This window comes from Glaciecola siphonariae (assembly GCF_042652645.1).
Classification (GTDB): domain Bacteria; phylum Pseudomonadota; class Gammaproteobacteria; order Enterobacterales; family Alteromonadaceae; genus Glaciecola; species Glaciecola siphonariae.
Genome location: NZ_JBHSGU010000002.1, coordinates 115,343 through 229,853 on the forward strand (window position 1 = coordinate 115,343; position 114,511 = coordinate 229,853).

The following is a 114,511-nucleotide window of genomic DNA, read 5'->3' on the forward strand; positions in this document are numbered from 1 at the left end:
AGCAAGCTCAAAGGTATCAAAATGACGATCATCTTCATCTACCAAAGGTGCCATTAGGCGGCCTTCTGTTCTGCCATTATTCCACACTAGAATGTCGCGGACCATCGGGCTACCGTATTCTTCAATGATTTGCTTATCGACTTCTAATACCACGCGCTCAACTGTTTTCAGCGCTTCAATCGTCACCTCGTCGGCAACGGTTTCGCTCATCTCAATATTTATACTTGGGAAGTCATGCGGCACTTTAGGCTCGGGTATCATGCGCACATAGTTCGCTTGAATAAGGCCAAAGCTGATAATTAAAAGCGCAATAAAGGTACCCAGCACTATCCAGCGCTGACCGGTGCACGCGGTAATAAAACGTTTATATGGACCTTGAATAAAGCCAAAGTAGGCGGAATTAAATCTCTCACGCCAGCCGTTTTCTTTTAAAGGCTTAAATGTCGAGTGGGCGATGTGGGCCGGTAAAATGAGCTTTGACTCAATCAACGAGAAAATCAAACATAAAATGGCAACGCCAGCAATGTTGATAAAAAAGTCGCCCATGGGACCCGACGTAAATACAAACGGAGCGAACACGGCTATGGTTGTTAGCACCCCAAAGGTTGCGGGTGTCGCTACGCGTTTAGCGCCTATAATCACATTGCGCACGCCGCCGCCTTTTGCCTCAATTTCAGTGTAGGCGCTCTCGCCAATTACGATGGCATCGTCTACCACAATCCCTAGCACCATAATGAAAGCAAAAAGCGATAGAATATTAATGGTAATGCCCAAAAACGGCATCATCATCATTGCGCCTAAAAAGCAAACCGGCAAACCAATCATGACCCAAAATGCGAGCTTAATGCGCAAAAATACGGCAAGCATCAAAAACACTAAAATAGCGCCCTGGGTCATGTTGCCCAGCATCATATCGAGTCGACCGTTAAGGTAGTAGGTCATATCAACTAGCAGTTCGAGGGTCACGCCATCGGGCATCGACTTATTTTTTTCTTCAATATAGGCTTTGACTGAATCGGCCACAGGCAGCATGTTTTGTTCGCTCGTAGCGCTTACGCTTACGTAGATTGCGTTATTGCCATTGTATTTGAAGTAACGCTCACCCTCGGTAAATTCATCTTGTATAAGCGCAACGTCTTTTAACAGAACCTGTGCACCGCCAGCACCAATCTTGACCGGAATGTCGCGAAACTCCTCGCCTTTGTAAAACTGATTTTCAACTCGCACAGCAATCATGCCGCTATCGGAGCGGATTTGCCCAGCCGAAAAGTTAGCCGAATAGCGACGAATCGCTTGCGTGATATCGTTAATGGTTAGATTGTACTTGCGCAGCATCTCAGGTTTTATTTCGATGCTTATCTCTGCATCTGGAGCACCGGCGTTGGCAATTTGCACGTTAGCTAACTGCAGAAGCTCGTCTTCTACCTGCATTGCAATGGGTTTTAGCTCGGTAAGTGGAAGGTCGCCAACTACCGACATTTCTATCACTTCTTGGCGCCATTCTATTTGCGAAATATTAATGGGCTCCATTGCTGCCGGGAAGGTGGCTATGCCGTCAACTTTGGCTTTGATTTTGTCTAATACGTCTGGCAGGTGTTCACTGGTGTGAATTTCCATAGTGACTCGACCGCCGCCGCGCCAAGAGCGTCCTACCGACTTTTTAATTTCTGTTACATCCGAAATCGCTTCTTCAATCTTTATAACAATGTTTTCTTCAATTTCCTTGGGAGACGCGCCAGGGTAGGAGACGTTTGCAGTAATGTAATTAATTTCGATGTTCGGGAACATCTGCTTTTGAATAGTAAAATAACTAATGAGTCCCATGATGATGATAAATGCCATCAACAGGTTGGCGGCCACTGGGTTTTGCGCAAAGTAGGCAATAAGCCCGCTTGGCATCGCTTGCGATTCAGAAGAAGATTTTGAAGGCTGTTGAGTGTCCATGTATCTTCTCCCTAGTTTCTGTAGTAGGAAATAAGTGCTTGGTCAGGCGTTTTCACCTTCACTTGCATACCGTTTTGAGGGTATTCGGGCAACTCTTTTACTAAACGTGAGTCTGCTTGTATGCCGCTCGAAATGTAAAAGTAGCTGCCTTCTTCACGAATCACTTCTACGCTGTGCGATTGCAGTCTGTCTTCGTCGTCTAAAAGCCATATTTTTCGGTTGTTAACTAGAGACTGGGGCACTTTATAAACGTTTCGTAGCTGCTTGCCCTTTAGGTTTACCTGTACGTAAGAACCAAATTTCAAGGACGGGGCGTCGGAGTCGAGGCTGTAGGGGTCATTTACCTGAATAACAAGGTGGAGCATACGCGTGGCCTCATCTAACACGCCTAAGTCGCGTGCAATAAAGCCCGACCGTTGAATTGATGCTTGGTCTTTTGTTGTGATTACCGTTTCGTTGCCCTGCATATTGTCGAGTAAAAAAGGTCGGTCAAAGCCCGCAATTGGCACAATGATTTCGGCGCTCTCTATGTTGCTTAATGACGCAACTCGCATGCCGGCACTAACGTATTGTCCTGAGCCTATTTCTCTAGACATAACAAGGGCATCGTAGGGGGCGCGTACTTGCGTTTTAGCAAGGTTTCGTTCAGCGATACGCAAAGATGCTTCGGCAGATTTAAGCTGGGCCTGAGCGCTTAATACTTGAGGTTTGCGCAAATATAAATCAGACACTTGGCTGTCGGCAAGATTACGCGCTTCGCGCTGAGCTACTTTTTGTCTTGCGAGCTCTTCGGTAAGTGTTGCTTGTGCCAGTGACACTTGCGCCTCGGCCTGCAGTACGGCAGCCTCATAAGCATCTGCTTCTATACTCATTAGCACTTCACCGCGCTTTACAACGCCGCCTGCAACAAACTGAGGATTCCAGCTAAGCACTTCGCCGCTAACTTGCGCCGCCAATACAGTCGTTTCGAGAGGCTTGACCTCACCAAAACTGTTAATTTCGATATCATGATTAACCGGCACTAGGGTTTCAACACTCACCGTCGGCCGGACATCTTTAGGCGCTTTTTCCGCCTCGTCTTCTGCCGTTGCCTGTATGCCCATACTCACGCCAACCGCGAGCGCAAGAATGCCTAAAAATGCTATTGTTTTGAGTACCGTGCTTTTCATTTCTCTTTGTCCTTAAAAGGGTATGCTGACACTATAATCGACAAGTGTGTACAAGGTATGTGCCAAATGTAACGAAATATAAAAATTCCTTTGCAAGCCATATTATTCGCGGTTTTCAGTTTAGTAAATCGGGTGCAAATAAAAAGACCACTCGTATTGAGTGGTCTTTTTAACTATCAAGTTAGGAAATTTGACTACATCTTAGTAGTTTGCGTTACCCGGTGTTCGAGGGAAAGGAATAACATCCCGTACGTTTTGTACACCGGTGACATAGGCAACCAAACGCTCAAACCCGAGTCCGAAGCCTGCGTGTGGAACGGTGCCGTATTTTCGCAGGTCGCGATACCATGCGTAATCCTCGGCGCTTAGCTTCATTTCGGCCAATCTGCGGTCAAATACATCGAGGCGTTCTTCGCGCTGTGAACCACCAATAATCTCGCCAATACCCGGAGCTAAGACGTCCATGGCAGCAACGGTTTTTTCGTCGTCATTAATGCGCATATAGAAGGCTTTAATGTCTTTAGGATAGTTTTGCATAATAACCGGCGCGCCGACGTGTTCTTCGGCGATATAGCGTTCGTGTTCAGATGATAAATCAACGCCCCATTCAACAGGAAACTCAAAGCGTTTGCCGCTTTTTTGCAATATTTCAATCGCTTCGCTGTAGTCCATGCGCACAAAGTCTGAATCAACGACCGACTGCATACGTGATATTACGTCTTTGTTGACGCGCTGCTGAAAGAAGGCCATGTCGTCGGCACGTTCAGTAAGCACTGCCTTAAATACGTATTTTAAAAGGTCTTCTGCGAGCTGTGCGATAGTAGACAGGTCAGCAAATGCCACCTCAGGTTCGATCATCCAAAATTCAGCAAGGTGGCGACTGGTGTTAGAGTTTTCAGCCCTAAACGTAGGACCAAAGGTATAGACTTTCGACATTGCAGTGCAGTAAGTTTCTACATTCAACTGACCCGAAACGGTTAAGAATGTTTCTTTACCAAAAAAGTCTTGGCTGTAATCAACCTTACCTTCGTCTGTGGTAGGGATGTTCATCATATCAAGCGTAGATACACGAAACATTTCGCCCGCGCCTTCGGTGTCAGACGCCGTTAGTATTGGTGTGCTTATCCAGCAATACCCTTGCTCATGAAAGAAACGGTGGATAGCTTGCGATAAACAGTTTCTAACTCGGGTAACTGCGCCAATGATGTTGGTGCGCGGACGCAAGTGTGCGTGCTCACGAAGATATTCGATGCTATGACGCTTTGCGGCCATCGGATAGGTATCAGGATTTTCGACCCAGCCAACAACCTCAAGGTTTGTTGCTTCAATTTCAAGGGCTTGGCCAGCGCCTTCAGACTGTTTTACAACGCCGGTAGCGCGCACGGAGCACCCTGTTGTAAGGCGCAAGATATCCTCGTAGTTCGCTAAGGAATTGAGTGCCACCACCTGCACGGGATCAAAGCAACTGCCGTCATGCAGCGCAATAAAAGACAAACCGGCTTTGGAATCCCGCTTCGTTCTAACCCATCCTTGAACCTGAACGGTACTTGCTACGGGGTGTTTACCAGCCAAAACGTCGGCGACTGGGGCGTTGGTCATAAAAGTCTCCATATGGTGTGCTTTTGCATTGCAAGGCTTGTGAGATGAAACGTTTGCACAACGCATCTTGCTAACAAAAGCTGAATATCCGCAAAAATGTGCCTTTGCACTCGCATTAAAAGTTAATGCGCCCTAGTATACTTATCCAATATGAGGATGCCACTAGTCAACGCTCAATATGCAAAATAAAAATCAAAAGTCGCAGGTAGGCCATGAAGTTGACTTGGTTTTTCCTAAAACCACGCAAACTAAACGTAAGCATGAGCGTCGTAAAATAGCGCGCTCTGAGGACTTATTTTTTCAATTTGTGGTGGGCTTAAACATCACCGCATGGATGCTGTTGGTGGTTTCTTTAGTCGTTTTTCATTATGCACGCCCAGAGTTTATTAGTGGTGTGCAAACGTATTGGGGCATAGAAGGGCGCGATTTCTGGTCGCAAGCCTACTTACAAAGGCTCTTGGCCCTACTGCAAGCATGTTTAGGCTTAAGCTTAATCGCCTTTTTATTGCGCGCCCGCAGAAATAGAAGACACTCTGACCCACTAGCAGTTAATTTGTTGGTACTCGCAGGGATATCGCTTGTGAGCCTCTTCACGCTATACATTGTTTTATAAACGGATGTTTTGTAAATGAATGCCTTGTAAATGAATGCTTGAGAAATGCATGCCTTGTAGTTGGATACCTTGTTGTTAAACGCGTAATGTTAGCCTGCGTTATACTCATTTGAGCTGTCGAGATTGTGAAAAAGCATCAGCGCCGTGAATCAGCACCATAAATCAACGCCGTAATAAAGGCATCTCGTCGTGCCCTATACCCTCCCCATAATGCGCAGTAACAATTTGCAAAAGAAACATATAAAAGAGCACATGTTTCGATTGTGCAACAAGCCTGTATTGCACGCCATATAAAGACTTCAGCGTAGAATAATTACAAATCGCTCACCCTTTCGCCTAGCGCCGTTGCCATTGTGCAACACATCCAGCTAAGCTGTTTGCCCGCAGTGCGCTAAATTATCCGTAAGGTTATGATTTTATTTGATAAAATATTACTGGCACGCATATTGATAAACCTGAGTAAGTAAGCGCATTTAAGAAAACTCACCAGCGTTTCAATCGCACGGCGAAGCGCAAATGATATGGCAACATGACGGCAACAGTACAAACGGTAATTCATAAGCAAAGTAACTCACATAACAAACGCTTTTGAACACCAGATGTTGCGATAATCAGAGGAAGGGCGATGAGAACCTACAAAAAAATAATGATTATGGGAATGAGTGTCATCGTGGCGCAGGCGGTTATTGCGACGTCTCAGGCCGAGGCGCAAGAGGGGCTCTTTAATAGCTTAGATAAAAACCAAGACGGGTTGATTTCGCAAAGAGAAGCTGCTGGCAACACAAAAATTTTAGAAAATTTTACGCGGGTAGACATCAATGAGGATGGCTTCCTAAGCATGGATGAGCTCACGTCCAGCCCATTTTTAACAGACTAAGTTATCGGTTTTGTGGGGCGCTTTGCTTTGCGAGTGGCGGGCGTCCCCTTTTTAACAAAACGATATTAAGTTGATGGAACTACTTTGCTGTGCAATGCTAGCCATAGGGAAATACGAGTCGGTAAATAAAGTGCAAATACGTTCACTACGTCAGTTGGTGCTTGGTAGCTACATGGTCGCGCTTGTTCCGTTAATTGCGCTGTTGTGGCAAAGCCAGCAGGATTTTGACGATGTAAGCTATATCACCACCGTCAACACACAGTTTTTCGTTTCAGTAGCCAGCGAGTTACGTGACCTTGAATTGGTTGGTGAAGACGTTGAACGGCTGATAAAAGGTTACCAAGTTCTACCCAATCCACAGCTAGACGAACTGGCTGATTTTGCGATCGTGCGATTTGAAGACAAACTCGCCTTTTTGTGTGATGCACTAAGAGGGCTGCCTGAATGCACCGTAATGGAAGGGCACATCAAAAAATTACGTGATTACGCAGACTTTAACGACCAATTAGTGACTAACGCTCATCTTGCTCGATTTTCGCAATCAATTGATATTTTAAAAGAACAGGTAAACAGCGCCGTTGGGGTGAGAATATCAGAACAGCAGGCGCACTTAGATAACATCCAGAAACGTCAAGGCTGGTCAACAGGTGCCTTGGTTTTGTTGTCTTTGGCGTTAATTTTAGTGGCCGCTCAGCTTATTGTAAAACCGGTTCGTAAACTTCAACAAATCATCAAAGCAATCGCCACAAACAGTAACAAGCTGCCCGCTAGGTCTGATTCGGCACCGAGAGAATTGATGGCGGTCGAAAAAGACCTGTTTTGGCTTAATGACCGCCTACAGCAGCTTGAAAAAGTACGAACAGCTCTGTTGCGACATGCCTCACACGAATTAAAAACGCCCTTGGCGAGTATAAAAGAAGGCTGTGCCATTTTAGAAAACGAAGTGGTTGGTACCTTATCAAGCGGTCAATCTGAGGTAGTGGGTTTATTAAATGGTTCAACAGAGCGGTTGAACTTATTGGTAGTCAAACTGCTTGATTATAATGCCTTGCTCCAGCAAGCCGAGCCTACTTTTGAAGAATTAGACATTACCGAAATCATCGATGATTGTATTCAGCAATATCAGCTTTTGCTCTCTCAAAATAAGCAGAGGGTTGATGTTGAGATTGCCAAAAATCTATCGGTATTTAGCGACGCCGAACTGCTGCGGAGAATTTTAGATAATTTGGTGTCAAACGCTATAGCCTACGCAAAAACAGAAAGTACGATTTATGTGAACGTATCGCAAGATGCGAGTTTTACCATTATCGATGTACTTAACAGCGGAAAGCCGATAGGCGAAGAAGCGAGAGCAGAACTATTTGAGCCCTTTAAACGCGGCAAAGATAAGCGAAACGACAAAGTCATGGGCGCCGGTTTGGGCTTATCAATCGTAGCCGATTGCGCGAGACTGCTGCACGGTGATGTTGCCATCGAAGATGTTAGTCAAGCCGACGTATGTTTCAGAGTGCGCCTGCCAAGGAGAAGTTAACCAATGAAAATTGTTTGGATATACCTTGCTGTAATAATGCTTTCGGGTTGTGAGTTGTTAGAACAAAAAATGGGTCCACTAAAAGACGCAAGTGTAAATAAGACGACGTTTTTATGCGAAACTGATGAGGCTCTCGAAACCTTTGAGGAGTTCTGTCAGGTAAGAGCATGGGCTGAATTTTATATTGATGCAGACCAGACGCCTTGGTCGCTTAGGCATGAGTCTATTAAATCGCTTGGCGATGAACCAAAGCAACAACTGCAAAAGGTGTTACTGAGCCAGGGCATCGATACGCCTTATGCTAACCGACTTCGCGCCCAAAATTGGTTGAGTGACATTAGCAGTCTGATGGACGAGAGAATGAATCAAGTGGCTACCGTGTTTGTGCAGAAACCGTCGCAGCAAATGTTAGAATTGGAGTCGGCCATTACGATTTTGAGTCGCGTTAATGCTCGCCAAGAGAAAACCATCACAGATTTACAAGAAACTTTAAATATTCGCAGCGACGAAATGCAAAAACAGCGAGAGCAGGTTGAGCAATTATTGAAAATCGAAGCTGATATGTCTGACGAAAAAAGGAGCAATTAGTCTTGAGCGAAGAATTACAAGATGCGAAAACCCCCAAACTCTTGCTGGTTGACGACGATGAGAGCTTGTTACGATTAATGTCGATACGCCTAGAGGCCGAGGGCTTTGACGTGACTAGCGTAGACAACGGCACACAGGCTTTGCGTTTAATGTTTAACAATCAGTTTGATGTGGTGTTGAGCGATTTGCGGATGCCGGGCATGGACGGACTGTCGTTGTTCGACGAAATTCTGCAGGAACATAGAGACTTACCAGTGATTTTGATGACTGCGCACGGCACGATCCAAGATGCAGTAGCTGCAACTCAGCGCGGCGTGTTTAGTTTTTTAACCAAGCCGGTCGACCATGACGAACTGCGTAAAATTTTATTAAAGGCGATTTCGCAAACCCGTAAAAATGATTTAGGCGACTGGTGCAGCGAAATTATCACGCGCTCGCCTGACATGATTAAACTGCTCAAACAGGCTGAACAAATTGCCGACAAAAATGTTAGCGTGCTCATAAACGGTGCCAGCGGTACCGGAAAAGAGCTTCTTGCGAAGGCTATTCATAAAGCCTCGTCGCGTGCGCAAAAACCTTTTGTTGCTATTAACTGTGGTGCGCTGCCGGAGAACCTGCTCGAGTCTGAACTTTTTGGTCATGCTAGAGGCGCTTTTACTGGTGCAGTGCAGGCAAATCCAGGTCTGTTTAGAGAGGCAGATGGCGGTACTCTATTTTTAGATGAAATTGGCGATATGCCGCTTAGTTTGCAAGTGAAGCTACTACGCGCCTTGCAAGAGCGCTCTATAAGACCAGTCGGCAGCGCAGCGTCGATTGACGTAGACGTAAGAGTCATTTCAGCGACGCATAAAGACCTGCAGGAGGCGATGCAGGACAATGAGTTTAGAGAAGATTTATACTATCGTCTCAACGTAGTAAATTTAGATATTCCGAAACTCAAAGACCGTTTTGAAGATATTCCGCTGTTGGCAGATTATTTGTTAAAAGAGAGTGCGAAAAAACACGGCATTAACGTACGAAAGTTTGCAGATGATGCGGTAAACATGCTCACCAAAGCAGATTGGCCGGGTAACGTTCGCCAGTTAGTGAACGTGGTAGAGCGTTGTGTGGCGCTAACAAACAGCAAAATTATTCCTGCCTCTTTAGTGGAGCAAGCGCTGTCTCAAGAAACAGAGTATTGGCCTACCTTGACCGAAGCGAGAGATTCGTTTGAGTATCGCTATTTATGCCGTTTGCTACAGCTCACCGACGGTAATGTTACGCGTGCATCTGACATGGCGGGTCGAAACCGAACCGACATGCATAAGTTGATGAAAAAGCACGGTCTGAATGCAGCCGACTTCAGGACATCTGATGTTTAATCGCTATGCATGTTTAGTCAGCGCATAGCGAATTGCCTGACTCAAGCATTCAATTTGCTGGTTGGAGCAAATAAACGGCGGCATCACATACACGAGTTTGCCAAAGGGGCGTATCCACGCTCCTTGGCTAATAAAATCGTGCTGAATATCGGCGACATTAACAGCCTGTTTCAGCTCCACCACCCCAATTGCCCCTAAACATCTAACATCCGCAACGCTCTCTAATGCGGCGAGCGGCATCAGGCCTTGTTTTAACTTAGTCTCAATGCGCTTGATATTGGCCTGCCAGTTGCCATTTTGCCAAGTGCTGTTGAGCAGCACATCAATGCTTGCATTGGCAATGGCGCAAGCGAGGGGATTTCCCATAAACGTGGGGCCGTGCATAAATACGCCGGGCTCACCTTCACACACGCCCAATGCGACTTGCTCAGAGCAGAGCGTGGCAGCCATGGTTAAATATCCACCCGTTAGCGCTTTGCCAAGGCACAATATATCGGGACTGATGTCAGCATGATCGCACGCGAAAAGCTCGCCCGTTCGGCCAAATCCCGTCGCAATTTCATCACAAATTAGTAGCACATCAAACTCGTCACACAATAAACGACACTGCTTGAGATATTCGGGATGATACATCCGCATGCCACCGGCACCCTGTACGATAGGTTCGAGTATCAAGGCCGCAATTTGATGATGGTGCTGCTCTAAAATATCGCGCATTGGCGCAATTTCGTCTGGATGCCATGTACTATCAAAGCCTATTTGTGGGGCTGGGGCGAAATAGTGTTCTATGAGCGTTTTTCGAAATAAGCCGTGCATGCCGTTTACAGGATCGCATACCGACATTGCGGCAAAGGTATCGCCATGATAGCCGCCACGTGGGGTCAGCAGTTTTGCTTTCTCTTGTCGCCCCTGACAAGCCCAATATTGAATAGCCATTTTGATCGCAACTTCAATTGATACTGAACCTGAATCGGCCAGAAATACACGGTTGAGTCCGGCAGGGGCGATACTCAACAGATTTTTGCATAAATCAACCGCTGGCTGGTGGGTTAAACCACCAAACATCACGTGAGAAAACGCATCGATTTGCGCATGCGCTGCTGCGTTTAGACGCGGATGATTATATCCGTGAATAGAAGCCCACCACGACGACATGCCGTCTACAACATGTTGACCGCTGGCAAAAGTAAGCTCAGCGCCATTTGCTCCTATTACCTCATAGCAAGGTAGCGGAGAGATTGAAGAGGTATATGGATGCCAAATATGCTGTTTATCAAATTCAATATTGTTCAAATTATAACCTGTAGTAAAACTTTTAGGCGCGCTAAGATTGACAAAGCGTTTAGGGGGCCTAGACTAGAGCCAATCTTGTTTTGAGTAAACCTTTTTATGCCTTCACAAATTTCTAGTACACCGCGTCATGATTGGACGCTAGACCAAGTAAATGCACTGTTCGCCTTGCCTTTTAATGATCTTGTTTTTCAGGCTCAAAGCATACATCGTCAGCATTTTGACCCAAACTATGTGCAGGTAAGCACGCTGCTTTCAATTAAGACCGGCGCATGTCCAGAAGATTGTAAATATTGTCCGCAGAGTGCGCGCTATGATACCGGTTTGGAAAAAGAGCGCCTTTTGGAAATTGAAAAAGTGATTGAGCGAGCAAAAGAAGCAAAAGCTGCAGGTTCAACACGGTTTTGCATGGGCGCGGCGTGGCGCAATCCAAAAGACCGCGATATTCCTTACGTGGCAAACATGATTAAAGAAGTGAAGGAGCTTGGCCTTGAAACCTGCATGACACTGGGCATGTTAACTCGCGAGCAGGCGGTTGCGCTCAAACAAGCAGGTCTTGATTATTACAATCATAACCTTGATACCTCTCCAGAGTTCTACGGGGAGATCATTACCACGCGCACCTATCAAGACCGCTTAGATACCTTGCAAAATGTTCGTGATGCCGGCATGCACGTGTGTTCAGGTGGTATTGTAGGGATGGGAGAAAGTGCTAACGACCGCTCGAGTTTATTGATGCAGCTTGCAAACCTAGAGCAGCAGCCTGAGAGCGTGCCGATTAACATGCTGGTAAAAGTAAAGGGCACTCCGCTTGATAGCGTTGATGACCTAGAGCCCTTTGAGTTTATTCGTACCATTGCGGTGGCGCGTATTATGATGCCGAAAAGCTACGTGCGCTTGTCGGCCGGGCGAGAATCGATGAATGAGCAAATGCAGGCAATGTGCTTTATGGCTGGGGCTAATTCTATATTCTACGGTTGCAAGTTGTTAACAACATCTAACCCGGAAACCCATGAAGATGTGATGCTGTTTAAAAAACTCGGTATTAACGCTAAACAAACCAAGAGCTATTCAGATGAGGCATATGCAGCGGCATTACACGAAGAAATTGAACAAAATACCGGTTCAGAGTTATTTGTCGATGCCACTAAAACATCAATAAAGCAGGCGAAACAGACCACGAGCGCATAGGTATGAGTTTTGGCTTTGTGCATAGCGCCCTCAAAGAGCGAGAAGCGTTGTCGTTGCTGCGACAAAGAAAGGTAGTGAGCGCACGACGCGATGGTATGCTTGAGGTGGACGGAAAAGCCTGTCTTAACTTCGCCAGTAACGACTATCTTGGCCTGAGCCAACATCCCGATGTGCTGCAAAGTTACGTAGAGGGCTTGGCACAATACGGCAGCAGCAGTACAGCATCTGCTGTGTTAAGCGGCTATATGCGTCCGCACCAGATATTAGAAGAAACACTCGCATCGCTTTTAAATAAAGACGCGGTTTTGCTAATGAACAGTGGCTTCTCTGCAAATCAGGCCCTGTGTCACGGTTTATTCGGCCCAGACAATAAATCAGACTGCAATATTTTAAGCGATAAGCTCATGCATGCCTCATTTGTTGAGTCGGCTCGTCAATCAAGTGCGCACTACGTGCGCTTTAAGCACAATGATATTGCACACTTTTCATTGTGTTTAAAAAAGTGCACGGGCAACACTTTGGTTGCCACCGAGGGCGTATTTTCTATGGATGGCGATATTGGGAATATTGCTCAGATACAGCAAGCCTTAGCCAAGTCCAATCGCACAGCAAACTGTTCAGACAAAAACTCACACAATGCTGAATCCAAGACTTCAGAAAATGCAGCCAGCACTCAGCTTATGGTTGATGACGCGCACGGTTTTGGGGTAATAGGAGACACCGGCTTAGGTGTATCGTCAATAGCAGGTATCGATTCGGACAAAATCGACATATTAATGGCAACATTCGGAAAGGCCTTAGGCACATCCGGTGGCTTCATCGCAGGGTCAAAGAATCTCATTGAGTATTTGGTGAATTTTGCGAAACACTATGTTTACAGCACTGCCATGCCCCCCGCGCAAGCGGTTGCGACGCTCAAAAGCATTGAAATTATGCAGCATGGGCAAGAGCGTGCCGCACTCGCTCGCAACATCGATACCTTTAAACAGTTCGCTAACAGCCGGGGACTGAGCTTAATGCCATCGGATAGTGCGATTCAGCCTATTGTGATTGGTGATTCAGCCACCTGTGTACAGAGCGCTAGCGCCTTAATGAATTTAGGGATTTTTGTAGGGGCAATTCGAACACCTACCGTTGCAAAAGGCAGTGAGCGCCTTCGCATTACTCTAAGTGCACTGCATAGCGACAAAGACATTCAAGCATTGGTAGATGCGCTGTGCATCGTGAGGGAAAAGTTTTCATGGGGGCAATAATAAACAAAGGCCCCACTAAAGCCGATATTGCCATGCGTTTTTCGCGTGCAGCATTAGATTACGACGCCCATGCCGAAATACAGCACAAAATAGTAAGCGAACTTATTAACTGGGCAGGGGCAGACGCACAAAACCTCGGCACTGTTGTAGATATAGGCTCAGGCACGGGCGCACTTGCGAGACGGCTAGCGCTGCCGCAGCGGATACAGCAAACGCAGCAAAAAGCACATACATCGCTATGGTGCAACCTCGATATATCCATGGGCATGTTAAGGGGTGCACGCAAGAGCGCAGTTTACGGCGAACAAGTTTACATTCGCGCCGATGCCGAACAATTACCACTTGCTGACGGCTCGATAGATACCGTGGTGTCGAGCATGGCTTTGCAGTGGTGTCAGTCTCCTCACATCGCGCTTAATGAAATATATCGGGTACTGTCTGATAAGGGCAGGGCATATATTGCCCTCATGATTTCACCGTCATTCTCGCAGCTACACCGAGCTTGGTCTGATGTGGGCCTTCCCTCTAGGGTGAACACGTTTAGCGATGCAACAACTTGGTTAAATGCTGCTGGTCGGCATTCATGGCATATTGCCTATCAACAAAAAACCTTTTACAGCGCGCATGATGGGCTGGTTTCGATGCTCAAATCAATTAAAGGCGTGGGCGCAAATACTCAGTTGGCGTCTAAACCCGTAAACGCCTTACTGTCGAAAGGCGAAATTAAAGCGGTAGAAAGCGCCATGAGGCGAGGCCTACAAAGCGCCAATCCTGCGCAAGCTTATAATTTAGATTATGAAGTATTGTTTTTGTCTCTAGACAAGACAATGCGCTTATGAGGCGGAGTTGACGCAGCAAAGTGAGCTCGAGACATAAGTCGCCCTAAGAACTAAATAAGAACTAAGTAAGAACCTCAAATAATAGGCAAAAAGTTATGAAAAGCGTATTTATAAGCGGTACGGATACCGACGTTGGAAAAACCTTTGTTAGCCGTTTATTACTGCAAAAATTGAATAAACGCGGGAAACGCACCATAGGGTTTAAGCCAATATCGGCGGGATGTATTGAGACGGCTGACGGCCTGAGAAACGACGACGCCTTAATTTTGCAGTCAGCCAGTTTAATAGATGCAGAGTATCAACACGTTAATCCTATTGCCTTCAAACCTGCTATCGCTCCCCATATAGCAGCCGAAGAAATCAATCAGCCCCTCAGTTTAGGTGACTTACAGTCTCATTATGAACAGATAAAGCAGTATAATGCCGACCTTACGCTCATTGAGGGCGCGGGTGGTTGGCGTCTCCCAATTAATAATCGGGGCCAGTTTCTGTCTGACTTTGTCATTCAAAATCAAATACCGGTAATACTTGTGGTAGGCATGAGACTCGGCTGTTTAAATCATGCTTTGCTAACGCATCAGGCGATTGAGAATGATCAGTTAGATTGCGTTGGCTGGATTGCAAACCAGTTGAGTTGCGATATGCCGTACTATGAAGAAAATTTAGCCGCATTAAATAAGCTTTTGCCAGCGCCGATGCTGGCGGAGGTAAAGTTCAATTCAAAGCCCGAAAACACCGAATCTAGCATGTTAAGCACCGACGCTTTTGATATCGCTTTTGACGGTAGCTTTAGCTGAATTGATTGCACAAACCCAGCGCACAAAAACAAACAAAGCTGATGCATCATGAGGGCTTATCGCATATAATTTAGGCAAATCAACACTACTAGGATGTAATGTGGAAAGTCAGAAAAAGCCCTCAATTTTATTTGTATGTCTGGGTAATATTTGTAGGTCTCCCACCGCAGAGGGTGTATTTAGGGAAAAGGCGTTTAAAAGCGGTATGGACCTTGAAATTGATTCTGCAGGCACATCTGGATACAAAGACGGTGTTGCCCCCGACCAACGTTCACAAAAAGTAGCGGCTAGCCGTGGCTACGACTTGTCAAAGCTAAAATGCCGCAAGGTCTGTGAAGAAGATTTTGAACGCTTCGACTACATTGTCGCTATGGACAAAGACAATGTAAATAACTTAAAGCGTAAGTGCCCAGAAGAGCTACAGCACAAAATCAGCCTCTTTTTAAGTCACTGCGACAGTGAGTTTGATGAGGTCCCCGACCCGTATTATTCTGGCCTAAAAGGCTTTGAGTTGGTACTTGACTTGATAGAAGAAGCGTCCGAAGGCTTGCTGTTAAAGTTGGTTCGCTGACTTGATAGCCGATGCTCTCAAGCTAGTGCCCGCGTCACTCACAAAGCATTCTGGTAATAACCGCATGGTGCTGGCATATGTGCTGGCTTTAATTAGCTTGTGTGCGGTTTTCTTAATTCCTCCTGATTTTGCGTTTTCTGAGCTTGAAGCTCACATACTTCTGCAACTAAAGCTGCCTGTCTTGTTAACCGCCGTTATGGTTGGCTTAGCCATTGGGGCCGCGTCGGCTTGCTTACAAGTATTGCTGAATAATCCTCTAGCCGACCCAGGAATTATTGGTATTAGTAGCGGCGCCTCTTTAATGGCGGCGGCTTTTATTCTGCTAGCAGGAACACCCTTTGGTTTAGCCATTGGCTTAGATAGCCTCACTGCATATTCGATAAACGTTTTACCGCTTTTATGCTTTGTTGGCGCGTTTGGCTCAAGTCTGCTGATTTTTATCCTTGCCAGAGCGATGGGGGGAGCGGTAAGCGCTGTGATATTAGCCGGTATCGCTATTTCAACGGCGTGCAGTGCAGTGATTGCATGGATGTTCTTGGTCGCGCCGCCAAGCCAGCTGCAAAGCCTGACCTTTTGGTTGATGGGAAGTTTTAATAACACGACGTGGGGCAGTTTATCGATTGCTATTCCCGTGGTAACTATATGTTTATGTGGCGTGATGTTAAACGCCAGGCGCTTAAACTTGTTATATTTGGGCGAGCAAAATGCAGCGCTAGCCGGTTTAGATACCCGTCGGTTTCAAACATGGTCGCTTGTGGCTGTTGCACTATTGGTTGGAGTGAGTGTGTCTTTGGCCGGCTCTATTGCTTTTTTGGGCTTACTTGTTCCGCACTTTGTGCGTCGCGTTCACGGTAACAATAATGCCTTAGTACTGCCGCTGTCGGCAATACTAGGCGCCTGTGTCATGGTGCTTTGCGCGCTAGTAAATACGCATTTAACCACCATGACTTTGCCAATTTCGATGTTAACGGCAAGTATCGGCGCACCGCTTTTCATCTATGTGATGATTAAAGGCGCGCCAAAATTTCAGTCCTAGGCTTGTAGCGCTTTCTTAATGGGTAAAAGCAAGCGTGGCCTGCACGGCTTTTTCCCATTTATCAATTAAGCCTTGTCGAATGGTCTTATCTAGCTGCGGAGAAAACTGCTTCTCAACGTGCTTGTGCGAGGCTATGTCGTCTAAGCTCTCATACAGACCAAACTGAAGTCCCGCAAGATACGCAGCGCCAAGGGCAGTAGACTCCATTATGGTGGGGCGCTGCACCTGCACATCGAGAATGTCAGCCAAAAATTGACATAACCAATCGTTGCCAACCATGCCGCCGTCTACCCACACACTGTTAGATGGCATACCGTCTGCGTGCATTGCGGTGAGCAAATCATACGTTTGATAACACACCGCCTCTAAACCCGCTCGAGCAAAATGGGCGGAAGTTGTGTTTCGGGTCATGCCAAAGAGGCTGGCTCGCGCGTTCGGGTCCCAGTGCGGCGCGCCTAGGCCGGCAAACCCTGGAACCATAAATACACCATGATCGTAAGACAGTGACTCGGCAAGGCTCTGTGTTTGTTTGGCATGCTCAATGACCCGTATTCCGTCGCGCAACCATTGAATATTCGCCCCTGCCGTAAAAATAGCGCCCTCGAGGGCATATGTTGCTTTGCCGTTTAGCTGATACCCAATGGTAGTGAGCAGTTTGTGTTCAGAGCTTACCGGCACATCACCGGTATTAAGCAATGCAAAGCAACCCGTGCCATAGGTAGATTTAAGCTCGCCTGCTTTAAAGCATCCTTGACCAAACAACGCGGCTTGCTGGTCACCAGCAATGCCGGTAATCGGAATGGCTTCACCAAGTAAAGCCGGGTCGCTGTGCCCAAAGTTATCCGCGCAATTTTTGACCTCAGGGAGCATGGCTGCCGGCACGTTAAATAATGCTAGTAATTCGTTATCCCATTGCTGGCTATGAATATTGTATAAATTGGTGCGCGAGGCATTTGTGGCATCGGTAACATGCGATTTTCCATTGCTTAATCGCCACACTAAAAAGCTATCGACGGTGCCAAATGCCAGTTCACCTTTTTCGGCTCTGGCTCGGGCGCCGGGCACTTCGTCTAATATCCAACTGACTTTGGTGGCTGAAAAGTAAGGGGCGAGCAGTAGCCCGGTTTTGCTCCTTACCATGTCGAGTTTGTCAGATAACTCCTCGCAAACAGAAGCCGTGCGGCGGTCTTGCCACACAATGGCATTGTAAATGGGTTCGCCGGTGAGCTTATCCCACACTAATGTGGTTTCTCGTTGATTGGTTATGCCTATGCAAACTACATTTACGCCCTGCTTTTTTGCCGCTGCGATTGCCTGTTGACTAACATCTAGCGCGGTCGACCAAATTTCTTCTGGATCGTGTTCAACCCAGCCGTTATTTGGATAATGCTGCGTAAACTCCTGTTGAGCACTGGAAACGGTAGTTCCGTCTTTCAAAAACACAATTGCGCGACTGGAGGTCGTTCCTTGATCTATCGACAAAATGCCGACATCGTTAGTTTGCATATTTTTTTATCTTATCTGTTGATGGTGATTAAATAATGACATAGTTTGTTAGTATTGTTAACTTCGTGGCGCGTTAAGTGTTTTCCCCTCAATAAGCGGCTGATAAGGACAAGAGCGTTGCTGGCTTTACACAATATTTCATTGTTTAAACGGTTATCTGGCGTGTCGCTGCGCGTCGAGCGTGGTCAATGGTGGACCTTGCTTGGACCAAACGGTGCTGGCAAAAGCACTTTGTTGAGTCTAGCCGCGGGCTTGATGCCCTGCGAGCAAGGCTTTATAGAACTCGATGGTTTACCTTTGCAAGAAATAGGGCTGGCGAACCTTGCCAACCGTCGATGTTTAGTGACGCAATCATACAGCGTTGGCTTTCACGTTAGCGTACAAGAAATGCTGAGTTTTTATAGTCCCCATCCACACGTCCCCGAATTAGTAGAGCAACATTTGCAGATTAAGGCATTGTTATTACAAAGCTTTGATACTTTATCAGGCGGCGAAAGACAGCGCGTGCATTTGGCGCGGAACCTGATGCAGATATGGACAAGCATTGAACAAGGCGATGCGCTGTTATTGCTTGACGAACCGCTGCAGCAAATGGATGTGAAATATCAAGTGCATGCGTTAACACTGCTTTTTCACATACAACAAATGGGAAATGCGCTGCTAATGAGCCATCATGATATTAATCAGGCGTATCAATTTAGCTCGCACGCCGGTTTACTTAAAAATACTCAAATGATAGCGCAGGGAGCGGCGCGCGAAACAATTACTCTTGCGCGTATTTCTGCATTATATGACCAAGCTTTTCACGCGATTGAAGATACCGTCCTTTCTAGCCTTTACTTTACGCCCAAAGCTTAGGCTTTCATTAGAAAAATCTCACTAGTTTTACTCAATGCTCGGCCTCAAATGTGATAATATTTCCACTGTTATAAGTTGTTATTGCAAATCATCTGCAAGTGGCTACGTAGGCAGCACCTTAGTGTGTCTGAGTAGTCTTTAAACAATTTATGAGCGATAATTTTTACAATACAATTTATGAAGTATTTTGAAAGACATTTTTTAAAAACTTCTTAAAAATAAGGAAACCCCGTGAGTCAGTGGACTATAGACAGTTGGCGCAATAAACCGATATTACAACAACCCACCTACAACGATATGCAGGCGCTTGGCGATGTTGAAAAAACATTGGCAAAGTATCCGCCTCTGGTGTTTGCGGAAGAAACGCGTCAGCTTTATAAGCAGCTTGGTCAGGTATGTGAGGGTAAGGGTTTTTTGCTTCAAGGTGGTGATTGCGCTGAATCTTTTGACGAATTTAACGCGCCTAAAATCCGCGATACTTTTAAGGTTATTTTGCAAATGGCGGTTGTGCTGACGTTTGCAGGTAGGTGCCCAGTAACTAAAGTAGCCCGTATGGCGGGTCAATATGCAAAGCCTCGCTCCGGCGACTTTGAAACGATTAATGGCGTAAGCTTACCCTCATATCGTGGTGATATTATCAACAGCTTTGAATTTACCGAAGCCGCGCGCGAGCCAGACCCGACTCGCATGCTCGACGCCTACCATCGCAGTGCCGCCACCCTGAATTTGTTACGTGCTTTTGCTCAAGGTGGCTTGGCAGATTTACATCAAGTTAATCGCTGGAATATGGCATTTTTGGAAAATAATCCACTCAAAGACCGCTATCAGGATTTGGCGACGCGTATAGAAGATACACTAGGTTTTATGGATGTGATTGGCCTTAATAGCGCAAATACAGCGGCTTTACACGAAACCTCTTTATATACCTCCCACGAGGCCTTATTGCTCAACTACGAGCAGGCACTCACGCGAATAGATACCTTAACCGATAAGCCCTACAACTGTTCGGCGCATATGCTGTGGATAGGTGAGCGCACCCGTCAGCTTGACCACGCACACGTAGAGTTTTTCAGCGGCATTAATAACCCTATTGGTGTAAAAGTAGGGCCGAGCATGGGGGAAGACGAGCTCATCTCTTTAATTGATGCCCTTAACCCTAAAAATGAAGCGGGTCGTTTAACGCTCATTACGCGCATGGGAGCCGATAACCTAGCCGATAACTTGCCGCGTCTGCTACGCCGAGTAAAACAAGAGGGTCGCAAAGTGGTATGGAGTTCTGACCCCATGCACGGTAATACGTTTAAAGCCTCAAGTGGTTATAAAACGAGAAACTTTGACGCAATTTTAAAAGAAATTAAGCAGTTTTTTGATGTGCACGCAGCAGAAGGTACTCACGCTGGCGGGATCCACTTAGAAATGACGGGCCAGCATGTAACAGAGTGCACAGGCGGTGCGTATGAGATAAGTGATGATGACTTAGCACAGGCATATAAAACGCAGTGCGATCCTCGTCTTAACGCTGACCAAGTCCTTGAAATGGCATTTTTGGTAGCAGACCATTTAAAGCAAGCTAAAAGCTAAAAATAAATTGACACCAATTAGTTGAAATAACAAAGGATAGGCATTTACGTGCTTATCCTTTTTTCGTCCTTTGTGTCTTATGGTGCATCAACACGGCTAGTCACCTTGATTTGTACTAAGGGCAGGCTCCTGCTTTTTTTGCTGGGCTTGCCATAGCTTTGCGTAGTGTCCATTCATGCTTAGCAGCACATCATGGCTTCCAGATTCAACTATTTCACCTTGATCCATAACGAGTATTTGGTCTGCATCTATAATGGTAGACAGGCGATGGGCAATCATTAAGCTGGTGTGACCTTGCGCTAGGTCTTTCAGTGCACTTAATATGCTTTGTTCGCTGCTTGAATCAAGCGAGGAGGTTGCTTCATCAAACACCATAATCGGAGGACGTTTTAAAATGGCGCGAGCTATCGCAACACGCTGCTTTTCTCCACCAGATAGCTTTAAGCCACGTTCACCAACTTGCGTTTGCGTGCCATCGGGAAGCTTTGCAATAAACCCGTCTAAATGGGCAAGCTTAATGGCCTCGGCAATATCGTCGTCATTAGCGTCAGGACGGCCATAGCGAATGTTTTCATACAGGGTATCGTTAAACAGCACGGTGTCTTGCGGCACAATACCAATGGCGCTGCGCAAAGAGTCTTGGCTTACTTTTGCAATATCTTGGCCGTCAATCATGATACTGCCCGCATTGAGCTCATAAAATCGAAAGAGGAGTTTAACAAGCGTAGATTTGCCTGAGCCGCTTTCTCCCACCACTGCAATTTTGCTGCCGGGAGCCACTTTAAAGCTAACTGATTTTAAAATTTGGCGCTTAGAATGATAGGAAAACGACACTTCATTAAATTCTACTTCGCCGCGTTTCACGCGCAAGCTTTCGCTGTTTGGAGCATCTTGAATTTGCGGCTTTCGCTCGAGTAGCAAAAACAGATTTTCGATATTAGTGAGAGAGCCACGAATCTCGCGATAAACAAAGCCCAAAAAGTTTAGCGGCATAAAAATTTGCATGGTAAAGGCATTCACCAAAACAAAATCGCCAATTGTCATGTTGCCATTGGCTACTTCAATCGCCGCCAATGCTAGCATCGACGTCATCGCGCAAGCAATAATAAACGCTTGACCACCGTTGAGTGCAAAAAGCGACAGGCGATTTTTGCGCCTTGCGTCTTCCCATGCAGCCAAACCTACGTCATAGCGCTGGGCTTCAAACTTTTCGTTATTAAAATACTTTACGGTTTCAAAATTCAATAAGCTGTCAATGGCGCGAGTATTCGACTGATTGTCGGCTTGATTAAGCGCTTTGACGTATTTAGTGCGCCAATCGGTCGCGCGCATCGAAAACACCACATAAACCACTACTGAGGCTAATATGACGGTGGCGAAGGTGAATCCGTAGTTATAAAACAAAATGCCAACCACCATGGCAATTTCAAGCAGCGTTGGGCCAATATTGAACACCATAAAGCGCATTAAAAAGCTGATGCCGCTGGTGCCCCGCTCCATATCCCGAGACAGCCCTCCGGTTTGTCGCGACAAATGAAAATCCAAATCGAGGCGATGAAGATGATTGAACACCGTGAGACCGAGGCGACGCATCGCACGTTCGGTAACTCGACCAAATAAAGTATCGCGAATTTCGCCAAACAGTACATTCGCCAAACGTAGCGCACCGTAAGCAATAATAAGTGCGATAATCACGCCCATTATTTGTTCTTTGGCAGTGTCTAAATTGAGATTATCTACAATATGTTTGAGAATAAATGGCAGTGTGACGCTGGCAAGTTTTGCGGCAATCAGGCAGCTTAGTGCAAGCCAAACCCGGCCCTTAAATTCTGCAAGATAGGGCCATAGATTACCCAACACGCGCCAATTGAACTTTGCATCTTCATTGACGGGAAACTTAGGTGATCGCATAAATTAAAAAGGATTGACTGTGTAGCCCTGCTGCTGGAGCAAGGCGTGGGCAGTCATGGCCGAGAGTTCAATGCGCACTCCGTCAACCAGTTGATTTTGTTGTATTTCATAGGCATTTGCAGTTTGTCCACATAGCACTACGCTAACTTGGTTTTTCATAAGCACGTTGAGCAATTCAATATTCGCATTATTGGTGCTATTTACGCGCTGATAACTCTCGTTTTTTAGCAAATCTAGGGCTGCTCTGCCGTGCACAACAAGGGCAAGCTCTATATTTTCTTTTGCTACGCCTGCCGCTACATGCATGTTGATAAAGCGCGCTAGGCTATCAAACCGCTTATTGATTTCACCGGCTTTTGCAGCCGCGGCAACGTCAAAGGCAACTTTAAATTTACTGCTTTCATCCACGTGTGGCTTAGCAACAGGTGCGTGTTTGCCATACTTTTGAATAAGCGGGCCGTCATCAAAGTTAGACATCTGCCGTGCTTGTGACGTAAAGCTTATCAGTGCGCATGCAAAAATGGCAAAGCAATAGCGTTTCATTAAAAATCCTACAAGGGTTTTACTTTGATGTTTCTAAACCATACTGGATCGCTATGATCTTGCAAGCCAATAAACCCACTATTGGGCACTTTCGCCCAATTAGCATTTAAACCAGGAAACTTGCTGTCTTTAATCATGGCCTCCCATTGTGGTGTATCCATTTCGTACTCGACCACCACCGCACCGTTTTGTATGTGCTTGACCTTGCGGTCTTGCACATGAATTTCAACCTGATTCCACTGTCCTACAGGCGCTGCATTTTGTGGGTTTGCGGGCACTAAATCGTAAAGAGAACCGGCTTGGCGATTGCCATTTTTGCCTTTGTTGGCATCAGGGTGTCCATTATTATCGAGTATTTGCATCTCCGGCGCTGTTTTCCAGATATAGTCATACTGCGCGCTATCACTCGATTCTTGGCCTAAGTAGAAAATGCCAGAGTTGCCATTTTCTGAGATTTTCCACTCCAGTTTAAGAATAAAATCACTAAATTGTTGGTCGTAAATAATGTCGGCGCGGTTTGCTTTTTGCTCCTCGCTCATGTTGCTCTCGCCAATCATGTGCAAGGTGCCATCTTCAACAACCCAAATAGACGGTACACTGTCTTGGTTAAATCCTCTCCAACCTTCTAAGTTAAGGCCATCAAACAACAACACAAATCCGTCGGCAGCCTCTTGTGGGCTAAGCATATTTTGCGCGTTAGCGTCGATAGTATCGGCTGAGGGTGCATGAACAGCGGTATCTGGTTGAGCACTTTGGACGGTATTGTCAACTTTACTAGAACTCTCTTGAGCGGGTTGCCCACAGCCGAATAGCAAAATGCTTGCAGCGACGCTAGCGCCCAGTAAGACCGACGTTGTACGAGAAGGTTGTGTCATAAAGCCTCTTTGTAGTTAAACATACTCTTGCTCGAGCATTATTTTGCTAAAGCATTTTTAGTTGAGAAATAAATGGACGTTTGTTGCAACACCCGCGGCAACAAACGTTTTAGCCAAAAAATTTGCACAAAAGTGAGGCGTCTAAATTGACCATGCCCGGGTATTTTCGCCCACTTTTACGTTTGCATCAAAACCACCAGGGATCGGTAGGTAAGCCAGAACCGTTTCGCCAACAAGTTCCGATTGGAAATAGCCCTCTAGGGTAAGCGCTCTTACGTTGAACAAAAATGAATAGAGTGTGAATTCATCTGCTTTTCCACTAGGCGCTGAACCCGATTCAATCATATTTAATATTGCTTCGGTTTGTTCTGGCGAATGCTCATATAGACTAACAACAAAATCATGTTGCTCTTGGTTGCTTGCAACATTAAAGGCCTTACCCGCTTGCGCCAAAAACTTTGCCTGTACAAGTGCTAAGCCCGCTAAAAACTTAGTCTTTTCATCTTCACTCATCAACCGGTCGTAAAGCACATCAATAAAAGGTACTACGGGCACATCTTCTGCACCTGGCAGCTCGTCTGACTTCGGTATGATCACGCGAGCCATTCCGCGCAGCGTTTTGACTTGTTCAGCGTTTAAAAATACTGGCGTGAACTGTTCACCGGTAACCTGAGAATGGGCCAAATTCAGCACCGACAAGACGCTGGCCGACGAGAGTACAAGGCCTGAACCAAGTACAAGAGACTTTAGAGCTTGTCTGCGGGTCATACTCATAGTTTGTTCTCCTTAAATGCTTTTGCAGCATAGTTCGCTGCTCGCGCAGTGAAAGCCATGTAGGTCAACGAAGGGTTTTGACAAGCTGCAGAGGTCATAAATGCACCGTCTGTTACAAACACATTGGGTACAGCGTGTACTTGATTATACTTGTTTAGCACCGACGTTTTTTCATCTCGGCCCATACGCGCGGTGCCCATTTCGTGAATACCTAGGCCTATGCCGTAGGGATTTTCAAACACTTGAACGTTTTTATAACCGGCGCGCTCCAAAATATATTTTGACTGCTGGCGCATATCTTCTCGCATGGCAATCTCATTTTCTTTGAGTTCTGCTGAGAAGGTAATGGTGGGAATTCCCCACTTGTCACGTTTATCAAAATCAAGTCGCATATGATTATCGTGATGCGGCAAAATTTCACCAAAAGCCATCATGCCAATGCGCCATGGTCCGGGTGCTATCAATTCTTTTTTGAGAGGTTCACCAATACTTAGCTCGCGTATCCCGCGTGTCCAGTTTTCTCGACTAGCGCTGCCTTGAAATCCATAGCCACGAATGAATTTGTCAGATGCACTTTTTTCATCCATGTTCCTAAACCGAGGGATATAAAATCCCGACGGACGTCGACCTCGATAATAAGTGTTGTCAAAGCCCTCTATTTCTGCGCTTGCACCTATACCCAAATGGTGGTCCATAATATTGTGACCAAGCTCACCTGAGTCATTGCCCATGCCGTTTGGAAAACGTGCTGAACGAGAATTTAGCAATATTGAGGTAGAGGCCATGGCTGAGGCACAGCAAAATATAATGCGTGCACTAATGGTGAGCTTCTCTTTGGTTTGAGCGTCAATAATATTTACGCCCGTTGCGCGGCCGGTTTTTTCGTCGTATTCAATTGACTCAACAATTGAATCGTTGCGTATGGTGAGATTTCCCGTTTTTACTGCCGCAGGCAAGGTAGACGATAAGGAGCTGAAATAAGCGCCAAATGGACAGCCCCGTGAGCAACGGTTTCGGTACTGACATTTGTATCGTCCTTCGAAAGGAGTGTCGTCGGTAATATGCGCAGTGCGGCCATTTGTCAGCAAATAGCTGCTGTTCCAGCTCGCCATTTTTGCCTGCAAATCTTTCTCAACGACGTTTAGTTCGACAGGTGATAGAAACTCCCCGTCTGGCAACTGTTCGAGCCCTAGGTTTTGACCCGATACCCCAATAAATTTTTCGACCTTGTCATACCAAGGTTTTATGTCGGCATAGCGAACAGGCCAATCAACGCCAACACCGTCTTTTTTGTTTGCTTCAAAGTCTAAATCACCCATGCGATAACTTTGTCTGCCCCAAGTAATGGAGCGTCCGCCGGTATGGTATCCGCGCATCCAATCAAAGCGCTTTTCTTCGTTGTAGGGGTGTTCGTTGTCGTTAACAAACCAATGCGCCATATCAGGACGAGTAGTGTAGCCGGTGCGCGCCTGTTTAAATTGGTTTTCTTGCGTTTCTGGGCGCGGTCTGCCCTTTAAATCATAATCCCACGTGTCGTCATTCATGGTGACATAGTCTTTAATGTGTTCAACCTTTCGGCCGCGTTCTAACATCAGAGTTTTTAGACCGTTCTCAGTAAGCTCTTTGGCAGCCCAACCGCCCGATATGCCGCTACCAATTACTATTGCATCATATTTCATGTGCTGTATCCGTTTGTTATGTAACTATCTCTTAAGTATAAGATAGCGCCTGCGCCCTAAATTGCGAAGGCTAAATGTCATCTAAAGTTCACTAACCATTTACACTTTATATACAATTGACCGCCTAAGTTAAAAGAAATTCAGCCATCAGTAAAACATTTTCGGCGCAACAAGCTTTGCTTGAGAAGGCATGATGATAGAATGCACGACAGGTTAACACTGAGGGTTAAACGATTAAGCGAATAATACGCAATATGGAGAAAAGTGCTTACAAGCACGCTTTGTTTATATTAGTAACAATGGCCAGCGCGAAATGACTAAGAGTAACTTGCCGATACGTGAGGTATTTGAGAGCTTGGTTGCTGCTTTGAGCGCAGGCAATGCAGTTGTGCAGGCGCCTCCTGGGGCGGGTAAGTCCACCGCCTTGCCATTGTTTTTACTGGAGCAAGCTCTTTTTAGCCCGCATAAAATTATTATGCTACAGCCCAGAAAAGTCGCTGCGCGCAGTATTGCAAACTATTTAGCCAGTTTACTTAATGAAAAAGTGGTCAAAGCGTGGGTTATAAGATGCGCGGTGAGAGCCGCATTAGCGCAAACACCCGCCTTGAGATTGTTACCGAAGGTGTGCTTACTCGGATGCTGCAATCAAACCCAGAGCTCCCCGGCGTAGCGCTGGTTATTTTTGACGAGTTTCATGAGCGCAACATACATGCAGACTTTGCTCTGGCGCTTTGCATAGAGAGCCAGCAAGCGCTGAGGGAAGACTTAAAACTGCTGGTTATGTCGGCCACCTTGGATGGACTCGATTTCAATAAACTACTGCCAAACGCGCCAGTGCTGCACTCACAGGGGAAGGCCTTTGATGTTGATGTGGTTTACCGCCCGTTAAAAAGCCTACAGAATCACTCCACCGCATTGGCCGCTCAGGTCAGCGCAGTGCTTATGGAGGTGTTCGCTCAGCATACTCAAGACATTTTGATATTTTTGCCTAGCGTTTTCGATATCCACAAAACAATGGACATGATTCAAGCAAAGCTGCAAGAGAATGCTGCCGTTTACCCTTTGTATGCCAATTTATCGAAAGAACAGCAGCTTAGCGCTCTTTACCCTAACACCGAAGGCAAGCGCAAGGTAATTTTGGCAACGAATATAGCCGAAACCAGCCTAACCATAGATGGCATAGAGGTGGTAATAGATAGCGGACTAGAAAAGGTCTCGGTATTCGATTTGAGCCGCGGCGTTACACAACTTACTACGCAAAGAATCTCTCAAGCGTCCGCGACGCAAAGAGCGGGCAGAGCAGGGCGTCTTATGCCCGGCACGTGTTATAGACTTTGGGCAAAAGAACAGCACGAGCGCCTGTGGGCGCATTCGGTACCGCAAATTTTACAAAGCGATATTGCACAATTCATGCTTGAAGCTGCCGTGTGGGGAAGCGATATAAAACAGCTTGTATTGCTCGACTATCCAAGTGATGCGCAAGTCCAGCAGGCCCATGAGAAATTACAAAGGCAAGGCTTAATTGATACGCATGGCAAACCTACAAGACTAGGGCGAGAAGTGCATGGTTTGTCGGGTGATATTGATTTAGCACTCATGCTCATTCGCAGCAAAGCGCTTAGTGCGGCCCACCTAAGTATGGCCTGCGCTGCCGCCGCATTGCTTGAAACGAAAGACGTTTTAGCGACGTCCTCATCGCCAGAGCTTTCTATGCGCATGTCATTTATCCAAAATGCGCCCCAACATCCCGTTTGGCGGCAAGTTAAGCAATGGCATCAAAAGCTAGGAGTTGCTCAAAGTTCATGGCCCATACACGACCTAGGGCTTGTTTTAGCCTTCGGTTTTACCCAATGGATTGCACAAAATAAAGGGGATGGGCGTTTATTATTGGCTAACGGCAAGGGGGCTATGCTCAATCAGGAGGCAGCGCAGGCTCTGGCAAGTCACCCATGGTGCGTTGTTTGCCATATGCAGCTTACTGATGTGCAATCGGGAAGTGCGATGGTGCGTCTATGCGAGCCGCTTGGCAAGGCCGATTTAAATGAGCACTTTGCACACGTATATACGACACGAAATGAGCTGTTTTGGGATGAGGCCAAGCAGCGTTTTTCAGCGGCTCAAAATCATTATTTCGCTTCTATTAAAACGAAAAGCGTGCCTATGGGCGTACCTGAAGATGATTTACTGCTGCCGGCATGGCTTGGACTGTTGCAAGATAAGATAAACAAATTCGGCGCATCAGCACTTGCCTTAGATGAACGCAGCGAACAGCTTCTGCTGCGGCTCGTTTTGCTAAGCGGCTTTGATTCAAGCACGAAAGATAATGCCGCAAATGACTCAGATGATTTAGACGATGTGCAAGATAAAGCCCAAATGCTGTCTGAACAATGCGCTGACTGGCTTATACAGAGCATTGAACAATGGCTGATCCCAGCCCTGTCTGGCAAAACTACTTGGCAGCAGCTAACAAAATTAGGCTTTTATCAACTCATGAGTCAGCATCTTGATTATCATCAAAGCAAGCGCTTGAATGAGCAACTCCCTGAAGGCTTGTCTATTCCAACAGGGCGCAAAGCAAGTCTTAGGTATGAAAACAGTGGGAAGGTGTACCTGTCGGTAAGAATGCAAGAGCTTTATGGTATGCGCGAGCATCCAACTTTGCTTGGCGGTAAATTACCCATCACTATTGAGTTATTGTCACCTGCAAGCCGGCCCTTGCAGACTACGCAAGATATTTCTCGCTTCTGGTCAGGTAGTTATCGAGACATACAAAAAGAGATGAAAGGGCGCTATCCACGCCATTTTTGGCCGGACGATCCCGCCCATGCAAAAGCCACCGCGGCCACAAAAAAGAAAATGTAGCTTAGCGCCAAGCTAGCGTGTGTTTTAGTCGGCGTTTATCACAAGCTGAGTCAATAGCGGAAAGTGGTCAGAGTCAATCGACTTGAGTCGGCGAATATCGGCAACACGAAAGTGTTTCGAATGAAAAATATGGTCTAAAGGCCATCTCAACAGCGCATAGTCTGCATGAAAAGTATTGAAGAACCCCCGACCAATGCGAGGGTCTTGCAATTCACTTACCTGTTTAAATGCTCGCGTGGTGGGTGACCACGCGACGTCGTTCAAGTCACCGGTGACAATGGTAGGCATTGAGTTACCTTTTACCGATTTTGCTACTAGCATGAGCTCTTTATCACGAGGAGATGCATATTCATTTTCAGTGGGGCTTGGCGGCGCAGGATGCAAAAAATGGCATTGCACAGGCACGTTGGGGGCAATTAATAGCTCACAGCTAATCGACGGAATATCTTCTTCAATTAAGTACTCTATTTTTTCATTTACAATATCGAATTTGCTGTATAAATGCATGCCGTATAAATTATCTTTTGGGACCGCGACGCGATGCGGATAATCCTCGTGTAACACGCTAAGTGCATCTTGCCAGCGCTCATCACTTTCAAGCGTAACCAATACGTCGGGGCAATGTTCTTTTACACGCGCTATTAATTTATGTTCAGAGCGGTTGGTCATAAGCACGTTGGCGGTAAGAATTTTCAATGACGTACCGCTTGTATCTGATGCAGCAGACACCTCTTTGGGAAAGAGAACCGTATAGGGCAGTATCCAAATACACTGAAACGTCATGCATATTGCGCTTAACAGCACTAAAAGCCACATCGACATGCCTTGCCCTGCATATACGCAAAAAACAATATTAATGGCGAGCAGTACCACAATTTGTAAGCGCGGAAACTCCCACGAGCGGCAAAGCCAGTGGTCGCTGGGCATTAACGGCAATATGCTTATCAATGCAAGGCATAAAGTAGTGATGACACTGAACGTAAACATGAATGAATTATCCTAAGGTCAACAGACCCTAACATCGATATTGTTTGAATCGATTAATAAACGGTTAACAGGGTATGGGCAGTTTACCATAAACACGATTATAAAATGTTGTCGCCTTGTTCCGGTGAGCGAGATTGCTGCGCTTGTTTTTTTATAGCCGCTACGTCACTACTTATTTCGTTATGCTCCGCGTTTATATCACTGTCAGCAGATAAATGCTTTGCAGCTTGCTCTGTTTGATTTGTACGCTGGCTCTGCTTGTTTGTAATCGTGCCTGTTGGGATGGCTGGCCCAGCAGATGACCTTTCATTATTTAGGTTTTCTTGCAAGGAAGGTAAAGAGTTAACAGATGCATCAAAGCTGATTATGCGCTCACGAGCATCATCCGGCATACTTATATTCGCGTTCTCAAGCGCTCGCATGATCAGGCGCTGCAACATTGAAGAGACTTTGAGTACCGAATGTTCGTCGCTGTTTACCCAAAAATATACTTTTAAATTTATCGTTGAGCTCCCCAAGGTATCAACTAATACTTGCGGTGCCGGTTCGGCCAATACCGCGTCGTGGCTCTTTAGTATGTCCATGCCTATATCTTGCGCCTGCACAATAGATGAGTCATAGCCAATACCAACAATAAAATGTGAGCGCATTTTAGGATTAGCGCTAAAGTTCTTGATGGTGTTTTTGTAAATAATGGCGTTAGGGATTTGAATATGATTACCATCAAAATCAACTAGCGTAGTTGAACGAGCGGTTACGCTGTTTATTACGCCTAAATGACCGTTTACCTCTATTACATCTCCAATTTTAAATGGCTTTTGTACGCTGAGCAGCAGGCTAGATATAAAGTTTTCGGCAATATCTTTAAACGCAAAACCTATCACAAGCCCCGCAATACCTGTTCCGCTTACTAGCGCAATCGCAAATTGCGTGAGTCCAGCGAGACGCATAAAAATATAAGCGCCTAGCAGTATTACGATAAAACTCACAACACGCTGGCCAACCACGCGCACTAACTCACTTTTACTCAGCAGACCGAGCGGTTTAATCGCCAAACGTGAAATGGGTTTCGCTAACATAAACATGATGACAAAACAGATGATGCCGATGCCAATGAGAGGAAGTTGAGTGACCGCATAATGCGCCACGGTTTCAATGTCGGTCACTAGAGGTGCGATTAAGGTAGATTGTTCACTTGCTTGTTCGGACATTCTATCGTTCCTTGTAAGTCTGCATGGAGTTTTTGTAAGAATAAATTATATAAGCCTAATAAAGCATAGCGGTTCTGCACGGCGCAGCCAAGCTTCTGTGTAAATGCTGCTTTGCTGCCTTTTACAGATACTAATTCTTTGATCACTTGAATCCATTTACGATACCCCCACGTAGCATACTCGCCAGCAAAAAACCCTTTTCAGATGAATACCTGACTCTTTTACTTGGTTAAATACTTGACCATTTTAGTAGGGTATGAAACTATTGCGCATCTTTTCGATACTGGGAAAATTATGAAGCTTACATCAAAAGGACGTTACGCAGTGACGGCAATGCTCGATTTAGCGTTGCACTCTAAAAATGGACCTGTATCATTAGCCGCCATTTCTGAGCGCCAAGATATTTCGCTCTCATATTTAGAGCAACTTTTTGCCAAATTGAGGCGAACCAAATTAGTAAGAAGCGTACGCGGGCCAGGCGGTGGCTATACTTTGAACAAAGAGCCACAACTATTATCGGTGGGCGCAATTATTGAAGCTGTCAATGAAAACATTGATGCAACGAAATGCCAAGGTAAGGCGGATTGCCAAGGCGGCGAACGATGCTTAACTCATAGCCTATGGCAGAATTTAAGTGACCGTATTAGCGATTTTCTACATCAAATATCACTGCAAGAATTGATGCAAAAACGTGATGTAAAAGAGGTCATTGGTCGCCAGAACTGTTTCAAAACCGCGTTTAGAGCGAACGAGATTGATGTGCTGCAAATGCTCACAAGCAAAGAAAATGTCTAGCATGGATGCCACTTAAGGGGGCGCAGAGCGCGATGACCTTGCACAACACAGAATTAACACAGCGAATATTGGGATCAATATATGAGTGAACAAATCGAACAAGCGTTAGATAGAAAATACGAGGCTGGATTTTATTCTGAAATTGAATCAGATACCTTCGAGAGCGGTTTAGACGAATCGATTATTCGCCGTATTTCAGCCATGAAAAAAGAACCAGAGTGGATGCTAGACTGGCGCCTCAAAGCTTACGAAACGTGGTTGAAGATGGACGAACCTGAGTGGGCTCATGTGCATTATCCAAAAATCGATTTCCAAGCTATTTCTTACTATTCTGCGCCTAAAAGCATGGCTGATAAACCTAAGTCTCTTGACGAGGTTGACCCAGAGCTACTGCGCACCTACGAAAAACTCGGCATCCCTTTGCATGAGCAAGAGATGCTTGCTGGTGTCGCCATGGACGTTGTGTTCGATTCTGTATCAGTGGTAACCACATTTAGAGAAAAGCTAGAGGAAGCGGGTGTCATTTTCTGCTCTATTTCTGAGGCCGTGCATCGCTTCCCTGAATTGGTTAAAAAGTATATTGGCTCGGTAGTACCACGAGGCGACAATTATTACGCGGCATTAAACAGCGCCGTATTCACTGATGGCTCCTTTGTTTTTATTCCAAAAGGTGTGCGTTGCCCGATGGAGCTGTCGACGTATTTCCGTATCAACGAAATGAATACCGGTCAGTTTGAGCGCACCTTAATTGTTGCAGAAGAGGGTAGCCACGTTAGTTATCTTGAGGGATGTACAGCACCGCAGCGCGACGAAAATCAGCTGCATGCAGCCGTTGTAGAACTAGTGGCGCTCGACGATGCCACAATAAAATATTCAACGGTGCAAAACTGGTATCCAGGAGATGAAGACGGCAAAGGCGGCATCTATAATTTTGTTACCAAGCGCGGTATTTGCCATACCAACGCGAAAATTTCGTGGACGCAAGTTGAAACCGGCTCAGCAGTTACTTGGAAGTATCCAAGCTGCGTTTTGAAGGGCGATAACAGCGTTGGTGAGTTTTACTCCGTTGCGCTTACGCGAGGACGCCAGCAGGCCGACACTGGCACAAAAATGATTCATTTGGGCAAAAACACTCGCTCAACCATCATTTCAAAAGGTATATCGGCGGGCAAGAGTAACAACACGTATAGGGGCTTGGTTAAAATGGGACCAAAAGCCGATGGCGCGCGCAACTTCACCGAGTGTGACTCTTTGCTGATTGGCGATACCTGCGGTGCTCATACCTTCCCGTACATCGAAAGCCGCAATCCAAGCGCGATTGTTGAACACGAAGCGACCACGTCAAAAGTGAGCGACGAACAGCTATTTTTGTGTCAGCAGCGCGGTCTTAATCCTGAAAAAGCAGTCTCGATGATTGTAAATGGGTTTTGTAAAGAAGTATTCAAAGAATTGCCGATGGAGTTTGCGGTCGAGGCCGGCAAATTGCTCGAAATTAGCTTAGAAGGATCAGTGGGATAGTTATGTTAAAAATTAGCAACTTACATGCACGTGTAGAGGATAAAGCGATATTGCAGGGTTTAAACCTTGAGGTTAAGCCCGGTGAAGTTCACGCAATTATGGGTCCTAATGGCGCCGGAAAAAGCACCTTGGGCTACGTTTTATCAGGGCGAGATGGCTACGAAGTTGAGCAAGGCGACGTTAACTTCAACGGTAAAGACTTGTTTGAAATGGAAATTGAAGAGCGCGCGAGTAGCGGTTTATTTTTAGCGTTTCAGTACCCCGTTGAAATCCCCGGCGTGAGCAACATGGAGTTCATGAAAGAATCTGTAAACGCGACTCGTGAACAGCGCGGTGAAGAGGCACTCTCAGCGACGGAGTTTTTGAAACTGGCAAAAGAAGCCTGCAAGCAGGTGCAACTGCCACTGGATTTTTTGAAGCGCGGCGTTAATGAAGGCTTTTCGGGCGGGGAGAAGAAGCGCAATGAAATTATGCAGATGATTCTGCTTAAGCCTTCTCTGTGTATTTTAGATGAGTCTGATTCGGGCTTAGATGTTGATGCCTTGCAGGTTGTTGCAAACGGCGTAAACAGCCAGCGAGACCCACAGCGCAGCTTCATCATTATTACCCACTACCAGCGCTTGTTAGATTACATCAAGCCCGATTTTGTGCATATTCTTGCGAACGGCAAAATTGTAAAAAGTGGCGATGCGTCGTTGGCACTGCAGGTAGAAAAAGAAGGCTATGCCTTTTTAGGAAAAGAGTTTGAAGAGGTAAGCGCATGAGTCAATGGCTAACCAAGGTTATTGATGATGCTAAAGGTCTTGATGACTTTCTTGCGCCCATGCGTCAGCAAGCCCGTTTAAAACTGCTTAGCGACGGTTGGCCACATGCTCGAAGCGAAGAGTGGCGTTTTACGCCCTTGTCTGCATTAAAAGACCGGACCGTTGATGCGATAGATTCGGCAGTCGACTATGACGTGCCTCACATCGAGGGGCTCAACCCAATTGATTTGGTTTTTGTTGACGGCGTGTTACGCACCAATATTAGCGATTTGTCGTTACCAAAGGGTTTACATATTTATGCTTTGCAAGACGCTTCGGCTGATGTGCAAGCCGATATTACCGCGCTGTTTGGTCACGTTAAACCCACTCGTCATGTCTTTGGTTTAGTCAACGATGCCCTATGTCAGCAGGGTGTTTATATAGCGCTTGATGACAACTGCTCGGTAGAAACGCCGCTGCGAATCGTTAACTTATCTACCCAAGACTGCGACGCACACACCCGAGCGCTTGTAAAACTAGGTAAAAACAGTCAGTTAAAAGTCATTGAGCATGGCGTTGGTTCAGCGCCGAGCCTAACTACCGCGTTTGCCGAATATGTGATTGGTGAGCAAGCCAAGCTTGAGCATTATCGCTTTGCCTTTTTTACCGGCGCAGCTAAACAAGTGGGTGGAAGCCATTTCAGTCTCCAGCAAGAAGCATCTTTGAACAGTAGCTTTGTGTCTTATGGTAGTGAGTTATCGCGTATTGACGTGGATATTATTCATGCCGGTCAGCATGCAAAGGCTAAAATGAACGCGATATATTTACTGGCCGAAGGCGAGCTGTTTGATATGCATTCTACAATTGAACATGCTGTGCCAAACGGCACCACAGAAGAAAATGCCCGAGGCATAATAGGTGATAAAGCGCGTGCGGTGTTTAGCGGTCGAATTCATATTCATCGTGATGCACAAAAGACCCTCGCCGAACTGAATAACCGAAATTTGCTGTTATCGCGCAGAGCCATGGTAAATACCAAGCCAGAGCTTGAAATATATGCTGATGATGTGCAATGCGCGCACGGAGCAACGGTAGCCGAGATAGAAGAAAAGGCTCTGTACTATTTGCTAAGCCGCGGTATAAAACGTTCAAAAGCGCTCGTCATGCTGAACTTTGGCTTTATTCAAGAGTTGGTGAATGCAATTGACGATGAACCGATTAAAGAGTGGCTATTACCAATGTTGAGCGAGCGTTTTGTCAACATGGAGGTCAAATGACTTTTGACGTGAACGCTATTCGCGCGCAATTCCCAGTGCTACACCAAGAAATTGACGGTAAGCCTCTGGTTTACCTCGATAACGCGGCCACGACGCAAAAACCGCAGGCGGTTATTGATGCGCTTATAGAGTATTACACACAGTACAACTCTAATGTGCACCGAGGCGCGCATCAGCTTGCGGATAAAGCGACACAGCGATATGAAAATGCGCGATCGACGGTTGCAAACTTTATCAACGCTCAGCATCGCGAAGAAGTGATTTGGACCAGCGGCACCACTGAAGCCATAAATTTAGTAGCCAACGGGGTAGGGCAGTTGTTTAATGCCGGCGATGAGATCATTGTGACGGAGCTTGAGCATCACGCCAATCTCGTGACGTGGCAGCAGGCGTGCAAACGAAGCGGCGCTATACTAAAGATTTGCCCTATTTTTGATAGTGGTGAGCTAGACATGAACGCCTTTGACGCACTGCTAAACGAAAAAACGCGTTTAGTGGCGGTGCCGCATGTGTCGAATGCCTTAGGCACGGTCAACCCTATAAAAGACATCGCTAAAAAAGCCAAACAAAACGGCGCGTGGGTTTTAATTGATGGCGCTCAGGGCATTGCGCATGGTGACGTTGATGTACAGGCCATTGGCTGTGATTTTTATGTGTTTTCTGGACACAAGCTGTTTGCGCCCACAGGCGTAGGTGTGCTGTGGGGACGTAAATCGCTACTTGAAACATGGCCTGTTTGGCAAACCGGTGGCGAGATGATTTCGGATGTGGAATATCAAACTGCGACTTGGGGCGAATTACCGAATAGGCTTGAAGCCGGTACGCCCAATATAGCTGGCGTAATTGGCCTAGGCGCAGCGGTTGAATGGCTCTCAAATCTGGATATACCTGCATTGCAAGCTCATGAGCGCGATTTATTGGCCTATGCAAGCGAGCGTGTTAAAGAGATTAAGGGCATGAAAATTGTGGGCACAGCGCCAGAGAAAATTGGCGTGATGAGCTTTCAATTGCAAGGAGCCCACCCGGCTGATATTGGATTTATTTTAGATAAGCAGGGCGTAGCAATACGCACAGGCGATAACTGTGCTCAGCCGCTAATGAAGCGATTGGGCCTGCCTGGTACTGCGCGCGCTTCGTTTTCTATATACAATACGCGCGCTGACATTGACCGATTATTCGACGCCTTGAAAAAAGCCCAAACTATGCTGGCTTAGGAGATGTTATGACTGTTGAAACGTTTATTCCTGAAAAACAAACAATTACGCTTACCGACAGTGCCATTCGTCATTTTGAGAGTAAGCAAAAGGCTCAACCTGAAAAGCTGATTCGGTTTTCGACAAAAGTAAGTGGCTGTACCGGATATGCCTATGTATTAGACCTTGTGGATGCGCCTCAAGACACAGACGAAGTCATTCAATTTACCGACTCTTTGCGCATTGCGGTTGCAAGCCATGCACAAGAGCTACTGAAAAACACCGAAATTGATTACGTTAAAGAAGGTGTGAACGGCGTGATTAAGTACAACAACCCTAACGTAGTAAATGAGTGCGGCTGCGGTGAGAGCTTCAACGTAGGGTAGTGAATATTGAGAAATGCTTGTTAGCTCCAGCAATTACTCAACGAGATAAAGCATGTTTTGGATGATAAATTAATGCAGCAAAAAATGGTTGTAACCGAAAGTGACTGCAAGGCACGTTTGGTACCGGTTGGTACACCAAAAATCATTCCAGAGGGCGAGTTTGTTACCATTACCCAAGACTTAGGCGGTAATTACACCGTTACATGGCGCGGAAATATGTATCGTATAGACGGTACTGACGCAAAGGCTATTGGCAGAAAGTCCTTAGTACTAGCTTTTGAACCACCCAGCGACGGTAGTATTGACACCGAGCAGGTATGGGACGCGCTTAAATCGGTATACGACCCTGAAATTCCTATTGACTTGGTGTCGTTAGGCCTTATTTACTCAGTGGATATCGACCAAGAAAAAAAGCGTGTGAACATTGATATGACGCTCACGGCACCGGCCTGCGGTATGGGGCCAGTATTGGTTGGAGACGTTGAATATCGCGTTGCTATGGTGCCTCATGTTGAATCGGTGCATGTGAATTTGGTGTTCGACCCTCCATGGTCACGTGACATGATGAGTGAAGAAGCACAATTAGAAGCTGGCGTATTCTTTTAAATTTATTGAGCAAGTCGCGTCAATTAAGTAAAACAAATAAATTAGGACAGCTAGATGCAGTTACCGAGCAGTGAAGAAATTGTTGAAGACCTAGCGTTTTTTGATGATTGGGAACAGCGTTATCAGTTTATTATTGACCTAGGGAAGCAAATTCCGGGTCTTAGTGAAGATGCTCGGACCCCAGACAAGCTCGTTAAGGGCTGTCAAAGCAATGTTTGGCTCGACTATCATACCGAGGATGGAAAGTTTCAGTTTGATGTCGACAGCGATGCGCTTATTGTGAATGGCTTACTGGTAATAGTGCTTAGTGCCTACAACGATAAGTCGGCGAAGGATATTCTTAGTTTTGATATGGATGCATATTTTAAACAGATTGACTTGGAGCGCCACATTACGCCCACTAGAGGCAACGGCTTAAGGGCAATAGTAGGTAAAATTCGTCAGTTAGCGAGCGAGGCGAGATAGGCTCACCCGCGTAATTTTTTGCTGAGCTCGTCAATATGTGCCGGACCTATCTCGCAGCATCCTCCAACAATGCTCGCCCCCTCATTAAACCAATGCATGGCATGGTTCGCATACTGCGAGGGACTCAAATCTTTTCTAGCCGTTAATACTTCAACCGTGTCTCCGGGGTAAAGAGATTCTACTGAGGTAAACCCATTGGCGTAAGCACCTATTCGGAAAGTGGGGGCAGCATGGGTTTGCAGCAAGGCCCAACACGCGGTAATCGCCTCTGGTACACTACAATTCAATAAAACTGCATCAGGCTGCATAGGTAATATGGCAAGTAGCGCTGCATTGAGGCTTTCGCCGCTGCGTAGCAATGCGTCAGCATCGCTAGAGCAAGCATCCTTTACAGAAAAGGCTACCCACGTCTCTTTTCCAGATTCCTTCGCTGCAGTGCATGCTGCTTTTGCTTCGTCGATAGATGACATTGTTTCACAAATAAATATATCGCTCGCGGGCGCCTGCAGAGCCACTAGTTCTCGGTAAATATGTAAAGATTGTTCAAAGGCTAAGCAAGCGTCTGCCTTGTAACTTGCGACCAAGGGCGGTAAGCAGCCAGCGATGTGCACATCATCTCGATTGGAGCGCATTCTCGCTTGTTCTGCCATTAGTTGTGCTTGCTCATGTAGCACGGGCAATAAATCAATCTGAGCGTCGCGGGTGAGGCGGGGAGGAGTAGCGGTATAGGTGTTGAGGGTAATCACATCTGCACCCGCCTTAATAAACTCAAGGTGCAAATCGGCGACCAGCTGAGGCTCATGCAGCATGATGTCGGCCGACCACATTGGCGTTATCGGGCGGGCGCTTCTACGCAGTAGTTCTTGGCCCATGCCGCCATCAAGTATGAGAGGTATCTTCAAAAGGCGCTTTCCTAATGTGCGTGAGCAGATTAACTTAATTTCAGCGCGCGATTATATATTAAATCGTCTCCCTACACAGGTGCTTAATTACTTTGCTAAATCCGTATAGCTGTATTGCTTGGTGCTACGACAATGAGTCCAATCAGGCGGTCGATATAAATACGCGATTTTATCTTGCCACCGACTGGCTGAATCTATTTTTTGTTTTAGCCCTTTAAAGCCGACAAACTGGGCGGTAATCGGATTATTATTATAAACAGGATTGACCAAACCAGGCACAGGCTCTTGGGTGTATTTTGCGCGCGTACCAAATATACGGTCCCAAATTATCAATACTTGGCTGTAGTTTTTATCAATGTATTGTGGCTGATTAGCATGGTGTATTTTGTGATTAAGCGGTGTTGCAAAAATATCCTCTAGCCATCCCAAGTGACCTACATAGCTAGCATGATTCCAAATGCCATAGAGATTTTTGAAGACGATCATTGCTAAATACACTACAGGCGGAACCCCAATGAAGGCAGCAACTAAGGCACCTATGATTTTCAATTGGCCGTCAAAATAAAAGGCTCTTGCAGCAGTAGAGTGGTTAAATGAGTTGGATGAATGGTGCACCGAGTGAAATGCCCACATTAGGCCGACGCGATGAGCCGCTCTGTGCTCCCAATAATAAGCTAATTCATGAATTACAAAGGCAACTACCAGCGCAAGCGGCAAAAAACTGATGTCGGCAATGCGAAAGCCCTCGTACACCCATACGTACAAAGCCAGCGGAATTAACACTGATATCGTCAAACCAATCACGCTTGTAATTAAGTTAATGGCGATACTGCACAGCGCGTCGGCGTTGTCGTAATTTTTAGTGCCTTTTGCAAAGTGGTAAATGCGCTCCAATAGGGTCATACCAAAATAGCCGGTGGCTAATATCCAGAGGCCAGCAGAACCACCTGCAAATTCTACAATGTCAGCTAACATGTTTTGCTCCGAACAAAAGGTTATTAAGCAGCATTTGCGCATCAAGACAAAATGCCTTGACTGCCAAGCACCTTGTAATTTTGAACAAATACTATACGCTTTTGATTTTTGAGAGACTGTCGCCTGGGCGACAATTGGATAAGTATGTTATCAGATGGTCAAAGAGAAGTATTGCGGGCGACTTCTTGGTTCAACAGCATGCCGGAGCGATTGCAAAAGGCCTTTATAGACGTCGTAAAACTTGTGTCTGTAGATGGAGGCATGAAGCTTTATAACAAAGGCGATAAAGGTAACGGCTTCCACTGTGTTTTAAGCGGGAAAATTAAAGTTAGCAATATCAATCGAAATGGCAAACAAGTTGTTTTAGGTTTTCTATCTACAGGGACTTGGTTTGGGGAGATATCGATGTTTGACGGCTTAGGTCGTACTCATGATACTCACGCAGAAGAAAATAGCATGCTTGCATTTGTGAGCCGTTCTGATTTTCATCGCATAATGGCAAAGCATCCCGAAGCTTACGAATACTTTACCCAGTTGTTGTGTCAGCGTTTGCGTACCACCTTGAACTTTATAGATTCGACCGCCAGTTTGTCGTTAAAACAGCAGTTGGTAAAACGCCTTATTTTAATCAGCAGCAACCTTGGCCAACGTGAAAGTAATGGAAGCTTGCCCGCGGTCACTGCTTCGCAAGAAGCCTTAGCGATGATGATAAACTCCTCCCGTCAAAGCGTGAATCGCTTGCTCAAAGAGCTAGAGCGAGATGGCTTAATTCAAAACGCCTACAGGCACATAAGTTTGCTTGATGTAGAGGCGCTGAAAATATTTTGTGAGTGGGAATGATGTACACAAAATAGATGTGTGCGCTTGAAAAAGTGTCGTATACGCGACAGTTTTTATCGACATCAGCGCGTATACTTTGATGGCAAACAATTAAAAAGGAGATAAACATGAGCGTGCAAGACACAGTCAGTGAACAAGAATGGCAAATGCGAGTCGATTTAGCTGCCTGCTATCGCATCGTGGCTCACTATGGTTGGGACGATTTAATATTCACCCATATTTCTGCAAGAGTGCCCGGCCCCGAACATCACTTTTTAATTAATCCCTACGGTATGATGTTTGAAGAAGTTACGGCGTCGAGCTTGGTAAAAGTTGATTTGCATGGTAACAAAGTTATGGAAAGCGAGTACGATATTAATCCGGCAGGATTTACTATTCATAGCGCCGTACATGAGGCGCGAGACGATGCCCAATGTGTTATGCATTTGCATACCACCGCAGGAATAGCGGTGTCTGTTCAGGAGCAGGGTTTACTGCCTTACAGCCAGCAGTCATTATTTGCGCTCTCCTCTTTGTCATATCACGACTACGAAGGGGTGGCACTCAATCCAGATGAGAAAACACGACTGGTTGCAGACCTAGGTGCTACTCGTTTTATGATTTTACGAAATCATGGTTTATTAACCTGTGCTGATAGCGTTGCGGATGCATTTTTGGCCATGTTTATTCTCCAGCGTAGCTGCGAAATACAAATTCAGGCGCAGTCTACAGGTGTTGATCTAAAGCTTATTCCGGCACCAATTTTAGCGGGCATTCAGGCACAAGCCGAACAGGTGACACGTTCCGCTGGGGGCATGCTGGCGTGGCCAGGAATATTGCGGAAACTGGATAGAGAGTGTCCTGACTATAAGTCTTAATAATTAGTCCTGATTATAAGTCCTAGAGGGCTGGATAACGATGCTTCATCAACTACTTAAAAAAATCAGCGAAGGAAAGCCGGTCAATTTTAAACGCTTGCAACAAATGCTACCAAAAAATTTCGATATCTCATCATGTTTTAATGTCGAGATGGTGGGCAAGGAGCGATTTAAAGTGCACGTGGTCGATGAATCTGCTTTTAACGCCCTTTTGTTGTCATCCTCTCCGGCAACTAGTAGGCAGAGTGAGATGAGTGAGCGCTTCGGAGGGCGCTAGGCTGCGCTGGTTTTAGCCAGTCTTATAGTGTTAAATCGTTGAGCCGTTTGCTAAACATTTTAATCCACAGTGCTTTTTGTTTTTCGCTCATAAACCCAAACAGCATTGCATGATGGGTTTTACAGGCCTTTATTAACTTATCTAGCATTAGCGACACAGCTGCCTCGGGTATTGAAAATGAAGCGGCAATACTGACTATGTCTTTTCTTTTAATATTGTCGTCTCTGCCGTTTAATTTTAACGCCATTTTATAGTCGCCATAAATGTAGGTAGAAATTATGTCGTAACAGGGAGTAAGCACGGTTTTTCCTGATGTGGCTAAAGTCTGAATGCTGATGTTTTTCGCGTGCAGATCACCATTTCCGATAAGATAGGAAAAAGCATACAGTTGCAACGCTTTTAGTATTTCTATTTTTGGTGCAGTTGAATATTTGGCTATACCGGCCAGTACATCTTTGTAGGACAAACGATATTTGTCGGCAGGATATCGGTTTAGGAATTGGCATGCGTCTTCTTGATGATGCATACAGACGCTATGCTCTTCGGTATCGCTCTGTTGTTTTTTAAGATATCTATCGAAGCGCTCTACTAACAGACCTCGCTGCCCGTGTTTGTCTTTAATGATTTTGGTGTTATTGACCTTCATGCCACATTTTCTTGCCAAGGCTAAACATGCGTGCTCATTATCAATCAGGGCAGGTTTATCGATGGGGTTTAGCTTCACAATATAAAATTTATCTTTTTGCATATGCGGAAGAGGAAAACTAATCATAGAAGCCGATATTTTCTCTTGCACACCCGATAATGCTTGATTGAGCGGGTTATAGTTTTCGTCTTCAATGCTATGTTTGAAGAGTTGATAAAGGTCTGCATTTTTTAAGTCGAGGGTAAAGTCGAGAGGATGCTCAGAGAGGCTTTTTTCCAAGTGTCCATTGGCCATGACATTCACATCGCCGATGCACTCACTGCCCACCATCGCTAAAATACTAAATAGGTCATCTTCAGATGTTTTTATGCCTTTGACCAAGGCTTTTAGTCGGAGCCCTTCAGGCAGTAAACCTGCAAAAAATGGAGGAAGAGAGTCTCCAAAGTTTGTGTAAGTCATACTGTCGGAACTAAGGTGAAACGCTATCCCCTTGTTTGTTATAGCAATATAACTTTGCTCATACTCAAACACACAACCTTTTTGCGTGCGACTCAGACTACCTGCAAGTAAGTTGCCTTTGTAGACTTGTAGTCGCTCTATCTGTTTTGCATCTTCTAAGCGCAATGTAATTTACTCGTGTCGTTGTTTACTTTGAATATTTAAGCTCAACGCTTAAACCAAGCGTGTCTAGCACCATAAATACTTTATTCATTTGCACACTGGGTTTGCCTTGTTCAAGTTGACTTATAAAATTCAAACTCACGCCGCTTAAATTTGCTAGCTCTGTTTGCGTCAATGATTGAGATTTACGCTCTTCTCTAATTTTCATACCGATTGACTGTAAGGCCGGATTCATTGTTGTTCCTATGAACGACGGAATTTAATGGAAATTATCATACTGAAATTGAATTTTAAACAAAATTCGCACATTCGAGTGAATATTGAGGTAAAGGTGTTGATTCTGCATAGTTGCCATACTGAATTCACACTATCGTGCGAAATTGTGAGCGTAAAGGCAAATGTCGGGAATGCACAGAATTAATCGCAAGCAAAGATAAATTAGGCAACAAACACCACTATTTAATGCTTGCGCTTGTGCGTTTTCTCTATGTTTCGCGTAATAATTCTTTTTAAGAGATAGGAAACAACATGCTTGAGTTTATTCAGTTGCTCTTAGTTGCCATAGTGATAGGGGGAATGGTCACTTTTCAAATCTTGTTTGCGCCGCTGGTGTTTATTAAGTTGCCTAACGATGTAGCCCGGCCTTTTATCAGAAAGTTTTTTCCTTTTTACTATTTGTATTTTGGCATATTGAGTCTGGCGCTCGTGGTAATTTCATTCGCGTTGCTGAGTCAAAACTACGGAATATGGATTTGTGTCATGCATATTGCTTTGGCAATTGGTTTTATCCTGTCGCGACAAGTGTTTATGCCTCTAGCGAACAAAGCAACAGACGAGGGAAGGAAGCCTGACTTCGACCGCTATCACAGAATTACAGTGTTGATTAACACTCTTCAATTGATGTCGATGATAGGTGTCTTGTGGTTAATCAGCTAGCGTTAATGATGGCGAGATTGACTATTCTGACTGAGTAAAATAGCAGAGACTAAAAGGAGTTTGCCTTTTGAGCACGCGCAATACGGCAGATTTAATCCAAGAATATCTCCATCTCACGCGCGATGCGATGCCTGCTCTTGCGAAGCAAAGAAACGCCGAGCAAGGTAGGGAGGGAAACGCGCAATGGCCTGTTCAGCATGACCATTGCTTTCAGCGAATTGTGCTGGACAACATTTGTGGCGGCGCATGGTACGACTATATCAAAGCACCAGCATATCAACATTTAAGCCCTACTCAGGCAGACGCTGCTGTACGTTTATGCCATCAGATAATAGGGGGCGAGGCAGATTTAAAACAATTAAACGAACGCTCGTTTAAGTGGCGTCAAAAGCAATATCGATTTTCTTTTTAAAGCGAAAGACTCTAAAGAACATCCTAACCCTCCTTATCCATCGTGTAATAAATATGTAAATTTAAAGACATAAAAGCAACATTAATTGTTCACATTACTGTCTGCAAATTGTCATTTTTTACCTTCAATCTAAACCCCGTATGGATGTGCAGTAATTGTTCATGCCCCACAATTATACAATTAACTGAATAAACGGGACTTAGTAATGTTGAAACAGGCCGAAAATATTATCGACAATGCACAATTGCATGACGACAAAGAAGATGTTGCTTCAAATGACTCTGGAAATCGTCCTTTTACGGACGTATTGAATAAAAATATATCTAGACGCTCTGTTCTTGCGGGAAGCGTAACCGCCGCCGCTGCAGGTTTTTTTGCACCCGCAGTAAGTGCGAGCCTCGGTGGCATGAGCCGTAACAACGACAGAATCAATCGTGAATTAGTTGGATTTAAACCTGTTGCGATAAGCGATGTTGCTGATGTACGCATGCCGACAATATCTGAAGACTATGAATATCAATCTTTTATTCCATGGGGCACGCCCATTGAGCCGGGTATCACCAACGAATATGCAGGCGACCCCAACACTCGTCCCACATCTGCCGAAGCAGAGCTGCAAGTAGGCATTGGTCATGATGGAATGTGGTTTTTTCCTATCGATTTTGACTTACAAATGCAATATGGCCGTCGCTATCGAGCAAGAAGCGATGAGGGTATGTTGTGTATCAATCATGAATTCGGCAGGAACTCACATGTTCTTGGAAAATCTGGGCCAGAAAGCCTAGAAGACGTAAGATTGTCGCAACACGTACATGGTGTGTCTGTGCTGCGTATCAAAGAACATTTTGATGGCTGGCGGGTAGAGTCTAGCCCCAACGCAAGACGCATTACGGTAAACACGCCGGTTGAATTTTCAGGACCAGCGGCAAGCTCTTCACTCTTACAAAATCCAGCGGGGAATATGCCGCTAGGCACGGTGAACAACTGTGGATCGGGCCCTACTCCGTGGGGCACTTACCTTACCTGTGAAGAAAACTTTAACGGGTATTTCGGGTCATCAACGATGAGCAGTGACGAATTCAACGCAGCAAGAACAGAAGAGCAAGCGCGTTATGGCTTTGACTTTGACGGTTTCGGCTATGGCTGGCACTTCTTTGACCAACGCTTTGATCTCACCGACCCTAACTACGTGAATGAACAAAACCGTTTCGGCTGGATTGTAGAAATTGACCCATTCGATGGCACTAAAAAGCCAGTTAAACGCACTGCGATGGGCCGTTTTAAACACGAAGCCGTTGCCATTGCCGAAAGCGCTGACGGTCGTATTGCCGCTTACATGGGTGATGATCAACGCTTTGACTATTGCTACAAGTATGTATCTAATGAGCCATGGAGAGACGTCATTGAGCGCGGCGACAGCCCTTTAGACGACGGCAAGTTATTTGTGGCTAGGTATAACGACGACGGTACCGGTGAGTGGTTAGAATTAAGTATCAACAATCCACTGTTAGCAGAGCGTTTCAGCGATCAGGCTGAGCTACTTATATACGCTCGGGTAGCGGCTGATATTTTAGGCGCAACGCCAATGGACAGACCTGAATGGACCACAATCGGTAAAAACGGCGAAGTATATTGGACGCTAACAAACAATTCGCAGCGCCAGCTTGCCAACGCTGCTAATCCTCAAACACCAAATAGCGATGGCCATATTATTCGCACCACAGACGCGGGCGATCATATGGGTAATACCTTCACTTGGGAGATATTTTTACTAGCAGCGGATACGCGCGGTACAGAGGGTGTGTTTACCGACCCTGATTTGGCTTGGTCTGACGCAAGTGGTCGCTTATTTATTGGAACTGACGGCGGTCAGCCTGACGGCCTGCAAGACCAACTTACCGTGATTGATACCAACAAAGAAAGGCCTGAAGCTAAGCGTTTGCTAGTTGGCGTAGCAAATGATGAGGTAACGGGCTTCACTGCAACGCCAGATAGACGCACCGCGTTTGTGAATTTGCAACATCCTGGTGATGGCGATCCATCTAGAACGAACTTTCCTGCCGCACCAGATGGCGTCACGATCCCTCGCGACTCAACCTTGGTGCTGCGTCGCAAAAACGGCGCTGTGATTGGTTCGTAATTATTGCAGCAATATCCACGCCCAACCACTAGGTTGAGCGTGCATTCTTACTTTAATAAAGGAATTCATTATGGGCATAAGCGCATGGCAAATACTGGTGTTACTGTTAATTGTAGTCTTACTTTTTGGTACAAAAAAACTGCGAAACATCGGTGCTGACTTAGGCGAAGCGGTTAAAGGCTTTAAATCAGGCATGGACGATAAACACGAAGCACAAGACAAGCACGCACAAACAGTTGCACAGCCAGAGATGCTTGAGGATAAACCTAAGCAAAGTATACATGACAATGACGTTAACGCAGATGCGGCTTACACAGATACCAATGCCACTGGCACAAGGGTTTAGAACACGTCATGCCTTTTGATATTGGTTTTATTGAACTGTGCATTTTGCTAGTGGTTGCTCTAATTGTGCTCGGTCCTGACAAGTTCCCCGTCGCTGCCAGACAATTGAGCAAGTGGTTTGGCGGTATTCGCAGGAATGTTAATTCACTCACGTCTGAATTTAATCGCGAATTGGAGATGGATGAATTGCGAAGACAGGTAGATGCACAAAAACAGCAATTAAAAGCCGCTGTATTTTTAGGCGAAAACGAGAACGAGAACGAAAACGAGAGCGTGAACACACACGAGAAAGCACCAACAGACGCCGCTTTGACAACAAGTGCAAAGACTGACTTAGCGACGAGTAGCGCTTTTAAAAACGAACAATAAACTTGGGTGTATCAAAAATGGCAACGAACACAAGCAAGGCTTATAGCAAAAATGAAATGCCTTTGTTGGCGCATTTAATCGAACTGCGCACACGTATGATAAAAGCCGTATTGGCTGTGCTATTGTTATTTGCTGCCTTGATTGCTTTTGCCAATGACATTTACCTTATTTTAGTGAAGCCTTTAATGGAGCAGCTTCCAGAAAACAGTGAAATGGTGGCAACAGGTCTAATCGACCCGTTTTTTACGCCCTTTAAATTAGTCCTTATTCTGTCGTTCTTTCTAGCCATTCCCGTGATTTTGCATCAACTATGGGCGTTTATCGCGCCTGGATTATACAAGCGTGAACAAAAAACCGGCCGTGCTATTTTGCTCAGCAGTATATTGCTCTTTTACTCAGGTATGGTGTTTTGTTACTACGTGGTGTTTCCGCTGATGTTTCAGTTTTTCCCGTCTGTCGTGCCCGAGGGCATACGCTATATCCCCGACATGACCAACAGCCTGAACATCATGATAAAACTCTTTTTCGCTTTTGGTTTGGCTTTTGAGGTCCCTATTTTTACGGTGGTGGCTGTGTTGAGCGGAGCGACTACGATAGAAAAACTTCAACAAAGCCGGGCCTACATTATTGTGGCAGCCTTTGCGATTGGCATGCTATTAACGCCACCCGATATGATTTCTCAAACGCTACTTGCCGTGCCCATGTGGTTGTTATTTGAAATCGGACTTATTTTTGCTCGCTGGTTCAAAATCGAACAACAAGCCACTAAAGCCTCTCACAAAGCGCCTAGCTCAACCATGGCGGAATAGAGGCGGTGAAGAATTTAAGCGCTAGCGGTAAAAAAACAGCATCATTTTAAATCGTTAAATGGCAGTAGATTTAACGGTTTAATGTGTAAGCGAAGTTGTGTCGTGTTGGACGATATTGCTTCATTTGTACTAAGTAAGGCGTGTTAAATACTCGCAACTTACATCAACCTGAAATCACGTAAACAACATGGAATTAACTATGAAAAAACAAAGTTTTATTGCGACGATATTGCTCTTTTTATCTTTACAAGCGAATGCAGTGATCATCTCGCTTGATGGACAAGAGGCTGATGGCGCTGCGTTCAATGTTTTAAATGTAACTAACACCAACTCAAACGAAGTATTGGAGATTAGCTATAACTTTATGTATGAGGCGCTTGACCCTTCTTGGGCAACTGATTTAATCGTGGAAATTGCGCATTTAACTAGCGGCACTTTTTTTCAAATTGGAAATGCGGGATTCAGCTGCACAGATTTTGGTGTTGAGTGCGAAGCTGACTTAGGTTTTCTTGACCAATCAGGCATCTTTTCTGCTTCGGGAATAATATCCTTAGATGTAGGCACCATTTTAGATGGTTCTGGTGATTGGGAAGTAGCGATTGGCGACAGCTTTGACGACAATGGCGTTGACGGTGTCTTTTTAGCTGGCTCTTTTATTGAAATCACGCAAGGCATAAGAGCGGTAGAGGCCAGTAGCCCGGCAACTTTACTACTACTCTCGCTTACTGCATTGGCTTTATTTGCAGGCAGAAAACGCGTTCTTTAATACAAAGTTAAAGGCTTTAATTTGTAAATAGGCAAGGTCGTAATGATTTTGCCTTTTTTCTATTTGCTTAAGCCATAATACTTTAATTAATACCTTCGGTTACCTTCACCTACACGGCGAGTATCACTAGTCTCAGCACGCATCGGAAAATTTAATTGTTCCAGATGTCTGATTAATAATAATCGATATATTTTCGGTAATAGTGATTTGTCGCACTTGTTGCTCACTCGCATTGTCAAATGAAATACTCTGCAGAGACGACGCAGATTGTTCTTTTCGTTCGCTTAAACGATAAGTAAATCCATCAGCAGGACCTATGAACATATCAGCTTCGGGCTCTTTATATTCTAAGGCTTTGAACCACTTACGGTAATACCTTAATTCGCTGGCGTTTAAGCATAAGTGAAGCCCAGTGAAGTCTTTCAATACTTTGTTTTTTCTCGCGGCGCTTTTATCGGCAAGATATGATTTGCGAGTGATGTCATGCTCTGAGCTTCCCCATTTCATATAATCGAAGTACTCGCGCTTATATTCCATAACCCAATGTGTTAACAAAAAATCGTCAGATAGGCCGTCATTACTAAAAAATAGATAATCAAACCAAGGAATCGTTTCTTTATTTTCTAGCGTTTTGTTTCTCGTAAAAGCGTTTACCGAATAGCGGGCCTCAAGTTTGTCGCTTAGTGTTGAGAGCTGACCGGCGAAATCAACACTAAACGCAATTCCCGAAAGGCCCTCCTCAGCGTTAGACATGACAGCTTTTAATCCTACAGGCTCAAAAAATTCGACATAGCTTTGCTCGCCATATAAATACAGGCCAGTCCATTGCTGACCGTCAGCGCCTGTGGTGCGTTTTTCACTCGCAGCAAAAGTATCTTGAATGAAACTTGAATTTTTAAGTGCGGCAAAATCGTCTGGGCTAAGCACGTGAAACATATGATTGAATGCGACGGGGCTGCTGATTTGTTGAGAGTTGCTGTTAACACTTTTTTCAGAATCGCTGCATGCGAATAAAAAAGCTATCGATAAAATTGACACTAGGTAGAAAAACTTCATGCTGCTATCCGGTATAAGCATTGAATGCGTTTGTTGATTAAAATACACGATACTTTAAAAGTATAGTGATGTTGAACATTTGTTTTTATGCCTCGCTACTATAATGCTAATGTCGTGGTATAAGCTTTTTTAAAGCTCGCCACTGTCGCTCGAGTCCTTACATCAATGTTAGGTTAACGTGCTTAAGGCCTAAACTAGGATCATCAAATGCAACCTACAGACACAATGAATTTTACGATAACGACTACTTATGCGGTGTTTTTAGTAGCGCTATTGATCATATTAACATTCAGGGTAATCGACTTAAGAGGAAGTCCTGCCACTAAATGGCTTCATGGAAAAGGCCGAAAGGTGAGCGATGAGCAACTTCAGCGCGCCATTCGTGGTCATGGAAATTTATGTGAATATTTACCTGTATTTTTAATAATGTTGATGTTAGGGGAGGTGAATGGACTCGCAGTTGAAGCCCTGCACGCATGCGGCATAAGCTTTACGCTTGGGCGTTATATGCATGGCTTGGGTTTTGGTTTTGTCGGCTTTAGCCCAGTGCTGCGCATAGGGGGAATGGTTTTTACGCTATTGGCTATGATGGGCATGTTTGCAGGTTTGTGTTACGTCTTGCTAGCAGCTTAATTTTATTAGGTAAATGATAAAAGAGAACTAAAAAAAGAGAACGACAAAAGAAAGCAATAATCGACATTCAAGCCTGTTCGTCACTTAGGTCGAATAACAATGCTATACAGGTCTCTACATGTTGCTCAATTACCTCATCAGTCTTAGCAGATTTACCTGTTATAAGTTCAAACTCTGGTCCAAGGATAAACGGTGCGCCAACCGCCGCCGCGAGAATATACTTTGCATGCATTTTATCAACCTTCTTTAGGGTGCCGGCGGCTTGTGCCTGTTCGATAATATGTAGTATTAATTCGCTTTGTTTACGCTGGTGTGTATCAACCAGCCATGTAAGGCGAGAACTCGCTTGCATACCCTCCAAAAATGTCAGCCTTAAATATTCCGGAGCACTTGCAGTCGCATTTATATAGCCGGTCAGTAGTGCGCGTAAATAAGCCTTACCCTGCAAACCAGATATCTCAGAAAGCATGAGCGACACTGCGGTGTTCAGTGCATTAAATACATCATCTACACACTCACGCCACAGCAGCTCCTTGCTTTTGAAATGGTAAACAATAAGCGGCACTTTAACGCCAGCAGCTTTTGCGATATCGCTTAAAGATGTTCCAGCAAAACCTATACTGAAAAACTGATCGCTTGCTGCATCCTTTATTGCTTGTTGAGTTAATAACTTAGCCTTTTCTCTGGCGTTATTTCCTTTAGAAGATTGCATTTTGTTCATAGTGTTAGTGTGCTGTCCAGTCTAATAAATTTTATTGACAAACCAGTTAGTCAGTGAAAAAATCAAGCTAGATTGTAACGACCTATTAACAAATTAGCAAAGACTGTAACAATTACTGCTTATGCAACTCCAAATTATTTATCTTCACTAAAGGGCGAAACAAGTGTTCGAATTTATCACAGATTGGGGGCGCGACATATATCAAGCGGCTGAAAATGGTCAGCTATTTATATTTTTGTTGAGCGCCTATTTAATCATGATTGCCAGCGAGCGTATTTTATACATTTGGCTCAAGCCAAAAGAATATAACAATAAAGACGGGCTTTATAGTATGGGGGTGTCGACTATCACCGCGCTCGCTGAGGCTCTGATATTTGGTGCTTTGTATGTCGCGATCTATATTTTTGTTTACGAGCATTTCAGACTGTTTACCATGCCAAATATATGGTGGGCTTGGATCGCGGTCTTTTTCTTGCATGACTTTCTTTATTATCTGGACCACTACATAAGCCATCGAGTGGGCTTTTTTTGGGCCTTTCATCATGTGCATCATTCATCCAATGAGCTAAATTATACCACCGCAGCAAGGGGTTTTGTGCTTGGGCAATTGGCGCAACCAGCTTACTTTGTGATGCCGCTCATGGGCGTTGATTTAATTCAACTAGCGGTAATTGCGACCATTAAAAATCTATGGGGCATTTTCAATCACACGCGTTTAGTGAATAAAATGGGACCCTTGGATGAAATACTTTGTACACCCTCTGTGCACCGAGTGCATCACGGCACGCAGCCAAAATACATTGATAAAAACTACGGGCAGGTATTAACGCTATGGGACAAAATGTTTGGTACTTTTCAGCGAGAGGAAGAAGAACCAACTTACGGTTTAGTTACTCCGCTAAACACCTACAATCCTTTGGTGGCTCAGTACAGTGGGGTTAAAGGCCTCATTCAAAAAATCAATTCTGCTAAACATACCCGCGACAAACTTAAATATTTATACAAACCACCAGGTTGGGATCACATCTCGCAATCTGAAACGGCACGTTATGCAAAGCATGGTCTTAGCAATGCAACCCACAAGTCTTCTACTACAACTCACACTTAGGTTACTCAATGAATGATAAAACAAAACAACCCGGACGTTTTTCGCTTTCTTACTTGTCGGCATGCATGGCGGTTGTACTCACGTTGTCACACGGGCACTCTTTTGCACAAGAGTCTGAGCAGCAAGACAATGTAGATACTGATGTGATCGAAATCATTGAGGTAAATGCGCTGCGCCGCACCTCATCGATTCAAGATGTGCCCGTATCGGTTTCGGCATTTCGAGAAGAGCTACTGAATAACATTGGCATGCGCGATATTCGTGATTTAGAAAATCTCTCACCAAGTATTGACGTTACCACTGGACAGTCTGCAGCCACTGCAACTTCTATTAGTATTCGTGGTATCGGCACCGGTTCAGACAACCCAGGTTTTGAGCCAGCTGTTGGTATTTTCATTGATGGCGTTTATCGAAGTAGAACGGGGGTTGCGCTCTCAGAACTACCTGAGTTAGAGCGAGTAGAGGTATTGCGAGGGCCCCAAGGTACTCTATTTGGTAAAAATACCTCAGCTGGAGCATTAACCATTACCACTAAGGCGCCTACATTTGAACAAGAAGGTTATGTTCAAGTTGGGCTTGGAAACTTTAATGCCAGAGAAATAAAAGGAGCATTTAACCAACCGATTAACGATGAATGGGCTGTTCGTCTAAATGCTTCAAAACGAGACCGTGATGGTTATATTAACGACGTAAATAGTGACCGTGAATTTAACGACATTAATCGTTACACCTTACGGGGGCAGGCCCTTTATGAGGGCGATGCGGTTAATGCTCGCATCATCGTTGACACTGCATCAACCGATGAAAATTGCTGTGCCGCTATCAACGTATTCACCGGTCCAACGGCGGCTGCCGTAAATGCGGGCGCGAGCTTTTTAGGATTAACTGGTATCGCTTCTTCCAACATTGGTGACCCACAGGTTGCATATAGTCCTAACAGAGACTTAGGCGAAGAGGTTGATGAGTGGGGCATATCAGTTGACTTAGATTGGGCCTTAGATGTGGGTACGCTTTATTCGCAAACAGCATACCGAGATTGGGAAGTAGACCGTGGCATGGATGTTGATTTTTCTGGGATCGACAGAGCATTTAGAGATGATTACATTTCGTCGGTAAAAGATTTTATGCAAGAACTTCGCTTGCAAGGGGAAATGTTTGACGGAAAGGTTGACTATCTATTCGGTGCTTTTTATTCGAAACAAGACCTAGGGCTTACCGATACTGTGCAAGTTGGTACACAAGGTAATTTATATGTAGACCTACTGTTAACAGGCCTAGCTGGCGCACAATTATTTGGCAGTTTAGGACCAGATGTGCCCACTTTATTGCCATTTCCTGTGCCAAGTTCGGTTGAGGGGAATGGACAAGCGGATGACAATTATTCGGTGGACACGCAGTCAATCGCTTTGTTCACCCACAATGTTATTAACGTAAGTGATAACTTTAGCATCACCGCGGGTATTCGGTTCTTGAGAGAAACTAAAGATATCAGTGCCAATTTAGATGGCAGCCTGCCCGCTTGTGAGTTTTACCTTGACCCAGCCAATGCGCCATTTACACAAGGATTGCTGAGCGTAGCGGGCGGAGCCGCAGTTTTGCTTTCTTGCAATCCAGCAATTAATACAGAGTTTAACGGCCAATACAGTGACGATAGAAGTGAAAACGCAGTTACTGGCACGCTCAAACTAGCCTATAAAATTTCACCAGACACGCTCTTATTTGGCGGCTACGATCGCGGGTATAAAGCGGGTGGCTACAATCTTGACCGAGGCGGCTTCGACAGTATTTTATTTGGTGGTGATGGCGCGCAACTTACCGATTTGGAATTTGACGAAGAAACGGTAAACGCTTTTGAGTTGGGTATTAAAACCAGCTTTTTAGATAACAAACTTTTGCTAAACGCTACCGCCTTTCATCAAGAGTTCAAGGGTTACCAGTCTTTGGTTTTTTCTGGCTCAAATTTTATTGTCCAAAACGTTGATAAAACGCTCTCTCGCGGTTTTGAATTAGAGCTTAATTATAACCCGTTCAACGATTTGCAAATAGGTGCGGCGTATTCTCACATTAAAGCGAACTTTGACGAAGATGCGAATTTAGTCAATACGCCTCTAGATGGTTTGCAAGGACAACAGATCGCTGGCGTGCCTCGCAATGGATACAATTTTAATGTTACCTACTCACCTGAGATTGGCGAGAACTTAAAGCTAGTACTGCATAGCAACGCACGTGCATTTGGCACGCACCGGGTTGAAAGTAGCGCTGCCGCGCCATTTAATGATGCTTCGGTGCTAGTAGGCATGAAGCTTGGCATTGGTGCTATTGACGATAAATGGTCGATAAGTCTGCGCGCTGAAAACGTGTTTGAAGAAGAGTTTTACGTGACAGGATTTTTTGTACCTGAACAAAACGGCACTTTTGGCGCGTATCCTAGCGCGCCTCGTTTTGTTACATTGGAGGGGCTGTATCGGTTTTAGTCGTCGGCATTGCGCATTGTATGCATCATACTCATTGAATCACAGTCGTAAGGGGATGACTTGCGATATTAAAGTCGTAAACTGCATTTAAAAAAAGCATACTGAAATATGTGCAGCATCCCTGTTAAAACTTAAGGAGCAAAGTTTGAAATTTATTGAGCGCAATCTACCGATTCTTCTTTGGCAAAATAAAGCGAAGCAAGCTCGTTTGCTGCCTAAGGATAGGAAGGCTGTGAGCGCTGCTCGAAAATCAGCCATTGTTGAGGCGAAAAGGCTAGAAACCGCTGAAAATAATCTTGATAAGACGATTAGTGACATAAGTGCGTTTCAGTTTCAGATTGGTGATAAAACGCAGTTTAATTTCAAAGCCTTGCCAGAGAGTATCGATGATATCGAGCTGAAGAAAAATGAAGTGTTATTTGTGCCTCTCTCATTGGCCGTAAACCGTTATATCACTTATTACAATAGTGCTTATTTCCATTTGGATATTCACAATTTTGTTGATCCGAATAATCAAGTAAATAGCGCGCGTTTTAAAACGGTGCCATGTTGGGGGCAAAGTGTAGTCTATCGCTCAGGTCATCCCGACTTCAAAGAGGGACAAGCTTATTATGGCTTTTGGCCGCTAAGCGCTTATTCAATAAGAGAGATAGACACCCAGGTTAGCAATACCGATATTGCGTATTTGTCCCTACCCACATTTGAAGGTCCAAAGGAGTGGCTAAAAATCATTAATTTTGAGGGTTTTACCTCGAAGGTCGCGGATAATTATGAGTATATAAAAATTGGTTATACCTTTGCGTTAGCGCTCAGAGATATGGATGCATACGGGGCAAAACGCTTAGTACTTAGCTCTGCCTCGAGCACGTCAGCACAAATAATTGCTATGTGCGTTAAAAAATTAATGCCAGATTTACAAATTGTTGGTTATACCTCTCAGAGAAACTTAGACTTAGTAAAAAGTTTCGAATTTTTTGACGAGGTGTTTCTGTATGAAGAGATACAGGCATGCCCTAATGAAAAGAAAAGCTTATATTTTGACGCACTGGGAGACAAACACGCAAGCGAGGCAATCTTTAAGCATTTTACGCTAAGCCGCTGGTGGGTCTATGGCGAGGGAAGTGAAAAGACATATACACAGTTTTTAAAGTTAAATAGGAAGGGCACATTTTACAGTAATCTGGTTGATTCGCATGTCTATCAAATTAAGCACGACATAAAAGACAGTGAAATCATCGAATTTTACTCAGCCCTCATCAAACAATATGACCTCGAGACCTTTTGGGGAAGCGGGCAGCGTCAAATATCCACAGCAAATGAGCTGACTGGTGTTTATCAATCGTTTATTGATAATACTCAGCCCACAGGCGAAAAAGTGCTTTATCGGTCACCTTTGCTTCAGGCTTGTTAGGGTTTTATCAGTATCTTGAGTGTATGTTTAAGTGAAAGGTAAAAAATGAGAAGAATTTTTAATAAGCGCTCTACATACAGTATTTATTACGTGATGATGATCAGCGTGATATGTTTTGGTGCAGTGTGTCAGGCATCAGAAACTGAGCAGGACGCTTATGTTATAGAAAGCTATGGCAGTAGGCTGTCTCTTATACACGAGGGTAAATTGGATAGCACTGTGAACCTGAAGGAGCTAGACATATCGGATATTTATGCTATTGGCCCAGTTGAAGGCTTGCAAGGTGAAGTAACGGTATATGGCGGTAATATATCTATTTCTACTGTGATAAACGGCGCTCCCTCAGTTTCAGCGAATCAAGATACTGGAGCCATATTTTTGATTACCGCAAAGCATAACGATTGGTTGACGCATTCAGTAGCACGTGAATTGAGTGGATTAAATGAGGTAGAAAGCTATATTAAAGGGCTCTTGGAGGCTAATAACATTGATTTAACTCAGCCACGGGCATTTCGTATTGAAACCTCAGTTCCTTACATGAAATACCATATTATATTCAAAACAAACAATACACCGCATGATATGGCGGAACACCGGAAGGCAAAAATAAAATTTGAATTAGCTGATACCGAAGTTGATATCGTTGGTTTTTGGGTAGACGAGCATCGCGTCGGCAAATTTACCCATCCTGGAAAACGCACTCATATGCATTTTATCGCGAAAGACCAGAGCACATCTGGTCATATAGATAATATCGTAGTGCCAATTGGTGCGCAGATTTTTATTGGGCAATAAATCGCTTGTTACATGCTCTTGATGCAGAATAACCGAACCTGCGAACATGTGCAGCGATTGGTAAACACATAGAGAGCACAACATTCATACAGCAACTAACAACACGCCCTAGTAACAACCAGCATCATCTGCGCCAATCTTCATTATTTTTGCCCTTTTCTATTTAAATTACAGTTTAATATCGGTAACAATGATACGGTACGGTACGGTACGGTACTGTATTGTTATTTTTCAAGGAAAGAGCAATGCCCAGCAAGCAAGCAATGGAAAACTTAGGTAATAAATTCGCCGAGATTTCTATTCAGTATAGATGGTTGGTTATCATAGCCAGCATAGCCATTAGTGTCGCTATTTCTTATGGTGCCGCTAATCTTAAATTTGCGCCAGATTACCGCGTGTTTTTTGGTGCGGAAATCCCTTCCAAAATACGCGCGGTGAAACCGACGACTTAATTGTTGAAAATTTATTGTTTAGTGTTGGCGAAATCAACGACAAAGAGCTTGCAGAAATGAAGGTCGTTGCTCAGAGGGAGCCACTGTTAAACTGCTTTAAACCATTGCTCATGGCAGGCTGGGTTATGCTTAGCTGATTGGCCGCTTTAGTCACGCTACCTTCTCGGAGTAAAACATCAAGATAAACCAGCAGATTCAGGTCAGTTTTTGCAATATTCAATGAAGCATCCTTTTTAAACGGCGCACAGCCTTCGCTGACAAGCATAAACGTGACGAGGGTATATAATTAAATAACATATCAGATAGATAATCCATTGGTAGCATGAATACATTAACATAAGAACTGACTGTACTTTAGCTGCACTGCTTCACTACGTTTTGCTTATTGTAACCATGCTTTTGCAAGCGCTTCATTGCCCATGGCATGCCAGGCCAGAAAGGCTTCTGGAGTATTAATGTCAGATGACTCAGACAGCCATGTCCGCAATGAATTCAAGGCCAGTAATGCGATACCGTCGATAGCTAATTTTCGTAATAGTTTACTTTCACTATTATCATCTAAGCTTGTTGCTTTTGCATCAACGACACTTTCAATTCTTGCGACTAGAGCCGACTTTAAACGCTCATAATATTGCCCATAAATATTATCATCAGGGGTTTGATTTACAAGAATGTAAAAAGCACTTTCGTGTTCTTTTGCTACATTTAACATAGCCTCCATACCTGAACCGTAGCCCGACCAAGGTTCCTGTAATACTGCACATAACGAGTTCGTAACTTCGTTCAAAATTTCATTGGTTAAAGCTTCCTTGGTGTCGAAGTATCGATAAAGCACGACCTTGGACACACCCGCAGTCTCCGCGATTTGCTCCATTGTAACGGTATGAATCCCTGATATTTTCATCGCTTCAGAAGCATGTTCTATAAACATCTTCCGCCTTATTTTGCGCTTAGTTTCTCTTACACTCACTACCCATCCAGCCAAAAACTTAGTCACCAGTAGTGTAGCGAATCTGACATTTTCTTAACAGAGAAATAAAAGAAACACTTGAAAGTGTAACTATATAGTTATATTTTATTTTAAATGTTAAATTTATAAAACAGGATGTAACGCGTGTTTAACAATAAATCTGCTGTAAATACATTTTCTCTGAGCCTTCTTAGTTTAAGTCTCACTACCAGCACGCCAAGCCTCGCGCAGGGGCAACAAAATGCAGATGACATACCCATTGAAATCATTAGCGTCTCTGGTGCCTTCAAACGCCCCAAGAGCATTGTTGACACGCCAGTGTCTAGTACAGTGCTAGACGGTGATTTTTTGCGTGAACTCAAAACAGACACTTTGACAGATGTTGCTAATCTCACACCTAATTTTCAGATCGCTCAGGGTGGTTCTGAGACAAACTCAAAAGTAGCTATAAGAGGCATTTCTTCTGTTGGAAACAGTGCGATCGAACCGGCAGTTGGCGTTTTTATAGATGATGTGTTTTATCCTCGGTCAGGCTCTGTAATTGGCAATTTATATGATGTAAACACGGTTGAGGTATTGCGAGGGCCACAAGGAACGCTATTTGGACGCAACACACCTGCAGGTGCAGTTACAATTCAGACCAACGATCCGACATTCTCTCAAGATGGTTTTGTATCGCTCGCATTCGGTAACTTTGGTGAGCAACAACTAAGCGGCGCATATTCTGATGCCATTAGCGATACGCTTGCTTTGCGTATAGCGGCGAATTTATCTACTCGCGATGGATATGGCTACAACGATTTAAGCCAACAGGACGTAGGTGATAAAGAGACGCAAGCGGCAAGACTAAAGCTTTTGTTCGAACCCTCAGATAATTGGCGAACGCTGTTCAGTTTTGATATTTCTAAACTTGATTCAGGCGGCCCAATAATTGAGCTAATAAATGAAACAGCATTGCCACAGTTTGTAGGTACGCTAAATGCCATTTACGGCGCTACGCCGCTCACTGACGACAGTTTTGATAGAAACATTAATCAAGCCCATAATGACTCACTTGACGATGAACAGTATGGAGGCTCTGTTGAATCAAGCTATGAATTTCAGACGGGTCATGAATTTAAAGTTATTGCGGCCCATAGAAAATGGGATGCGGAATTTACCGAATCACTAGTTCGACTTACACCATCTCTAATCGACCGAAATAATTATTTTACAAGCAATAACACAAGCTTTGAATTGCAATTTCTCTCGCCTGAAGAGCAAACATTGCAATATGTGGTTGGCGCGTATTTGTATGACGAGTCTTTTGATATTGACCAAGATTTTGCTCTAGGTGAAGCCTATTGCTCACCCACTATATTCAGCGTAATTTTATCTCAAGCCCTGGCACAAGGTGCACCGGAGCAAGTTGCATTCGAAAATGCAAGCGCAAGTGCTACTCAGTGTGCCGGTTTAGAGCAAGCACAAGCCATCAGTTCGGAGTTTAATCAGGATACACGCAGTTATGCCCTATTCGGACAACTTACTTACCCGCTGACATCTTCTTTCGAAGCTACGCTCGGCGGACGTTATACACGTGATGAAAAAGACGGTAGTTTTGTTCAGATGGTTAATAATCCATTTGCTGGACTGTTTAGAACAAGCGAATCATCTCCAGATTTAGCCTTCGATGATGACAAATTTACTTGGTTTATAAATGGCCAATATTCGATAGCAAAAAATATCAATGTCTTTGCTAGCGTATCAACAGGCTTTAAATCAGGAGGATTTAACTCAGAAGGCGGAAGTGAAGCGCTTTCAGAGCAAAATCAACGAGTGTTTGACTCAGAAACGACAACAAATTACGAACTCGGTATTAAAAGCGATAAATTTAGGGGCTTAATTTTTGGTTTGACCCTCTTTAGGATTGAGCTAGATGATTTTCAAGCACGCAGTTTCGATGGTCAGACTTTTATCGTTCGAAATGCCGCTGAACTAGTCCAACAGGGCTTGGAGCTGGATTACACTTGGCAGTTTAACGAAAGCCTAAGTCTGATGGGTGGGCTTGCTTGGCTCGATTCGGAGTTTAGTGATTTTCCGAATGCGCCAGGCTTACCCGGTAGCCAAGATGTGCAAGATTTAAAAGGCCGTCCCAATTTATACTCTCCTGATTTGCAAACGACTAACGCCTTGAGGTTTAAGACCTCACTTCCTCATACCGACGATTACCAATTTCACGCGACATTGTCGCATCAGTATACCGCAGAGCAAGATGTTGGCGGTGCATTAAATGCAAATCCCCAGGGTATTCAAGACGCCTATCACCTGCTCGGCGCAACACTTGGTTTATCTTCCTCAGTGTATGCATGGCGTATTGAGGCGTATGCTGGCAATCTGACTGATGAAAGCTACTGTCTGACAATTTTTGAACAGCCCTTTGGACAGGTGCTTGGTGCAATTGATGCAGTAACAAACACTAGTGCGCAACGTTGCGTATTAGGCAACCCAAAAACTTATGGTGTGAGATTCAGCTATGACTTTTGATAGTGATAACCCAAGCCGGACGCTTTCGTTTTTATGTCCTATTGGAATGTTGGGATACGGCGTAGAGCAAAGTGAGCTCGATGAAGCACAAAAATTAGGCTTTGATGTAATCATAGTTGACTCGGGGTCTACCGATCCGGGCCCATACTTATTAGGATTAGAGCAAAGTATAACGCCAATGCCGTTGATTAAGCGCGATATTCAAAAGCTAATTCATGCAGCCCGTACACAAAACGCCAAGCTAATAATCAGCTCCTGCGGTGGGCCAGGAATAAATAGTCATTTGGCTGAAATAAGAGATTTCGTTTGCGAACAAGCTAAGGCTTTAGGCTACTCACCAAAAATTGCGGCTATTCACCAAACCATAGAAAAAAGTACGATTAAAGAACTCCTGAGCGCTGCTAAAATTGAAAATATGGAAGGGGCGCCAACATTAACAGAAGCTGCTATCGATGCGGCTACTAACATCGTAGCCCAATTGGGGCAAACGCCCTTTATTAAGGCTTTGGAATCAGAGGCTGACATTATACTAAGCTCACGAGCATACGATCCGGCGCCTTATGCGGCATTTGCCCATTATATGGGCTTCAATTCTGACGCAGCTTGGCATATGGGCAAAGTCTTGGAGTGCGGAGGCGTATGCGCTGAGCCAAAATCAAAAGGCATTATTGGTCGTTTGGATGATAAGGGGTTTGAGTTAGTACCCTTAGACAAACATGCCGCTTGTACTCCCACATCAGTTGCTGCGCATAGTTTTTACGAGACGGCAGATCCTCTCGTGTTAGCGGGTCCCGACGGCGATATTGATCTCACTTGCGCGACATATGAGGCGCTCGATGCTAGATGTGTACGAGTTGAAGGGAGTACACATAGGTCAAAATCACATTCTTTGAAAATTGAAGGTGCTCGTGTTGTTGGACATCGAGCTATGTTTATTGGTGGTGTGACTGACCCTATCTTTATTTCTTTTTTGCCAAAGTTAAATAAGCTTGTACATCACTATATGAGGGAGAACTTCGATGAGATAATGTCTGACAAAGCTCGTATTGATATTAAACAATATGGCTGTAACGGTGTTTCAGCTTTTAACACAGAAGTGGCGAGCACTAATCATCATGAACTTGGTTTGCTAGTCGAAGTCACAGCAGAGAACAAAGAAATTGCCATGCGACTATGCGCCGCTGCCAGAATTGCTATTTTGCACGCACCTTACCCAGGGCAAAAAGCGACCGGTGGAAATATTGCATTACCACATAGCCCATCGGAAGTCGATTTAGGTCCAGTCTGCGAATTTTCGGTTTACCACATTATTAAAGATTGTCCGCAGGACAGTTTTTTCAATTTGGAGATACTTGATGCATAAGCCTTTACATAAAACTGCAAGAATTATTCGCTCAAAGAATGCAGGGCCCTTCGCAATAACTTTTGACGTTTTTTTTAACGATATTTACTGTTTCAATGAGGCAAAACGCAGTGAAGCACTCACTCGCGAGGCTATCTGTCAGTTATATGCAGTAGCATTAGATGATTTGACGCAGTATGTTTGGGTAGAGGCGGCTTTAGGTTTTAAATTTACCTTTCGCAGGCATTGGCCTCAAGGGTCTGTGAATGAAAGAGACACTTTCGGAGCGCAACAACATTCCCGTCTTTATGAGGTGAATATATAAACATGAGAGAGCAACAGGTCGCTTTACATCAAGTAGTTGTTTACGCTCTTTCAATTGTTCCTATTGCCGCACTTGCATTGCCGTTGTCAATTTTTATCCCGCCTTTTTATGCGCAGTCTCCGACATTAACGGTGGGCATGGTGGGTTTAATTTTTGCCCTTGCTAGATTGTGGGATTTCTTCACAGATTTAGGTTTAGGTTGGCTAATTGACCGCTATCCGAGCCGATACGGAAAACGAAAACACTGGGTAGTAATTAGCCTACCAATTCTGATGGTAAGTAGCTGGAATTTGTATGTACCACCAGAAGATGCAGGCATCTTTTATTTATCCATATGGTTATTCTTTTTATACATTGGCTTTACGTTGCTACTTATTAATCATTACGCATGGGCACCAGAGCTAACGACACAGGTCAAGCAGCGCGCAAGGCTATATGGTTGGAGAGACGCTGCGCTCGTCTTTGGCATATTGCTATCGGTAACCGGTCCTGCCATGCTCGAAAAATTATCAGGTGCTAATTTGACCGAGCAGGTAAATTCTATTGGCATATTTCTCATGATCAGCCTTCCAATGGCGGTATGTGCCCTCGTATTGGTGCTACCAGACCAGCGAACTAATTTGCAAGTACCCCAGCAAGTTTTTCGCCGAGGCTGGTATCACTTTAGGCAGCATGCAGCATTTAGGCTTCCTATAATTCTTGATTTTAGTACGGGTATTGCCCAAAGCATAACGACTTCGATTTTTGTATTTGCTGCAAGTTTTGCTTATGGTCACGGCGAGAGCGCTACTCAAATCATTCTCGTCAACTTTATTGCTGGGTTTTTGGCATTTCCATTATGGATTAAGTTAACGCAGCGATTTGGCACACATACCGTATTTTCTTGGGCGCTAATTTACACCATCTTTGCTTGTCTTGTTTTGTTTTTCATTCCTAAACATGAAACAAGCTTATTTATCTTAGCCGTTGGCTTGTATGGAATTGGTATGGGCCCGCCCATGTTTTTAACGCGGACATTGATGGCATCGGCTATCGACCTCACATCAGAACGTGGCGAAGCACCTTTAACATCTTTTGGCTTTTCTCTTATGACTATGTCGAACAAGATTGCTGGCGCTCTCGCGGTCGGCTTAAGTTATGGCCTGCTCTCACTCATTGGTTTTGACGCAAATGCAGAAACGGTTAGCGAGTCAGTTGAAATATGGTTGCGAATTATTTTTAGTCTTGGACCGCTTTTGTTTTATGGTATCGCGCTTTATGCTTTGTACCGCAAGATGCGTGCAAACTAACAATTGGTGTTTCAATAATGGCTTAAAAAAACGCCCCGAAGGGCGTTGAACAAGAGTGCTTACATTAAAAGATTTCTAGGGGCTTACGCCGCTACATCAAACTGATTCATGGTGTTGTCCTCGCCCGAGGCTTTCAGTGCCTGCTCACGCGAGAAATATTCTTTGTGCGTGTCGCCTAAGTCAGAGCCGGTCATGACCTGATGCTTAACGCAAGCCAAGCCCTGTCGGATTTCCTCGCGCTGCACGCCGCGTACGTTAGAATATTTGATTAGCGTCATATAATGGCTGTTTAAACACTTCATATTGCGCGCCCTTTATCGATTACTATGAGCTTTTAATTAAAGAATGGAACACACCGACGCAGTCAGCAAAAAATTATTTATATAGCTCGCTTGCTTTTTATTGAGCACGGCTTTGATAAAGTCTCAACTACAAGTCTGGCGAAAGAAGCAAAAATATCTAAGTCTACTTTGTATAATCGCTTTGGGAATATGCAAGGTGTACTTGACGCCATTATGGCGACTGAAGAAGCGAAAATAGAAAAAAACGTGCCTTTAAATGCGAAAAGCATGGAAGAGTTTATTGCCTCCCTCGAAAAACTTGGATGCAATTTACTACATTTTTTAAACGAGCCACATGTTGCCAAGCTCGACAATATGTTTGCCGAAAGGAGTCGAGATAATCCGAAGTCTGGCGTGCGATTTTTCGCACAATCTTATCAACAAACCCTCAACATCATTCACACCATTTTAGAGAACGCTAAGTTAAATGGGTTTTTATTGCCCTCAGTTGACACAGATCTTTTAGCAGAAGTACTTCTTGCTGGATGGGAGGGATTTGGTCATACAAAAGCAAGGTTTAGTGTTGTAAAAGTACCATATGAACAGGTGGAGAGCAGAATAAAAGCGGTCAACAAGCTGTTGATTTCGCCACTTGTAGTAGATGCCGTTTAAAGCCATTATTAAGTACTCAGAAAATATATTGGTAAACGCTACGGCGGTTCGTCATGGTGTGATTGAATCAGTGGCCCTCTCTCTGTAAGGGAGTCAACTCTGAGGATCACAGCCCAATTCAGATTTCAATTGTGTGATAATTATTATATGCTTCGCGCATATAAATGTCCAAAGTAGAAATGCATATGCAGTTACCTGATGAATCAAAAATCTTGGCATTCGAAAATGCCGACAGGTTGCGTGAATGGCTAGAAATTAACCACGATAGACATGACGAACTATTCGTCAAAATCTACAAAAAAGGCTCAGGCAAAGCGAGCGTTACGTGGGGGGACGTGGTATTAGAGACACTTTGTTGGGGATGGATTGATGGTGTGAAAAAGTCCTTGGATGAAGAAGCTTATTTACAAAGGATCACACCGAGAAAGCCCAGAAGTGATTGGTCTAAGAAAAACACTGAGCATGTTGAGCGTTTAATTAAAGAAGGCAGAATGCAAGCATCAGGAATGAAGCAAGTGCACGCTGCCAAAAAAGATGGTCGATGGGAAAATGCTTACGCACCGTCAAGCCAAATGAAAGTCCCTTTGGATTTTGTCGCGGCAGTAAGCGAAAAACCAACCATCAAAGCGTTTTATGAAACCCTCAAGAAAACAAACCTCTACGCAATTGCCTATGGCTTGGAAACGGCTAAGAAGCCTGAAACGCGGCAAAGACGTTTTGATAAATTCATGGATATGTTGTCCAGAGGCGAAATGCCTGACTTTGGCTTTAAAAAGAAATCTTAACTAAATTGCATTACCGCGTATTGGGCAATCGGGACAAGCCGTCGTCAAACAAAGCCTGCAAATATGATGTTTGTCCATTTCTGTTTCAGGGAGTGTTACTAAGATTTTAGACAGCAAATGCCCAAGCATTTCTCGCTCATCACTGCGCAGAAATTCGACTGCATTCTCAAGGATTTCTATTCGCGAATCCATTAAACCCGCTCTTAAGCCTGTTCCAGCAGTTGTTAGATGCAAAGCGACAGCCCTACCATCTTTGGCTTTTCGCCTTTCCACATAATGGTCATCACTTAAACGGTCAATTAAGCGAACGGTACCAGGATGTGATAATCCTAGCACCTGCCTAAGAAGCTCCACGGAAATACCCGGTACGTAGCCAATTACAACGATTGCAGCAGAAGACTCACCCGCACGTTCTAGTAACTTCTGTGTCGAACCTCGAATGCGGTCCGTAAGTGCGATTGTCAGAGCACCCAGTAAATTTGCAGTACTTTTCATGGGTATAAGTGTATGCGTGAAGCACATGCATTTCAATGCGGATATTTATTTATAGGCATCATGCATATTCGGATGCATTAGTTTGCATCAAGCGCAGTCTTAATTTGGGTGTGAAACATTTGTACCGAATCACCATTTATTGCGCCAATGAATGCTTGAGTGTTTCTATCACTGCCAATTTTAGAGGCCGCAGCTTTTGCATTACTCATTGTTTCCCACTCAATATGCTCTATCCATTGCCCATCATTGTTGCAAGAAAGGCGCCGCGCGACAAAACCTTTGCAGGATGTCACAAACTTATTTGATTGCTTGATGGCTTCTGAAAATGCTTGGTCATTTACGTCATCATTTAGCTTAAACAAAACCGTTTCTATAATCGTTGCATTCATGTTCTCTTCCTGTTTTATCCACAATTAGCATTATAATACACTTGACATGCTGACATTTTTTGTCAGCATTGGAGCAATGAGAACATTACGACTTTTTCAAATACTCGATTTCTTAAGAGCAAGAAGTCAACCAGTGTCATCTGTTAAATTGAGTGATGCATTAGGCGTATCACAGCGAACTATTTATCGAGACATCGCTACGCTAATGGCGATTGGTGCACCGATTCAGGGTGAGCCAGGAATTGGCTACCAACTGCAATCCGGGTTTTTTCTTCCTCCACTCGACTTTACTGAAGATGAGCTCGATGCATTAGTCATGGGGATGCGTCTGCTAATGTCTCGCAGTGACAAGACAACGCAAGAAGCGGCCGAGCGCGTTTTAGGCAAAGTAAATTCGATAAGTACATCAAACACTCACCTCATTGAACGCCCTCTATTAGCGGTAGGCAAGCATGATTCGACATCGTGGTTTAACGCTGAGGCAATTGGCATGCTTCGGCATGCTATTCAAAAACGAGCCGTGTTGAAGATTGAATATATTGACCTAAACAACAGTATGTCTGAACGGCATATTCGCTCTGTCGGACTCACTATTTTCGAATCTTCATGGCTATTGACCGCTTGGTGTGAACTTAGACAGGACTTTAGGAATTTTCGGGTGGACAGAATAGCGAAGATAGAGGACGTCAATAGACGGTTTAGGCTTGAAAAAGGCAAACGATTTTCGGATTACCTTGATAAACTTGTGTCAGCAGAATAGACAGCGCGCATTTTTGCTCTAATGACATTATATCTTTGTTAATTGTCCTAGTCTTGAATGCCATAAAACTATAGGTTTGTTACGCCTTTTTCTTAACACTGTGACTAATGCTGACGATAATTGACAGCATGGATGGAGTATCCTATCACCCGTGATTAAGGACGCTTATCGACATTAGAGCATACGAATTATAAGGTGATAGCAAGTGAAAGTTTTACATATAGACGCCTCCGCCCGAATGGAGGGCTCACATTCAAGAGCGCTTTCTCAGACATTTATTAATGTGCTCAAAGAGACTAATAAAGAAGTCGATGTTGAAAGGATTGACTTGGCGTTAGACCCACCAAAACATTTTGGTGAGCTAGAGGCTGCTGCCGTGTCTATTCCAGAGAGTGAGCATACGATTGAGATGAGACACGCGATTGCCGCATCTGACAAGATAGTGGAAAGGGTACTGGCGGCCGATGCGCTAGTCATCGGCACGCCAATGTATAATTTCGGAATGCCTTCTACGCTTAAAGCATTTTTTGACCATCTCTCTAGAAATGGAAAAACCTTTATCGCAGATGAAAATGGCACTAGAGGCTTACTGAGTGATAAACGGGTAGTCGTTCTTCTTTCAGCAGGAGGCGCTTATGGTGCTGGCGATATGTTTGAAAATATGGACTGCTTACGCCCTCACATTACTGCTATTTTACAGTTTATGGGGGTAAGCGATATTACGTTTATCACAGCATCGCCAACCAGCTTTGCGGGTCCTGAGGTAGCAGATCGAGCTTTAAAAGACGCTAGGTCTGAGGCGATAGAGCTTGCAAAAATACACCTGTGTTAATGATTGTCAATCTATGAGCTTTGAGTGTAAACATTTAATATGCGGATACACGTGTTTCCTTAAATTACGTCATTCATGAGAGCCCTCTCATGGCAATGAAAGCAAGTAGTTTCATTCTGATAATCTAATTCGGTTAGATTACGCTTGCCTCAAACATCAAAGTGCGCAGCCAGAAAATCAATAAAAACCCGCAATCGCTTAGATACAAAGCGTGTTTGGGGGTAAACCGCATAAAGATTCATTTCATACCATGTATAGTCGGTCAATATTGCTTTTAAAGTATTGTTTGCCAAACAGTCTTTGACTATAAATTCAGGCTCACAAATAAGGCCCAAGCCTGCACATGCGGCGTGCCTAAGCGTATCGCCATTGCTAGAGCGCATTTTCGCTTGAATTCGCACACTGCCTTTTTTGCCATATTGATCTGTAAAATCCCACCTGTCAGGGTGTTTAATATTGCTGTAGCAAAGTGCAGGTAAATCTTGAAGTTGAGATGGCGTTTCAATTGGGCCATGCGCGGATAAAAATTGCGGGGATGCGCACACTAAATGTCGAATGGGCGCAAGCTTTCTTGCTCTTAAACTACTGTCTTCCAGCTTTCCTATACGTATCGCCAAATCAAATCCTTCTTCAAGCAAATCAATGCGCCTGTCTGTTAGGTCTACGTCGATGTTAATCGCAGGGTAGGCGAGCATAAATTCTGTAATAATAGGCGCTAAATGTTTCACCCCAAAGCTTAACGGTGCAGAGAGCTTAATTGTGCCCTTTATATCTCGGGCTTGATTATTAAGTTCATGCTCTGCTTCTTCAATATCTTCCAATATTCGTCTGCAGCGTTGGTAAAAATGCATGCCGTCGTCGGTGACGCTCATTCGCCGTGTTGTTCTTTTGATTAACTGAACACCCAGATGCGATTCAAGATCTTTAATGCGGCGACTCACCGCAGAGTTAGCAACGCCTAGCAGTTCAGCCGTTTTCGAGGACGACTGACACTCTACCAGCGTCGTAAAGGTTTTCATCTCAAGTAAATTCAACATATATTTCTGAAATTGTGAATAATAATTTCTATTTAACTCTATTTTTCTATTAATGGGAATTAAATATGATGCTCGTCACGTGCCGTTGAGCAGGTAAACCATATGAAGTCTTTCATTAAGCAATTATTTAACAGCTCCAAGAAGAGGAATAGAAACATGAAATTACAAGATAAAGTTGTGCTAGTCACAGGTGGTAATAGCGGCATTGGTAAAGCAAGTGCTGCATTATTTAAAGCTGAGGGCGCTAAGTTGATTATTACCGGGCGTAATGATAGTGAGCTTAAGAAAGCGGCTGATGAACTTGGTGTGGATTATTTTCTGGCGGATGCAAGCTCAGTTGCTGAGTCGACAAGCATGGCGGCCTACGTCAAAGAAAAATACGGAAAGCTTGATGTGTTGTTTGCTAATGCTGGAGTAACGTTAGCGTCACCCACCATGCAAGAGTCAGAAAGCGATTATGACTTGCAGTTTGCTATCAACACAAAGGGCATTTATTTTGCGGTACAAGCAATATTGCCACTGATGAGTAAAGGTTCAAGCATTATTGTAAATACGAGTTGCCTTAGTGTCATGGGCTCTCCTGGTATGGCGTCTTACTCGGCGACTAAAGCCGCGGTCCGCTCGTTTGTGCGTACTTGGGCCATTGAGTTTGCCGAAATGGGTATTCGTACAAATGCGGTGAGCCCAGGGCCCATCAATACGCCTATTTACGCCAAACTTGGTATGCCGCAGGAGCAACTTGAAGAAATGGCAGCTGGCATAGTACAGAAAATCCCTATGGGTCGGTTTGGTGAGCCTGAGGAAATTGCTAAAGCCGCGCTTTTCCTTGCAAGCGACGACAGCAGCTTTGTTAATGGTATTGAATTGTTCGTAGATGGAGGCATGGGGCAGATTTAATCTGCCTTGAATGATTATATGCGAAGTAGCTTATTGATTGTTTTAATGATGGCGTGCCAATTACAGGCACAAACCCATCAACAAGAGTCCGTTGTAATAGTAAAAGGTAACGCTTATTTGCATAATGGTGGGGAGGCAAGATTCAACAGTTTGCCCACTTACACATTGCCAGAACGCACAAAACACGAGGCCTACAGGGTAGGGCGATACAAGTCAATGTCCCACAAATGTCCCACAAAAACCCCATTCACGACCCACTGTCGCCCCATTGGCGCCCCACAAAATAAATTTGATGATATTTTATACAGAAAATATTTTGCTAAGCGCTTGAAAAATAAGGTGGTGGACGCTACTGCGGTTCGTCACGTTGTGATTGAACCAGTGACCCTCGCCTTGTAAGGGCGTTAGCCCTTGGCGTAAGAGCTCAATTGAGAGAGTGTTTAGAAGCTTAAAATGTGAATGGATACCGTCTTTTGGCTGCTAATTAGCGAAAGAAGCAAAACGTGATATTGATCATTACCTTATAAAATATGACAACTGGTAACGACCGCATTAATTAAATGATTGGCTACCGCCAGCAAAAACTACAAATCTGACTAAATTGGTGTACGGATTGTTGTCGAGTGCATAAAATACTGATTTTGCTTGTAAAATATAAAGCGTTCTTTTTGAGAACACCACATAAATTGTCTTAAACCCACGCGCACAGATGAATTTCAACTATTTCCCGCAGACAATGCTTGACCAACGTTATAATATAACATAGCCTCATTTATTCGTAATAGCTTTACTTACCTTTACTAATAACAACTAACGTTTTCAACGAGCCTCCACAAATGACAAAATACATATTGCTTGCACCCTTACTTGCCGTTCCCATGTTGACTATTGCACAAACCAACGATGAATCTTCTAGTTCTGATTTTAAAGAGATCGAGAAAATCGAAGTAACGGGCCGCGTTTCAAAATTTGATGTGCCGTTGAGTGAGACACCTCAAGCTATAAGCATTATTGATGCTAGTGATTTTGAGTTAAAAGGTGCAATTTCGGTTGAAGAGGCTCTTCGATACACGCCATCGGTGCAGGCTGAGTTATCCGGTCGACAAGGTTTTGATGATTTTTTAATCCGCGGTTTTACTCAGTCGCGCTTTCAGTTTCGTGACGGCCTACGTCTTGATCCAGGTTTTTTGCAACAACAGGAAGCCTATGGACTTTCTTCCATTGAAGTATTAAAAGGGCCTGCGTCGGTGCTTTATGGGCAAATTGCGCCCGGAGGCTTAGTTAACTTAAACAGTAAAATCGCCAGTGCTGACGCCATTAAAGAGGTGGGAATTCAAGCTGGTAGTTATGGCTTGCTTCGGGCTTTTGCTGATGTGGGTGGGTCGATATCTGATGATGATTCATGGTCTGTTCGCGCCCCCATTGTGATATCGACCGCGGGTAATGTACAAGACTCCGTGGATGCCGAGCGTCAATTTATTGCGCCGTCAATTACATGGGCACCCTCTGATGATACTCAGCTTACTTTTTTATCGGTATATCAACGAGATGAATACGATCGCGTTATTGGTTTCCCATTTGAAGGAACATTAAGGCCAAATCCAAATGGCGAAATTCCTCAGTCGCGTTTTTTAGGTGAACCCGAAATAGAACCGCTTGAATCTGAGCAATTTCAGGTTGGGTATCAGCTTCGCCATGCGTTTAGTTCTTCTCTAACGTTCAGATCAAGCATGCGGTACTCAGATTTCGAACTCAATGGTCCGATCGTGCAAGCGCCTCGCCCGGGTTCAACTACTGAGGTAATTAATCGACGCGGATTTGAATATTTAGCCGATCGAGATTTATTTGCGATTGACAACCAAATTGAAGGCGTAATCGAAAGCGATTCAATTGAACACCGCTTTGTGATTGGTGCAGACCACCAAAAATATAACGACGAGCAGTCAGGTGATTTATTTGGCCTTGCCCCTATCAGTCTTTTCAACCCTCAATATGGCGCCCAGCCAGAGCCAATAGGTCCATTTTTTGAAATCAACAACGAGCTCGAAGAGTTAGGTGTCTATTCTCAATACCGCGCTAAAATTAACGATAAATTTATAGCCGTTGCTGGACTACGCTATAGCGATGTTGAAAACACTGCATTCGCACCCGATGGTAGCGTGAGTAGAAAGCAACCAGATGACGAAGTCACTTTCAACGGTGCGTTCATGTATTTGGCAGAAAATAATCTGACCCCTTACATAAGCTATGCAGAGTCATTTCAGCCTCAGGTTGGTAATGACCCTCTGCTAAATGGAGACACTCCACCGCCATCCTTGGGTGAGCAAATTGAGCTTGGCCTTCGCTGGATGAATGACAATAACAGTATTGCATTGAATGCAGCAGTCTACCGACTCGACCAAACAAATATTGTAAATGGAGACCCCAATAATCCGGGATTTAGTGTTTTAGTGGGCGAGCAGCGTCATACTGGCTTCGAACTGGACATTACTGGACAAGCAAATAAGTATTTACAATTACAACTTGGCTATGCGTATTTAGATGCCGAGATAACGCGCAGTAACAACGGTGATGAAGGGCTGACGCCAGTCACTGTGCCTGAACACGCTATTTCAGGTTTCGCGACACTTGAGGGAGAAGCCTTGGGGCTAGAAAACTTTTTGTTCCTTGGAGGGGCTCGCTACGTTGGAGATAGACGTGCCAACGGGAGTGGTGATACTTTACCGAGCTACACTGTGGTCGATCTTGGTATCAACTACCAAGTCAAGCGCTATATTTTTCAATTTAATTTGAAGAATATATTTGATGAGCGATTTTTTACCACCGGCGAGCGATTCGTCATCGATGGAGAGCCTAGGGTGGCGCAAATCACGTTTACGACCAGTTTCTAATTTGTTGAGTCACTCAAAATGATTAAACTCATTGCCTTAAAGCACTTAAAAGTATTGGCGCGAAGTCACCAGCTTAGGTGGTTAAGTATGGCAACTCTATTGATAACGATTGTTGCTTTAGCCACAAGTTATAGCTCAACTAAGCGTATCGAAAATGAGCGAAATCAGTTGAATCAACAAGACTCGTCGTTGTGGTTAGAACAAGGTAGTGTCAATCCACATATGGCTGCACATTTTGGCCGTTATATTACAAAACCCTTGTCTCCCTTGACATTTTTTGAACCTGGGCTTACCCAACAATTAGGCACCGTCGCGCGTCTTGAAGCGCATAAGCAGCAGGCGCCTCAATACCGCCCCGCGGAAGGTGGCAGCGCTATTTTGCACTTAGGCCAGTTTACTCCTGCCATGGCTTTTCAACTTTTATTGCCGCTGATCATTATTTTGGCGAGCTTCAATGCATTTAGCGGACTTCACGCAAATGCACTTATTCGACAAGAAGTTGCGAGTGGTATAAAACCTTCACAGTTAGTGTTTGGACGTTTTATATCTATTGTCATTGCTGTTTTCTTCATTTGCTTACCTATCTCAATTAGTTTGATGGTGTTGTCCTCATTCGCGTCGCTTGACGCTGTGATGTCATCTACTACCATTTTATTTGCTTATTTTGTATATTTTGGAATATGGGTAGCGATTTCACTAGGTGTGTCGGCACTATGTAGACAGTCTCGAAATTCATTGACAGTGTTATTATCATTTTGGTTTATATGTTGCTTTATAGTGCCTCGTTTTAGTGCAGATGTTTCTGAATATCTGCATCCAACCCCAACTGCACCTGAATTCAAAAGTATGGTAAAAAAAGCGCTGCAGGGTGGACCTAGTGGTCACAATAGCTCCGATGAGCGGCTAGCTGAATATCGACAAGCAGTATTAGAACAATATGGCGTTGAAAATATTGAAGACTTACCGGTTAACTGGGACGGTCTTGCCCTCCAAGAAGGTGAGCGTATCGCTACTCAAATAGGCAATAATTACTACGATGAGCTTTGGCAAACTTACCGACAACAAGCGCTCACTCGTTCAATTTTTACCATAATATCGCCGCTTATCGCAATGCAGCAATGGTCTTCTGGAATAGCCAGTACTGATGTGGAATCGCACATTCACTTTAGCGAGGCCATCGAAGGTTTTCGATTTTCTTTTGTCTCTGTACTCAATAACGATATAGCCAATAATGCCGCTAAACAAAGCGCATGGGACTATCAAGCTGCACCAGAACTACTTCAAGAAGTTCAATCGTTTACATACGCTGAACGAGCTATCAGTGAACGTTTACACCTGCATTGGACGAGCCTAATTTTACTGATTACTTGGCTGGTCATCGCATTGATGTTTGCAAGCTTGGCGTCTAAAAGGCTAGAAAGATGATAGTGGCAGTATTTAAAAACGAATATCTAAGGCTAACACGTCAGATTTCGTATTGGTTGTTGTTAGTTGTGTTTGCCGCTTTAGCAGGCTACGCAACACTCAGTGGCTGGCAGTCAGTCGAATCGCACAACACGGGTATACAAAGTATTGTAAATGCGACGAAGGAAGTGAGTCAAAACCGATTATCAGAGCTTGTTCAAGCTGAAAATGGCGGTCAGCAGGCGTCTCGAGGTGCTAGATTACCCTATGCACAAGTGGAACACATGCATCTCCCGTTTTTAGATTCCGCAGCGGTATCTGTTTCTAAAATCGAAGCCTACCCATTAATTGCTCGCGTTACCCCAATAACCGATACTCACGCAATTTTCGATGAATTTGCTGGTTCTACTAGCAACCCGACAGTCCTCGCAGCTGGAAAGTTTGACCTCACTTTTGTGATTGTTTTGGTTTTTCCACTTTTTATTATCGCGTTATCATATGATTTGTGGACGGGTGAACGTGAGCGCGGTATTGCCAAGCAATTAATGGCTGAACCTGTCTCTTTTAGAATGCTTATCTATGTAAAATCTTTGGCTCACTTTAGTCTAATTGTGTGTCCAATGTCCTTAATAGCTGGCCTGTGTACTCTGTTAATGAGTTCTTTTTGCCCAATGCTATGGGTGTTAGCTATTTGTTTGCTGTATGGTGCATTTTGGTTAGGGCTGTTAATCTTTATTAATGCAATCACCAAAAGACCAACTGAATCAGCCATTGCGAGCGGTGTAGCATGGCTATCTATGGTTGTGCTTATACCCGCTATTTTGTCGGTTATTGTTGACTTCCAAACCCCAAAGCCATCACGTGCAGAACTGGCAAATTTAACGCGCGCTTCATTATTAGAGGCGCAGAATCGTGGACAAAGTGTGCTTGATGCTTATTTAAGTCAACACCCAAATGCCACCGACGAATTGAAAGTCTTGTCAGGCGGAGCAAGACAAGCATTTGCCGTTCAGCTAGAAGCCGATCGATTAACATCACCCATTGTTGAAGATTTTTTCACAAAAGAAGAAGCGCGACATAAACTATCAGCGATATTGGCTTACTTATCACCTAGTCTAATTGTCCAAGTTTCGCTCGACCACTTATCTGGTTTCAGCTATGAACGTGCAGTTGCATTTAGGCAACAAACTTATAAATACCTTGACGATGTTCGTGCTTATGTAACACCTTTCATAAATGAAGATAAAGAATTCAGTGCAGGTGACTTTATCGCAGCGCCTCGCTTTGAGTTTGTGGATGTATTTAAGCCCGCAGAGCTGAAAAGCCAGTCAATTGCTTTATTGTTGTACATATTTCTGTTTTTAGGGTTTTTCTTTTTACGCTCTAGACGGGCAAAAGTTGACTAAGGACTAACATGTTTAAAGCGACTCAATTGAGTAAGAAATTTAATCAAAACTATGCACTGCAAAATTTAAATCTAGAGGTAAATGCCGGAGAGATTTTTTGCTTATTGGGTGCTAATGGTGCGGGCAAAAGTACAACCTTGAATTTATTCCTCGGTTTTTTAACGCCGTCAGACGGCAGTGCGAGTGTGTGTGGATTTTGCCCTCAGTCAGCTCCTTTAGAAGTGCGCAGGCGCACTTTGTACATTCCGGAAAATGTTGCCTTATATGAGGATTTGACTGGCTTTGAAAACCTTCAGTACTTAAGCGCACTTGCAGGAGTTAAGAATAGAAATAAAGCGACGCTAGAAGATATCTTGGATAAGGCCGGCTTAGCTTCAACTGCCTTTCATAAAAGGACTAAGGAGTATTCAAAGGGGATGCGCCAAAAAGTGGGGATTGCGCTTGCTATCGCCAAAGATGCAAAGGCATTGCTGTTAGATGAACCTACCTCTGGGCTTGACCCTAAAGCGAGTGTTGATTTTCATAACTTAATAAGCGAACAACGCTCTCGTGGTGCGGCGATACTGATGGCAACACATGATTTATTTAGAGCAAAGGAAGTAGCTGACCGCGTTGGCGTAATGCGCCAAGGAAAACTCACTAGAGTAATGTCAACGGATACATTATCAGCGAATGCCTTAGAGGAAATATATCTTCAAGAAATGGCCTAAGGCATATTTTGGATGTTAACTTCTTGTCCTTGTGTTAAGCGCTCTGCTCCACGCACCACTACCTTATCTGACTCTGAGAGTGTATTAGGGGGGATGGCCCGCACAGCAACTAAGTCTTCTGCCCCTAAGCCGACCTGAACCGATACTAAATCAACTTTTCCTTCAGAAGATACACGAGCCACATGTGTACCGCTTTGACGAATGATAATAGCATCTCGATTGACCAAGAGTTCTGCGCTTTTTGAAGGCAATAGTAGTTGAGCATCGATAAGCTGGCCGACCGCAAAGTTGGCGATTATGCCATGTGATATTTTAGCCCTCACTTCAAAGGTTTGAGAGCGCGGATCTGTTGCCGGTATTATTGATACAATCTGAGCATATGACTCTGGGCCACTTGAGTTTGCATACTCATCTTCAGCGGTATTTTTATTTGCGGCCGATATCATTGTTTTATCATCAGCGATGAACCTCACTTTACTTGTTTTGTTTATAAAGGGTAAGTGTTTTACAGGCACATACATTCGCACTTCAAGATTATCTGTATCAATAAATCGTAATAACTCTTCTGCACGATTAACCTCTCTACCTTCACGAATAAAGCGTTGACTGACGACGCCTGAAAAATGCGCTTTAATTTGTGCTCTTTCAAGCTGATGATCAATCTCTTTAATGGCAAGTTCAGCCAGTGCAATATCTGACAACGCAAGGTCGTGACGATTTTGAAGTATGTCCAATTGTGTAATCGCCGCGCTGTTGGTTTGCGCGAGCTTCTTTATGCGCGAAAGCTCTTGTTTATGAAGTTTCAGGTTAACATTCGCTCGATTCATCATTTCTTGCTGACGTGCTTTTTCGATTTCAAGCGCAAAAGTATCAATTGAGGCCAACACGCCACCTTTTTCTATACGCTCACCAGGCTCCGCTAAATAGGTCAAACGACCGTCAATGCCAGCGGTTAATACAACATCTTGTTTTCCATGCACAGTGCCAGTAACCATTATTTTTGTTTCAATTACATCATATTGTACAGGCTCTACCGTGACTGGCACCGAAGCGCTTGCTGTGTTTATAAAATAAAACATCGTTAAGACACTCAAAACATAAAGCTTCGTCATCATGCATTTCTCCCTACTGCGGCTACATTTTTTTGCGTTCCTAGTTGAAGCAAACATGGCATTAATATTAATGTGAAGATTGCACAAACCGCCATTCCACCCACAATCACACTCGCAAGTCCACGGTAAATTTCTGAGCCAGCTCCGGGTACCAGCATTAATGGAAGCATCCCAACAAGGCTTGTGAGCGTGCTTAAATATATGGGGCGAGCCCTTTGCTGAACTGCCTGCATTACAGCGACCTGTCGAGACAATCCCGTGCTTTCTCCCTTGCGCGTCTGGTCAACTAACAATATGGCGTTGTTAACAACTAGGCCGAGTAAAATAATGAAACCAATCATTGTCAGCAAATCCAGTGATTGAAAGCTAAATAGATTCAAAAAGAACAATGCCAACACGCCTCCAGCTAGGGCAAGTGGCATAATCAACAATACTAAAAGACTATCAATGACCGATTTAAACAAGCCAACTAGCAGTAAAAACAGGATCATCATCGCTAAGGCAAAGTTAATACCCATCTGGTGAATGGCAAGGTTTAGATCTTGCGTATTTCCCGATAGCAAAACACTGACTGATTCAGCTACTTCACTTCTAATACTCGGTAAAATAGCGCTTTGTAAAATACTCTGAGCCTGCTCTAAACTCATATCATCTGGAGGCGTAATTATTATCGACACTGTTCGATTTCCGTTGACTCTGCGTAACTGACTCGGGCCCACCGTTCGTTCTATATGTGAGAGTTCCCCCAATGTTTGTATACCCGAATTTGGTGTATAAATTGGCAAGTTACTGAGCGCTTCTACACTTTCCCAAGGAGTCGAGCGCAAAATTACATTTAGTCTTTCATTGCCGTTGAAATACTCGTTAACAAACAAACCGCCTGTAAAGGCTTGAACCGCAACAGAAACATCCTGTCGATTGAGTCCTGCCTGAGTGATCCGTCTATCATTTGGTGTAAGTCTTAATTCAGGCTCGGCGATATCGAGCGAAGGTTGCGCCCTCGCTGATGCCTCTGGGAAAGACTCCTTTAACAAATCCAAGGTTTTTTGAGCACCCAAAATCAGGTCGTTAAGGTCTGGCCCAACAAAATCAACATTTATATTTCTGCCGTCACCACCACTGTTAACTTGTATCATCGACGCTCTTGAAACAAAGGCCTGGGTGTCGGGCAAATCTAAAAACACCTCATTTCTTGTTATATCAATCAACTCGTCTACGCGCATCGGGTCGGCTGAGTAGATAAAACCTCCTGCTACAGTGCCAAACACATAGAAATTGAAGTCTTTTATCGCTGGCTCTCTTTCACCAAGATAGTAGGGCATTAATCTGTCTTTTATGCGCTGCATCACTTCGTCTTCAAGATACTCTATATTCGCGCCTGGCGGAGACACCAGAGAGAAAAAGAAACCATCAGTGGGTGCTCGTGGCATAAAATCTGTTTTTGGCATAAGTGTCATAATGATAAAAAACGCGCCACCAAGTAAACCTGCTATCCATGAAAATTGTTTGGCCCTTGAGTTAGAAAGTTGCATAACGAACTTACTTAATCGATGCCAGTAATGAATGTAAGGGTCGTCTTTTGTACTGTGCTTTGGAAACATATAATTTAGAAGTGGAATAAGTGTCAGTGCACATAGAAGCGAGGAAACAACGGCGATTGATAAGGTCAGTGCTAAATCAGAAAACAACTGACCTTCAACACCTTCTAAAAAAACGATAGGCAAAAATATGGCGACCGTAGTGGCGGTAGATGCTAATAATGCAGCCGACACTTGTCGAGTGCCTAACAAGGCTGTTTTGAATCTGTCTAAGCTATTTGTTTTTTGACTGCTTATGTTTTCCTGCACAATAATCGCAGCGTCAATAACTAATCCAACAGCGAAGGCAAGGCCCGCTAAGGAAACTACATTGATACTTCGTTCAAATATGTTTAACGCAATTAATGCCACCAACAAGGAAACGGGTATTGTGCAAGCAACAAAAAATGTTCTTTTGACGTCTCTAAAGAATAAACTCAAAATCAAACAGGATAATAAAACCCCTAACCCAAGATTATCTCGCACCAGCGCAAGTGCATTTCGTATATGCACCGAAGCGTCAAAACTTAGTTCCATCTGCAAACTCGCTAATTTAAGAGGGCCCTGATTTAACTCTTTGATAGCGATATTGAGTTCATCTAACACTTCAACTGTGTTGGCGTCATTGCTTTTAACTAGACGAATATAATAGGCAGGCTTACCATTTCGTCCTACCATACTCGTGCGGTCAGAAAATGTTTCGCGCGCGCTTGCTATGTCTCTAAGATAAATCGGTCGCTGGTCTGAATAGGCAACACGCATATTTAACAAGTCATCTAACGAATACTGACCAGTGAATCGAACGGTATATTGACGCCTTCCGACACTAGACAGGCCAGCGGAGGTATCTTGCGCAGCATTGAGCGTTTGCCGAAGATCACTTATGTTTACGCCATAAGCTGCGGCCTTATAAGGATTGAATTCAATGCGTAATTCTCGGCTTCTCTCACTATCCAAATTAACACTTGCAACCCCTTTTATTTGAGCTAGACGCGGCTCAACAACTTCATCCATTACTTTTTGGTAGCGCGACATATCAAAACTTAAATCTATATCTTCAGTATCCGTTTTTGTCACCAATAAGGTAGCGACGGAATTTCCTCCTCTGCTACCGCCACCGGCGGTCACTACTGGGTCTATGGCATCTAATGGAAGAGGGGGAGTCTGGTTTAAACTGGTCAGTACATTTAGCATTGCCTCTTGCATATCTGTCCCTACAGCAAAAGTGAGTGTGATTGTGCCTTGTCCACTCGAGATTTGAGTTTCCACACGTAACGCGCCCGGTGTATTTTTCACCGCATTCTCGATAGGTTCAATAATGACGGACTCGACTTCTTCTGGCGCAGCTTGTCGCCATCCTGAGTAGATTGATATCTGGGGCTGCTGTATATCTGGGGTAAGCTGGATGGGCAGTTTATAGATGCTCATCACACCCAAAAGGAGAATCAAAATTAGTGAGATGAAAACACTACTGGGGCTTTTTAGTGCTCGGTAAGTTATGTTCATTATTATTTATTTCGTTGTGCATATAATTGCATAGGCGCATCCTTCTTCTTATGATATCAATAAATCTGATATAATATAACATAATATTTTGCTTCATCAGGTTTGATATCAGCGCTGTAAAAGAATGCTTGATACAATGACGCTTTTATATTGAGCGAGCACAATGCACTTCAAAACAATACAACGGCTTGATTCCCAAGGTTTGCTTATCAAAATTAGCTTTTATTTGGTTCTCGCTGAATGTTGTCGAGGAATTGAGCGAAGCCATGTCGCCATTTCTCGCCTATTGGTGGACAAATGTACTTTGCCAACATTAGCAAGTACTCTGCTCGCAATGTGCAGGTCGATACAGAGAACAATTAAGTGTTGTTGGGAAATTTCATCTTGTGAGATGCAATCGTCAATGCGATGCAAAATGTAAGCATAAATTCAATGCTAATTCGTTAAAAAACGTACAAGCCTAATCTGCCACACAATTTAAAAAATACAGAACGATGTAAAAGCAAGATTCAACAATTTGCACACTGATACATTGCCAGAGCGCAAAACATACGCGGTCTACAGGGTAGGGCGCTACAAGTCGATGTCCCACAAATGTCCCACAAAAACCCCATTCACGACCCACTATGGCCCCATTGGCGTCGCACAAAATAAAGTTGGTGATATTTTATGCAGAGAAGAGTTCGCTAAGTGCTTGAAAAATAAGTTGGTGGACGCTACTGCGGTTCGTCACGGTGTGATTGAACCAGTCTCGCCTTGCATGTCTGATGATGTTTAAAAGAAAGGAGTGGTGGACGCTACTGCGGTTCGTCACGGTGTGATTGAACCAGTCTCGCCTTGCATGTCTGATGATGTTTAAAAGAAAGGAGTGGTGGACGCTACTGCGGTTCGTCACGGTGTGATTGAACTAGTCTCGCCTTGCATGTCTGATGATGTTTAAAAGAAAGGAGTGGTGGACGCTACTGCGGTTCGTCACGGTGTGATTGAACCAGTCTCGCCTTGCATGTCTGATGATGTTTAAAAGAAAGGAGTGGTGGACGCTACTGGGCTTGAACCAGTGACCCTCGCCTTGTAAGGGCGATGCTCTCCCAACTGAGCTAAGCGTCCATTGTATTGATTTAATTGAAGAAAAGATGGTGGACGCTACTGTGGTTCGTCACGGTGTGATTGAACCAGTCTCGCCACGCATACCCACTGTACTCAAAAAAAGAAAGTGGTGGACGCTACTGGGCTTGAACCAGTGACCCTCGCCTTGTAAGGGCGATGCTCTCCCAACTGAGCTAAGCGTCCGTTATTTTCCTTCGAGCCACGGGCTTTAACCAATGACCCTCGCCCCTCTTTTGTAAAAGGCGGTGATGCTTGCTCTTCTTTCCAACTGAGCTAAGCGTCCGTTATTTTCCTTCGAGCCACGGGCTTTAACCAGTGACCCTCGCCCCTCTTTTGTAAAAGGCGGCGATGCTTGCTCTTCTTTCCAACTGAGCTAAGCATCCGTTGTTGTTCTTCTCACTCACCAGCATGTGATACTCAGCAAGTGGACGCGTATTATAGAGTTGAGTCGCTCGGTGTCAATACGAAATCTGATAAAATTGAGCTAAGCGGGCAAAAATTCCGCAAATTATGCAAATTAATTAGCGAAAGGTATTAATCGGGGCATGAGCTTGAAGGCTCCTCAAGCAACATTAAAAATATTCCGCATTACTTCGCAGCTTGGTCTTTGAGTTGTGTCTGTAAACCGTTAAACTACCTTAAAAGGTTTTTAAGGAAATTTGATGTCAGTTGTTACTCGTTTTGCCCCCAGCCCCACCGGTTTTTTGCATGTTGGAGGCGCGCGCACCGCTCTTTACTCATGGCTATATGCTAAAAGCCAAGGCGGTAAATTTGTGCTTAGAATTGAAGATACCGACGTTGAGCGGTCAACCGAGCAGGCAAAACAAGCCATCTTAGACGGTATGCAATGGTTAGGTCTTGAGCATGATTTAGGGCCGTATTATCAAACAGAGCGTTTTGATACTTACAATCAATACATCGACCAACTGATAGAAAAAGGCTTGGCTTATCGTTGCTATATGAGCAGCGATGAGTTAAACGCGATAAGAGAAGAACAAGAGAAGAATGGAGAAAAACCGCGCTACCCTGGCACATGGAGAGACAGAACCGACTATCCGGAAGATGCGCCATTCGCCATTCGTTTTAAAAATCCGAAAGAGGGCAGTGTGGTTTTTAAAGACCACGTGCGAGGCGAAATTACTATTTCGAATGCAGAGCTAGACGACTTGGTGATTCGTCGCTCTGACGGCACACCCACTTATAATTTTTGTGTTGTTATTGACGATTGGGAAATGGGGATCACCCATGTGGTGCGCGGTGAAGATCATATCAACAACACGCCTCGACAAATCAACATATTAAAAGCGCTTGGCGCTCCTGTTCCTGAATATGCGCATGTCTCGATGATTTTAGGTGATGATGGCAAAAAACTGTCAAAGCGTCATGGTGCAGTAAGCGTGATGCAGTACCGAGACGACGGCTTTCTGCCTCAAGCAGTGCTCAACTATCTCGTGCGTTTAGGTTGGTCACATGGCGATCAAGAAGTTTTTTCAGTAGACGAGATGATTCAGCACTTTAGCCTTGACCATATCAGTAAATCGGCTAGTGCTTTTAATACCGAAAAACTCATTTGGTTGAATCAACATTATATTAAAACCTTGCCAGCCAGCGAGGTTGCCGAGCATGCGATTTGGCATTTTGCCCAACAGGGGATTGATGTTTCTAACGGACCCGCGGTAGCGGACGTGATTAAAGTGCAGGCAGACAGAGTAGATACTCTGAAACAGCTAGCAGAAATCAGCGGTTATTTTTTTGAGGATTTTGCCGAATTTGATGCTAACGCTGCGAAAAAACACTTACGTCCGGTTGCAAAAGAAGCATTAATTGAAGTGAAAAAAGCGTTGGAGAGCATTTCCGATTGGACGGCAGAAAACATTCAAAATGCTATTAACCAAACCGCTGAGGCTTTGGGCGTTGGCATGGGTAAAGTTGGAATGCCACTGAGGGTTGCTGTAACCGGCTCGGGTAACTCCCCATCCCTTGATGTAACGCTGGCGTTGTTAAAACAATCGACGGTTGCGCAAAGAATAATCAAAGCTATTGAATTTATAGAAAATAGGGAAAATTCTTAAAAAAATCGTTGACATAAAAGGGGTGGATGCCTAGAATGCGCCCCGCTGTCACGGAACTGTAGCATTGCTTACGGCTTCAACGACTGGGGCCATAGCTCAGCTGGGAGAGCGCTTGCATGGCATGCAAGAGGTCGGCGGTTCGATCCCGCCTGGCTCCACCAAATTTCGTGCAGTATGTACTAGGTTTAGATAAGGTAAAGTGTTTAGAATTGACATCCTTCATTAGGTCGCTCAGTTCGCATGGCTCACTTCGGTGGGTTGAATTGGCATCTTCAATAAGGTCGCTCAGTTCGCATGGCTCACTTCGCCTTACAGAAATTTATCAACGCGTTGCGTTGATAAGCAAAATTTCTGTCCCCTTCGTCTAGAGGCCTAGGACACCGCCCTTTCACGGCGGTAACAGGGGTTCGAATCCCCTAGGGGACGCCATTTTCTCAGTGTTAATTGAGAGCTCGGTAGAGCATAAATACACAGTTCTAGGATCAGATAAGGTGAAGTCTGGGTTGAATTGGCATCTTCAATAAGGTCGCTCAGTTCGCATTGCTCACTTCGCCTTACAGAAATTTATCAACGCGTTGCGTTGATAATCAAAATTTCTGTCCCCTTCGTCTAGAGGCCTAGGACACCGCCCTTTCACGGCGGTAACAGGGGTTCGAATCCCCTAGGGGACGCCAAATAAAAAAACCAGCCTCGTGCTGGTTTTTTTATTTGGAGTAATCTATTAGATATGAGAAGCCCTCCGGGTTCGACAACATTGCGTTCAAGCAATGTTGCACGCGCTTTAGCGCGCCCTAAGGCTTTTTAACATGAATCCCTGCTTGCATGTCCAGCGATGCCAATTAACCAGCCTTGTGCTGGTTTTTTTATTTGGGGTAATCTAACAGATATGAGAAGCCCTAGTGGATTCGACGTATCTCAACCTTGGCCACCGAGCTGCGCCAATCAAATACCGCTGAGTCTAAATCAGCTTGTCCGTTTACCCCAGCTGCAATATGCACAAAGCCTTCATCATTTGCAGATTCTGGCGATGCCCCTTCACCTTGGCAAAATGGTCCGGGAATGCTTGAGCAAAGTTCGTTGTTAGCCTCACTACCTGCGTCATAGGCCTCTGCAAAAACGGTTGTTGCGTTCCCTGACGGAAGGCGTATGTTATTTATCGCCACAAAGGTATCATTGGTAGGAATAAGCATAGCAGCCATACTAAAGCGTCTAAATTTGCGCTTACCCTCAATTTCAAAGCTAATTGATTCACCGGGCCCTAGAAGCCCCGGCGAAACAGCAGTTGAGCCTACTAGGCTAGCTTCGCCATCTAATACTTCCTGAAGCGGCGCTACATTTCCTGATTCGGCAAGCTCGGCAAGAGGAGCGCTTGCTGGTTCGCCGAGTTCAAAAAAGCTAATTCGCTTTTTATGTGTTGCGCCTAAAATGGGGGTAAAGGTTTGTCCTTTTGTGATATTGGTAACCGTTACCTCATAGCGAAGTCCATCGGCGTAACTTAGTGCAGATGCGCTTAACAAAGTGAGTGCTGTGATGCTCAGTAGTGCTTTTTTCATGACAGTTTCCTTTAAAGTGTCAAAATCATTAAATTGAATTAAGCACGTACCACTTATCACCATGCTTAAATATCACCTTAAAATTCAAATCTCACAAAATGGTCACGCTCAGAGAATAAAAACATCACAAAGCGATTACTGAAATTTTTACTCAAATACACTTTTATCGTACTATGCGCGCCTCTCATATAACTAAATTAAACTTGCAGCGGGTGGCTATGCAGATTTTTCTTGCGCCAATGGAAGGCGTTGTTGACCATTTGATGCGCGATATGCTGACGCAAATTGGCGGGTTTGATTTGTGCGTAACTGAATTTGTGCGGGTTGTTAACCAACTACATCCTAAAAAAACTTTCTATAAAATTTGCCCTGAGCTGCATCACAATGGCTTTACGCCCGCAGGAACCCCCGTGCGAGTGCAACTTTTAGGGCAAGAGCCCTGTTGGCTTGCTGAGAATGCTTTACGTGCGATCGAACTCGGTTCACATGGTCTCGACTTAAACTTTGGCTGCCCGGCTAAAACCGTTAATAAAAGTAAAGGTGGGGCGGTGTTATTAAAAGAGCCGCAAGCTCTCTATGATATTGTCAGTGCGGTACGCCAAGCCGTGCCTGCGCAGCATATCGTTAGTGCAAAGATACGCTTAGGGTTTGACGATACCTCGCTTGCGCTCGAAAATGCCGATGCCATAACCCAAGCTGGGGCAAATTTACTTACCGTCCATGCTCGAACAAAGGTAGACGGGTATAAGCCACCCGCATACTGGGATTGGATTGCTAAAATAAAGGCACATTCTCCCATTTCGCTTATCGCTAATGGCGAGATTTGGAGCGCGCAAGATGCAAAGCATTGTCGGCAGCAAAGCGCAACCGATGACATCATGCTGGGTCGCGGTGCCCTGTCACTGCCCAACTTGGCTCGCTGCATTAAATACGATGAGGCGCCTATGACTTGGGAAGAACTCAAACGTTTACTTATTAAGTATTCGGGCTACGAAATCTTTGGCGATAAAGGCCGTTACTATCCAAACCGCATTAAACAATGGCTTGGATATTTGCAGCGCGAGTATAGTCAAGCTGAAGTCTTATTTCAGCAAATCAGAACGCTGCGTGATTCGCAAGATATTGTAAGGCAAATAGAGCGCTAGCCCAGCACTGTTCTTTTGCAAATTATTTGCATGAATGGCGTTTGGCATTTACTCTTAATGCGATATCAATCAGCCCAAGGAACGACATGCAAGCTATGCATAAGACATTCAAACATAATAAAAAAATGGGTGTGGCTTTGGCATTATCCGCGCTGCTGCTCACAGCATGCAGCGACGATAAAGAAGCGCAAAGCTCCCAACAATACGACAAAAGCAATCCTTTCCCGAGCACCTATCAACGCATTGAGTCTGCGCCGGTGGTGATAAGCAACGTAACAATACTCGACGGCATCGGGAATAAAATCACAGAAGGTGCCATTTTACTCGAAGACGGAAAAATTACCGAAGTGGGCGAGGATGTATCAACGCCCTCGGGCGCTATCGAAATTGATGGCACTGGTAAATGGGTTACTCCGGGCATTATCGATAATCACAGTCACCTAGGTGTGTATCCGTCGCCGGGTACGCGCTCACATTCAGATGGTAACGAGATGACCGGGCCGGTAACCGCTGAGGTTTGGGCAGAGCATAGTATTTGGCCGCAAGACCCTGGCTTTCAACGCGCCCTTGCTGGTGGTGTTACCGCTTTGCAAATACTGCCGGGCTCTGCCAATTTATTTGGTGGTCGCAGCGTGACGGTAAAGAACTTACCAAATCGTACTATGCAAGACATGAAGTTTCCTGAAGCGCCTTACGGCATAAAAATGGCGTGTGGTGAAAACCCCAAACGCGTTTATGGTAGCAAAGGCGGTCCTATGACCCGTATGGCAAACGTCGCCGGCTATCGCAAAGCGTGGATTGAAGCCCAAGAGTATCAGAAAAAATGGGCTGACTTTAACGCAGCTAGTGAAGCAGGCACCGCGGGCGATCCGCCAAAACGAGACCTAAGGCTTGAAACGCTTGCTGGCGTGCTAGACGGCGAGATTTTAGTGCACATGCATTGCTATCGCGCGGACGAAATGACCGTGATGATGGACGTAATGAAGGAATTTGATTATAAAATCGGCACCTTCCATCATGCAGTTGAATCTTACAAAATAGCAGATAAGCTAGCTGAAAACGGCGTATGCAGTGCAATGTGGGCAGACTGGTGGGGCTTTAAAATGGAAGCCTACGACGGTATCCGTGAAAATATCCCAATGGTGCATAATGCAGGCGCATGCGCGATTGTGCATTCTGACGACGACATCGGCATTCAGCGTTTAAATCAGGAAGCGGCAAAAGCATGGTCTGATGGTCGCCGTGCTGGTATTGACATCAGTCAAGCTGAGGCATGGCAGTGGTTATCGGCTAACCCCGCGAAATCATTGGGCATCTTTGAGCACACAGGCTCGTTAGAAGAAGGCAAGAATGCCGATGTGGTTCTGTGGTCAGCAGACCCATTTTCTACCTACACCCAAGCTGAAAAAGTGTTTATTGACGGCGCACTTGTATACGACAGAAGTGAACCTGCCACTTGGCCGGTAAGTGATTTTGAATTAGGCCAAATAGCGCAAGGAGATGCCAAATGAATTTTGTTAAACAGACAATAAGTTTCTTCGTTGGTACCTCTATTTTAGCCAGTAGTGCACTGGTGCAGGCAGAGAAGATAGCAATTACGGGTGCGCAAATTCATACGATGGCGTCTGCGGGTGTGATTGAAGAGGGCACCTTGTTATTAGACAAGGGCAAAATTCAACAAGTGCTCGACTCAAAATCAGTGCCGTCAGGTTATCGAGAGATTGACGCTTCTGGCAAAGTTGTGACCCCGGGGTTTATTGGCGCACTAACCTCACTGGGCTTGCAGGAAGTAAGTTTGTCTGCTGGGATTGTAGATGCGCGTGTAGATGCGCACCCGGTATCACCTGTTGGCGCGGCATATGACGTGCAGTACGGCGTGAATGCAGATTCGACTCTACTACCTATTACACGAGTTGAGGGCTTTACGCATGCCGTAACTGGCTTAAGTCGCACTGGACAGTTGTTTAACGGTCAGGGAGCTGTCATAAGTCTAAGCGGTGAGTTTGATGCTGTAGTCAAGCCTCAGGCCTATGTGCACGTGGATGTGAGTGAAAACGGCGCTGATACGAATGGTGAGAGTCGAGCTGCGATGTGGGTAGCGCTTAATCAAAGCCTCGATGAAGCGATGTTTGCTGCAAATGTCGATTTAAGTCCCACTGAAGACTGGGAGGGGATGATTACCCGTGCTGATGCAAAAGCCCTTATGCCGGTATTGAAAGGCGAGGTTCCATTATTGGTAACCGCTAACCGTGCGTCAGATATTTTGCAGGCGCTTGCCATTAAGCAACGATACAGCAATGTAGATTTAGTATTAGTAAATGCGGTAGAGGGCTGGCGAGTAGCGGAGCAAATCGCAGAGGCACAGGTTCCGGTTATCTTAAACCCTGAGAATAACCTGCCAGGTGGTTTTGACCAGCTTGGCGCTACCTTGGAAAACGCGGCAAGATTACATAAGGCTGGAGTATTGGTGGCTATTGGTATGGACACCCACAATATTCGCTTAGCACCTCAACATGCAGGTAACGCGGTAGCTAATGGCTTACCCCATGCTGCGGGCATTGCTTCATTGACTTTGAATATTGCGAAGATATTTGGCTTAACTGATACTCTGGGCAGTTTAGAGCCGGGTAAAGAAGCTAGCTTAGTAATCTGGTCGGGCGACCCCTTAGAGGTAACGCAGGCTGCAGAACAAGTGTTTATTAAAGGTGAACCCGTTGAAATGACCTCACGTCAAATTCAGCTTAGAGACCGCTATATGAAGCGCGACCCAGCAAAGCCTGTTGGATACACGCGATAAATTGGCCTTGTTTCTGTAATTGTGTTTTACACTAGTGGTTAGGCCCTCGTTCACTACTAAACAAGATAACAAGCGCTAAACTACTTGATACTTAAAAACCCGTTACATGCTTATCATGTAGCGGTTTTTTTGTATTTGAACGCATTTTCTTATTGGTTTTTCTGCCGTGTTATTGCTTGATCACTCCCACCAAACGATCAGATAAGAACTCAACAATCATCGGCTGCGCCTCAGCAGTTGGATGTATGCCATCGTTTTGCATTAGCCCAGGCACTAGCGCAATGTCTTGTAAGAAGAAAGGAATAAGGGGTACATCGTATTCTTTTGCAAGTTCATGATAGTTCTGCACGAATAGATTGGTATATCGGCGTCCATAATTGGTGGGAATTTGTATCTCTTGCAGAATAACACTCACGCCTTCGCTTTCAGCGAGCTCAATCATTTGCGCTAGATTCTGCTTAATTTTATTCGGGTTATGACCTTGCAGCCCGTTATTGCCGCCAAGCTCAATGTACAGATGCGTGGGCTGATGTAGGTCAAGCAAGCGCGGTAAGCGCGCCAGCCCTCCGTCGGTGGTATCACCGCTGATGGCGGCATTCACTACGTCGATATTCTGTCCGTTTTGTTCCCATTTATCGCTCAATAATGAGACCCAGCCCTGGGCTGCTGTTAGCCCGTAGGCGGCACTTAAACTGTCACCGAGTACTAATAATTTATATTCGCTTACATTTTTGTAATCTGTATTTGGGTTTGCAGCCTGATCTGAATGGGCGATAATCGGGAATAAAAGAGCAATGAAAAAAATACACTTAGCCAGCGCTTGAAAGCCGCGCTGACCACTGATGTTACTGCAGGATGAGAAAACTGACACTATGACCACGGCCTCTACAATTATTGAAACAAAAAGTCTGATTAAAAAAGTCACTACGAGTGAAGGAGAATTACAGATCCTTCAGCCCATTAGCTTTAGCGTTAAACAGGGAGAATCGGTCGCCATTATAGGGGCGTCTGGGTCGGGTAAGTCAACTTTACTTGGATTATTGGCGGGCTTAGATGAAGTAAGTGGGGGACACATCTTTTTAGACGGTGAGGCGCTGCATGATATGGATGAAGAAAAGCGCGCTCGCACGCGTGGAGAAAAAGTCGGCTTTATCTTTCAAAGCTTTATGTTAGTGCAAAGTCTCACCGCGCTTGAAAATATCATGCTGCCCGCTGAAATTGCAGGTTTAGATAAGCCAAAACAGCGAGCGCAAGAAATCTTAAAGCAAGTAGGTTTGGATCATCGTGCTAATCATTTCCCCAACCAGCTGTCGGGCGGTGAACAACAGCGAGTCGCGATTGCGCGCGCGTTCATCACTAATCCCAAAATACTGTTTGCCGACGAGCCTACCGGCAATCTCGACTCCAACAACTCGCATAAAGTTGAAGAGCTGTTGTTTAAACTTAACCAAGACTCAGACACCACGCTTATTCTAGTGACACACGACGACGAGCTCGCCAGTCGCTGTCAACGTCAACTGCGCATGAGCGCCGGCGAATTGAGTGAAGAAACGCAGCATCTTAAAGTGATAGCTGGAGGCGAATGATATGGGGATGTCGTTTCAGTTAGCTTGGCGTTTGTTTAAGCATGAGGCCAGACGTGGTGAGCTCACAATTATACTTCTTGCAATTGTACTATCTGTTGCTTCTGTATTGTCGTTGTCCTTATTCAGTGAGAGGTTACAGCAAGCCCTAACCGATCGTAGCGCTGAATTTATTGCCGCGGACAGCCAGCTGCGCTCGCGCACCCCGGTAGATGAGAACTGGATACTAGAGGCACAAAGTCGCGGGCTAAACACGGCCTTTCAAATTTCGACTCGCTCAATGGTGTTTGCGGGCGATGCGCTGGCTTTATCTGATCTTAGAGCCGTAGACGAGAGTTATCCGCTGAAAGGTAGGGTAAAAGTGACCGACATTGCCTTTGGGCAGGGCGAAGAAGTTGCACGTTCGGTAGCTCCTGGCGAAGTATGGATTGATTCGCGATTGTTCCAGCTACTTGGTGTCGACAAAGGCGATAGCATTGAAATTGGTGATGCTAGTTTTGTGGTAACCGACATATTAAGCGAAATCCCAGATGCGGGATTTAGTGTGTTTAACACCGATCCGATGCTATTGATGAACGCACAGGATATTGCTGCGACCAATATCACAGGCCCGGGTAGTAGAGTGAGTTACAAATATTATTTTACCGGTGATAGTGCCAGCCTGGATGACTATTATGATTGGCTGCGCCCGCAAATGAACCGTGAAATTCATCGTTGGACCAGCATAGAAGACGACGAATCTCCCATTGGGCGTTCCATCGCCAGAGCTGAAGAGTACTTTCTGCTAGCCAGTTTACTCGCTATCGTGCTCGCCGCCGTGTCTATTGCAGTCGCCGCCCAGCGCTACAGTCAACGTCACTTCGACCCAGTAGCCATCATGAAAACCTTGGGCGCAAGCAAATCTATGGTGCGGCAAATTTATTTAATGCAAATCTGCTTTATCGCAGCGCTAGGTATTGTTCTTGGCGTCGTTGCTGGCTATCTCATTCAACAAGGGGTGGTTACTTTGCTGGCAGGACAGGTTGAGGTTGCACTCAATACTTGGTATTGGCGACCGCTGGGTATTGCAGTATTTACAGGGGTAACTTGCGCTTTACTGTTTTCTTTGTATCCCTTATTGCAGCTGTTTTCTGTACCGCCTTTGCGAGTGCTCAGAAAAGACATTCAATCGACGCTTTCTTCCCGTGCACTTCAGTTTGTTTTCTCTGGCAGTGCGGTATTTTTACTGATGTGGACCTATAGTCAGAATTTAATGATTAGCAGTATTTTGTTTGCCTCTGGGATTTTGCTGGTAATTAGTCTGCTGGGTATGACTTTTCTACTGATTATGCTTGGTCGCAAGCTTGGAAGTGGAAGCATGGGCGCGTGGACTTTGGCATGGGCCCGAATTCGCCGCCGGGCTATGGGCAATTCGGTGCAGCTCATTAGTTTCGCAATTACCATTATGTTGCTTCTGGTAGTTTTGGTTATGCGCAATGACATGGTCAAGCAATGGCGAGATCAGTTGCCCGAAGGCACGCCTAACTACTTTATCTCGAACGTAACCGAAGCACAGAAAGAAGGGCTTAAGGAGCATTTTACGGCCAACAATGTGCAGTATGAGAAGTTTTACCCGGTTGCACGCGGTCGTTTCGTATCCATCAATGATGAAAAAATCCGCACCGAAGTCACTAAAGAAGACGAAGAAGTAGCAAATGAAGGGCGTCAGGGTCTGGGCCGTGAGGCAAATTTGAGTTGGAGCACAGAGCTACAAACCGGAAACGTGATTGTTGACGGACAGTGGCACGACAATTGGCAGGAGGGCGATCCGGTGCCCTTATCGATTGAAACAGAGGTAGCTGGCCGCCTGAATATCGAACTGGGTGACGTGCTGACTTTTAACTTAGGCAGTGAGGTAATTACTGCGACGGTAACAAGCATGCGCGAGGTAGATTGGCAAACCTTGCAGCCTAACTTCTTTTTTGTTTTGCATCCCAAAGCGATGGAAAACTTTAGCGCCACTTACATCACCAGTTTTCATTTAGATGAATCTCGAAAAGCTGAGATTTCACGCATCATGGCGCCTTTTGCCAGCGTTACGCTCTTTGATGTTGATGCTAGAATCAATCAGCTGCGCGAAATTATTGATCAAGTGTCGTTAGCGGTAGAGTTTATTTTGGTTCTGGTGCTTATTGCTAGTGCATTGGTGCTGATTGCACAAGTGCAGGCCAGCATGGACGAAAGGCTACAAGAGCTTGCCATACTAAGAACCCTTGGCTTAAAGGGTGTCAGCATTCGTTTCAGCGTGATAAATGAGTTTCTGATCATTGGTACTGTCGCCGGGTTGATGGCGGCGCTAGCTAACGAATTTAGTTTATACATGTTGCAAACTGCAGTGTTTCAAATGCCGCCGTCGTTACATGCTGAGTATTGGGCAATAGCTCCTACGGTAGGCGCATTTGTGGTGGGCTTACTCGGCGCAATTGGTTGTTGGCGCTTGCTGTCACTTAATACTGGCCATCTTTTACGTAAAATGGTGTAGGGCTGGCTTAAACTTTTTATTTTGACCAGCCCACCATTAGGTGTTTGCCTTGGGTGCTTTGAAAGCATACTAAAAGCAGGCGTTTGCTGGCTGCATTAGTGCTACCGCCCAAGCTCAACCTGACCCGGTTTTACAGTGTATTTGCGCCAAATGCTAATTTACGTGCAGAAGTAACTGCTTCTAAGCGAGGAAAGAACCGTTCGCTTTTAGCCGAGCACCTAAAAGACTTAAATAAGCCATTCCATGCTCGCAGCATGACTCTGCTTATCCGGTCAACGGCCCAGAGCCCATAGCTGGCGCGTAAGAGCGATTATTTTGACATTATTCTTTACGCACGCCTCATAGATTGTAATGCCGAAACGAATCGCATCGGAAGACAGCCAGCATCTGGGAAGTGTGTTTTTCTACTCTTTTAAGTACTTTTCTAATTGCTCAAAGTAGCGGTCTACAAAATCGTTTAAGTCGAAGAACAGCGCAGACACTATTCTTCCAACATGAGATTCCTGGACAATTGTTTCGCTAATTTGAATTGTGGTTATCCCGTCAGTTTCGGAGAACTCTGCCAAATATTCTCCCTCAAATGGGCCAGACATTTTTAGCTCAATAATGCTATTTCTTTCTAATCGAACAACTTCAAACTCCACAGCAGGTCCACTACTCGGGGTTTCAATAAATTTGTTAGCACTCACAATTTCTACAGATTTTACGTCTTTTCGCCATTGAACTTGACCCTCCCAGTCACTCATAGTTTCCCACACCTTGCTGACTGGCACAGCGATCGCTTTGCTTGTAGAGACCTGGTGAGTTGTTGGTAGCGTATTGCCCCAGATAAAAATTACGACTACTAAAAATATTACGATACATGTTCCAACAATCACCATCTTCATAACAATTCACTCTCTCTTTGTGCATCAATCCATTTGGAGTCAATGCTCAGTTTCTTCGCAATCTTATCTTCGCTTGTCAATAACCTCCAAAATGGCGTGACTTTTGAAATATCTTTTCCTTGGTTTAGTTCGTCTATTGCTGCTTGAGCGGCTATCCTAATAAAGATTGATGTAGACACAGGGCAGGTTGCATCTGCTTTCCACTTTCGTGCAAGCTCATTTCGCAATCTCATAATGGTTCTGGTCTCACCAAACGGGATTTTCTTGATATATGAGTTAATAATTTTAGGTGTACCAACAAATAAAGTTTTACCTGCTTTAACGCCCGCGAAATCCTTGTCTAAAATGACAACTTTTTCCTGTTTTTCTGCATTTAGCTGCTCTTTTGCACTCTTTGCCATGGTTTCAGTTCATAAATTGCACTTGCACGGCATTATAACAGTTTGTAAAAAAAACCAAATAAGGCCGGTTTTTTCCTATTAAAATCATGGATATAGTCAAAAAAAACAGGGTTTTCGAAGGTGCAGGAGAAAGATACGATCGAGTAATAAGGCAAATTAACACGATTAGAACGATAAGCTGCATAGAGTTCATAGCCGCTGTCTGAGCATATTTGATAGAGAGTGTCCCGCATTTCACAATTGGGACGATCTAACATTGGTGTATTGGCCAATGCAGTGAGAGGCACCGATTCTTTGCTGCTAAGTGCGTGCTCTGATGAGATAACCACTTTATACGTTTCATAATATAGCTCGTCAGCACGATAAAGATCCGCATTGGCCTGAGTTGAAGTAACTACAATATCAAGAGTACCCTCGCGTAGGCCCTCTAATAATTCGCCATTGGAATTCACAATGAGCTCAATGTCAGCTTCTGGCTTATTGATTTGTTCGCATTGCAAACGCTAGTGTTTCTAAAAAACTGAGGTAATAATCCGAGAGACTGGCCCGCAAAAAGACGATAAACAGTCATATTTAGGTTTCAGTTTTTGTTATTTAAAACTGACATTGGGTCTTGCGAGTCAATTTTGGCGATTCTGTTTTTGCTGTAAACGAATATTCTACAGTGAAATAATAATGATATTAATCACCATTGCTTGATAGAAATCAGCCAGACATCCCCTATTTCAATAAAGTCAATAATATAGAGAGCTATTGAAATCTACTGAATAAAAACTCAATAAACAAAGATACTTGTTTGGGGGCGTAAGCTCTGCTTGGTTGCATGACCCAGATTGAAGTATGGCGATTATCACCTGACGCATCATAATTAGGAAGGACGTGGAGCAGCTTCCCGTTTTCGATATCATTCAGTACTGTCCAATCTGCCAAAAGTCCGATCCCCATGCTGTTAAGAACAAAATTTCGTATCATGCCGGCATTCGTTACTTGAATCTTTGGTTTAATCAACACGCTCTTAGTAGAACTCCCTTCTGAAAAATGCCATTGTTTGTTGAAATCTGAATAGTTAAAAGTGATTAGATGATGGTATTCTAAATCTTCAGGACTCATTATATCCCCCATTTTTTTTATATAATTTGGACTAGCGACCAAGAAGTACCTTACATCTAAAAGTTTTCTTGCGACAAGATTGCTATCGGGCAAATTTCCATGTCGAATGGCGACATCAATCTGATTTTCAATCAGGTTTAAGCGAGTATCAGACAATGTTAAATCTAATTCCACTTTCGGGTAGCGTTCACAAAACGATGTGAATATATCTGTTAAAGCGTGCTGAGCAAAAGTAGTTGATGCACTAATTCTTAGAGGCCCAGAAACAAGTTCACCACCAAATTTCATTGAATGATGAAGCTTATCCATTTCTTCTATAAGAGGGAAAACCCTTTGATAATAGTCAATACCAGCTTGCGTAGGTTTAAGGACCCGCGTGCTTCTGTGAAATAGTCTGGTGCTTAAGGAATCTTCTAGGTTAGCGATTGCCCTAGACACAGACGATGGTGACATATCAAGTTGCTTCGCAACTGCAGCAAAGCTCGCGTTTCGAAAAACAAGTAGAAAAAGCTTCTGTGATTCAATATTCATTCGTGCATTTTACGCACTAATGAATTGCTTTCAAGCCTATTTATCCTCACTCATTGCATCATTAATATAATCAACGAGCTAATTCAATAAGGATTTACTATGTCATATATACTTCGAATTGATGCCAGTCCTCGACATGATGATTCGCATTCTAGACAGTTAGCCGATGTTATTATTCAAAACCTGAGGCTAAAACATACCAGTATAGATGTTAAGCAGCGAGATATTTACTTAAATCCTATCGAGCACATATCAAACGATACAATTAATGGTTTCTTTTCTTCACCCGAACAGCTAACAAAAGATTTACTGGAGGCGACCCGCCTATCAGATGAACTAATAGCAGAATTGAAGGGAGCCCAGATTATTATAATTAGTTCGCCGCTTTACAACTTCTCAATTCCTTCCGGCCTTAAAGCTTGGATTGATCAAATTGTTCGCATTAATCAGACCTTTTCATATGACGAAACGGGCTTTAGCGGTTCAGTTGATGTGCCAGAGGCTTATCTTGCATTGTCATACGGTGCAGAAGGTTATGCGCCAGGAGGAGCACTAGCATCAATGAATTTCTTGGAGCCCTATCTTGTATCCTTGTTAGGATTTTTAGGCATTAAACAGACACATACCTTTAGGATTGAGGGAACAAGTGGTGATGCTGTAACCCTTTCAAATAACAAACAAATCATCACTAAACTCATCAAAGAAAACATTGTAGGAGTCAAAAACTCATGATACATAATTTTGAAAATAAGACCGTTGTAATATTTGGTGCAAGTCAAGGAATTGGCTTGGCGAGCGCGCACAAGTTTTGTGAATACGGAGCTCATGTCTTTCTGGCTGCGAGATCATTGAGTGTTATTGAAAAAGAAGCAAATAGACTCACAAATTTGGGATACAAAGCCTCAGCACTAAGCTGCGATATTAGCCAATTCAAGTCCGTTGAGGCGTGTATAGAGGAGGCAACGAAAAATAGTAATTTAGATTTTGTTATTAACAGTGCAGGTACGATAGACCCGCTTTCTACCTTGATTGATAGCGATCCAGCGGCGTGGGCGCATGCCGTAGATGTGAATGTTAAAGGAGCATATCATGCCATTAGAGCCAGCGCACCAGTGATGCGTAGTCAAGGATTTGGAACTATTGTGAGCTTGAGCTCTGGCGCAGCTAATAGCGTTTTAGAAGGTTGGAGTCATTATTGCTCAACAAAAGCCGCAGCGAAAAAGCTCACGGAAGTTGCAAACAAAGAACTAAGCCAATACAACATCAATGTTATTGGTTTATCTCCGGGGACGGTCGCCACTAAAATGATGGCAAAAATACGGGATGCCAAAATCAATGTGGTAAGCAATTTAGATTGGTCGGCACATATTTCACCAGAAGCGGTAGCCATAGCGCTTGCATATTTGTGCGGTCCTGATGGTAAGAAATTTGCCGGAACAGACTTTTCTCTAAAAACTGAGGAAGGTAAAAACCTTGTAGGCTTAAATAAATTGGGAGCAATAGAATGAACAACATAGTAAGAACCACGGTTATCCCCGTATTTTTAGGAATGTTTGCGGCCCAAAGCCTCGCACAAAAGCGTGACTTTCTTAGCCTTGAAGCTGCTCAGGCAGGAATTGCTGACTGCATTTTGTATGCTCAGCAAAACAATTTGAAATTCGCGATAGCAGTTTTGGATAGAGGAGGGAATACAGTAGCTTTCGCTAGAATGGATGATGTCTATCAAAAACAAGCTGAACTAGCCGTAATTAAAGCTGAGACAGCATCAACAACACCATTGAGCACTAAACAAATTAAGGATGCTGTGTCGAACAATCCGAGTTATCGTGGGTTAGCATTTGTCCCTGGAGTATCTACCGTTGAGGGGGGTGTCCCAATTCGTTTAACTTCGGGATACTCCGTCGGCGGTGTTGGAGTTTCTGGTTCTACCCCTGAGCTAGATGGGGTATGCGCTACTCGGGCAGCATCTGCTATATCAGAAAGATTACAAGTACCAAAATTATCGCAAAAATAAACGCCTAGCCACTGTCGCTATATCGCGCCGATTTCAACAGTAGTAGAGGGTGCTGTTGCTCTGCACCCATTTAAACTAAATATACCGCAGTATATTTGTAGACATGGCAGATCAAGGGGCGATGAATTATTATGTCGGTAGACTTAGCCCGTATGCTGTTAACAAGAGATAATAGATGGAAGAGTTCACGCTATCTTACACCGCGCAGTTGCTTGATACCGCGCCCAAACTTGTCTTACTTGGACTGTTATGCCAATTTTGCGACTGTGTTTTCAGTGTTTGACCGAGCTTTTGGAACCTATCGCGTTCCGGGACAATGTACGGTAGCCCTTGGTGTAAACGGCGTCAGTCAAACGAGTTTACTTAAGCAGTTGATTCATCCATTTAAATTAAGTTCTTACAAAAGCCACAAGGCAAAAAAAGAGCCTGAGGGTGGGTTAAATCATCTAAATACTTCACAATAAAACGCCACCGTTCACGGACGCTTTGTTCGCAGTTTGTTTGGCTCAAAGGGCAGCCCAAACGCCTTTGGCATTTAATTATTATTTACTCATCAAAAACGATAGACGAAACTTGAATTAGGTGATAAAAGCTTCCGCGAAATCGCTTTCCTCTTTGTGGGCGATTAATTGCTGCGCCAATTGTGGCCTTATCTTTCAAAAGATATACTCCAAAGCCCGCGGTTTATGGCTATCACGGCCCAACATTTCATTACGATGATTATCGACTCACAACAACCCTTATGAATATTGATATTTCTCGCTTTTATGCGCCAGACTCTTTCGCCAAAATTAAAGACTTTGCAAGTGAACTTGAAACTCCTTGTTTGGTTATTGACACTGATGTGGTTAACAAACAGTACACTGAACTTAGCTCGCATTTTCCTGACGCGAAAATCTATTATGCGGTAAAAGCAAACCCAGAAAAGCCCGTGCTTGAGCTACTCAATCAGAAGCGCTCTAACTTTGACATTGCGTCGACCTATGAACTAGAGAGAGTATTGGCAGTTGGGGTGACACCCGAGCGTATCAGCTTTGGCAATACCATTAAAAAGCGAAAAGATATCGCATATTTTTACGAAAAGGGTATTCGTTTATACGCGACTGATTCAAAGGCTGACTTACGAAATATTGCTGAATTTGCGCCGGGTTCGAAGGTGTATGTACGGATATTAACAGAGGGCAGTCAAACGGCAGACTGGCCGCTGTCTCGAAAGTTTGGATGCCAGAACGACATGGCGATAGACCTCATGATATTGGCCAAAGAGCTGGGCTTAGTGCCTTACGGCGTATCATTTCATGTGGGCTCACAGCAGCGCGATATAGGTGCATGGGACTCGGCGATTTCAAAAGTGAGTCATATCTTTAAACGTTTGCAAGACGAACATGATATTACCTTGAAAATGATGAATATGGGGGGCGGATTTCCTGCAAATTACTCGTCTCATACCCAATCGCTTGACGTGTATGCAGCGCAAATAACACATTTTCTTGAGGCGAATTTTAAAGACGACATGCCAGAGATTTTTCTTGAGCCAGGTCGGTCTTTAGTAGCACCGGCAGGCATGTTAATAAGTGAAGTGGTGCTGATTTCACGCAAAGATAAATTTGCTCTACATCGTTGGGTCTACACAGATGTTGGAAAATTTTCAGGCCTAGCGGAAACCTTAGACGAATCCATAAAATACACCATTTATTGTGACAAAGACGGTGAAGAAGAAGGCGCTGTCATTGCCGGCCCAACATGCGACAGTGCCGACATCATGTACGAAAATTATAAACCTATGTTGCCCTTGACCTTAGACATTGGTGATAGGCTTTATTGGTTCTCAACGGGGGCTTATACCGCCACCTATAGCGCGATAGAATTCAATGGCTTCCCACCGCTGAGAACCTACTGCATATAATCGTCGTTTTTGTGAGTTGTGCGTTGAGGTGTTAAACCTCAGCGCAGGTCTAATGCCGCTAGTGCATCTACCAATACTGGAAAGGAAAAATGGAAACCTGCTGATTCTAGTCGCATCGGCAGGACCTTTTGACCATAAATTACTAAGTCAGAAGATTCACCCATGAGCAATTTGACTGCAAAAGTGGGGGTGGTAAATATGCAAGGTCGGTCTAGCCGTTTACAGAGCTTATGCGCAAAAAATGCATTGCTTGCCGGCTTTGGTGACGTTAAGTTGAAGGGGCCTGAGCATTGTTCGCTTTCAATTAAAAATTCTATTGCGCGGACCATGTCTTCTATATGTATCCATGACATAAACTGTTTGCCATCGCCAATGGGGCCGCCAAGTCCTAGTCTAAAAGGCATGAGCATCTTCGAAAGCGCCCCACCGTCATCAGCGAGCACTACGCCTGTGCGTAAAATGCAGGTGCGCGTATTGGCTTGATTCGCAATATCTTCCCACTTAACGCAAACTTCGCGGCTAAACTCATCATGAAACTGCGAGAAATCTTCGGTAATAGGGGTATCACCCTGTCGCCCGTAAAAGCCAATGGCAGAACCACTGATAAACACATCGGGTGCGTTTTCCGCTGCGTTGATTAAACGGACGAGGCGTTCGGTGATAGTCCAGCGTGACTGGCATATCCGTTCTTTTTGAGCGTCGCTCCAACGTTTATCAGCAATCGGTTCACCGGCGAGGTTAACGATAATATCGTAGTCGTTAACATCATCGAGCTCATCAAGCGTAAACGCCTTAACAGAATCGCCAAGTAAGCGCTGAGCGCGTTTCGGATCGCGGCTGATTACCCTTATGTCGTAATGCTCTTTGTGTTTAGCAATAAAGTGGCGTCCAATCAGGCCTGTACCACCGGTCAGCAGCATGCGTTTCATTGGTCTTAGTCCTTAGTGCAGGATATAGCGAGCGACACAGAGTCAGAAAATCGAAGTGCGTGCGGTTTATCTACCTCAGCCTCTGCTGAAATTACCCATGGATGATCGGCGGCAATAGCAAGCACGTCAGCGGTGAGTTTTTCTAATAGTGAAAACCGATTGTCTTCAACTAGTCGAATAATGGCTTTGGTAATCGTTTTGTAGTTTAGCGCGTCGTCCATGTTGTCAGTGTCGGTTGCTTTTTTCGCATCGTACTGGATGGTTATGTTGATCACGACGTCTTGTTGGTTTTTAATTTCGTCCTCATTGATACCAATGTACGTGCGCAAACGAAGATTCTTGATGCGAATTGTGGCAAGATTTAAATTCATTGAGATACTACTTCCTTATTAGATTGTTGTTGCTCATACTTGTGTTTATTAACTATTGACCACTAAATACCGGATTAAACTTATGGACCTAACAAATGGAACTGCATAAATCGCCAACCTCTAAAGTACTCATGGTCATGGCTGCAGTGGTCATTGTGCTTGCGGGCGTGAAAGCGGCAAGCGTTATTGTTATTCCTTTATTGCTCTCTGCCTTTATCGCCATAGCGGTAAGTCCGATTATTAACTGGTCTGCCCAATATCGCGTGCCGCGCTGGCTGTCTATTAGTTTAGTTATACTGACTTTGGTGATAATTGGTTTCATGCTGGCTAGCTTAATTACGCAATCGCTCGCTGAATTTAGACAAAATATGCCGGTGTATCGCGACCAGCTATCTGGCGAGTTTGCTTGGGTTGTTGAAAAGTTGGCTCAATTCAATATTCATATTAATCAAGAGCTAATTCGCTCTCATCTTGACCCTGGCGTGGCAATGTCTGTAGCAACTAATTTTATTACCGGCATGGGCACAATCTTATCCAATGTCTTTTTGATACTACTAACTGTGCTCTTCATGCTGTTTGAGGCAGATAGCATGCCGCGCCGAGCTCATGTTGCGATGGCCGACCCAGACATGCGACTTACGCATATTGACAAATTTCTGACCTCGGTCAACCAATATCTCGTCATTAAAATGTTTGTTAGTATGGGCACGGGGATATTTATCGCCATTTGGCTTTATTTGCTTGGGGTAGACCATTTTATGCTGTGGTCGGTGCTCGCATTTATGCTTAATTTTATCCCAAATATCGGTTCGATTATTGCTGCAATACCGGCAATACTCATGGCGTTTGTAGAGTTTGGCTTTGCAAAAGCAGGCCTTACTGGGCTTGGGTTTATCGTGGTTAATATGGTGATGGGCAATTTGGTTGAGCCAAGGTTCTTAGGCAGGGGTTTAGGCCTGTCTACCTTGGTGGTATTTATCTCATTAATTTTTTGGGGATGGTTGCTCGGAAGCGTCGGCATGCTGCTGTCTGTTCCTTTGACCATGGTGGTTAAAATTGCGATGGAATCTAGAGAAGAGACGAAATGGTTAGCCTTACTGCTATCATCCGACATTGAGCAAGATGCTTATGACCCGCAAGACAATGATCCGCAAGACAATGACCCACAATCAGGGCAGCCACAGCCTGCTGAAGACAAGATGTTTGATGCAGACTCGTCCAAACGAAGAGAATAGTGCGATGGTTACACTTAAATGATCAGATTAAAATGATTACGTTCAAATGCTAGGCAAGATAAGAGAGCGCTTAAGAGCCGGAACATTGCTAGACCGAGTGGTGTTCACGGTCGCTGCACTGTCGTTTTTGGCCGTGTGTCCAATGTTGGTCGCGCGAATCATCGAGCGAAATTGGTTTATGGTTACGCTCGATGCAATATTACTCGTCATGTTTGCGTTTATTGCCGTAAACGTGATGCGTGGCCGATACTTAGATGTGTCGCGACGAATACTGGGCGTATTTATGGTGCTTGGCATGATCGGCACCACAACAATGGGAGACACAGGGAATGCGTATTGGCTCTATCCCGGCTTTATAGCGATATTTTTTATGTTTAGTCCCATTGTCGCATTGAGCATCGCTGTTTTGGTAAGTGTTACTGTTTTTCCCTTTCTCTATGAGCGATTTGCTGCCACAAACTTATTTACCTTGTACGCTACCTTGCTCCCCACAGTACTCTTTATTTATTTTTTCTCAAAAGACTTACGCGCTCAACATAAAACCTTAAGCATGCAGGCAACGGAAGACTACCTCACGCAAACCGGAAATAGACGCGCCTTTAATGATGAAGCACAGTTGTGCATCGATGCTTTAAACAAGTCTAATGCCAGCAACGTGCTGATCCTCTTTGATATGGATCATTTTAAACGCCTAAATGACGCGCATGGCCACGTAACAGGGGATTCGGTGTTAAAAGACGTAAGCAATATCGTTCAGGGTTGCTTGCGCAGCACCGACAAGCTTTATCGTTTGGGAGGGGAAGAATTCGGTATTATTGTTAGGCATGCGCTGTTAAGCGACGCGCTCGGCATAGCCCAGAAAATACGCCAGTCGATAGACAATAATAAAAACGAACATCTACCTGACTATACTGTATCGTTTGGTATCGCTGAGCTTTTAAAAAATGAAAGCGTTGAAGATTGGATGTCGCGCGCCGACAAAGCCCTATATCAGTCTAAGCAGAACGGACGCGACCAAATAAGCATCGCTTAACAGGCTTGTAGTTGCGTTATTTGTGCGTCATTAATACTTAAACTAGCTAAAATCGTCGGTTAGCGCTTAGCAGGCCGCGCCGTTGTAGTCTTTGGCGGCGCTACCGACTTAAGAAGTTACGGCAGTACTTTTTTGTAAGGTTTAACTACCACCTTTTCGTATACGTCGGCTTTCGCATAAGGGTCTTCGCTGGCCCATGCTTTGGCCTGTTCTAAAGAGGTAAATTCTGCCACTACTAACGAACCGCTAAAGCCAGCAGGGCCTGGGTCTTCTGCATCAATTGCTGGGTTAGGCCCTGCAATTAATAAGCGGCCCTCATCTTTTAGGATGTTAAGGCGTGCTAAATGTTCTGGCCGCGCTGCCATTCGCCGCGACAAAGAATCGCTTTTGTCTTCGCTATAAATCATATAATACATGAGTGTTCCTTAAAGATGCGTCGCAGTTTTCATTGCGCTCACAAATTCGCCTAAGCTTTTCAGCATCGCGTTTTTATCATCCAAATGTTTTTCGATGATGTTGACGGTAGCCGAGCCAGATATCGCGCCGGCAGCACCTCCGGCTATGGCCGATTTAACTTGCGCGGGAGTTGAAATACCAAAACCGAGCAACGGCGGTGCAACTTCATACTGCTTGAGTTTATCGATTAATGCAGCCGCTGGAATATCGGCAGCCGTTTCTGCTCCAGTTACGCCGGCGCGGCCGAGTAAATAAGTATAACCGCTCGATTTATCGCCTATGGCACTGAGGGTTTCTTCACTGGCGTTAGGCGGCGCAATAAGGATTTGTTGAATGTTATGCGCTTGCGCAACATCAATAAAGCGGTCTGCTTCGCGCAGTGGCACATCAGCAATGAGTATTGAATCAACGCCAGCTTCGCTCGCCTGTTTATAAAAACCCTCAAGGCCTTTGGCTAGCACTAAATTACTATAAAGCAACAATCCAATGGGAATATCGTCAAACATGTCTCTGATTTTACGGATGAGCTCAAAACATCCATCGGGGCGCACTTTATTGTTGAGCGCGCGAATGCTTGCTTTTTGAATCGTAGGGCCGTCGGCAATTGGGTCAGAGTAGGGGATTCCTAATTCGAGGGCGTCGGCACCTGACTCAACCAAGGTGCGAATAATATCAAAAGAAGTTTCTAAGTCGGGGTCGCCCACCATGACAAAAGGAACAAATGCGCCCTGTTTGGCTTCGCCTAGTTTGCTAAACATGTTGTCGTAACGTTTTGTTCCTACAAAAGCTGTGTTTGCCATTACAGATTGTCTCCTAAAATCTTAGTTACGTGGGCAAGGTCTTTGTCGCCGCGCCCCGACAAATTCACGACGATAATGGTTCCGTCTTCTGCTTCTTCGGCCATATTAAGCGCGTGAGCAAGTGCATGAGACGACTCTAGTGCCGGAATAATGCCCTCTTTTTTCGCTAACAGTTGAAAGGCATTTAGCGCTTCTGTATCGGTCACTGCAAAGTATTCAGCGCGCCCTATATCGGCTAAGTAGGCATGCTGCGGACCCACAGCCGGATAATCAAGACCCGCGCTGACAGAGTATGACTCTTCAATTTGCCCGTCGTGATCTTGCATGATAAAGGTAAATGCGCCATGCAAAATACCTTTTGTGCCTGTGCATATTGTGGCGCCGTGCTCTTTGGTATGTACTCCTTTTCCGGCTGGCTCCACACCTACGAGGCGTACACTCGGCTCATCAATAAAATCTGCAAACATGCCAATGGCATTTGAACCGCCGCCCACGCAGGCTACAACAGCATCCGGCAGGCGTCCTTCTTTTTCTAAAATCTGAGCGCGTGTTTCTTCACCAATCATTCTGTGATACTCACGCACAATGGTCGGGAAGGGGTGAGGACCTGCGGCTGTGCCAAGCAAGTAGTGAGCTTTGTCATATGTTGCTGACCAGTCTCGCATTGCTTCGTTTACGGCGTCTTTTAGGGTGCCGGAACCTGAGTCAACCGGTATGACTTCTGCCCCCATCAAACGCATGCGAAACACATTCGGCGCTTGTCGCTCTACGTCTTTTGCTCCCATATAAATACGAGCCTTTAGCCCTAGTAAAGCACAGGCCAGGGCAGTGGCAACACCATGCTGACCAGCGCCGGTTTCGGCAATCACTTCTTTTTTACCCATGCGCTTGGTTAAAAGTGCCTGACCCAACACTTGATTAGTTTTGTGTGCGCCGCCGTGCAAGAGGTCTTCGCGTTTTAAATACAGTTTTACCTTCGGGTTGGCCACTAAATTACGCGTAAGCGTCATCGCAGTGGGGCGTCCAGCGTAGTCTTTAAGCAAAGACATAAATTCTTTTTGAAATTCTGGGTCGCTTTTGGCATCTAAAAACGCCTGCTCGAGTTGGTCTAGGGCAGGAATAAGCAGTTCTGGCACATACATCCCGCCAAAGTCACCAAATTTTGTGTCTAATTTATTCATTGTTTATTCCTTTTTATATTCGCAACATTGCGAACATTGCCTGTATTTTATCGATATCTTTAACGCCTGGCGCAGACTCTACGCCGCTGTTCACATCAATGCCGTGTACTTTGCTGCTCATGGCAACAGCGGCATTTTGTGCATCTATTCCGCCTGCAAGCATGAGCGGCAATCTGCTGTTCACATTTGTTAGGAGCGACCAGTCAAAGGTCTCGCCGGTGCCGCCCGACTGTTTACCTACTTTACAATCAACAAGTATGCGAGAGAGTTCAGCACTCACATGTTCGTACACTGAAAGCTGTTGACTGAGGTGAGCGGCGCTATCTTGCTTGCTAACGCCCAGCGCTTTCCAAATCTCCGTTGTGGCGGGGAGGGCTTGTCGCAGGGCCTTGATGTATTCAATTGACTCGTTGCCGTGAAGCTGCACCGCATGTAGACCTAAAGTACGGGCATATTCTAACACTTGCTCTAACGGGGCATCTACAAACACTCCTACATAGGCAAACGGCGTTTGCTTTATAATATCGCGTGCTTGCTCAACAGATACGAAGCGCGGCGACTTTGGTGCAAAAATAAGTCCCATAAAGCTTGCCTGCGTTTGGGCTATCGCATCGGCATCTTGACTTCGCGTTATTCCGCAGACCTTAACCTCGCCATATACCAATCGATTAATAGCGGCATCGAGGTTTTGCTGTGCCATCAATGACGAGCCCACGAGATAGCCATCCACCAAGCTGTTTAAGCGCTGTAAGTCCTGATTCGTGTAAATGCCTGATTCTGAAATAATTACGCCTTCAAAATCTGTGCTGCGGATTAAGGGTACTAAGCGCTCTGTAGTCGCTAAGTTGGTTGATAAGTCGCGTAAGTCACGATTGTTTATGCCAATAATTTTAGCATTTAGCGCAAGTGCTCTATGCGTTTCTTGCTCATTGCTAACCTCGGTCAGCACTTCCATGCCCAAAGAATGGCTTAAGTCTGACAAAGTACGATATTCGTCATCGTTTAATACCGACAGCATAAGCAATACCGCATCGGCCTTGTAATAACGCGCCAAGTAGATTTGATACGGCACAACAAAAAAGTCTTTATTCAAAACGGGCTGGCTAACGCGTTCGGTAACGTACGCCAAATACTCAAATTTGCCTTGAAAGTACTTTTCGTCTGTCAGCACTGAAAAACAAGCGGCTTCTTTTTCATAGGCGCTAACGATTTCATCTAAATTAAAGGGCTCTCTTATTAAGCCTTTGGACGGAGACGCTTTTTTACACTCAAATATAAAGCCCGCTTTGTCTTTACTGAGTGCGGTGATAAACGACTTTTTACTTGGACTGAGCTCTGCTTGAAACGCACTTAAGGGAAACTGCTTTTCACGCTCGGCAATCTCAATGCGTTTGTCCGCAACAATTTGTGCTAATACGTCGGTCACTTATACCTCTTCTTTGCTGATTCTTGCGGCAAGTTCTATGGTTTTTATACCTTTGCCTGATGCCAATGTATCCATAGCCTGAGCAAAGCAATCTCGGTGTTCTCTACCGGTATCGTTTACCCAAATGAGGGCCGCTGCATTTAGCGCAATAGCGTGTTTATGAGCTTCTTTTCCTGAGCCGCTCAACACCTTTGCTATCGCGTCTACATTTTTGCTCGGCTCTGCGCCTTCGATTGCCTCTATCGGTGCAGGTTTTGCTCCAAAAGAGGCTGCATTTAATGTGAGTTCTTTGATGTTTCCATCTTGAATATGTTGGGCTTGGGTTTGACCATGCAGGGCTATTTCGTCAAGACCATCGCCATGCACAACCAAAGCATTGTTGTGCCCTAACTTGCGCAATACTTTTGCGTAAACGTCAATAAGCTGTGGATGATATACGCCGTAAACGCCGTGCGTCGGACGAGATGGATTTGCAAGCGGCCCTAGTATGTTGAACAAGGTACGGGTTTTAAGCGTTGTGCGAACCGGCATGGCGTGCCCTACGCCCGCATGATAATTCGGCGCCGCTAAAAAGCATAAATTGGCTTGGTCAAGACATCGTCTTGCCTGAGCGGGAGTCATCATAAGGTCCATGCCAAAGCCGGCAAATAAATCAGAGGAGCCCGATTTACTGCTCACACTTCGATTGCCATGTTTGGCAACTTTAATGCCGCAAGCGGCAGCTAAAATAGCAGCCGCGCTTGAAATGTTAATGGTGTTATGACCGTCTCCACCTGTGCCTACAATGTCGCTAAAGGCATAGTTAGGGCGGTCGAAGGCTTTTGCGTTTTTGACCATTGCGGTGGCAGCGCCGGCGATTTCATCTGCGCTCTCGCCTTTTATTTTCAAAGCAATAAGGAGTGCGCTTAGCTCAATGTCATTTAATTCACCTTGCATGACTCTGGAGAAAACAAACTCACTTTGCTCTAGGCTAATATTGCGCTTTTGATAAAGCACCTCGAGAATATTCAAGGTATCGTAATTTGCGTCAACTGCGCCTGTGCTAGCGCTTTTTATATTGTTTGATGTCATTGTTTGTCCTTCGCTGACAAAGTCTTGCCCGTTTGAGCGCCAGTGACCTCTTGTGGAGCAGAGTTTGCCGACGCAAAGGCCCGCGAACTCAAATAGGTAATGGCTTGGCGTAATAATCTGCTGCCATCGCAAGTAAGAATCGATTCAGGATGAAACTGAAAGCCGAGCATGTTATCAGCCTCATGTAAGATGGCCATAGGTAGCTTGTTTATGCCCGCTATCACATGCAAACATTGCGGTACGTTTGTGGCAATCAATGAATGGTAGCGCGCAATCGATAGTGGATTTGATAGGCCTTCAAAAATTCCCGGAAAAGCGTGCTGCATGAGCGAGGCCTTACCATGCATCACGTCTTCGGCACGACCAACGCTACCGCCATATGCCTCCACAATTGCTTGATGCCCTAAACATATTCCTAAAACCGGAAAACGGCCTTTTACTTGATTTAATACCTCGGGCATATTACCTGCGTCTTTTGGTGCGCCAGGGCCTGGCGATAAAAGAAGCATGGCGGGACCTGTCAACTGATACGCCTGAAGTTGCTCAATGATTGTGTTTGTAGGGACGGCGTTTCTAAATACTTTGAGCTCAACCCCCATGACCCTCAATTCATCGACCAAATTGTAAGTAAAGCTGTCGTTATTATCGATGAGCACGACTTTGACTTGTGTTATGTCCATTTTATGCTCCCGCCTGATTAGCACTTAAAATGGCTTGAATCACCGCTTGTGCTTTTGCTCGGGTCTCATCGGCTTCCATCTGAGCAATGGAATCTTTTACCACACCTGCGCCGGCCTGAATGTATGCGCGCTGGTTTTTGACAAAGGCGCTGCGAATGACAATGCAGGTGTCAAAATCACCTTGTCCATTTAGGTAGCCCACTGCGCCGCCATAGCTGCCGCGCGTGCATTTTTCTGTTTGACGAATGAGTGACGCGGCGCTGATTTTAGGCGCGCCCACCAAGGTGCCCATATTCATACATGCCTGATAGGCGTGCAGCGCATCTAAATCCTCTCTAAGCTGGCCTACTACCCGCGATACTAAATGCATGACGTGTGAATAACGGTCTACTTTTAATAGGTCTTTTACGCAACGCGTCCCTGGCTTAGACACTTTTGCGACGTCGTTTCTGGCTAAATCGACCAACATAATATGTTCCGCTTTTTCTTTCTCATCTTGTTGCAAATTAAGCTCTAAACGGCTGTCTAAGTCGACATCGATGCTGCCATCAGGTCGTTTTCCGCGAGGGCGAGTACCTGCAATGGGATAAATCTCGACTTGATTTGATTGTATTTCATATTTCAACGCAGATTCTGGCGACGCACCGAATATGCAAAAGTCGTTATCTTGCAGGAAAAACATATAGGGTGACGGGTTAGTTTGTTTTAAGCGCTTGTAAGCTAGCAGCGGGTCCGGGCAGGGCAAAGAGAAACTTCTTGAGGGCACAACTTGAAAAATATCTCCGTCGAGAATATGTTCTTTTAGACTCAGCACATCCATACAATACTGCTGATCAGATTTATCAACTTCGAAGGATGTTTCGCTAAGGTGAATACCTGCGTGCGCAAAATCTGTCAGCGCACTTCCACTTGCCTCTACCGATACGCTTTTTACGTCGCCTAAAAGGTGTTTAATCCCCTCAAGGCGCTGCTGAATATCAAAGTATTGCTGCGCTATATTTTGACCACTGAAAACACTGCCCAAGATTTCGGTTTTTTGCGCTTGATGGTCAATCAGAATAAGTGTTTCGGCCAAATAGAATACATAGTCGGGGCAGGTGTTTACGCCAGTGGGGACGTCGGGTAAAGATTCAAAGCTCGCGAGCAGATCGTATGCAAACACACCGCCTAAAAAAACCGCGTGGGGATGCTCGCCTAAGGCCTGAATTTCAGTCTGAATGGTGCGCAGTACGTCAAATACCGAGGGAGCTTTTAGGCGGCTGTCTTCGTCAAGACCAGCATCTGGCTTGCTAAAGTAAACGCAGATGTAGGGTGAGTCAGTTTTGTGTTCACCTGAGGTTTTTATATTAGCATCTTGATCATTTGATTGTGAGTTACGTTTGAGTTCACAAACACTATTAGTATCCTTGCTCACGACATCGCTGAGCTTCTCATACAAGAAGTCAATCAGCGATGCGCCATTTTCTGAGACAGCCTCAATTGTAACATTTTGCTTCTGGCATTCGATTCGTAGGGCGGCATCAACTAATACTAGGCTTTTCAGGTTATCTTTGCTGTCGATTTCAGCCGACTCAAGTAAAACACTGTATTGTGTTGCAAGGCTTTTATATGCTTGTAGTGGATTCACTACATAAGGCGCATCAATGTGGATGGTCTCTACCCGTCCTTGCGCTGCGCCTAAATCCATCAAACTCATCTCGATTCCTATTTAATTATTGTTGTTCCGTTATTCGCGTTGAGTTCTCAAGCCCATCTTTTTCAAACATAAAAAAAGGCCCGAATAACGGGCCTTAATCTCGTGCACACAAATGCAGCCAGCCCTAAGGTCGGTTGCTCCACCACCATACTACCGATAACGTTTGCGTTTGCATGCATTAATTCCATGTGTAATGTGAATTTTAACTTAAAACTAGAACGCAAATAGGCGGTTATCCTTGCTAAACGCCGATTCGCTAATTCATCTATAGAAGATAACAAATGAGAAAATTTGTCAAGCATAAATCGACGTTTCTTGCATAAACACACTAAAAGCAATACTAGATTTATGTTTCGCGCTACAATATGCACTCTATAGTTTGTTGAGCCTTAAATGTGAAAATTGACCTGCATTCCCATACTAATTATTCAGATGGCGCGCTTCGCCCTGAAGAGCTCGTTATGCGCGCTCAGCAAATGCAGCTCGATGTATTAGCAATCACCGATCACGACACGCTAGGCGGCCTGCAGGAGGCGCGCGATTACGCTAAGGTAAATGTGCCAAAGCTCAATATTATTAGCGGTGTAGAAATTTCTACCTCATGGCATGGCTTTGAAATTCATGTTTTAGGACTGAATGTGGACGAGCATTGTCCTAAATTGTTGTCAGCGCTTGAAACTCAGCAAGCAAAACGAGAACAACGCAGTATACAAATCCTTGAAAAGCTTCAAAAAGCCGGCGTTGATATTAATATCGAAGATGTTCGTCGCTTAACCACAGGTGTTGTATCGCGAGGACATTTTGCCCAAGTCTTGGTGAGAAAGGGCGTTTGCTCACATCCTCAACAAGCGTTCACCCAATACCTCGGTAAAGGCAAAAAGGCCTATGTTTCACCCGGGTGGACAGACATTCAAAGCGCAGTATCTTGGATTAAAGACGCCAAGGGGCAAGCGGTACTGGCGCACCCTTATCACTACGATATGACAACAAAATGGCTTCGGCGTTTGCTACTGGAGTTCAAAGCGGCGGGTGGTGAAGGGCTTGAAGTGCAGCATCCAAATTTAGCAAAAGCAAAGCATGATTTGATGGTGTCGCTGGCGAACGAATATGCACTCTTAGGCTCGGCAGGTTCCGATTTTCATGCGCCTAGTCGCTGGACAGAATTGGGTAAACGCCTGCACTTACCAGATACGATAAAGCCGGTATGGCATAACTGGGATATGCTGCACGCTGATGCAAAATAGGCGATTGGCACGATAACATCCCCTCCAATACTTTGGTATACTGCGCGCATAGAATGAAGTTTAACCCTTGATGCTGCCAATCGATGGCACAAGTTGATTGGCACTGTTTGTACAACAATGCATCATCCCCAATTCTGATTGAGGTACGGTTTTCATGAGTCAATTTTTTTATATCCACCCAGATAATCCTCAAGCAAGGCTGGTACGTCAGACTTGCGAGTTGATTAATCAAGGTGAGGTAGTTGTTTATCCAACGGATTCTGGGTATGCCATTGGCTGTCAGATGGAAAACAAAAAAGCAATGGAACAAATATGCCGGATTCGCGATATTAACAAAGACCATAACTTTACGCTTATGTGCAGGGATATGTCGGAGTTATCGGTGTACGCGCGAGTCGATAATGTCGCTTTCAGGCAGATAAAAAATAACACCCCAGGGCCGTATACCTTTATTTTAAAAGCAACAAAAGAGGTGCCTAAGCGCCTGCAAAACCCGAAACGTAAAACGATTGGTATACGCGTGCCCGATAACGCCATTGCATTGGCTATTTTAGAAGAGTTGGGGGAGCCTTTAATGTCGACTACACTCATTTTGCCCAACGAAAACATGGCTGAAACCAACCCTGAAGATATCCGCGATAAACTTGAAAAGCGCGTCGGTCTTATCATTCACGGAGGTTATTTAACCGAGCAGCCCACTACCGTGATTGATATGTCGGAAGGAGAGACAACTGTTATGCGTTACGGCAGCGGTGATGCCTCTCCATTTGAATAATAAGACGAACAATAGATTACGATTAATGATCTGATGGCCAGCAAAACTGACGCACAAAGCTCACCTACCCAGCAACAGCCTCTCGCGCTGGCGTTTGTGCATGGCGAAGCCTTAATTGAGAAGCCGGAAGACTTGTACATCCCTCCTGATGCTCTCGAGCTTATTTTGGAAACCTTTGAAGGGCCGCTTGATTTATTGCTCTACCTCATCCGCAAGCAAAAATTTGATATTGTTGAGTTGCCGGTGTTGCAAGTAACACAGCAGTACATGGTATATGTAGAAACGATGAGCGAGGTTAAGCTTGAGCTGGCAGGAGAGTATTTAGTCATGGCCGCGATGTTGGCAGAAATAAAATCGCGCTTGCTGCTGCCGCAAATTGTTAATGAGGACGAAGAAGAGGAAGACCCTAGGGCGGAGTTGATTCGTCGTTTAAAAGAGTATGAGCGCATAAAAGTCGCAGCTCAGGCCTTAGACAGCGCCCCCCGCCTGCAGCGCGATATATTTGTTGCCACAGCAGACGCAAGCGATGATGTCACCCCGATTAAGCACATGCCCCAAGTAAAGCTGCAGGAGCTTGCCATCGCATTTAGCCAAGCGATGCAGCGTGCTCAAGCCTTTGAGCATCATCAGATTTCAAAAGAAACCTTATCTACTCGCGAGCGAATGAGCGCTATTATGTTGCGCTTATCTCGCGCGCAATTTATCGGGTTAGATGATTTGTTAGATAGCGAAGAAGGTAAGGCCGGCGTCGTTGTGACCTTTATATCTATCTTAGAGTTAGTCAAAGAAGGCTTAGTGGCGCTGCAACAA

The 114,511-nt window shown here is 44.8% G+C and carries 107 protein-coding genes, 5 tRNA genes and 3 pseudogenes (2 of these 115 cut by a window edge); 72 read left to right on the top strand and 43 right to left on the bottom strand.

What is annotated here, in order from left to right; translation table 11 throughout:
• From ACFO4O_RS01945 to asnS, 3 genes are all read right to left on the bottom strand, one after another.
• Positions 1-1,944 carry the 5' portion of an efflux RND transporter permease subunit gene (locus tag ACFO4O_RS01945; protein WP_382405611.1) on the bottom strand. 1,224 nt of this gene lie to the left of the window's left edge, so only the first 1,944 of its 3,168 coding nucleotides appear in the window; the start codon lies at positions 1,942-1,944; its stop codon lies beyond the left edge, outside the window.
• 11 nt (positions 1,945-1,955) lie between these two features.
• The gene (locus tag ACFO4O_RS01950; RefSeq protein WP_382405612.1) at positions 1,956-3,113 is read right to left on the bottom strand and encodes an efflux RND transporter periplasmic adaptor subunit; all 1,158 of its coding nucleotides are present in this window, start codon (positions 3,111-3,113) and stop codon (positions 1,956-1,958) included.
• Positions 3,114-3,314: 201 nt separating this feature from the next.
• A complete protein-coding gene (asnS, locus tag ACFO4O_RS01955; RefSeq protein WP_382405613.1) occupies positions 3,315-4,712 on the bottom strand; it encodes an asparagine--tRNA ligase in 1,398 nt (465 codons plus the stop codon).
• 178 nt (positions 4,713-4,890) lie between these two features.
• Between asnS and ACFO4O_RS01960 the strand changes: the two genes are divergently transcribed.
• The 5 genes from ACFO4O_RS01960 (at position 4,891) to ACFO4O_RS01980 (ending at position 9,682) form a co-directional block, all read left to right on the top strand.
• Positions 4,891-5,325, top strand: a complete 435-nt coding sequence (locus tag ACFO4O_RS01960; RefSeq protein WP_382405614.1) for a hypothetical protein — start codon at positions 4,891-4,893, stop codon at positions 5,323-5,325.
• Between the two features lie 625 nt (positions 5,326-5,950).
• A complete protein-coding gene (locus ACFO4O_RS01965; RefSeq protein WP_382405615.1) occupies positions 5,951-6,202 on the top strand; it encodes an EF-hand domain-containing protein in 252 nt (83 codons plus the stop codon).
• Positions 6,203-6,275: 73 nt separating this feature from the next.
• Positions 6,276-7,733: a sensor histidine kinase gene (locus ACFO4O_RS01970; protein ID WP_382405617.1), complete on the top strand. Its 1,458-nt coding sequence runs from the start codon at positions 6,276-6,278 to the stop codon at positions 7,731-7,733.
• A gap of 3 nt (positions 7,734-7,736) precedes the next feature.
• Complete coding sequence (locus tag ACFO4O_RS01975; protein WP_382405618.1) at positions 7,737-8,321, top strand: hypothetical protein; 585 nt, start codon at positions 7,737-7,739, stop codon at positions 8,319-8,321.
• Positions 8,322-8,323: 2 nt separating this feature from the next.
• Positions 8,324-9,682 carry a sigma 54-interacting transcriptional regulator gene (locus tag ACFO4O_RS01980; protein ID WP_382405619.1) on the top strand — a complete coding sequence of 453 codons (1,359 nt, stop codon included), beginning with the start codon at positions 8,324-8,326 and terminating at the stop codon, positions 9,680-9,682.
• Positions 9,683-9,685: 3 nt separating this feature from the next.
• Here ACFO4O_RS01980 and bioA read toward each other — a convergent pair whose 3' ends face one another.
• On the bottom strand, positions 9,686-10,975 hold the full coding sequence (gene bioA / locus ACFO4O_RS01985; RefSeq protein WP_382405620.1) for an adenosylmethionine--8-amino-7-oxononanoate transaminase: 1,290 nt from the start codon (positions 10,973-10,975) through the stop codon (positions 9,686-9,688).
• A 96-nt stretch (positions 10,976-11,071) separates the two neighbouring features.
• Here bioA and bioB point away from each other — a divergent pair, with 96 nt between their 5' ends.
• The 6 genes from bioB to ACFO4O_RS02015 all read left to right on the top strand — a co-directional run bounded on the left by bioB (position 11,072) and on the right by ACFO4O_RS02015 (position 16,659).
• Positions 11,072-12,163, top strand: coding sequence for a biotin synthase BioB (bioB, locus tag ACFO4O_RS01990; protein ID WP_382405621.1), 1,092 nt, complete (start codon positions 11,072-11,074; stop codon positions 12,161-12,163).
• Between the two features lie 2 nt (positions 12,164-12,165).
• The gene (locus tag ACFO4O_RS01995; RefSeq protein ID WP_382405622.1) at positions 12,166-13,416 is read left to right on the top strand and encodes an aminotransferase class I/II-fold pyridoxal phosphate-dependent enzyme; all 1,251 of its coding nucleotides are present in this window, start codon (positions 12,166-12,168) and stop codon (positions 13,414-13,416) included.
• Complete coding sequence (locus tag ACFO4O_RS02000; RefSeq protein ID WP_382405623.1) at positions 13,404-14,255, top strand: methyltransferase domain-containing protein; 852 nt, start codon at positions 13,404-13,406, stop codon at positions 14,253-14,255. The genes ACFO4O_RS01995 and ACFO4O_RS02000 overlap by 13 nt, the downstream gene beginning before the upstream one ends.
• Before the next feature lie 95 nt (positions 14,256-14,350).
• On the top strand, positions 14,351-15,052 hold the full coding sequence (gene bioD / locus ACFO4O_RS02005) for a dethiobiotin synthase (RefSeq protein WP_382405624.1): 702 nt from the start codon (positions 14,351-14,353) through the stop codon (positions 15,050-15,052).
• A 100-nt stretch (positions 15,053-15,152) separates the two neighbouring features.
• Positions 15,153-15,623 carry a low molecular weight protein-tyrosine-phosphatase gene (locus tag ACFO4O_RS02010; RefSeq protein ID WP_382405625.1) on the top strand — a complete coding sequence of 157 codons (471 nt, stop codon included), beginning with the start codon at positions 15,153-15,155 and terminating at the stop codon, positions 15,621-15,623.
• Between the two features lies 1 nt (position 15,624).
• The gene (locus ACFO4O_RS02015; protein WP_382405626.1) at positions 15,625-16,659 is read left to right on the top strand and encodes a FecCD family ABC transporter permease; all 1,035 of its coding nucleotides are present in this window, start codon (positions 15,625-15,627) and stop codon (positions 16,657-16,659) included.
• A gap of 15 nt (positions 16,660-16,674) precedes the next feature.
• On the opposite strand, the gene glpK is transcribed toward ACFO4O_RS02015, so the two are convergent.
• Positions 16,675-18,165, bottom strand: a complete 1,491-nt coding sequence (gene glpK / locus ACFO4O_RS02020; RefSeq protein WP_382405628.1) for a glycerol kinase GlpK — start codon at positions 18,163-18,165, stop codon at positions 16,675-16,677.
• Positions 18,166-18,282: 117 nt separating this feature from the next.
• Between glpK and ACFO4O_RS02025 the strand changes: the two genes are divergently transcribed.
• Both ACFO4O_RS02025 and ACFO4O_RS02030 read left to right on the top strand, forming a co-directional pair.
• Entirely contained in the window at positions 18,283-19,023 is a 741-nt protein-coding gene (locus ACFO4O_RS02025; protein ID WP_382405629.1) for an ABC transporter ATP-binding protein, read from the top strand.
• A 231-nt stretch (positions 19,024-19,254) separates the two neighbouring features.
• Positions 19,255-20,604 (top strand): class II 3-deoxy-7-phosphoheptulonate synthase, encoded by a 1,350-nt coding sequence (locus ACFO4O_RS02030; RefSeq protein WP_382405630.1) that lies wholly within the window; start codon positions 19,255-19,257, stop codon positions 20,602-20,604.
• A 96-nt stretch (positions 20,605-20,700) separates the two neighbouring features.
• Here ACFO4O_RS02030 and ACFO4O_RS02035 read toward each other — a convergent pair whose 3' ends face one another.
• From ACFO4O_RS02035 to ACFO4O_RS02055, 5 genes are all read right to left on the bottom strand, one after another.
• Complete coding sequence (locus tag ACFO4O_RS02035; protein ID WP_382405631.1) at positions 20,701-22,515, bottom strand: ABCB family ABC transporter ATP-binding protein/permease; 1,815 nt, start codon at positions 22,513-22,515, stop codon at positions 20,701-20,703.
• A 3-nt stretch (positions 22,516-22,518) separates the two neighbouring features.
• Positions 22,519-23,058: a DsrE family protein gene (locus tag ACFO4O_RS02040; RefSeq protein WP_382405632.1), complete on the bottom strand. Its 540-nt coding sequence runs from the start codon at positions 23,056-23,058 to the stop codon at positions 22,519-22,521.
• 8 nt (positions 23,059-23,066) lie between these two features.
• A complete protein-coding gene (locus ACFO4O_RS02045) occupies positions 23,067-23,933 on the bottom strand; it encodes a 3-keto-disaccharide hydrolase (RefSeq protein ID WP_382405633.1) in 867 nt (288 codons plus the stop codon).
• 141 nt (positions 23,934-24,074) lie between these two features.
• The gene (locus ACFO4O_RS02050; RefSeq protein WP_382405634.1) at positions 24,075-24,707 is read right to left on the bottom strand and encodes a gluconate 2-dehydrogenase subunit 3 family protein; all 633 of its coding nucleotides are present in this window, start codon (positions 24,705-24,707) and stop codon (positions 24,075-24,077) included.
• The gene (locus ACFO4O_RS02055; RefSeq protein ID WP_382405635.1) at positions 24,704-26,386 is read right to left on the bottom strand and encodes a GMC oxidoreductase; all 1,683 of its coding nucleotides are present in this window, start codon (positions 26,384-26,386) and stop codon (positions 24,704-24,706) included. Before ACFO4O_RS02055 ends, ACFO4O_RS02050 begins: the two co-directional genes overlap by 4 nt.
• Positions 26,387-26,699: 313 nt before the next feature.
• On the opposite strand from ACFO4O_RS02055, the gene ACFO4O_RS02060 reads away from it, so the two are divergent.
• Entirely contained in the window at positions 26,700-27,056 is a 357-nt protein-coding gene (locus ACFO4O_RS02060; protein ID WP_382408327.1) for a hypothetical protein, read from the top strand.
• Positions 26,954-29,248, top strand: coding sequence for an ATP-dependent helicase HrpB (hrpB, locus tag ACFO4O_RS02065; protein WP_382408188.1), 2,295 nt, complete (start codon positions 26,954-26,956; stop codon positions 29,246-29,248). The genes ACFO4O_RS02060 and hrpB overlap by 103 nt, the downstream gene beginning before the upstream one ends.
• Before the next feature lie 24 nt (positions 29,249-29,272).
• On the opposite strand, the gene ACFO4O_RS02070 is transcribed toward hrpB, so the two are convergent.
• Complete coding sequence (locus ACFO4O_RS02070) at positions 29,273-30,235, bottom strand: endonuclease/exonuclease/phosphatase family protein (protein WP_382405636.1); 963 nt, start codon at positions 30,233-30,235, stop codon at positions 29,273-29,275.
• A gap of 98 nt (positions 30,236-30,333) precedes the next feature.
• Positions 30,334-31,446, bottom strand: a complete 1,113-nt coding sequence (locus ACFO4O_RS02075) for a mechanosensitive ion channel family protein (protein WP_382405637.1) — start codon at positions 31,444-31,446, stop codon at positions 30,334-30,336.
• A 294-nt stretch (positions 31,447-31,740) separates the two neighbouring features.
• On the opposite strand from ACFO4O_RS02075, the gene iscR reads away from it, so the two are divergent.
• The 8 genes from iscR to ACFO4O_RS02115 all read left to right on the top strand — a co-directional run bounded on the left by iscR (position 31,741) and on the right by ACFO4O_RS02115 (position 38,429).
• Complete coding sequence (gene iscR / locus ACFO4O_RS02080) at positions 31,741-32,241, top strand: Fe-S cluster assembly transcriptional regulator IscR (RefSeq protein WP_382405638.1); 501 nt, start codon at positions 31,741-31,743, stop codon at positions 32,239-32,241.
• 81 nt (positions 32,242-32,322) lie between these two features.
• Positions 32,323-33,759: a Fe-S cluster assembly protein SufB gene (gene sufB, locus ACFO4O_RS02085; RefSeq protein WP_382405639.1), complete on the top strand. Its 1,437-nt coding sequence runs from the start codon at positions 32,323-32,325 to the stop codon at positions 33,757-33,759.
• 2 nt (positions 33,760-33,761) lie between these two features.
• Entirely contained in the window at positions 33,762-34,523 is a 762-nt protein-coding gene (gene sufC / locus ACFO4O_RS02090) for a Fe-S cluster assembly ATPase SufC (protein WP_382405640.1), read from the top strand.
• Positions 34,520-35,779, top strand: coding sequence for a Fe-S cluster assembly protein SufD (gene sufD / locus ACFO4O_RS02095; protein WP_382405642.1), 1,260 nt, complete (start codon positions 34,520-34,522; stop codon positions 35,777-35,779). Before sufC ends, sufD begins: the two co-directional genes overlap by 4 nt.
• Positions 35,776-36,993 carry an aminotransferase class V-fold PLP-dependent enzyme gene (locus tag ACFO4O_RS02100; RefSeq protein ID WP_382405644.1) on the top strand — a complete coding sequence of 406 codons (1,218 nt, stop codon included), beginning with the start codon at positions 35,776-35,778 and terminating at the stop codon, positions 36,991-36,993. The genes sufD and ACFO4O_RS02100 overlap by 4 nt, the downstream gene beginning before the upstream one ends.
• Positions 36,994-37,001: 8 nt before the next feature.
• Positions 37,002-37,358 (top strand): HesB/IscA family protein, encoded by a 357-nt coding sequence (locus ACFO4O_RS02105; protein WP_382405645.1) that lies wholly within the window; start codon positions 37,002-37,004, stop codon positions 37,356-37,358.
• A 72-nt stretch (positions 37,359-37,430) separates the two neighbouring features.
• Entirely contained in the window at positions 37,431-37,964 is a 534-nt protein-coding gene (sufT, locus tag ACFO4O_RS02110) for a putative Fe-S cluster assembly protein SufT (RefSeq protein WP_382405646.1), read from the top strand.
• Positions 37,965-38,018: 54 nt separating this feature from the next.
• Positions 38,019-38,429 (top strand): SufE family protein, encoded by a 411-nt coding sequence (locus ACFO4O_RS02115; protein ID WP_382405647.1) that lies wholly within the window; start codon positions 38,019-38,021, stop codon positions 38,427-38,429.
• 2 nt (positions 38,430-38,431) lie between these two features.
• On the opposite strand, the gene ACFO4O_RS02120 is transcribed toward ACFO4O_RS02115, so the two are convergent.
• Positions 38,432-39,331: a homocysteine S-methyltransferase family protein gene (locus ACFO4O_RS02120; protein WP_382405649.1), complete on the bottom strand. Its 900-nt coding sequence runs from the start codon at positions 39,329-39,331 to the stop codon at positions 38,432-38,434.
• An 87-nt stretch (positions 39,332-39,418) separates the two neighbouring features.
• Complete coding sequence (locus ACFO4O_RS02125; RefSeq protein ID WP_382405650.1) at positions 39,419-40,306, bottom strand: sterol desaturase family protein; 888 nt, start codon at positions 40,304-40,306, stop codon at positions 39,419-39,421.
• Between the two features lie 144 nt (positions 40,307-40,450).
• On the opposite strand from ACFO4O_RS02125, the gene ACFO4O_RS02130 reads away from it, so the two are divergent.
• Both ACFO4O_RS02130 and ACFO4O_RS02135 read left to right on the top strand, forming a co-directional pair.
• On the top strand, positions 40,451-41,146 hold the full coding sequence (locus tag ACFO4O_RS02130; protein WP_382405651.1) for a Crp/Fnr family transcriptional regulator: 696 nt from the start codon (positions 40,451-40,453) through the stop codon (positions 41,144-41,146).
• Between the two features lie 107 nt (positions 41,147-41,253).
• On the top strand, positions 41,254-42,003 hold the full coding sequence (locus ACFO4O_RS02135) for a class II aldolase/adducin family protein (RefSeq protein ID WP_382405653.1): 750 nt from the start codon (positions 41,254-41,256) through the stop codon (positions 42,001-42,003).
• Between the two features lie 299 nt (positions 42,004-42,302).
• Here ACFO4O_RS02135 and ACFO4O_RS02140 read toward each other — a convergent pair whose 3' ends face one another.
• Complete coding sequence (locus tag ACFO4O_RS02140; RefSeq protein WP_382405654.1) at positions 42,303-43,550, bottom strand: type II toxin-antitoxin system HipA family toxin; 1,248 nt, start codon at positions 43,548-43,550, stop codon at positions 42,303-42,305.
• Between the two features lie 22 nt (positions 43,551-43,572).
• Positions 43,573-43,782: a helix-turn-helix transcriptional regulator gene (locus ACFO4O_RS02145; RefSeq protein ID WP_382405655.1), complete on the bottom strand. Its 210-nt coding sequence runs from the start codon at positions 43,780-43,782 to the stop codon at positions 43,573-43,575.
• 293 nt (positions 43,783-44,075) lie between these two features.
• Between ACFO4O_RS02145 and ACFO4O_RS02150 the strand changes: the two genes are divergently transcribed.
• The 7 genes from ACFO4O_RS02150 to ACFO4O_RS02180 all read left to right on the top strand — a co-directional run bounded on the left by ACFO4O_RS02150 (position 44,076) and on the right by ACFO4O_RS02180 (position 49,324).
• Positions 44,076-44,483 (top strand): DUF4149 domain-containing protein, encoded by a 408-nt coding sequence (locus ACFO4O_RS02150; RefSeq protein ID WP_382405656.1) that lies wholly within the window; start codon positions 44,076-44,078, stop codon positions 44,481-44,483.
• 67 nt (positions 44,484-44,550) lie between these two features.
• Positions 44,551-44,895 carry a hypothetical protein gene (locus ACFO4O_RS02155; RefSeq protein ID WP_382405657.1) on the top strand — a complete coding sequence of 115 codons (345 nt, stop codon included), beginning with the start codon at positions 44,551-44,553 and terminating at the stop codon, positions 44,893-44,895.
• A gap of 205 nt (positions 44,896-45,100) precedes the next feature.
• On the top strand, positions 45,101-47,035 hold the full coding sequence (locus ACFO4O_RS02160) for a PhoX family protein (RefSeq protein WP_382405658.1): 1,935 nt from the start codon (positions 45,101-45,103) through the stop codon (positions 47,033-47,035).
• A 70-nt stretch (positions 47,036-47,105) separates the two neighbouring features.
• A complete protein-coding gene (gene tatA / locus ACFO4O_RS02165) occupies positions 47,106-47,381 on the top strand; it encodes a twin-arginine translocase TatA/TatE family subunit (RefSeq protein WP_382405659.1) in 276 nt (91 codons plus the stop codon).
• Between the two features lie 8 nt (positions 47,382-47,389).
• Complete coding sequence (tatB, locus tag ACFO4O_RS02170) at positions 47,390-47,749, top strand: Sec-independent protein translocase protein TatB (RefSeq protein ID WP_382405660.1); 360 nt, start codon at positions 47,390-47,392, stop codon at positions 47,747-47,749.
• Positions 47,750-47,766: 17 nt separating this feature from the next.
• Entirely contained in the window at positions 47,767-48,558 is a 792-nt protein-coding gene (gene tatC, locus ACFO4O_RS02175) for a twin-arginine translocase subunit TatC (protein ID WP_382405661.1), read from the top strand.
• Between the two features lie 199 nt (positions 48,559-48,757).
• Positions 48,758-49,324 carry a hypothetical protein gene (locus ACFO4O_RS02180; protein WP_382405663.1) on the top strand — a complete coding sequence of 189 codons (567 nt, stop codon included), beginning with the start codon at positions 48,758-48,760 and terminating at the stop codon, positions 49,322-49,324.
• A gap of 132 nt (positions 49,325-49,456) precedes the next feature.
• Here the strand turns inward: ACFO4O_RS02180 and ACFO4O_RS02185 are convergent, their stop codons facing one another.
• Complete coding sequence (locus tag ACFO4O_RS02185) at positions 49,457-50,380, bottom strand: DUF5829 family protein (RefSeq protein WP_382405665.1); 924 nt, start codon at positions 50,378-50,380, stop codon at positions 49,457-49,459.
• A 207-nt stretch (positions 50,381-50,587) separates the two neighbouring features.
• Between ACFO4O_RS02185 and ACFO4O_RS02190 the strand changes: the two genes are divergently transcribed.
• Entirely contained in the window at positions 50,588-51,013 is a 426-nt protein-coding gene (locus ACFO4O_RS02190; RefSeq protein WP_382405667.1) for an MAPEG family protein, read from the top strand.
• A gap of 67 nt (positions 51,014-51,080) precedes the next feature.
• Here ACFO4O_RS02190 and ACFO4O_RS02195 read toward each other — a convergent pair whose 3' ends face one another.
• Complete coding sequence (locus ACFO4O_RS02195) at positions 51,081-51,725, bottom strand: TetR/AcrR family transcriptional regulator (protein ID WP_382405668.1); 645 nt, start codon at positions 51,723-51,725, stop codon at positions 51,081-51,083.
• A gap of 172 nt (positions 51,726-51,897) precedes the next feature.
• Between ACFO4O_RS02195 and ACFO4O_RS02200 the strand changes: the two genes are divergently transcribed.
• The 5 genes from ACFO4O_RS02200 (at position 51,898) to ACFO4O_RS02220 (ending at position 57,974) form a co-directional block, all read left to right on the top strand.
• A complete protein-coding gene (locus ACFO4O_RS02200) occupies positions 51,898-52,842 on the top strand; it encodes a sterol desaturase family protein (protein WP_382405669.1) in 945 nt (314 codons plus the stop codon).
• A gap of 8 nt (positions 52,843-52,850) precedes the next feature.
• Positions 52,851-55,316, top strand: a complete 2,466-nt coding sequence (locus tag ACFO4O_RS02205) for a TonB-dependent receptor (RefSeq protein ID WP_382405670.1) — start codon at positions 52,851-52,853, stop codon at positions 55,314-55,316.
• 145 nt (positions 55,317-55,461) lie between these two features.
• Complete coding sequence (locus tag ACFO4O_RS02210) at positions 55,462-56,727, top strand: DUF2855 family protein (protein WP_382405672.1); 1,266 nt, start codon at positions 55,462-55,464, stop codon at positions 56,725-56,727.
• A 45-nt stretch (positions 56,728-56,772) separates the two neighbouring features.
• Positions 56,773-57,522 carry an acetolactate decarboxylase gene (locus tag ACFO4O_RS02215; protein WP_382405674.1) on the top strand — a complete coding sequence of 250 codons (750 nt, stop codon included), beginning with the start codon at positions 56,773-56,775 and terminating at the stop codon, positions 57,520-57,522.
• Positions 57,523-57,767: 245 nt separating this feature from the next.
• A complete protein-coding gene (locus tag ACFO4O_RS02220) occupies positions 57,768-57,974 on the top strand; it encodes a hypothetical protein (RefSeq protein ID WP_382405675.1) in 207 nt (68 codons plus the stop codon).
• Between the two features lie 91 nt (positions 57,975-58,065).
• Here ACFO4O_RS02220 and ACFO4O_RS02225 read toward each other — a convergent pair.
• Positions 58,066-58,194: pseudogene (locus ACFO4O_RS02225) on the bottom strand (LysR family transcriptional regulator); the annotation flags it as partial.
• Positions 58,195-58,356: 162 nt separating this feature from the next.
• Entirely contained in the window at positions 58,357-58,905 is a 549-nt protein-coding gene (locus ACFO4O_RS02230) for a TetR/AcrR family transcriptional regulator (RefSeq protein WP_382405677.1), read from the bottom strand.
• Between the two features lie 183 nt (positions 58,906-59,088).
• Between ACFO4O_RS02230 and ACFO4O_RS02235 the strand changes: the two genes are divergently transcribed.
• The 4 genes from ACFO4O_RS02235 to ACFO4O_RS02250 are packed head-to-tail and all read left to right on the top strand — an operon-like array spanning position 59,089 to position 64,423.
• Positions 59,089-61,467, top strand: a complete 2,379-nt coding sequence (locus ACFO4O_RS02235; protein ID WP_382405678.1) for a TonB-dependent receptor — start codon at positions 59,089-59,091, stop codon at positions 61,465-61,467.
• Complete coding sequence (locus tag ACFO4O_RS02240) at positions 61,457-62,830, top strand: acyclic terpene utilization AtuA family protein (RefSeq protein WP_382405679.1); 1,374 nt, start codon at positions 61,457-61,459, stop codon at positions 62,828-62,830. The genes ACFO4O_RS02235 and ACFO4O_RS02240 overlap by 11 nt, the downstream gene beginning before the upstream one ends.
• On the top strand, positions 62,823-63,134 hold the full coding sequence (locus tag ACFO4O_RS02245; RefSeq protein WP_382405680.1) for a DUF4387 domain-containing protein: 312 nt from the start codon (positions 62,823-62,825) through the stop codon (positions 63,132-63,134). The genes ACFO4O_RS02240 and ACFO4O_RS02245 overlap by 8 nt, the downstream gene beginning before the upstream one ends.
• A 2-nt stretch (positions 63,135-63,136) precedes the next feature.
• Positions 63,137-64,423, top strand: a complete 1,287-nt coding sequence (locus tag ACFO4O_RS02250; protein WP_382405681.1) for an MFS transporter — start codon at positions 63,137-63,139, stop codon at positions 64,421-64,423.
• 83 nt (positions 64,424-64,506) lie between these two features.
• Here ACFO4O_RS02250 and ACFO4O_RS02255 read toward each other — a convergent pair.
• Positions 64,507-64,677 (bottom strand): annotated as a pseudogene (locus tag ACFO4O_RS02255) (isocitrate lyase); the annotation flags it as partial.
• Between the two features lie 138 nt (positions 64,678-64,815).
• Between ACFO4O_RS02255 and ACFO4O_RS02260 the strand changes: the two are divergent.
• Both ACFO4O_RS02260 and ACFO4O_RS02265 read left to right on the top strand, forming a co-directional pair.
• Positions 64,816-65,376 (top strand): TetR/AcrR family transcriptional regulator, encoded by a 561-nt coding sequence (locus ACFO4O_RS02260; RefSeq protein WP_382405682.1) that lies wholly within the window; start codon positions 64,816-64,818, stop codon positions 65,374-65,376.
• A 185-nt stretch (positions 65,377-65,561) separates the two neighbouring features.
• Entirely contained in the window at positions 65,562-66,161 is a 600-nt protein-coding gene (locus tag ACFO4O_RS02265; protein WP_382408190.1) for a YdeI/OmpD-associated family protein, read from the top strand.
• Here the strand turns inward: ACFO4O_RS02265 and ACFO4O_RS02270 are convergent, their stop codons facing one another.
• A complete protein-coding gene (locus ACFO4O_RS02270) occupies positions 66,162-66,656 on the bottom strand; it encodes a MarR family winged helix-turn-helix transcriptional regulator (protein WP_382405684.1) in 495 nt (164 codons plus the stop codon). It lies immediately after the preceding gene.
• Between the two features lie 77 nt (positions 66,657-66,733).
• On the bottom strand, positions 66,734-67,045 hold the full coding sequence (locus tag ACFO4O_RS02275; protein ID WP_382405686.1) for a hypothetical protein: 312 nt from the start codon (positions 67,043-67,045) through the stop codon (positions 66,734-66,736).
• A gap of 76 nt (positions 67,046-67,121) precedes the next feature.
• Between ACFO4O_RS02275 and ACFO4O_RS02280 the strand changes: the two genes are divergently transcribed.
• Together ACFO4O_RS02280 and ACFO4O_RS02285 are read left to right on the top strand one after the other, a co-directional pair.
• Positions 67,122-67,805 (top strand): helix-turn-helix transcriptional regulator, encoded by a 684-nt coding sequence (locus ACFO4O_RS02280; RefSeq protein WP_382405687.1) that lies wholly within the window; start codon positions 67,122-67,124, stop codon positions 67,803-67,805.
• Between the two features lie 205 nt (positions 67,806-68,010).
• Positions 68,011-68,637 carry an FMN-dependent NADH-azoreductase gene (locus ACFO4O_RS02285; protein ID WP_382405688.1) on the top strand — a complete coding sequence of 209 codons (627 nt, stop codon included), beginning with the start codon at positions 68,011-68,013 and terminating at the stop codon, positions 68,635-68,637.
• Positions 68,638-68,786: 149 nt separating this feature from the next.
• Here the strand turns inward: ACFO4O_RS02285 and ACFO4O_RS02290 are convergent, their stop codons facing one another.
• Positions 68,787-69,674, bottom strand: a complete 888-nt coding sequence (locus ACFO4O_RS02290; protein WP_382405689.1) for a LysR family transcriptional regulator — start codon at positions 69,672-69,674, stop codon at positions 68,787-68,789.
• Positions 69,675-69,830: 156 nt separating this feature from the next.
• On the opposite strand from ACFO4O_RS02290, the gene ACFO4O_RS02295 reads away from it, so the two are divergent.
• The 7 genes and pseudogenes from ACFO4O_RS02295 to ACFO4O_RS02325 all read left to right on the top strand — a co-directional run bounded on the left by ACFO4O_RS02295 (position 69,831) and on the right by ACFO4O_RS02325 (position 76,982).
• Positions 69,831-70,571 carry an SDR family oxidoreductase gene (locus tag ACFO4O_RS02295; protein WP_382405691.1) on the top strand — a complete coding sequence of 247 codons (741 nt, stop codon included), beginning with the start codon at positions 69,831-69,833 and terminating at the stop codon, positions 70,569-70,571.
• A gap of 216 nt (positions 70,572-70,787) precedes the next feature.
• Positions 70,788-70,970 carry a hypothetical protein gene (locus ACFO4O_RS02300; RefSeq protein ID WP_382405692.1) on the top strand — a complete coding sequence of 61 codons (183 nt, stop codon included), beginning with the start codon at positions 70,788-70,790 and terminating at the stop codon, positions 70,968-70,970.
• Positions 70,971-70,983: 13 nt separating this feature from the next.
• Positions 70,984-71,112: pseudogene (locus ACFO4O_RS02305) on the top strand (IS3 family transposase); the annotation flags it as partial.
• A 295-nt stretch (positions 71,113-71,407) separates the two neighbouring features.
• On the top strand, positions 71,408-73,462 hold the full coding sequence (locus tag ACFO4O_RS02310) for a TonB-dependent siderophore receptor (RefSeq protein WP_382405694.1): 2,055 nt from the start codon (positions 71,408-71,410) through the stop codon (positions 73,460-73,462).
• A gap of 18 nt (positions 73,463-73,480) precedes the next feature.
• On the top strand, positions 73,481-74,887 hold the full coding sequence (locus ACFO4O_RS02315; protein WP_382405695.1) for a DUF3526 domain-containing protein: 1,407 nt from the start codon (positions 73,481-73,483) through the stop codon (positions 74,885-74,887).
• Positions 74,884-76,272, top strand: coding sequence for a DUF3526 domain-containing protein (locus tag ACFO4O_RS02320; protein WP_382405697.1), 1,389 nt, complete (start codon positions 74,884-74,886; stop codon positions 76,270-76,272). The genes ACFO4O_RS02315 and ACFO4O_RS02320 overlap by 4 nt, the downstream gene beginning before the upstream one ends.
• Before the next feature lie 8 nt (positions 76,273-76,280).
• Positions 76,281-76,982: an ABC transporter ATP-binding protein gene (locus ACFO4O_RS02325; RefSeq protein ID WP_382405698.1), complete on the top strand. Its 702-nt coding sequence runs from the start codon at positions 76,281-76,283 to the stop codon at positions 76,980-76,982.
• Here ACFO4O_RS02325 and ACFO4O_RS02330 read toward each other — a convergent pair.
• The gene (locus ACFO4O_RS02330; RefSeq protein WP_382405700.1) at positions 76,979-78,097 is read right to left on the bottom strand and encodes an efflux RND transporter periplasmic adaptor subunit; all 1,119 of its coding nucleotides are present in this window, start codon (positions 78,095-78,097) and stop codon (positions 76,979-76,981) included. The two genes, ACFO4O_RS02325 and ACFO4O_RS02330, sit on opposite strands and share 4 nt — an antisense overlap.
• A complete protein-coding gene (locus ACFO4O_RS02335; RefSeq protein ID WP_382405702.1) occupies positions 78,094-81,177 on the bottom strand; it encodes an efflux RND transporter permease subunit in 3,084 nt (1,027 codons plus the stop codon). The genes ACFO4O_RS02330 and ACFO4O_RS02335 overlap by 4 nt, the downstream gene beginning before the upstream one ends.
• Before the next feature lie 583 nt (positions 81,178-81,760).
• On the opposite strand from ACFO4O_RS02335, the gene ACFO4O_RS02340 reads away from it, so the two are divergent.
• Entirely contained in the window at positions 81,761-81,955 is a 195-nt protein-coding gene (locus ACFO4O_RS02340) for a hypothetical protein (protein WP_382405703.1), read from the top strand.
• A gap of 253 nt (positions 81,956-82,208) precedes the next feature.
• Here ACFO4O_RS02340 and ACFO4O_RS02345 read toward each other — a convergent pair.
• A tRNA-Val gene (locus ACFO4O_RS02345) sits at positions 82,209-82,284 on the bottom strand.
• 107 nt (positions 82,285-82,391) lie between these two features.
• Positions 82,392-82,467: transfer RNA gene (locus tag ACFO4O_RS02350), tRNA-Val, on the bottom strand.
• Positions 82,468-82,946: 479 nt separating this feature from the next.
• Between ACFO4O_RS02350 and gltX the strand changes: the two genes are divergently transcribed.
• The 4 genes from gltX to ACFO4O_RS02370 all read left to right on the top strand — a co-directional run bounded on the left by gltX (position 82,947) and on the right by ACFO4O_RS02370 (position 85,030).
• Positions 82,947-84,356, top strand: coding sequence for a glutamate--tRNA ligase (gene gltX / locus ACFO4O_RS02355; protein WP_382405704.1), 1,410 nt, complete (start codon positions 82,947-82,949; stop codon positions 84,354-84,356).
• Between the two features lie 85 nt (positions 84,357-84,441).
• Positions 84,442-84,517 (top strand) — tRNA-Ala (locus ACFO4O_RS02360).
• A gap of 192 nt (positions 84,518-84,709) precedes the next feature.
• Positions 84,710-84,785 (top strand) — tRNA-Glu (locus ACFO4O_RS02365).
• 169 nt (positions 84,786-84,954) lie between these two features.
• Positions 84,955-85,030, top strand: a tRNA-Glu gene (locus ACFO4O_RS02370).
• 222 nt (positions 85,031-85,252) lie between these two features.
• Here the strand turns inward: ACFO4O_RS02370 and ACFO4O_RS02375 are convergent.
• Complete coding sequence (locus ACFO4O_RS02375; RefSeq protein ID WP_382405705.1) at positions 85,253-85,909, bottom strand: spondin domain-containing protein; 657 nt, start codon at positions 85,907-85,909, stop codon at positions 85,253-85,255.
• 218 nt (positions 85,910-86,127) lie between these two features.
• Between ACFO4O_RS02375 and dusC the strand changes: the two genes are divergently transcribed.
• The 3 genes from dusC to ACFO4O_RS02390 all read left to right on the top strand — a co-directional run bounded on the left by dusC (position 86,128) and on the right by ACFO4O_RS02390 (position 89,851).
• Entirely contained in the window at positions 86,128-87,054 is a 927-nt protein-coding gene (dusC, locus tag ACFO4O_RS02380) for a tRNA dihydrouridine(16) synthase DusC (protein ID WP_382405706.1), read from the top strand.
• Between the two features lie 95 nt (positions 87,055-87,149).
• A complete protein-coding gene (locus ACFO4O_RS02385) occupies positions 87,150-88,565 on the top strand; it encodes an amidohydrolase (protein ID WP_382408192.1) in 1,416 nt (471 codons plus the stop codon).
• Positions 88,562-89,851: an amidohydrolase family protein gene (locus ACFO4O_RS02390; RefSeq protein WP_382405707.1), complete on the top strand. Its 1,290-nt coding sequence runs from the start codon at positions 88,562-88,564 to the stop codon at positions 89,849-89,851. Before ACFO4O_RS02385 ends, ACFO4O_RS02390 begins: the two co-directional genes overlap by 4 nt.
• Positions 89,852-90,020: 169 nt before the next feature.
• Here the strand turns inward: ACFO4O_RS02390 and ACFO4O_RS02395 are convergent, their stop codons facing one another.
• On the bottom strand, positions 90,021-90,668 hold the full coding sequence (locus ACFO4O_RS02395) for an arylesterase (RefSeq protein WP_382408194.1): 648 nt from the start codon (positions 90,666-90,668) through the stop codon (positions 90,021-90,023).
• Positions 90,669-90,723: 55 nt separating this feature from the next.
• Between ACFO4O_RS02395 and ACFO4O_RS02400 the strand changes: the two genes are divergently transcribed.
• Together ACFO4O_RS02400 and ACFO4O_RS02405 are read left to right on the top strand one after the other, a co-directional pair.
• Positions 90,724-91,437, top strand: a complete 714-nt coding sequence (locus ACFO4O_RS02400; protein WP_382405709.1) for an ABC transporter ATP-binding protein — start codon at positions 90,724-90,726, stop codon at positions 91,435-91,437.
• A gap of 1 nt (position 91,438) precedes the next feature.
• Positions 91,439-93,955, top strand: a complete 2,517-nt coding sequence (locus ACFO4O_RS02405) for an ABC transporter permease (RefSeq protein ID WP_382405710.1) — start codon at positions 91,439-91,441, stop codon at positions 93,953-93,955.
• Between the two features lie 404 nt (positions 93,956-94,359).
• Here the strand turns inward: ACFO4O_RS02405 and ACFO4O_RS02410 are convergent, their stop codons facing one another.
• The 4 genes from ACFO4O_RS02410 to ACFO4O_RS02425 all read right to left on the bottom strand — a co-directional run bounded on the left by ACFO4O_RS02410 (position 94,360) and on the right by ACFO4O_RS02425 (position 96,884).
• Positions 94,360-94,842 carry an SRPBCC family protein gene (locus tag ACFO4O_RS02410; protein ID WP_382405711.1) on the bottom strand — a complete coding sequence of 161 codons (483 nt, stop codon included), beginning with the start codon at positions 94,840-94,842 and terminating at the stop codon, positions 94,360-94,362.
• Positions 94,839-95,243, bottom strand: coding sequence for a hypothetical protein (locus tag ACFO4O_RS02415; protein WP_382405712.1), 405 nt, complete (start codon positions 95,241-95,243; stop codon positions 94,839-94,841). The genes ACFO4O_RS02410 and ACFO4O_RS02415 overlap by 4 nt, the downstream gene beginning before the upstream one ends.
• Positions 95,244-95,275: 32 nt before the next feature.
• Positions 95,276-95,743, bottom strand: coding sequence for a LysR family transcriptional regulator substrate-binding protein (locus ACFO4O_RS02420; protein WP_382405713.1), 468 nt, complete (start codon positions 95,741-95,743; stop codon positions 95,276-95,278).
• 250 nt (positions 95,744-95,993) lie between these two features.
• Positions 95,994-96,884, bottom strand: coding sequence for a LysR family transcriptional regulator (locus ACFO4O_RS02425; protein WP_382405715.1), 891 nt, complete (start codon positions 96,882-96,884; stop codon positions 95,994-95,996).
• A 99-nt stretch (positions 96,885-96,983) separates the two neighbouring features.
• Between ACFO4O_RS02425 and ACFO4O_RS02430 the strand changes: the two genes are divergently transcribed.
• The 4 genes from ACFO4O_RS02430 to ACFO4O_RS02445 all read left to right on the top strand — a co-directional run bounded on the left by ACFO4O_RS02430 (position 96,984) and on the right by ACFO4O_RS02445 (position 100,804).
• Positions 96,984-97,616, top strand: coding sequence for an FMN-dependent NADH-azoreductase (locus ACFO4O_RS02430; RefSeq protein WP_382405716.1), 633 nt, complete (start codon positions 96,984-96,986; stop codon positions 97,614-97,616).
• Complete coding sequence (locus tag ACFO4O_RS02435; protein ID WP_382405717.1) at positions 97,613-98,392, top strand: SDR family oxidoreductase; 780 nt, start codon at positions 97,613-97,615, stop codon at positions 98,390-98,392. The genes ACFO4O_RS02430 and ACFO4O_RS02435 overlap by 4 nt, the downstream gene beginning before the upstream one ends.
• A complete protein-coding gene (locus ACFO4O_RS02440) occupies positions 98,389-98,898 on the top strand; it encodes a GlcG/HbpS family heme-binding protein (protein WP_382405718.1) in 510 nt (169 codons plus the stop codon). The genes ACFO4O_RS02435 and ACFO4O_RS02440 overlap by 4 nt, the downstream gene beginning before the upstream one ends.
• 742 nt (positions 98,899-99,640) lie before the next feature.
• A complete protein-coding gene (locus tag ACFO4O_RS02445) occupies positions 99,641-100,804 on the top strand; it encodes a type III PLP-dependent enzyme (protein ID WP_382405719.1) in 1,164 nt (387 codons plus the stop codon).
• A 38-nt stretch (positions 100,805-100,842) separates the two neighbouring features.
• Here the strand turns inward: ACFO4O_RS02445 and ACFO4O_RS02450 are convergent, their stop codons facing one another.
• On the bottom strand, positions 100,843-101,733 hold the full coding sequence (locus tag ACFO4O_RS02450; RefSeq protein WP_382405720.1) for a TIGR01777 family oxidoreductase: 891 nt from the start codon (positions 101,731-101,733) through the stop codon (positions 100,843-100,845).
• A 5-nt stretch (positions 101,734-101,738) separates the two neighbouring features.
• On the bottom strand, positions 101,739-102,104 hold the full coding sequence (gene folX / locus ACFO4O_RS02455; RefSeq protein WP_382405722.1) for a dihydroneopterin triphosphate 2'-epimerase: 366 nt from the start codon (positions 102,102-102,104) through the stop codon (positions 101,739-101,741).
• Between the two features lie 95 nt (positions 102,105-102,199).
• Between folX and ACFO4O_RS02460 the strand changes: the two genes are divergently transcribed.
• On the top strand, positions 102,200-103,339 hold the full coding sequence (locus ACFO4O_RS02460; protein WP_382405723.1) for an AI-2E family transporter: 1,140 nt from the start codon (positions 102,200-102,202) through the stop codon (positions 103,337-103,339).
• Between the two features lie 46 nt (positions 103,340-103,385).
• Positions 103,386-104,372, top strand: coding sequence for a GGDEF domain-containing protein (locus ACFO4O_RS02465; RefSeq protein ID WP_382405724.1), 987 nt, complete (start codon positions 103,386-103,388; stop codon positions 104,370-104,372).
• A gap of 116 nt (positions 104,373-104,488) precedes the next feature.
• Here the strand turns inward: ACFO4O_RS02465 and ACFO4O_RS02470 are convergent, their stop codons facing one another.
• The 7 genes from ACFO4O_RS02470 to ACFO4O_RS02500 are packed head-to-tail and all read right to left on the bottom strand — an operon-like array spanning position 104,489 to position 111,682.
• Positions 104,489-104,788: a YciI family protein gene (locus ACFO4O_RS02470; RefSeq protein WP_382405725.1), complete on the bottom strand. Its 300-nt coding sequence runs from the start codon at positions 104,786-104,788 to the stop codon at positions 104,489-104,491.
• Positions 104,789-104,797: 9 nt separating this feature from the next.
• Positions 104,798-105,628: a tryptophan synthase subunit alpha gene (gene trpA, locus ACFO4O_RS02475; RefSeq protein WP_382405726.1), complete on the bottom strand. Its 831-nt coding sequence runs from the start codon at positions 105,626-105,628 to the stop codon at positions 104,798-104,800.
• A complete protein-coding gene (gene trpB, locus ACFO4O_RS02480; protein WP_382405727.1) occupies positions 105,628-106,809 on the bottom strand; it encodes a tryptophan synthase subunit beta in 1,182 nt (393 codons plus the stop codon). Before trpB ends, trpA begins: the two co-directional genes overlap by 1 nt.
• Before the next feature lie 13 nt (positions 106,810-106,822).
• Positions 106,823-108,235, bottom strand: a complete 1,413-nt coding sequence (trpCF, locus tag ACFO4O_RS02485; protein WP_382405728.1) for a bifunctional indole-3-glycerol-phosphate synthase TrpC/phosphoribosylanthranilate isomerase TrpF — start codon at positions 108,233-108,235, stop codon at positions 106,823-106,825.
• Positions 108,236-109,306 carry an anthranilate phosphoribosyltransferase gene (gene trpD, locus ACFO4O_RS02490; protein WP_382405730.1) on the bottom strand — a complete coding sequence of 357 codons (1,071 nt, stop codon included), beginning with the start codon at positions 109,304-109,306 and terminating at the stop codon, positions 108,236-108,238. It lies immediately after the preceding gene.
• Positions 109,303-109,986 carry an aminodeoxychorismate/anthranilate synthase component II gene (locus ACFO4O_RS02495; RefSeq protein ID WP_382405732.1) on the bottom strand — a complete coding sequence of 228 codons (684 nt, stop codon included), beginning with the start codon at positions 109,984-109,986 and terminating at the stop codon, positions 109,303-109,305. The genes trpD and ACFO4O_RS02495 overlap by 4 nt, the downstream gene beginning before the upstream one ends.
• A 1-nt stretch (position 109,987) precedes the next feature.
• The gene (locus ACFO4O_RS02500; protein WP_382405733.1) at positions 109,988-111,682 is read right to left on the bottom strand and encodes an anthranilate synthase component 1; all 1,695 of its coding nucleotides are present in this window, start codon (positions 111,680-111,682) and stop codon (positions 109,988-109,990) included.
• A gap of 395 nt (positions 111,683-112,077) precedes the next feature.
• On the opposite strand from ACFO4O_RS02500, the gene ACFO4O_RS02505 reads away from it, so the two are divergent.
• The 3 genes from ACFO4O_RS02505 to ACFO4O_RS02515 all read left to right on the top strand — a co-directional run.
• A complete protein-coding gene (locus tag ACFO4O_RS02505) occupies positions 112,078-112,926 on the top strand; it encodes a PHP domain-containing protein (RefSeq protein ID WP_382405734.1) in 849 nt (282 codons plus the stop codon).
• A 154-nt stretch (positions 112,927-113,080) separates the two neighbouring features.
• On the top strand, positions 113,081-113,701 hold the full coding sequence (locus tag ACFO4O_RS02510) for an L-threonylcarbamoyladenylate synthase (protein ID WP_382405736.1): 621 nt from the start codon (positions 113,081-113,083) through the stop codon (positions 113,699-113,701).
• A gap of 33 nt (positions 113,702-113,734) precedes the next feature.
• Positions 113,735-114,511 carry the 5' portion of a segregation and condensation protein A gene (locus ACFO4O_RS02515; protein ID WP_382405738.1) on the top strand. It continues 93 nt past the right edge of the window, so the window shows 777 of its 870 coding nt (coding positions 1-777); it begins with the start codon at positions 113,735-113,737; its stop codon lies off the right edge, out of view.

What these genes read in the sequence shown, in the direction of transcription:
- ACFO4O_RS01950 (WP_382405612.1), bottom strand. Translation starts at nt 3,113, where the DNA reads ATGAAAAGCACGGTACTCAAAACAATAGCATTTTTAGGCATTCTTGCG.
- asnS (WP_382405613.1), bottom strand. Translation starts at nt 4,712, where the DNA reads ATGACCAACGCCCCAGTCGCCGACGTTTTGGCTGGTAAACACCCCGTA.
- ACFO4O_RS01960 (WP_382405614.1), top strand. Translation starts at nt 4,891, where the DNA reads ATGCAAAATAAAAATCAAAAGTCGCAGGTAGGCCATGAAGTTGACTTG.
- ACFO4O_RS01965 (WP_382405615.1), top strand. Translation starts at nt 5,951, where the DNA reads ATGAGAACCTACAAAAAAATAATGATTATGGGAATGAGTGTCATCGTG.
- ACFO4O_RS01970 (WP_382405617.1), top strand. Translation starts at nt 6,276, where the DNA reads ATGGAACTACTTTGCTGTGCAATGCTAGCCATAGGGAAATACGAGTCG.
- ACFO4O_RS01975 (WP_382405618.1), top strand. Translation starts at nt 7,737, where the DNA reads ATGAAAATTGTTTGGATATACCTTGCTGTAATAATGCTTTCGGGTTGT.
- bioB (WP_382405621.1), top strand. Translation starts at nt 11,072, where the DNA reads ATGCCTTCACAAATTTCTAGTACACCGCGTCATGATTGGACGCTAGAC.
- ACFO4O_RS01995 (WP_382405622.1), top strand. Translation starts at nt 12,166, where the DNA reads ATGAGTTTTGGCTTTGTGCATAGCGCCCTCAAAGAGCGAGAAGCGTTG.
- ACFO4O_RS02000 (WP_382405623.1), top strand. Translation starts at nt 13,404, where the DNA reads ATGGGGGCAATAATAAACAAAGGCCCCACTAAAGCCGATATTGCCATG.
- bioD (WP_382405624.1), top strand. Translation starts at nt 14,351, where the DNA reads ATGAAAAGCGTATTTATAAGCGGTACGGATACCGACGTTGGAAAAACC.
- glpK (WP_382405628.1), bottom strand. Translation starts at nt 18,165, where the DNA reads ATGCAAACTAACGATGTCGGCATTTTGTCGATAGATCAAGGAACGACC.
- ACFO4O_RS02035 (WP_382405631.1), bottom strand. Translation starts at nt 22,515, where the DNA reads ATGCGATCACCTAAGTTTCCCGTCAATGAAGATGCAAAGTTCAATTGG.
- ACFO4O_RS02040 (WP_382405632.1), bottom strand. Translation starts at nt 23,058, where the DNA reads ATGAAACGCTATTGCTTTGCCATTTTTGCATGCGCACTGATAAGCTTT.
- ACFO4O_RS02045 (WP_382405633.1), bottom strand. Translation starts at nt 23,933, where the DNA reads ATGACACAACCTTCTCGTACAACGTCGGTCTTACTGGGCGCTAGCGTC.
- ACFO4O_RS02050 (WP_382405634.1), bottom strand. Translation starts at nt 24,707, where the DNA reads ATGAGTATGACCCGCAGACAAGCTCTAAAGTCTCTTGTACTTGGTTCA.
- ACFO4O_RS02055 (WP_382405635.1), bottom strand. Translation starts at nt 26,386, where the DNA reads ATGAAATATGATGCAATAGTAATTGGTAGCGGCATATCGGGCGGTTGG.
- ACFO4O_RS02060 (WP_382408327.1), top strand. Translation starts at nt 26,700, where the DNA reads ATGACTAAGAGTAACTTGCCGATACGTGAGGTATTTGAGAGCTTGGTT.
- hrpB (WP_382408188.1), top strand. Translation starts at nt 26,954, where the DNA reads ATGCGCGGTGAGAGCCGCATTAGCGCAAACACCCGCCTTGAGATTGTT.
- ACFO4O_RS02070 (WP_382405636.1), bottom strand. Translation starts at nt 30,235, where the DNA reads ATGTTTACGTTCAGTGTCATCACTACTTTATGCCTTGCATTGATAAGC.
- ACFO4O_RS02075 (WP_382405637.1), bottom strand. Translation starts at nt 31,446, where the DNA reads ATGTCCGAACAAGCAAGTGAACAATCTACCTTAATCGCACCTCTAGTG.
- iscR (WP_382405638.1), top strand. Translation starts at nt 31,741, where the DNA reads ATGAAGCTTACATCAAAAGGACGTTACGCAGTGACGGCAATGCTCGAT.
- sufB (WP_382405639.1), top strand. Translation starts at nt 32,323, where the DNA reads ATGAGTGAACAAATCGAACAAGCGTTAGATAGAAAATACGAGGCTGGA.
- sufC (WP_382405640.1), top strand. Translation starts at nt 33,762, where the DNA reads ATGTTAAAAATTAGCAACTTACATGCACGTGTAGAGGATAAAGCGATA.
- sufD (WP_382405642.1), top strand. Translation starts at nt 34,520, where the DNA reads ATGAGTCAATGGCTAACCAAGGTTATTGATGATGCTAAAGGTCTTGAT.
- ACFO4O_RS02100 (WP_382405644.1), top strand. Translation starts at nt 35,776, where the DNA reads ATGACTTTTGACGTGAACGCTATTCGCGCGCAATTCCCAGTGCTACAC.
- ACFO4O_RS02105 (WP_382405645.1), top strand. Translation starts at nt 37,002, where the DNA reads ATGACTGTTGAAACGTTTATTCCTGAAAAACAAACAATTACGCTTACC.
- sufT (WP_382405646.1), top strand. Translation starts at nt 37,431, where the DNA reads ATGCAGCAAAAAATGGTTGTAACCGAAAGTGACTGCAAGGCACGTTTG.
- ACFO4O_RS02115 (WP_382405647.1), top strand. Translation starts at nt 38,019, where the DNA reads ATGCAGTTACCGAGCAGTGAAGAAATTGTTGAAGACCTAGCGTTTTTT.
- ACFO4O_RS02125 (WP_382405650.1), bottom strand. Translation starts at nt 40,306, where the DNA reads ATGTTAGCTGACATTGTAGAATTTGCAGGTGGTTCTGCTGGCCTCTGG.
- ACFO4O_RS02130 (WP_382405651.1), top strand. Translation starts at nt 40,451, where the DNA reads ATGTTATCAGATGGTCAAAGAGAAGTATTGCGGGCGACTTCTTGGTTC.
- ACFO4O_RS02135 (WP_382405653.1), top strand. Translation starts at nt 41,254, where the DNA reads ATGAGCGTGCAAGACACAGTCAGTGAACAAGAATGGCAAATGCGAGTC.
- ACFO4O_RS02145 (WP_382405655.1), bottom strand. Translation starts at nt 43,782, where the DNA reads ATGAATCCGGCCTTACAGTCAATCGGTATGAAAATTAGAGAAGAGCGT.
- ACFO4O_RS02150 (WP_382405656.1), top strand. Translation starts at nt 44,076, where the DNA reads ATGCTTGAGTTTATTCAGTTGCTCTTAGTTGCCATAGTGATAGGGGGA.
- ACFO4O_RS02160 (WP_382405658.1), top strand. Translation starts at nt 45,101, where the DNA reads ATGTTGAAACAGGCCGAAAATATTATCGACAATGCACAATTGCATGAC.
- tatA (WP_382405659.1), top strand. Translation starts at nt 47,106, where the DNA reads ATGGGCATAAGCGCATGGCAAATACTGGTGTTACTGTTAATTGTAGTC.
- tatB (WP_382405660.1), top strand. Translation starts at nt 47,390, where the DNA reads ATGCCTTTTGATATTGGTTTTATTGAACTGTGCATTTTGCTAGTGGTT.
- tatC (WP_382405661.1), top strand. Translation starts at nt 47,767, where the DNA reads ATGGCAACGAACACAAGCAAGGCTTATAGCAAAAATGAAATGCCTTTG.
- ACFO4O_RS02180 (WP_382405663.1), top strand. Translation starts at nt 48,758, where the DNA reads ATGAAAAAACAAAGTTTTATTGCGACGATATTGCTCTTTTTATCTTTA.
- ACFO4O_RS02185 (WP_382405665.1), bottom strand. Translation starts at nt 50,380, where the DNA reads ATGAAGTTTTTCTACCTAGTGTCAATTTTATCGATAGCTTTTTTATTC.
- ACFO4O_RS02190 (WP_382405667.1), top strand. Translation starts at nt 50,588, where the DNA reads ATGCAACCTACAGACACAATGAATTTTACGATAACGACTACTTATGCG.
- ACFO4O_RS02195 (WP_382405668.1), bottom strand. Translation starts at nt 51,725, where the DNA reads ATGCAATCTTCTAAAGGAAATAACGCCAGAGAAAAGGCTAAGTTATTA.
- ACFO4O_RS02205 (WP_382405670.1), top strand. Translation starts at nt 52,851, where the DNA reads ATGAATGATAAAACAAAACAACCCGGACGTTTTTCGCTTTCTTACTTG.
- ACFO4O_RS02215 (WP_382405674.1), top strand. Translation starts at nt 56,773, where the DNA reads ATGAGAAGAATTTTTAATAAGCGCTCTACATACAGTATTTATTACGTG.
- ACFO4O_RS02220 (WP_382405675.1), top strand. Translation starts at nt 57,768, where the DNA reads ATGCCCAGCAAGCAAGCAATGGAAAACTTAGGTAATAAATTCGCCGAG.
- ACFO4O_RS02230 (WP_382405677.1), bottom strand. Translation starts at nt 58,905, where the DNA reads ATGTTTATAGAACATGCTTCTGAAGCGATGAAAATATCAGGGATTCAT.
- ACFO4O_RS02240 (WP_382405679.1), top strand. Translation starts at nt 61,457, where the DNA reads ATGACTTTTGATAGTGATAACCCAAGCCGGACGCTTTCGTTTTTATGT.
- ACFO4O_RS02245 (WP_382405680.1), top strand. Translation starts at nt 62,823, where the DNA reads ATGCATAAGCCTTTACATAAAACTGCAAGAATTATTCGCTCAAAGAAT.
- ACFO4O_RS02250 (WP_382405681.1), top strand. Translation starts at nt 63,137, where the DNA reads ATGAGAGAGCAACAGGTCGCTTTACATCAAGTAGTTGTTTACGCTCTT.
- ACFO4O_RS02265 (WP_382408190.1), top strand. Translation starts at nt 65,562, where the DNA reads ATGCAGTTACCTGATGAATCAAAAATCTTGGCATTCGAAAATGCCGAC.
- ACFO4O_RS02270 (WP_382405684.1), bottom strand. Translation starts at nt 66,656, where the DNA reads ATGAAAAGTACTGCAAATTTACTGGGTGCTCTGACAATCGCACTTACG.
- ACFO4O_RS02275 (WP_382405686.1), bottom strand. Translation starts at nt 67,045, where the DNA reads ATGAATGCAACGATTATAGAAACGGTTTTGTTTAAGCTAAATGATGAC.
- ACFO4O_RS02280 (WP_382405687.1), top strand. Translation starts at nt 67,122, where the DNA reads ATGAGAACATTACGACTTTTTCAAATACTCGATTTCTTAAGAGCAAGA.
- ACFO4O_RS02290 (WP_382405689.1), bottom strand. Translation starts at nt 69,674, where the DNA reads ATGTTGAATTTACTTGAGATGAAAACCTTTACGACGCTGGTAGAGTGT.
- ACFO4O_RS02295 (WP_382405691.1), top strand. Translation starts at nt 69,831, where the DNA reads ATGAAATTACAAGATAAAGTTGTGCTAGTCACAGGTGGTAATAGCGGC.
- ACFO4O_RS02300 (WP_382405692.1), top strand. Translation starts at nt 70,788, where the DNA reads ATGTCCCACAAATGTCCCACAAAAACCCCATTCACGACCCACTGTCGC.
- ACFO4O_RS02310 (WP_382405694.1), top strand. Translation starts at nt 71,408, where the DNA reads ATGACAAAATACATATTGCTTGCACCCTTACTTGCCGTTCCCATGTTG.
- ACFO4O_RS02315 (WP_382405695.1), top strand. Translation starts at nt 73,481, where the DNA reads ATGATTAAACTCATTGCCTTAAAGCACTTAAAAGTATTGGCGCGAAGT.
- ACFO4O_RS02320 (WP_382405697.1), top strand. Translation starts at nt 74,884, where the DNA reads ATGATAGTGGCAGTATTTAAAAACGAATATCTAAGGCTAACACGTCAG.
- ACFO4O_RS02325 (WP_382405698.1), top strand. Translation starts at nt 76,281, where the DNA reads ATGTTTAAAGCGACTCAATTGAGTAAGAAATTTAATCAAAACTATGCA.
- ACFO4O_RS02330 (WP_382405700.1), bottom strand. Translation starts at nt 78,097, where the DNA reads ATGATGACGAAGCTTTATGTTTTGAGTGTCTTAACGATGTTTTATTTT.
- ACFO4O_RS02335 (WP_382405702.1), bottom strand. Translation starts at nt 81,177, where the DNA reads ATGAACATAACTTACCGAGCACTAAAAAGCCCCAGTAGTGTTTTCATC.
- ACFO4O_RS02340 (WP_382405703.1), top strand. Translation starts at nt 81,761, where the DNA reads ATGTCCCACAAATGTCCCACAAAAACCCCATTCACGACCCACTATGGC.
- gltX (WP_382405704.1), top strand. Translation starts at nt 82,947, where the DNA reads ATGTCAGTTGTTACTCGTTTTGCCCCCAGCCCCACCGGTTTTTTGCAT.
- ACFO4O_RS02375 (WP_382405705.1), bottom strand. Translation starts at nt 85,909, where the DNA reads ATGAAAAAAGCACTACTGAGCATCACAGCACTCACTTTGTTAAGCGCA.
- dusC (WP_382405706.1), top strand. Translation starts at nt 86,128, where the DNA reads ATGCAGATTTTTCTTGCGCCAATGGAAGGCGTTGTTGACCATTTGATG.
- ACFO4O_RS02385 (WP_382408192.1), top strand. Translation starts at nt 87,150, where the DNA reads ATGCATAAGACATTCAAACATAATAAAAAAATGGGTGTGGCTTTGGCA.
- ACFO4O_RS02390 (WP_382405707.1), top strand. Translation starts at nt 88,562, where the DNA reads ATGAATTTTGTTAAACAGACAATAAGTTTCTTCGTTGGTACCTCTATT.
- ACFO4O_RS02400 (WP_382405709.1), top strand. Translation starts at nt 90,724, where the DNA reads ATGACCACGGCCTCTACAATTATTGAAACAAAAAGTCTGATTAAAAAA.
- ACFO4O_RS02405 (WP_382405710.1), top strand. Translation starts at nt 91,439, where the DNA reads ATGGGGATGTCGTTTCAGTTAGCTTGGCGTTTGTTTAAGCATGAGGCC.
- ACFO4O_RS02410 (WP_382405711.1), bottom strand. Translation starts at nt 94,842, where the DNA reads ATGAAGATGGTGATTGTTGGAACATGTATCGTAATATTTTTAGTAGTC.
- ACFO4O_RS02415 (WP_382405712.1), bottom strand. Translation starts at nt 95,243, where the DNA reads ATGGCAAAGAGTGCAAAAGAGCAGCTAAATGCAGAAAAACAGGAAAAA.
- ACFO4O_RS02425 (WP_382405715.1), bottom strand. Translation starts at nt 96,884, where the DNA reads ATGAATATTGAATCACAGAAGCTTTTTCTACTTGTTTTTCGAAACGCG.
- ACFO4O_RS02430 (WP_382405716.1), top strand. Translation starts at nt 96,984, where the DNA reads ATGTCATATATACTTCGAATTGATGCCAGTCCTCGACATGATGATTCG.
- ACFO4O_RS02435 (WP_382405717.1), top strand. Translation starts at nt 97,613, where the DNA reads ATGATACATAATTTTGAAAATAAGACCGTTGTAATATTTGGTGCAAGT.
- ACFO4O_RS02440 (WP_382405718.1), top strand. Translation starts at nt 98,389, where the DNA reads ATGAACAACATAGTAAGAACCACGGTTATCCCCGTATTTTTAGGAATG.
- ACFO4O_RS02445 (WP_382405719.1), top strand. Translation starts at nt 99,641, where the DNA reads ATGAATATTGATATTTCTCGCTTTTATGCGCCAGACTCTTTCGCCAAA.
- ACFO4O_RS02450 (WP_382405720.1), bottom strand. Translation starts at nt 101,733, where the DNA reads ATGAAACGCATGCTGCTGACCGGTGGTACAGGCCTGATTGGACGCCAC.
- folX (WP_382405722.1), bottom strand. Translation starts at nt 102,104, where the DNA reads ATGAATTTAAATCTTGCCACAATTCGCATCAAGAATCTTCGTTTGCGC.
- ACFO4O_RS02460 (WP_382405723.1), top strand. Translation starts at nt 102,200, where the DNA reads ATGGAACTGCATAAATCGCCAACCTCTAAAGTACTCATGGTCATGGCT.
- ACFO4O_RS02465 (WP_382405724.1), top strand. Translation starts at nt 103,386, where the DNA reads ATGCTAGGCAAGATAAGAGAGCGCTTAAGAGCCGGAACATTGCTAGAC.
- ACFO4O_RS02470 (WP_382405725.1), bottom strand. Translation starts at nt 104,788, where the DNA reads ATGTATTATATGATTTATAGCGAAGACAAAAGCGATTCTTTGTCGCGG.
- trpA (WP_382405726.1), bottom strand. Translation starts at nt 105,628, where the DNA reads ATGGCAAACACAGCTTTTGTAGGAACAAAACGTTACGACAACATGTTT.
- trpB (WP_382405727.1), bottom strand. Translation starts at nt 106,809, where the DNA reads ATGAATAAATTAGACACAAAATTTGGTGACTTTGGCGGGATGTATGTG.
- trpD (WP_382405730.1), bottom strand. Translation starts at nt 109,306, where the DNA reads ATGACATCAAACAATATAAAAAGCGCTAGCACAGGCGCAGTTGACGCA.
- ACFO4O_RS02495 (WP_382405732.1), bottom strand. Translation starts at nt 109,986, where the DNA reads ATGGACATAACACAAGTCAAAGTCGTGCTCATCGATAATAACGACAGC.
- ACFO4O_RS02500 (WP_382405733.1), bottom strand. Translation starts at nt 111,682, where the DNA reads ATGAGTTTGATGGATTTAGGCGCAGCGCAAGGACGGGTAGAGACCATC.
- ACFO4O_RS02510 (WP_382405736.1), top strand. Translation starts at nt 113,081, where the DNA reads ATGAGTCAATTTTTTTATATCCACCCAGATAATCCTCAAGCAAGGCTG.